This window comes from Haloarcula sp. MBLA0138 (assembly GCF_055632455.1).
Map to the genome: position 1 here is coordinate 501,523 of NZ_CM145746.1, position 109,116 is coordinate 610,638.

Here is a 109,116-nt window from a genome sequence, read left to right on the forward strand (position 1 = left end):
TCACCGAGCGCGACGAGTTCTACCGCGTGTTCCCCGGCGAGGGCGGCCGGCTGGCGCTGACCGCCATCGACGCGGACGCGGCCGACTCCAAGCTCGGCAAAATCGTCACCAAGACCCACGTCGCCGGCGGCGAGGTCCAACTGGGACTTCACGACGGCGAGACGCTGGTCGTCGACGACGACCAGACCTACGACGGCGGCGACTCCGTCGTCGTCGGCAACGAGGACGGCGAAATCGTCGCCCACTTCGAGTACGAAGAGGGCGCTCTCGTCACCGCCGTCGACGGTGCCCACGCGGGCGAAATCGGGGTCATCGACGAGATTCAGGTGACGCCGGGCTCCTCGCAGAACAACGTCCTCGTCGAGCAAGACGAGGGCGAGGGCTTCGAGACCGTCGAGGAGTACGTCGTCGTCATCGACGAGAACTTCACAGGCGACGAGGAGGGTGACGAATGAGTTCCGAGAGCGAGTCCGCCGACTTCCACGAGATGCGCGAACCGCGCGTCGAGAAGGTCGTCGTCCACATGGGCATCGGCCACGGCGGGCGCGACCTCGCCAACGCCGAGGACATCCTCGGCGAGGTCACCGGGCAGAACCCGGTCCGAACGACGGCGAAACAGACCGTCGGCGAGTTCGACATCCGCGAGGGCGACCCCATCGGCGCGAAGGTCACGCTGCGTGACGAGGCCGCCGAGGCGTTCCTCTCGACGGCGCTGCCGCTTGCCGACCTGTCGGCGACGCAGTTCGACGACACCGGCAACTTCAGCTTCGGCGTCGAGGAGCACACGGAGTTCCCGAGTCAGGAGTACGACCCGAGCATCGGAATCTACGGGCTTGACGTGACGGTCAACCTCGTCCGCCCCGGCTACCGCGTCGCCAAGCGCGACAAGGCGTCGCGCTCGATTCCCTCGAACCACCGACTCGACCCCGACGACGCGGTCGTCTTCGTCGAGTCTACCTTCGACGTGGAGGTCGCAGAATGAGCGAGAGCGAGACAGAACACACCGAGGAGTCCGACACCGCCGAGAGCGACCGGACCGGCCAGCTGGAGTCCTGCCAGCGCTGCGGGCGCGAGCAGGGACTGGTCGGCAAGTACGACATCTGGCTGTGTCGCCAGTGCTTCCGGGAGATTTCCCGGGGCATGGGCTTCAAGAAGTACAGCTAACCATGACAGGAAACGATCCGTTCGCCAACGCGCTGTCGGCCATCAACAACGCCGAGAGCGTCGGGCATCTCGAGCAGACGGTATCGCCCGCCTCGAACGAAATCGGCTCGGTCCTCGAGGTCTTCTACGACCGCGGGTACATCGACGGGTTCAGCTTCGTCGACGACGGCAAGGCCGGCGAGTTCGAGGTCGAACTGAAAGGAGCCATCAACGACTGTGGCCCGGTCAAGCCCCGCTACTCGGCGAGTGCAGACGAGTTCGAGAAGTGGGAGAAGCGGTTCCTCCCCGCGCGTGACTACGGGACGCTCGTCGTCACGACCAGCCACGGCGTCATGAGCCACTACGAGGCTCGTGAGGAGGGCGTTGGTGGCCAAGTCATCGCCTACGTATACTGACAATGCCACGAGTAGAACTGGAAATTCCGGAAGCCGTGACCGCCGAGATGGACCACCTCGACCTGACCGTCGAGGGGCCCGAAGGTAGCGTCACACGACGGCTCTGGTATCCCGACATCGACGTCTCCGTCGACGGCGACGCGGTCGTCGTCGAGTCCGAGGAGTCCGACGCCAAGACGATGTCGACCATCGGGACCTTCGAGAGCCACGTCGAGAACATGTTCCACGGCGTCACCGAGGGGTGGGAGTACGAGATGGAAGTCTTCTACTCCCACTTCCCGATGCAGGTCGACGTCGAGGGCGACGAGGTCGTCATCGAGAACTTCCTCGGTGAGAAGGCCCCGCGTCGGACGGGCGTCCACGGTGACACCGATGTCCGAATCGACGGTGAGGAGCTCACCGTCTCCGGCCCGGACATCGAGGCCGTCGGCCAGACCGCCGCGGACATCGAACAGCTCACCCGCGTCAACGACAAGGACGTTCGGGTGTTCCAAGACGGGGTGTACATCACCCAGAAACCGAGCCGAGGTGACGCCTGATGGCAGACAACCCCGACAACAAGAGCAGCGACGCCGACGCCAACGAGGAGGCCCTCACGCAGGGTGACGGGCCAGAGGCGGACATCGAGTCCGAACAGCCCCACGACGGCGAACCGGCCGAAGACCCCGACCGCGTGGCCGAACAGGCGGCAGACGAAGCCGAAGACGACGCGGACGACGGGATGGAACTGACCGACATCAGCGGTGTCGGCGACTCCAAGGCCGACGCGCTGCGCGAGGCCGGCTTCGAGTCGGTCGACGACGTGCAGGCGGCGAGTCAGGACGAACTGGCCGACGTGAGCGGTATCGGCAACGCGCTGGCCGCCCGCATCAAGGCCGATGTCGGCGGGCTCGAAGTCGATACCGAGACCGAGGCCGAGGTCGAAGAGGAAGGCACCGAGGAGGCAGACGAGACCGACGCGGACGTGGAGACGGAACTCCAGCCCCGCGGGCTCGCCGACAAGACGCCTGACCTTGACGACGAGGCCGCTCGGCTGCTGGCCCAGCGACACCGGGTCAACACGCCGAAGTTCAACCGACAGGACCACCACAAGAAAAAGCGCGTCTCGACTTCGTGGCGCAAGCCCCGCGGCGACCTCTCGAAGCAGCGCCGCGGCATCAAGGGCAAGGGCGACACGGTCGAGGCCGGCTTCCGCTCGCCGGCCGCGGTGCGAGGCAAGCACCCCTCGGGCTTCGAGGAGGTCCGCGTGCACAACGTGGCCGACCTCGACGGCGTCGACGGGGACAGCGAAGCCGTCCGCATCGCGTCGAAGGTCGGCGCTCGCAAGCGCGAGCGCATCGAGGAGGAAGCCGAGGACGCGGGCATCCGCGTTCTCAACCCCACCTACGAGGAAGTCGAGGTGAACGAGTAATGACGGACCTCTCCGCACAGAAGCGACTCGCGTCCGACGTGCTCGACGTCGGGAAGAACCGTGTCTGGTTCGACCCCGACCGACAGGGTGACATCGCGGACGCCATCACCCGCGAGGACGTGCGCGAACTGGTCGACGAGGGCGCTATCCGCGCCGAGGACAAGCAGGGCAACTCCCGGGGCCGCGCCCGGGAGCGCCAGAAGAAGCGCGCCTACGGCCACCAGAAGGGAGCCGGTTCCCGGAAGGGCAAGGCCGGGGCGCGACAGGACCCCAAGGAAGACTGGCAGTCGCGCATCCGCGCCCAGCGCGCGAAGCTGCGCGAACTGCGTGACGACGGGACGCTTTCGAGCTCCCAGTACCGCGACCTCTACGACAAGGCCGGCGGTGGCGAGTTCGAGAGCGTCGCGGACCTCGAACGGTACATCGACGCGAACCACGGTGATGCATAATGGCGACAGGACCACGATACAAGGTGCCGATGCGGCGACGCCGCGAGGCCCGGACCGATTACCATCAGCGGTTGCGCCTGCTGAAATCCGGTAAGCCCCGCCTCGTTGCTCGAAAGAGCAACAAGCACGTCAGGGCGCAGCTGGTGACGCTCGGCGAGAGCGGTGACCGGACCCTCGCGGCCGCACATTCGAGCGAACTCGCAGACTACGGCTGGGAAGCGCCGACGGGCAACACGCCCGCGGCCTACCTGACCGGGCTGCTCGCCGGCCTCCGCGCCCAAGACGCGGGCGTGGCGGAGGCGGTGCTCGACATCGGCCTCAACTCCCCGACCCCCGGAAGCAAAGTATTCGCAATACAGGAAGGCGCAATCGACGCCGGCCTCGAAATCCCCCACAACGACGACGTGCTCGCCGACTGGCAGCGCACCCGCGGTGCCCACATCGCCGAGTACGCCGAGCAACGCGACGAGCCGCTGTACAGCGGGGACTTCGACGCCGCGGACCTCCCGGACCACTTCGACGAGACCCGGGAGACCCTACTGGAAGGTGACATCGAACTATGAGTGCTGACAACGGCTGGGAACCCCGGACACGCCTCGGCAAGCAGGTCGTCGAGGGCGACATCGACTCCATGCAGGAGGCGCTGAACTCCGGGCTTCCCCTGAAAGAATCGGAAGTCGTCGACCAGCTCGTTCCCGATCTGGAAGACGAAGTGCTGGACATCAACATGGTCCAGCGGATGACCGACTCCGGCCGGCGGGTGAAGTTCCGCTGTGTCGTCGTGGTGGGCAACCGCGACGGGCTGGTCGGCTACGCCGAGGGGCGTGACGACCAGGTCGGCGGTGCCATCCAGAAGGCAATCGACATCGCCAAGCTCAACCTCATCGACGTCTCCCGCGGCTGCGGGTCCTGGGAGTGTGGCTGTGGCCGTCCCCACACGGTCGCGCTGCGCACCGAGGGCAAGGCCGGGAGCGTCGAGGTCGAGCTCCAGCCGGCCCCGCGCGGGCTCGGGCTAGCGGGCGGAGAGACCGTCCGCAAAGTGCTGGAGCTGGCCGGCATCGAGGACATCTGGACCCGCTCGTCGGGCAACACCCGGACCACGGTCAACTTCGCCAAGGCGACGTTCAACGCCCTGCGCAACACGGCCGAGGCCCGCGTCCCCGAGCGCACCTTCGAGAAGCGCGAGGTGATCGAGTGATGCAAGCGCTCGTCCAGATCCGCAGTGACGTGAACATGGACACCGACGTGGCGGACACGCTGGAGATGCTCAACATCCACCACGTGAACCACGCCACGCTCGTCCCCCAGACCGAGACCTACCGCGGGATGGTGACGAAGGTCAACGACTTCGTCGCCTACGGCGAGCCGAGCCAGTCGACCGTCGAACTCCTGCTCGAGACCCGCGGCGAGCCCGCGGAGGGCGACGCCGACATCGACGACGAGTGGGTGGCGGAAAACACCGACTACGACGACGTCGAGGGGCTGGCGTTCGCGCTGGTCTCCGAGGAGACGACGCTGCGCGAGCAGGGACTCTCCCCGACGCTGCGCCTGCACCCGCCCCGTGGCGGCCACGACGGCGTCAAACACCCCGTCAAGGAGGGCGGCGAACTCGGGAAACACGACACCGAGGGCATCGACCACCTCCTGGAGGCGATGCGATAATGACATCCAAGAAACGACGACAGCGCGGCTCCCGCACGCACGGCGGCGGCTCGCACAAGAACCGCCGCGGTGCCGGCCACCGCGGTGGCCGCGGCGCGGCCGGCCGCGACAAGCACGAGTTCCACAACTACGAGCCGCTGGGCAAGAGCGGCTTCAAGCGTCCGGAGAAAGTTCAGGAGGACGTCGAGACGGTCGACGTCCGCGAACTCGACGAGGACGCCGCCCTGCTGGCGGCCGACGGCGTCGCCGAGGCCGACGGTGACGGCTACCGAATCGACGCCCGCGACGTCGTCGAGGACGGCCACGAGGTCGACGTCGTCAAGGTCCTCGGTGCCGGGCAGGTCCGCAACGAGCTGACGCTGGTCGCCGACGACTTCTCCGAGGGCGCTCGCGAGAAGGTCGAGGCCGCCGGCGGCAGCACGGAACTGACCGAGCGCGGCCAAGAGCGCGCCGAGGCGCAGGCCGACGACGAATCCGACGCGGACGACGAGGAATAACGACAGATGAGCTGGAAGGACACCGCCGAACCGCTGCTCGTCCGGATGCCGGCAGTCCGCCGGCCGGAGGGCCACATCCCGTTCAAGCGGAAGCTGGCGTGGACCGGCGGCGTGCTGGTGCTGTACTTCTTCCTGACGAACGTGATGCTGTTCGGCTTGGACATCGACCAGAGCTCGGCCGTCTTCGGCCGCTTCTCGTCCATCCTCGCGTCGGGTCAGGGGAGCATCATGCAGTTGGGTATCGGCCCCATCGTCACGGCATCCATCGTCCTGCAACTGCTCGGCGGTGCCGACCTGCTCGGACTGGACACGCAGAACGACCCGCGTGACCAGATCCTCTATCAGGGGCTCCAGAAGCTGCTGGTACTGGTGATGATCTGTCTGACCGGGCTGCCGATGGTGTTCGCCGGTGGGTTCCTGCCCGCCGACACCGCCGTCGCGCAGTCGCTTGGCATCCCGACGGTCGGCGTCCAGTGGCTCATCTTCGCCCAGATGTTCGTCGGTGGTGTCCTCATCCTGTTCATGGACGAGGTCATCTCCAAGTGGGGCGTCGGGTCCGGTATCGGGCTGTTCATCGTCGCTGGCGTCAGCCAACGACTGATAGGCGGCATCCTGACCCTCCCGATGTTCTCCCCCGACGGACAGGGCGGCGGCATCATCTACACGTGGTATCTCATCGTGACCGGGCAGCTGAACACGGGGTCGCTGCTGGCTCCGAGCGGGATTCAGACGCTTGTCACCGGTCCCGGACAGCTACTGGCGCTGCTGACCACGGTGCTCATCTTCTCCGTGGTCGTCTACGCCGAGTCCGTCCGGGTCGAGATACCGCTGTCGAACGCCCGCGTGAAGGGCGCTCGTGGCCGCTTCCCGGTGAAGCTCATCTACGCCAGCGTCCTGCCGATGATCCTCGTCCGGGCGCTGCAGGCCAACATCCAGTTCCTCGGGCGCATTCTCGACGCCCAACTGGGCAGTCTGCCGGCGTGGCTGGGCTCGTACTCGAACGGGCAGGCCACCAGCGGCCTGTTCTACTACCTCGCGCCGATTCAGGCACCCGGAGATTGGATGTGGTGGCTGAGTGGCGCGAGCCAGCCGGTCTGGCAGATACTCATCCGCGTCGGCGTCGACCTGACGTTCATGCTGATCGGCGGTGCGGTGTTCGCCATCTTCTGGGTCGAGACGACCGACATGGGCCCGGAGGCGACGGCGAAGCAGATACACAACTCCGGGATGCAGATTCCCGGCTTCCGGCAGAACGTCGGCGTCGTAGAGAAAGTGCTCGAACGCTACATCCCGCAGGTCACCGTCATCGGCGGTGCCCTCGTGGGCCTGCTGGCCGTCATGGCGAACATGCTGGGTACCATCGGCGGCGTCTCCGGTACCGGGCTGTTGCTGACCGTCTCCATCACGTACAAGCTGTACGAGGAGATAGCGGAGGAACAGCTCATGGAGATGCACCCGATGATGCGCCAGATGTTCGGCTGAGAAAACCACATCCATTCATTTCTTAGGGGACTGATGGTAGGAACGATTGGTCCGAACTGTCATTAGTGGCAATGTTGCGTACGATTTCCGGGGTATTTTCCGGGTCAGCTTCCACGGTATCACCCCCCGGGTAGCGCGTCGAGAATCCGTAGCCAAAGTGGTTGGTTCTCGTGGTTCAATCCGCCCTCGCGTGGGATATTACCGGATATCCACTCACCGGACAATCCCGGCACGGCCGTATCGCCGCTATCGAACTCGAATCCAGAATAGCCCGCCTTGTTGAGTTCCTGTCTCACACGCTCCCACTCGGTCATTAGTCATCCAATCGAACAATACCGAGGTAAATATGCCGCCTGTACTGAATGATACGTGATTCACCTCCGCCGAGCGATTTCGGATCGTCGAGTTACGGAGAGTTCCTCAGTGACGGTCGAGCAATACCCATCGAGACTCATCACCGACGTAGTCGAACACGAGCAGAAGCGTTTTATCTATCAACTCAGTAGTGGGTAATAGGTGGTCAAAAATGGGAACATCGTCTGACGACGACCGCGGCGAACGAGTCACGCTCACGGTGGATGACCGCGGTCGAGTAACGCTTCCAAAGGAAATCCGTGAGCGATTAGGTATCGAATCGAACGACGAGGTCCCGGCAACGCTCGTCGGTTCCGTCCTCGAAGTCAACCCGAAGCCGAGTGCGAAGCTCGAACCGGCGACGGCGGGACGAGAGGACTGGACGGGTTCGACGCCGACCGACGCTGGCGAATCCCTGTTCGGGCCGATGGACCGCAAGGAATGAGCGATTCCCTGCCGACGGAAGTGACGGTCCTCACCGACGTGAACGCCCTCGCCATCGCGCTCACCGAGGATCATCCGGCACACGAAGACGTCTTTCCGTGGATCGAGAACGCACTCGATGGACCGAACGTGCTGCTCGTCTTCGATTACTATCCGCTGCGAGCGCAGTACATCATGACCAGCAACTTCGGCGTCGATCCGGTCGCTGCACGGAATGCGGTGCAGTCACTCGTCCGGAGTCCGGCGCGTATCGTGAACGCGAACGGCAAGGCGCTGCTTGAGGCGTACGACATCAGCGCCGAGAAGGAACACGACGTGTACGATTCGTTCGTTCTCGCGCTGGCACGTTCTTACGACGCCGACTACCTACTCACCACCGACGGTGACTTCAACGACCTCTGCGGGGGCGAGAGCGTGAATTACGTCAACCCGATTCCCGAAGACAAACGCGAGAAACTGGCCCGGATCGACGGCTAAGCGGTTTCGACTGTCCCGTTCCGGCGCTGGTTCCTGAGCGATCGCCGTAGAACGGCGAGGACCGATTTCGGGCTCCGGCATAGATACTGTCAGTGGTGGGGCTACATCGTGTGGGTCCCCATAACGCGGATGATTCGCCAGACGTTCGGCTGAGAACGCACCTCTCTTTTCGCGCGCTCGTGGCCCGCAAGGGCGGCCGCGACCGGCGCGGACACGCCGCCGCGGCGGTCACTCCGGTTCGGCTATCCCGGTGAACTCGAAGCGAGCGCCGCCGTCCGTACTCTCGGTGACGGTGACCTCCCAGCCGTGGGCGACGGCTATCTGCTCGATGCTCACCATCCCGAACCCGGCCCCGTCGTCCTTCGTGGTGAACCCCGGTTTGAACACGTCCTCCCGGTCGGTCGGGGGGATTCCGGGACCGGCGTCCTCGTAGTAGAACCCGTCCGGGAGCGTGCCGAGTCGCATCGGCGTGTCCGTGCCGGCGTGTTCGGCGGTGTTCCGGACGAGGTTGTCGGCCAGTCGGACGAGCGCCTGTTCGTCGGCGAGTATCGGTTTCGAGTCGACGACTTCGAACGCTGTCGGTTCGGTCTCGAACGCGTCCCACGACTGGAAGGCGTCGGCGAGTTCGACGGGGGCCGTCCCGTCTATCAGTTCGCCGTGGGTCATCACCTTCGAGAGGTCGTCTATCAGTCCCTCGATTCGGTTCGCGGCGGCGATAGCGTCGTCGAGGGGGTCCGTCTCGCCGGTCTCTCTGGCGAGGTCGAGATTTCCCTGCACGACGGACAGCGGCGTCTTGAGGTCGTGTGAGAGGACGTGTCCGAAGTCACTGAGCCAGTCCCGCTGTGGCCCTCTCTCGGTCCTGTCGGCGCGCCGCTCCGTAATCTCGCGCTGGAACCCGATGAAGTGGGTCACGCGGCCGTCGTCGTCGGGTATCGGGAAGACTTCGAGGAGATTCCAGAACGGATTCCCGTCGGCGTCGTAGTTGCGGATGTCAGTCGACACGGGCTTGCCGCTGGTCACGGCGTCGCGTATCTCGGCGACCGTCTCCGGGTCCGTCGCCTCGCCCTGCAGAAACCGGCAGTTTCGACCCAGCGCCTCGTCCTCGTCGTACCCAGTCAGCTCCTCGAACCCCTCGTTTACGTACACCAGCGGGGTGTCGTCCTGCGTCGCGTCCGCGATGACGATGCCCAACCCGGCGGCGTCGAGCGCGTCGTTTTTGAGGGCCAACTCGGCTTCGAGTTCCTCGGTCTCGGCGAGTTCTTGGACGATGCAGACGTGACCGCCGCTCTCCATCTGGGTCAGGACGAGGCGCTCCGGAATCCGGTCGCCCTCTTTCGTGAGGCCGGTCGAGACGCCGCGCCACGTCCCCTCGGACTGGAGTTTCGGGAGAATCTCGTCGTGGAACCGCTGTGCCTCTTCGTCGGCGTACAGCATGTCCCAGTGTTCCCCGACCAACTCCGCGCGGTCGCGGTCGTAGACGGCGGCGTAGGCCTCGTTCACGTACTGGTACACTCCGTCCTCACCGATGATGCCGATACCCTCCTCCGCGGACTCGATGGCGAGGAACCCGCGGCGGACCTGCGTCTCGGCCCAGTGTTTCTCGACGAGGTTCTCGACCTTGTTGGCCAGCACTGGGTACTCCTCCGGGCCGCCCTTCTGGAGGTACTCGTCGACGCCGGCGGTGATTGCCTGACTGGCGATCTCCTCGCTTCCCTTCCCGGTGAACAGCACGAACGGGGCCTCGATACCCGCCTCGCGGACCTCGTTCAAGAGCGCCAGTCCGTCCATCCGGGGCATGTCGAAGTCGCTGACGATGCAGTCGTACTCGCCCGTGTCGAGTTCCTCCAGCGCGGCGTCCGGCCCCGTCACCGCTGTCGTCTCGACGGTCGATATCTCGCGGTCCAGAAAGGTCGCGGTCATCTCGACCATCGACTCGTCGTCGTCGACGAGCAGGACCGACATCCGGCGACGGGCAGTGTCGAACGGGGCCATCTCGCTCAGCGGGGAGGTCGCCATGGTATGGACTCACGCACGGCCGACAGATAAATCAAGCCCAACAAATACTGCGACGGGTCGCGCGTCGCGGCCCGAACCGGAGCGAAAACGGGTCTACAGAGCGACTGGGGCCGACGTTCGCCGCCATCTCCGGCCGAGCCGGGCCGCTCACCCCTCGCCGGTTATCACTGTCCCGTTGCCGGGCGTCGGGGTCGGGTCGCCGGTCGGCCCGGACGCTTCGCCGGCGTCGTCGGGCGCGCCGGGTGGCTCCCCGTCGAGCAGGAACGAGAGGAGGTTGCCGACGAACACCTCGTTGTCGGCGTCGTACACCTCGCTGGGGCGGAGGAACGACGAGTCGGCGACGAACACGACGCTGCCGTTGCGGACGACGGTGGCGTACGGGCCGGTGCGGCGCGTCTCCAGCGTTCGGGTTCCCTCGGCGGCGGTGAACAGCGTGGTGGTGTCGCCGCCGGGCGCGGTGACGAAGTAGCCGGCGGTGTCGAACGTGACGGTGTCGACGCCGTCGCTCAGCGGGTTGGGGCGGCTCTGGCCGGCGTAGATGCTCTTGAAGTTGTTGTCGTTGCGGCCGTCGACGTTGTTGTACAGGCCCTCGGGACCCACGCGGACGCCGTAGTCCGTCGAGAGGTTCTCGGCCCCGAACGCGACCCGTTGGGTCGACGTGGTCAGACCGGTGTTCAGCGTCGTCTGGGTCGGCTCCGCGAGGACGACGACGCGGCCGCCGTCGGCGGCGTACTCCCGAACCGCCTCGCGCTCGGTGGCCGAGAAGGCCGTCGTCGGCTGGACGACGAGGTAGCCGTCGTACGCACCCAGCGACCCCTCGACCGACCCGCCGTCGGCGAACTCGACGGCGTAGCCGGCCTCGAAGGCGGCGCTGACTATCGGTTCGAGGTCGGCGCGCTCGAACTGATTGCCGTGGCCCGTGTCGACGAGGATGCGGCCGTCCGGGTCCTCGGGCGCGACCTCGATGGTGCCGGTCTCCGGGTCGACGCCGGTGGTGACGTTCGCGGGCCGGAACTGCGACGGTGACTGCCCCTCGACGGTCGCGCCGTCGGGCGTCGCGGCCGTGCCGGCGACCAGCGCCACCGCCGCCGTCCCGCCCAGCAGGAGCGCGAGGACGACGACGAAGACGGCCGCCGGCTTGACGAACGCGCCCCTAGTCATCGGCGGGCACCCCCTCGTAGGTCCCGTTGTCGGTCGGAACGCCCCAGACGGCGTAGTACCGCACCGGTTCGACGAACTCGTCGGTCGACGCCCCCGTTCGGTCGACGTAGACGACGCCGTCGACGCGCTCGGCCTCCTGCCCGAGGACGATGACGTTGACCTGCCCGCCGAGGGGCGTCTTGTAGTAGACATCGTAGCCGTCGCCGCTGATACCGTCGGCGCGGGCCGCGGCGCGCTCGATGGCGGTCCCGAGGTCGCCGATGCGGTCGGCGTAGCCGTTCCGGACCGCCTCCGGTCCGAGGTAGACCTCGCCGCTTGCCACCTGCTCGCGCGAGAGGGTCAGTTCGTCGCCCCGGTGGCTGAGGACCGTGCTCACGAACGCGCGTTGGAGGAGTTCGATGTCCTCGCGGATGCCGTCGCGGCTCACCTGCGCCTTGTCCGGCCCGGAGCGGACGAACGTCTCCTGTTGGCGCTCGGCTTGCTCGATGACGCTCAGCGGGGCCTGCACGACGACCCCGATGCTGCCGACGTTCGAGGAGGGCTTGACGACGATTTCGTCGGCCGGGACGACGCCGAAGTAGCCCCCCGAGGCCGCCGTCCCCTCGACGTAGGCGACGACGGGCATCGCCCGCGCGGTCCGGTTGACCGCGAGGTAGAACTCCTCGCTGGCGTCGACCGGCCCGCCGGGGCTGTCGACGCGGAGGACGACCGCCTCGACGGAGTCGTTGTTGCGGACCTCCCGCAGCGACTGGACGGCCGCGTTGACGTTCGCGTCGGTCGTCCCTCCGCGGAACGTGACGACGGCGACGCTCGGCTCGTCGCTCCCCGGCGACCCCACGGCTTCGTAGACGACCGGCGCGAGGACGGTCGCTGTCACGACCGCCGCGGCGACGACCACGACGTATGCCGCGGCGGTCGTCGCTGTATTACTGTCCGGCATATCCGAACCGAAGGCCGGTGTACGGTTAAAAGTTGGTCGGCCGCCCTCAGAACAGGCGGTCGAGCAGACCGCGGTGGCGCTGCTTCTCGGCGAGCAGGACCGAGCAGTCCACGTCGTCGGCCACGTCGAGCACGATAGAGCCCGAGACCAGCCGGCGCAACAGTCCCTCCTCGGTGGCTCCGAGGACGAGCAGCGTCGCGTCCTCGGCGGCGCGCTCGATGGCGGCCTCGACGTCGCCGGTCTCGACGCGGAGCCGTGCGTCTTCGAGGTCGTGGTCCGCGGCCCACGATTCGAGGAACTCCTCGGCGTCCTCGGGGTCGCCGTCGGCGACGTTGAGCAGGGTGACCTCGGAGTCGTACTCGGCCTGCAGGAGCCGCGTGATGGCCGCCGAGAGGTCCGAATCCGGTCCGCCGGCGGTCGGCAGCAGGATACGCGAGGGGTCGAAGCCGCGGTCCTGCAACACGAGCAGGTCACACGGGACGGCCTCGGTGAGTTCGTCCATGGCCGACTCGGCCCGGCCGTGGGCGTCCGGCCCCCAGCCCATGACCGTGAGGTCGGCGTCGTGGCTTCGGGCGGCGTCGAAGACGGCGTCGAACGACCGGTGCGAGACGATGGTGTGGGTCTCGATGTCGACGCCGAACGTCTCGGCGTCCTCGCGCGCGGCGGCGAGCAGGCGCGCAGAGGTCTCGTCTATCTCGTCGGCACGTTCGGCCGCGCCCGCCAGCGCCGTCTGGTCGGGGACGGTGACGATGTGGACCGCGTCGACGGTCCCGCCCCGCTGTTTGGCGATGGCGCTGGCGAGCGTGATGAGTTCGGTCTCGTTCTCCGGGTTGGCGAGCGGGACCATCACCCGGTAGTCGCCGCCGTCTGGCTGGACGCCGGCGGCGGCGTTGACGGCGGCGTCGGGCATCTCCTCGGGCCGCGAGAGGATGTACTCCGAGAGGACGCCCCGTTTCGTCGCCCGCGTCCGCGCGTACCCGAAGTACCAGACGACGGCACCGGCGACGAGGACCGCGGAGAGCGCGATGATGGGCGGGTCGATGAAGACGATGAGGCCAAGCGAACTCAGCGCGCCGAGTATCGGCACCACTGGGTACAGCGGCACGCGGTAGTCGGGGGCGTAATCCGCCGTCTCGGCCTCCCGCATCACCACGAGGGCGACGTTCAGCAGTGCGTAGATGACCAAGTGGAGGACGCTGCCCATCGTCGCCAGCGTTTCGACGGTGCCGGCGGCGATAAACAGCAGGATGAGCCCGCCGGTGATGGCGATGGCGCGGTACGGCGTCGAGAACCGCGGGTGGACCTCGTTCAGCGACTCGCTGACGATACCGTCCCGGCCCATGGCGAAGTTGATGCGCGAGGACGCGAGGATGGAGGCGTTCGCGCTGGAGGCCGTCGCCAGCAGGCCGCCCGCGAGCATCGCCGTCGCGCCCAGCGGCCCGAGCAGGAGGCGGGCCACCTCGACGACGGCTATCTGGCTCGCCGGGAGCGCGTCGATGAACCCCTGCTCGACGGCGGCGCTCATCGTCACCAACACGAGCGCGTAGACCGCCGTCACCAGCAGGACGCTCCCGATGACCGCCCGCGGGAGGTTCCGGCCGGGGTCCTGAATCTCCTCGGCGACGCTGGTAATCTGGACGAAACCGAGATAGGAGACGAAGATGATTCCGGTGACGCCCATCATGTCCGAGAGGCCGCTCGCGGGCGGCAGGTTCGCGGGGTCGGCCCGCAGGGCCCCGTAGACGGTGAAGACCGCGAGGATGGCGACGAGGATGACGACGATGACGTTCTGGAGGCGGCCGGTCTCCTTCGCCCCGATGTAGTTGACCGCGATGAAAAGCGCCGCCCCGCCCAGCGCGACGAGTTTCACGGATTCGACCGAGAGCGGACCGAGCGCGACCGCGCTCGGCAGCCCGAATATCTGCTGGATGTACTGGCCGAACCCGACCATGTAGAACGCTGAGGCGAAGGCAAGCCCGAGCCAGTTCGCCCACCCGGCTACCGAGCCAAAGAGCGGGCCCAGCGCGTGGTTGACGTAGTAGTACGCGCCGCCGGACTTGGGCATGGCCGTCCCGAGTTCGCTGGCCGAGAAGGCCGTCAGCAGGGCGATACCCCCGCCCAGCAGGAAGGCGACGACGGCGAAGGAGCCAGCCTGACTGATGGCCGTCCGCGGGAGGACGAAGATACCCGCGCCTATCATCGTCCCGACGCCGATGGTCAGCGCCGCCAGCGGGCCGATGTCCTTGGCGAGTTCCTCGTCACTCATCGGCTGCCGTCTCCGTCGCGGGTACCTCGTCGGCGTCGGGCAGGACGACGACCGGGCGGTCGTTCTCGGTCACTAACCGCAGGGCCACGTCGCCGGTGAGCAACTGGAACAGGCGGTTGCCACCGCGGGGCGTGACGACGACGGCCGAGGCGTTTCGCTCGGCGGCGGCCGCGAAGACGGTCTCGACCACGTCGGTCCCGTACAGCACGTCGGTCTCTACGTCGCCCAGCACCGCGCGCGCCGCGTCGAACATCTCCTCGGCGGCCTGCTCGCGCTGTTCGACGCCGGCCTTGTCGACGCCGCCGCCGGCCTTCTCGACGACGTGGACGACGGTCACGTCACCGTGGTCCCGGGCCGCCAGCGCCGCGGCGCTGGTGCGGGCGTCGTCCTCGCTCGCCACCGGGAGGAGGACGCTATCGAGGAGGTCAGCCACGCTGCGGTCCCCCCGCTGTCGGGCGTTGGCTTCGGGGCAGTCCGCGACGAGTGACTGTCCAGTTCATACCACTTCCACTCGCGCACGACCCTTAACCCCCACGTCTACCGCCGGGGCCTGCCGGCGGCGGCCCGTTCCGGGGATGGGTCACACGGACAAACCCCGGAGATGGAAATACACTTCAACCGGCCCGCAGAACGGGCGGACATGTACGTTGCGGAGGGTGTGCCGTGTACGTCGTAATCGTCGGTGCCGGCGAGGTCGGGTCGACCATCGCCGAGAGCCTCGCGGAGAGCCACGAGGTCGCGGTCATCGACATCGACGGCGACCGCGTCGAGAGCCTGATGTACGACGTGGACGTCCTCGGCATTGAGGGCGACGGCGCGGACCTCGACACGCTCGAGGAGGCCGGCGTCGCGGACGCCGACATCCTCATCGCGAGTACCGACGACGACGAGACGAACATCGTCACCTGCGGGACCGCCGAGACGGTGACGGACACGTTCACCATCTCGCGGGTCAAGAGCGCGAAGTTCCTCCGGACGTGGCAGCAGTCCCGGGGCGCGTTCGGCGTCGACCACATGGTCGCGACGAACCTCCTGACCGCCGAGAACGTCGCCCGCGTCATCGGGTTGCCGGCGGCACAGGACGTGGAGACGTTCGCCAACGGACTGGTCCAGATGGCCGAGTTCGAGATCGGCCCGGAGAGCCCGGTCGCCGACCAGACCGTCGAGACCGCCGACCGCTACGAGTCGCTGACGTTCGCGGCCATCCTCCGGGACGACGACGTGGTCATCCCGCGCGGGGAGACGGTCATCGAGGCCGGTGACGACGTGGTCGTCATCGGGAGCCGCGAGAGCGTCCACACGTTCGCCCACGAGGTCGCGCCCGGCGTCGACACGGCCCGGAACGTCCTCGTCGTCGGCGGGAGCGACGTGGGCTACCACACCGCCCGGCTCCTCCAAGAGCGCGGGCTGAAACCCCGCCTCGTCGAAAAGAACCACGAGCGCGCCCGTGAACTCGCCGAGATGCTGGACGGGACGACGGTGCTGGAAAGCGACGCCACCGACCGCGACTTCCTCCAGCGCGAGCACGTCGCCGACGCGGACGCGGTCGTCGCCACGCTCGACAACGACGAGACGAACCTGTTGGCGGCGCTGCTGGCGAAGCGGTTGGGGGCCGACCGCGCCGTCGCCATCGTCGACGACGGGGAGTACGTCCCGCTGTTCGAGGAGGTCGGCGTCGACGTGGCGGTCAACCCACGCGAGGTCACCGCCGAGGAGATAACGCGGTTCACCCGCGAACATCAGGCCGAGAACGTCGCCATCATCGAGTCCGACCGGGCCGAGGTGCTGGAAATCGAGGTCGACACCGAGAGCGTGCTGTACGACCGCCCCATCCGCGAGTCCGTACAGGACCTCCCGAACGGGGTCGTCATCGGTGCCATCACGCGCGGCGGCGAGTTGGTCATCCCGCGCGGGGACACGGTCCTCGAGGAGGGCGACCACGTCGTCGTCTTCGTCGAGAGCGACTGTCTGTCCGACGCGAGCGGGAAGCTCTGAGATGAACCACCGCGTTCCCACCCGCGGGGACCTCCGCGTGGATTGGCGGGCCGCCGTCGCGCTCGTCGGTGGTGTCCTGAAGTACCTCTCGGTCGCCCTCTTGGCCCCGCTGTTGGTCGCGCTGTACTACGGCGAGGGCGTCACCACTTTCGGTGTCACGGCTATCCTCGCCGTCTTCGTCGGCTTGGCGCTCGAACGGCTCGACGACGACCCGGACCTCGGTGCCCGCGAGGCGTTCCTGATGGTGGCGCTGACGTGGATGGCCGTCGCCGTCGTCGGGATGGTCCCCTATCTCGTCGCCGGCTACGGCACCGAGTCGACGCTCGCGCACCCCTCGAACGCGCTGTTCGAGTCGATGTCGGGGTTCACGACGACCGGCGCGACCGTCATGGGGAACATCGGCTTCGAGCGCCACTCCCACGCCCTGTTGCTGTGGCGACAGCTCACCCAGTGGCTCGGCGGGATGGGTATCGTCGTCCTCGCCGTCGCCATCCTCCCCGAACTGTCGGTCGGGGGCGCGCAGTTGATGGACGCCGAAGCACCGGGGCCGGGAATCGAGAAGCTCACGCCCCGCATCGCGGAGACGGCGCGGGCGCTGTGGCTCGCCTACCTCGGGTTCACCGTGCTGGAGTTCCTGCTCCTCTATGGCCTGCACGTGGCCGGCTACGCCCCGAACATGGGGCTGTACAACGCCGTCTCGCACCCGCTGACGACGATGCCGACCGGCGGGTTCTCGCCGGCGGCCCGCTCAATCGAGGCGTTCTCGGCGGCGGTGCAGTGGGTCATCATCCCCTTCATGGTCGTCGCCGGCACCAACTTCGCGCTAGTCTGGCGGGCCACGCAGGGGGAGTTCTCGGCGTTCCGCGAGGACGGGGAGTTCCGGTTCTACACCGGCGTGATGGCCGCGCTGACCGCCATCATCGCCGGACTGCTGTTCGCCGGCCTCGGCGCGGGACTCGCCGAGATACCCGCCGCAGTGCCGGCGATTCCCGGCCATCTGGAACGCGCCGTCCGCCACGCCGCCTTCCAAGTCGTCTCCATCGTGACGACGACGGGGTACGCCTCGATGGACTTCAACGCGTGGAGCCCGGCGACGAAGTACCTCCTGTTGTTCGGGATGTTCGTCGGCGGCTCGGCCGGCTCCACGGGCGGGGCCGTCAAGGTCGTCCGCTGGCTGGTCATCGTCAAGTCGCTCAAACGCGAGCTGTTCACGACCATCCACCCGGAGGCCGTCTCGCCGGTCCGGCTCGGCGGGCGCGCCCTCGACGAGCGGGCGGTCCGAGGCATCTACGCGTTCACGCTGCTCTATCTAGTCATCTTCTTCGTCAGCGTCGGCCTGCTGTTCCTCGACGCCGCCCGGGCGGGCTACGACGTGACGGTGTTGGAAGTCATGTCGGCGACGGCGGCGACGCTCGGCAACGTCGGCCCGGGTTTCGGCGTCGTCGGCCCGATGAACGGCTACACGGACTTCCCGTGGACGAGCAAGACGTACATGGTCCTATTGATGTGGGCGGGCCGCTTGGAGATATTCCCGGTGTTCGTCCTGCTGACGCGGGCCTACTGGCGCTCCTAGCGCTCCCAGAACGACCGGGTGAACACCACGAGGACGGTGACTATCTCCAGCCGGCCGGCCCACATCAGCAGTATCATGACGCCTTTCGACGTGGCCGGGAGCAGCAGGTACGAGCCGAACGGGCCGAGCCGGCCGAACGCCGGCCCGATGTTGCCGACGGCCGCGAGGCTGGTACCGACGGCCTCCAGCGCGGTCAGGCTGATGCCGACGCGGGCGGCGTCCAGCGCGAAGAACACCGCGCCCAGCCCGAACAGCAGGATGTAGAGGACGGTGAAGCCGACGACGCCGCGGATGGCCTCCTCGTCGACGACGATGTCGCCCAGCCGGACGGGCGAGACGGCCTCGGGGTGGACGGCGTGGTACAGCTCCCGGCGCACGGACTTCAGGACGATGAGCCAGCGGATGACCTTGATTCCGCCGCCCGTGGAGCCGGCCGAGCCGCCGACGAACATCGTCAGGAGGAGGACGAGCTGACCGTGGGTGTCCCACTCGGCGAAGTTGCTGGTCGCGTACCCCGTCGAGTTCAGCAGGGAGGCGACTTGGAACGCCGCCTGCCGGGCGGCGTTCGAGACGGTCCCTTGGGTCGTCCCGCCGATGGCTACCGTCGGCGCGGCCCCGGTGAACAGCAGCCCCGTCAGGACGGCCGTCAGAACCGCGATAGCGCCGGCGTAGGCCCGGAACTCGCGGTCCCGAAGCACGGCGTCGGCGTCGCCGTCGAAGAGGTACCAGAAGAGCGCGAAGTTGGTGCCGGCGACGACCATGAAGGGGATGATGACCCACTGCACCGCCGCTGAGAAGGCGGCGATGCTCTCGGCTTTCGTCGAGAAGCCGCCGGTCGGCAGCGTCGAGAACGCGTGGGCGACGGCGTTGTACAGGGTCATTTCCGGCGCGTACCCGGTCAGATGTAGCCCGTACAGCAACGCCGCGAGCAACACCGTGAACGCCAGATACGCCTGCCAGAGGATTCGTGCAGTCCGTGTGATGCGGGGCGTGAGCTTCTCCAGCGAGGGGCCGGGGGCCTCCTCGCTGATGAGTTGCGCGCCGTTGACCGCCAGTTCGGGGAGGATAGCGACCATGAGGACGATGATACCCATCCCGCCGAGCCACTGGGTGAGCTGCCGCCACAGCATGAGGGCGTGAGAGTGACGGTCGACGCCTATCTCGGCCATGACGGTCGCGCCGGTCGTCGTGAACCCCGACATCGACTCGAACAAGGCGTTGACGGGATTGGCCAGCGCCGACTCGGTGCCGTAGCCCGCGAGTACGTACGGCACCGCGCCGACGACGGCGACGGTGAACCACGCAAGCGCGACGAACAGCAGCGCCTCGCGCGATTGGAGGTCTGGTTCCGGCTCGACCCGTTCGAGCGCGACCCCGAACGCCACCGCGAGGAGTATCGAGACGCCGAAGACGGCGAGGTCCTCGCCGTAGACCAGCGCGGTGACGAACGGAATCAGCATCGTCACCGAGAGGTACTTCACCACCGTCCCGGTCAGCGCGACGCTCGTTCGCCACTGCACGACCGTACTCATCGGACACCCCGTGACGGCCGCCGACCGCCTGTCTGTGCTCGTCTCATTGCTCTCCGTGACACCGACGCCCGACCCGGACTCCGCTGTCGTCGTATCCTGTCCCTCGACGGTCTTAAAACCGACAGGACTGCCGGCCGGCGACCCCCTCGGCCCGCGGCGTCGCCGTCCGGCCTCGACCGGCGCGTCGGTCCGTCGGTCGTCCGCTCTCCGGCCGACCCGTCCGTCGGCCGGCCCGCCGGTCGTCCGTTCTCGCACCGCGAATGCGGGGCCACAGTGGCGATAAACCCACCGAAGGGAAAGGCTGATAGGCGCGAGCGGCGCACACCCGACCATGCCACGCGAATCGTATCAAGAGCGATTGAACGCGCTCCGGGAGGACGTCCTCTACATGTCTGAAGTCGTCCTCGAACGTCTGCGCCTCGGTCTCGACGCCCTCGAACAGAAAGACCCCGACCTCGCACGGGAGGTCATCGAGGGCGACGCCGAGGTCAACGAGCTGTATCTCGACCTCGAACAGGACTGCATCGACCTGCTGGCCCTCCAGCAGCCGGTCGCCTCGGACCTGCGTTTCGTCGCCGCCTCGTTCAAGATAATCACCGACCTCGAACGCATCGGCGACCTCGCAACCAACCTCGGCGAGTACTCGCTGGACGCCGAGCGCGACATGTTCCCCGAGGTCGACATTCAGGAAGTCGGCGATGTCGTCATCGAGATGGTCGAGGACGCGATGGACGCCTACGGCGACGCGGACGCGGAGCTGTGTTACGCCATCGCCGACACCGACGACGCCGTCGACGAGCGCTGCGAGTCCGCCTCCGAGACGGTCGTCCGGGACCTCATCGAGCGCGAGATAGACGAGACTTCCGACGAGGCCACCATCGAGCAACTGATGGCCGACGTGTCCCGGCTCCTGCTCACGATTCGGGACATCGAGCGCGTGGGCGACCACGCGGTCAACATCGCCGCCCGCACGCTGTACATGGTCGAGAACGACGACGACCTCATCTACTGACCGCGGCCGGTGTTTCCGGCACGCGCTGTCACGGCCATCCGACGGCCACCGTGGACTCGGCGCACGACACAGCCATCTGTTACCACGCGACGCGCCGACCGATGACGAAGACCACGAGCGCAAGCAGGAGCGCGCCGATGAACGATTCGGTGCTTGCCAGCGCTCGCGAGACGGGTCCGACCGGTTGGATGTCGCCGTAGCCGAGCGTGGTGAAGGTGACGACGCTGAAGTAGAGGTTCCTGCTGAGGATGCGAAGCCCCTCCTGCGTGAGCAACTGTCCGGGGCCGTCGAGGCCGGTGGTAGTGATACCGGCCGTCTGGTCTTGGGCTCCCCGCGAGAGGAACGCGTAGAACAGGCCCCAGAGGACGATAGTGACGACCGAGACGTAGACGATGCGCCAGAGGCGCTCGCCGTACCCACACGACCAGTGGAGGAGCCGGTTTCCGAACCACTTGCCGGCGGCGGTGGTTCGCTCTCGAAGGTTCTCACCGCGCCGGAGGAGTCGTGCGTTCTTCCGCCGGCGGTGGTACATCTCCTGAATGAAGAACTCGGCGGCGGCCTTCCGGTCGCCGACTTGGTCGGCACCGTTTTTCGCGCCGAGATAGGTGTTCTCGAGTTCGCCGGGGGCAGGTTCGGCCGTCCCGCCGTCGGTAGACAGGACGTCCCCGTACTCGGCGCGCAGTTCGTCGGGGTCGTCGTAGGTGGCGGCCTCCTCGACGAGTTCGATGAACTCGTCGCCGACCGCCGCCTCGTCGCGTATCTCTTCGAGCAGCGCTCTCGTGCGTTCGGTGTCGAGTTCGTCCGGGTCGAGCCGTGCGAGCCAGTCGGCCTCGTCGTCCCCGATGTCGGCGCTGTCGAGGACGGTGTGAATCTGCCAGCCGGCCGCCGAGAGCTCGCCCTTGTACGGGCCGAACTCGAAGCCGTCGAAGGTGGTGTTCAGGAATCTGAAGTGGTCGAACAGTGTGGCCTCTTCGGCGTCGTTGAAGACGCTCAGCTCCACGTCACCGATGGTCGCGTCGCTGCAGTCGTAGACGACGCCCTCGCCGCCCGGGACCATGAGGCCGCCGTTCGCCAACGTCGCTCCCGAGAAGTCGACGACGCCGTCGTCGGTCGCGGTCCGAGTGAACTCGCCCCTCTCGACGGTCGCCCACCTGAAGTCCGCACCGACGGTGAACATCGTGTCGGTGAAATCCACCGACTCCTCGAACTCGGCCATCGTGAACGTCGCCGACGCGTGGAACGTGGTCTCCTCGAAGGACGTTCCCCCGCCGAAGGCCGTCTTCGTGAACGACGCCGGGCCCCGGAACTCGCTTTCGGTGAACGACCCGCCCCGCTCGAAGACCGCCTCGTCGAAGTCGGTCTCCCCCTCGACCGACCCGCGGGCGAAGAGGAACTTCCCGCTGACGCTCAGCCGAAAGGCGTTCACGTCGCCGCCGACGCTCGTCTCCGCGGCTTGGAACCCCTTCTCGAAGGTCGCCGTGTGGAGGTCGAAGTCGCCGCCGACACCGAGGTTCAGTATCCGACAGATGCCCTGTGCCCGGAACGCCTGCAGGTCGACGTCCCCGCTGACCGAGCCGCCGTCGACGTTGACCCGTACCGCCTGCGTCCCGACGGCGGTGACGTCGCCCCCGACCTGTAGCCCTTCGAGCAGGAAGTTCCCCGAGACGCGGGCGCTGGTGAGGTCGAAATCGCCGCCGACGCGGACACCCTCGCCCTGTATCGAACTGTCGATGGTCGCCTTCCCGAGGACGAAATCCCCCTCGATGTCTAGCCCGCTGACCCGGACCGACTGCTCCGTGGTGAGCGACCGGAAGTTGCAGTCGCCGCCGACGGTCGCGTCGTGGAGGTGGATCCGGCGGGCTCTGGTCCCGGTCAGTTTCACGCTCTCCGCGAACGTCGCGTCCTCCATGTCGAGGGTGTCCTCGACGGTCAGTTTCCCGAACGACGCCTCCCCCTCGACCGTCGTCCCGTCGAACCCGGCCTTCTGGGTGAACCGCGCCGCGGAGAACGCCGTCTCGCCCGCGAACCGGGCGCCGTCGAAGTACGCACTGCCCTCGAAGGTCCCTTTGCCGAACGACGCGGCCCCGAACGTCGCGTCCTCGAAGTCCGCGACCATCTCGAAGGTGGCGACCTCGAAACCGGCCCGGCCCGTCACGGTCAGCCCTTCGGCTTTCAGCGGCTGGCTGACGGTCAACCGCCGACACGAGAGGTTCCCCTCGACGTGGGCGTGTCGCAGGTCGATAGGGAAGTTGTCGTCGGCCGCGAGGATGGCAAACGAGAGGTCGACGTCGCCGAATCTGGCACCCACGAGTTCCTTCTCGCGGCGTCCCTCGCTCGTCACGGCCGACAGCAGCGCCTCGGTGACCGCCTCGTCGTCCGTCTCGTCGACCGGCGCGTGGAACGTACAGAAGTCGCTTCCGTCCGTCCGGTCGTGGGGACACTCCCAAGTCGTGATTCCCACCTCGCGGGTGTAGGCACAGCCGTCCCGGCCGTCGTCGAGCGTGACTGCCGGGTCGTCGTCGTACGCCGCCGTCGCCGTCACCTCGCCCACCGACGGGTCGTCCCCGACGACTTCCTCGACCGCGTCCACGAGCGACTCGACGCTCGTCCGGTCGCCACCGACGGCGTCACGCAGTGTGTCGTCGGTGTCGTCGGTGTCGTTGCCGTGACCCGGCACGGTCAGGTCACCCTGTCGAATCGACGCGAGTTCGGTACGCGGGTCGCCGTCGACGGTCACGCCAGCGCTCGTCAGGGCCGTCGTGACCGCCTCGCGCTCGGTCGCCGCGAGGGCGGTCAACACCGCCGTCGCGGCCTCGACGACGTAATCGGGGCCGAGCGCCAGCGCCTCGACGAGCTCGTCCGCGTGTGACGCGACCGCGTCCGGGTGGCCCGCGACGAGCGCGCTCAGCGCATCGACGGCGTGGTACCGCGTCTCCTCGTGGTCGTCCGTCACCGCCCGGCCGACCGCGTCGGCAACGGGGACAACCGCGTCGGGGTCGTCCGCGATAGCGGAGAGCGCGTGGGCCGCTAGCTCTCTGACGTCCTCGTCCCCGTCGTCGAGTTGGCCCGCGAACGCGTCCGCGTGGCCGCTCACCGCGGCGGGGTCACGCGTCGCGACCCGCTTGAGCGCCATCGTCGCGTGGTACCGGGGGCCGACGTGGTCGTCGTCGAACCGCCCGGCGAGCGCGTCCCCGTGGGCGGCGACGGCGTCCGGTACCACTTTCGCCGCGACGACGAACCCCGCGGTCGCGGTGTTCCGGTCGCCGGGGTCGCCGCCGAGGTCGGCGGCAAGGTCTGCGAGGACGGTCTCGACGGCGTCCGCGACCGCCTCGGGATGTGTCTCGGCGACGGCGTCGAGTACCTTGCCGGCCCGTTCACGGACGTCGCTGTCGGTGTCGCCCAGTCGGCCCGCAACCGGGTGCAGGGCTCCGAGCAGCCGGTCCGGGTGGTCGCCCGCGACGCGTTCGAGCGCCAGCGCCGCGTTGTGGCGGACGACCTCGTGGCCGTCCGACAGGCGCTCGACCAGCGCGGGACGGACATCCGCGACTGCGTCGGGGTGTTCGGTCGCAGTCCGCGCGAGCGCCAACACCGCCTCGTTGCGTTCGCTGGCGTCCGCCCGGTTCGTCTCGTCCGCGATAGCTGGTATCTCGTCGACGACCTCGGCCGGAGTCTCCTCGGCGGCCGCTGCCCACGCTTCGAGCTGCTCCTCGTCGACCATGCGAACAGCAACACGTTCACAGCCTAATGAGTGTGGTGACTGTCACCACGGTTGTGGTACACCGGCCGTCGCTTCGCTCCGTCGTGCCATCACTGCCGTCGGGCCCGGTGGCCCCGGGAGCGGCGTCGCGAGGGAACTAGTCCAGCGTCCCCGAGGAGTCCGCCGCCGCGTCGCCGACCATCCCCTCGTCGGTGATACGGAACTGCGCGGTGTCGCCGGCGGGCTTGGCGCGGTGTTTCTCCAGCGTCGCCCGGCGGTTGCCGCCGCGAAAGCGGTCCAGTCGGAGGATGGCTCCCGACCAGTGGTTCAGGGTATGGCCGCCCAGCGCCGTCGAGCGGTCGCCGTCGGGGTCCGTGAACACCTGATTCGTGAAGAGGACGGCGAGGTCGTGTTTCCGGGCCAGCGAGAGGAGGTGCGTTATCTGCCGGGCCACGTCGCGAAGCGTCTCGCCGCCGTCGTCGTCGTCCCGCCGGAGGCGGTAAAAGCCCGTCGCGCTGTCCAGCACTATCAGTTCGACTTCGCTGGCGAACTCCGAGGCGTCTTGGACCGCCTCGGCCTGCTCGTCGAAGTCGAGGACCTCCGAGACGATGAGCCGGCCGGCGAGGTCGTCGACGGTCTGGCCGGTTCCGGCCGCCCGGCCGCGGGCGATCTGTTCCATCCGGTCGGCAGAGAGCCCTTCGGTGTCGATGTAGAGGGCGGCGTCGCCGCCGGCCGCGACCTCGACGGCCGCCGAGAGGGCGACGTTGGTCTTGCCGGCGGCCGGCGGGCCGTAGACCTGCGTGACGGCCCCGCGCTCCAGTCCGCCGCCCAGCAGGTCGTCGACGGGGTCACAGCCGGTCGAGACGTGGTCGCTCACGCCGGCCCCTTCGTCGGTTTCGGATTAAAACCCCCCGTTCCGCGCCGCCACAGTACCCAGCAGTCGTAAGTGGGCACCCGCCGAAGGGACGGCCGTGATAGTCGTCGCCACCGAGGACTTCGAGGTCTACCACGGCGTGGTCAACGAACTCCGGGACCGCGGCGTGGAGTTTACGACCATCGAACCGGGCGACCCGTGGCCCGACGACACGGCGGTCGCGGTCGTCGCGGCCGGCGAGCGCGTCGAGGTCCCCGACGGCGTCGACGTGGTGCGGGCCGACCCCGGCGAGTCGCGACGGACCGTCGAGGCGGTCGTGACGGCGCTCCGGGGTGCGGCAGGCCGGACCGTGGTCGGTATCGACCCCGGCGAGCGACCGGGAATCGCGGTCTGTCGCGGCGAGACGGTCACCGCGGCGTTTCAGGTGCCCGCGAGCGAGGTCCCCGCGGTCGTCCGCCGGGAGGTTGAGGACGCCGTGGAGCCGCTGGTCCGTATCGGCGACGGCGCGCGGCTGGTCGGTTCGCGCATCATCGACGAACTCGACGACGTGCCGGTCGAACTGGTCGACGAGACCGGGACAACGCCGTACCTCGGGAGCGGTGCCCGCGGGATGGGTGACGTGCTGGCCGCGGTCAACATCGCCCGACTGACCGGCGAGGAGATATCGGCCCGCTCCGTCGAGCCGACGGCCGGCGAGATACAGCGCATCAAGGACCGCTCGCGGGCCGAGAGCGACACCAACCGCGCCATCGACGAGGTGCTGGCCCGCCGGGTCGCACGCGGCGACCTCACCGTCGCGGAGGCGCTGGCCGAACACCGGGACGACGGCGACGCCGGCGGACCCGACGGGGGGTAGTCACTCCCGGACCGCGCGCTCGGCCCGGTCGAGGACCGTCCGCACCGGCAGGCCGGTCGCCTCGGCGACGGCGGCGGCGTCGTCGAACTCGGCGCTCACGTCGTACACCTCGCCGTCGGCGTCGCTGGCGACCTTCACGCCGACCTCGTGGGTCTCGCCGTCGACCGACAGCGCGACGGTCTCGAACTCGCGGTCGGCGACCCAGCGGTGGCCCGCGCCGTGTTCGCGCACGCCCAGCGTCCCGGTCTCGACGGCCAGCCGGCGGGCCACGCGCTCGGCGTCCGCGGGCCGGCAGATGACCTTCACGAGGTGGCCCGGCCGGGACTTCTTCATCGTCGCCGGGAGTATCGACACGTCGCGCGCGCCGGCGTCGGTCAGCGAGCGCTGGAGGTCGCCCAAAAGCTCCGGGGAGGCGTCGTCGAGGTTCGTCTCCAGAACCGTTATCTCGTCGCGCCGGAGGCGGCTCTCGCCCTCGCCGACGGTCGCCCGGAGGACGTTTGGCCGCTCGGGGAAGTCGTAGCCGCCAGCCCCGTAGCCCGACCTCTCGACCCCGAGCGCCGGCAGTCGGTCGACGCCCTCGGCGACGTGGGCGAGTATCGCCGCGCCCGTCGGCGTGAGCAGTTCCGCCTCGACCGGGCCGCCCCGAAGCGCCCAGTCGGCCCGTTCGGCGAGTTCGACGACCGCCGGCGTCGGGACGGGGTAGCGCCCGTGGCTCATCTCGACGCTCCCGCCGCCGGTCGAGACGGGCGTCACGACGACGCGGTCGACGCCGAGGTCCGCGAGCAGGAGACACGCGCCGACGATGTCGGCGATTGCGTCGTCGGCCCCGACCTCGTGGAAGTGCGTCCCGTCGAGGTCGGTGCCGTGGACCGACGCCTCGGCCTCCCCCAGCAGTTCGACGATAGCCAGCGTGTCGCGCTCGACGCCGGCCGGGAGCCCCATCTCCTCGATTATCTCGACCACCTCGTCGTAGCTCCGGGTCGGGCCGTGTCCCTCCGCGTGGACGTGGCCCTCGCCGTCGGAGTCGGCCGCGTGGTCGCCGTGGGCGTGGGCGTGCGTGTGGTCATCGGTTCGTTCGTGGTCGCGTTCGTCGGTGTGGTCGTGGCCGTGTCCGTCGTCCGCGTCGTCGGTCCCGTCGCCGTCGACGAGGACGTCGACGCGGGTCGCCTCGATGCCCCGCTCGTCGACCGTCGAGACGCGGTAGGACACGTCGAGGGCCGCTTCGACGGGGTCGAGCGCAGCGCTGTCGGCACCGGCCGCGAGCAGGGCACCGAGCAGCATGTCGCCGGCGGCACCCATCCGGCCGTCGAGTGCGAGCGTTCGCATGTCCACAGCGAGGCGACGGCGGTATAAAAGCGTCAGGAGCGTCGGACGACGTGCACGTCGTAGTTGTCCGACGCCGACAGCGGGACGACGACCTCCTCGGCCTCGCCGCTCCCGAGGACGACGACGGTCGCGTCCACGTCGCGGGCGGTCCCTCGGACCTCCGCCGAGAGGTCGCCGGCCGGATGGGCGCTCACGTCGTCGTAGCGCAGTTCGGAGTCGTCGGTCGCCTCCTCTATCTTCCGCCGGAGGTCGCTCGCGGCCGTCTCCGCGGCGAAGTCCTCCGTCGGGTCGACCCAGCGCCGGCGCTCGGCGTAGTCGGAGCCGGTCGGGACGTAGCTGACGGCGACGACATCGTCGTCGAGCGCGGCGGCGTACTCGACGGCGCGTTCGAGCGCGACCGCTGCGAGTTGGGACCCGTCGAACGGGACGAGAAAGACCATACCTCCGGTATCGGAGCCAGCCTTATCAAACACGGCGATGCCGGCAGGCGCTGTGACTACTCCGTCGGCGGAGTCGCTCCGGCCGACGGCGGCGGTCTCTGTCCCCAGCCACGCCGTCGCCGGATGGCGTGTGGTATCAGTTATCATATAAACCCGTCGGCGGGCGTCGCCACCGCCGGTAGCATAAAGCATATCTCCGGGGCTACCCGACTCCCTGTATCCACAGTTTACTATGAACGAAGTGCAACTGGAAGTGGCGAAGGCCTACCCCAACGACTCGGGGCGGGGCATCGCCCGTCTGGACCCCGACACGCTGTTGCATCTCAAGCTCTCGCCCGGCGACATCATCGAGATAGAGGGCAGCGACACGACGGCCGCGAAGGTGTGGCGCGCCGACCGGCAGGACTGGAACACCGACACCGTCCGCATCGACGGCTTCACCCGGCAAAACGCCGACGTCGGCATCGGCGAGCGCGTGACGATTCGGAAGGCCGAGGCCGAGAAGGCCGACAAGCTCGTCCTCGCGCCGCCCGAGGAGGCGTCGGTGCAGTTCGGCTCCGACGCCGCCGGCATGGTCAAGCGCCAGATTCTGAAACGGCCGGTCGTCGAGCGCGACATCGTCCCCGTGATGTCCTCGACGAACCACCCGTTCATGCGCTCGCCGGGACAGGCCATCCCGCTCATCGCCGTCGAGACCGAGCCCGAAGGCGTCTGTCTCATCACCGAGGACACCGAAGTCGAACTGCGCGAGGAGCCGATTTCGGGCTTCGAGAAGACCGGCGGCGGCATCACCTACGAGGACATCGGCGGGCTGCAAAACGAGATACAGCGGGTCCGGGAGATGGTCGAACTGCCGATGAAACACCCCCAGATATTCAAGAAGCTCGGCATCGAGCCGCCACAGGGGGTCCTGTTGCACGGCCCGCCGGGCACGGGCAAGACCCTGCTGGCGAAGGCCGTCGCCAACGAGACTTCGGCCAGCTTCTTCTCTATCGCCGGACCGGAGATTATCTCGAAGTACTACGGGGAGAGCGAGCAACAGCTCCGGGAGATATTCGAGGACGCCAGCGAGGAGTCGCCCTCCATCATCTTCATCGACGAACTCGACTCCATCGCGCCCAAGCGCGAGGACGTCACCGGCGAGGTCGAGCGCCGGGTCGTCGCCCAACTGCTGACGATGATGGACGGACTGGAATCCCGCGGGCAGGTCATCGTCATCGCCGCCACGAACCGGGTCGACTCGGTCGACCCCGCCTTGCGCCGCCCGGGCCGGTTCGACCGCGAGATCGAGATCGGCGTCCCCGACGAGGTGGGCCGCGAGGAGATACTCCAGATTCACACCCGCGGCATGCCGCTGTCGGACGACGTGAACCTCTCGAAGATGGCGACCGAGACCCACGGCTTCGTCGGGGCCGACATCGAGAGCCTGACCAAGGAGGCCGCGATGAAGGCGCTGCGGCGGTACCTCCCCGAGATAGACCTCGACGAGGAGGACATCCCGCCGAGCCTCATCGACCGCATGATAATCAAGCGCGAGGACTTCAAGGGCGCGCTCAACGAGGTCAGCCCCTCGGCGATGCGGGAGGTGCTGGTCGAGTTGCCGAAGATGTCGTGGGACAGCGTCGGCGGCCTCGATGACGCCAAAGAGCAGGTCCAAGAGGCCGTCGAGTGGCCGATGAACTCCCCGGAGAAGTTCGACCGGATGGGCGTGACCCCGCCCTCCGGCGTCCTGCTGTACGGCCCGCCCGGTACCGGGAAGACGCTGATGGCCAAGGCCGTCGCCAACGAGACCGACGCCAACTTCATCTCGGTGCGGGGGCCACAGCTACTCAGCAAGTGGGTCGGGGAAAGCGAGAAGGCCATCCGTCAGACCTTCCGGAAGGCCCGGCAGGTCGCGCCCACCGTCATCTTCTTCGACGAACTCGACTCGCTCGCGCCGGGTCGGGGCGGCGAGGTCGGCTCGAACGTCTCCGAGCGCGTCGTCAACCAACTGCTGACCGAACTCGACGGGTTAGAGGAGATGGAGGACGTGATGGTCATCGGCGCGACCAACCGGCCGGACATGATAGACCCTGCACTCATCCGCTCGGGTCGGTTCGACCGGTTGGTGATGGTCGGCGAACCGGACATCGAGGGCCGCGAGCAGATTCTGAAGATTCACACCGACGACACGCCGCTGGCCCCCGACGTGAGCCTGCGTGAACTCGCCGAGCGGTCGGACGGCTACGTCGGCAGCGACCTCGAATCCATCGCCCGCGAGGCCGCCATCGAGGCCCTGCGCGAGGACGACGACGCCGAGGACGTGGAGATGCGTCACTTCCGGCAGGCCATGGAGAGCGTCCGGCCGACCATCACCGACGACATCCGCGACTACTACCAGCAGATGGAAGAGGAGTTCAAGGGTGGGTCCAGCCCCCAGCGACAGGCCGGCAGCGGCGGCCGCATCGGCTTCCAGTAGCGTCGCACGGCCGTTTTTGCGCCTGTTTTCGCCCGCCGTCAGTCCCGTAGCGCTTCGGCTATCGTTTCGAGTTCGGCCTTCCGGAGAGGCCGGTCGGCGTCGTCGTCCAGTCCGTCCAGCGCCCGGCGGATGCCCGCGCGCATCTCGGCTTTCCCCGGCGGTCGGTCGGCGTCGACCTCGTGGCCGACGGCGTCGCAGATGGCCGCGAGCGCCTCCTTGGTGAACGCGGTGGACTCGACGCGCTCGTAGCGGTCGACGGCGACCCGTATCTCGTTTCGCAGGGCGTCGACGGTCGGTGACATGGGGGAGGCGACGGCCCGGGCGCTCCTGTAGGTTCCGGTCGGTACCAGCGACGGCGGCGAGCGACGCGGCCACCGGGAGCGCGCGGCGACGGGCGAAAAAACGGCAAGCGAACGGCGAGTCGGTCGAGCGGCGGGACGCTATAGCTCGCCGAGCTTCCGCAGGAGCTGGCCGCGGTACTCCTCGTCGGCCTGCACGCCCTTCAGTTCGAGGACGTTGCGCTCCAGTTTGTCGAGGGCGACGTTGAACGCCGTCTCGGCACCGTACCCCTCGCCGGAGCCGGCGGCTTGGCCCTTGTTGGTCCGCAGGCGTATCTGACACTGGATGAGGGGGGTCCCGCGGAGTTTCTCCTTGTGCTCGTGGAAGCGGACGTGGGCGTGCTGGACCTGCATCGCTTGGTACTTGTCCGCGACTGCCTCGATGTCGGTGCGGATGTCGGCCCGCGAGAGGGTGTTCAGCAGGGTGATGTTGGTTATCTGCACGTCCATGTGGTCCTCCTCGGTGAACGTCAGCGCCCGCAGCACGTCCGTCTTGGTGAGGATGCCGGCGACGAGCGAGTCGTCGTCGGCGGGCGTGACCACGAGTCCAGCGTAGTCGTGTTCGAGCATCCGGGCGACCGCGTCCTCGACGGACTCGTCGGGGGTGGTCGTCGCCACCGGGCTGTTCATCACGTCGTAGACCGGGAGGTCGAGTACCCGCTCGACCTCGCCGGCGCGGTCGCCCCGCGTGGCCTTGTTCATGTCCCGGACCACCACGTCGACGATGTCGTGGCGCGTCACCATCCCGGTCAGGGAGCCGGTGTCGTCGAGCACCGGGAGCCGGGAGACGCCGTTCTCCCGGAGGAGGTTGACGACCTGCCCGACGTTGTCGTCCTCGGCGACGGTGATGACGTCCTGCGTGTAGATGTCGGCGACGGTCAGTGCGTCGAGGTTCTCCAGTACCGCCGCCAGCAGGTCGTCCTCGGTGACGATGCCCCAGAGGTCGTCGCCCTCCTCGACGAGGCCGAGCTTGATGCCGCTCTCGACGAGGACGCGGGCGACCTCCCTGACGTCGTCGGTCCGCTCGACGGTGGGTGCCGAGCGGGTCATCGCCCCCGCTTTCGCGTTGTCCTCCACGTGGGACTGGACCAACTGCTTCTGCGTGATTACGCCGACGTAGTCACCGTCGTCCGTGACGATGATGCCCTTCGGGTTCTCGCGCTCGAAGATGGAGCGCACCTTCCCGAGACGCTCGTCGGCGTCGACTTCGACAAACTCCGTGGTGGCGATGTCAGCAATATCCATCGTTCCTCACACCCGGAGGTAGCACGTGAAGGGTTATCAAGGTTGGTTCCCTTCCCGCCGGACGGGAAGCGGACGAAGCTTTAGCCCGCCGGGGCCGTGGGGTGACGTATGCTGCCCGACATCGGCCTCTTCGGCCCCTACACGTACCTCGTGACGGAACTGTTCTGGGGGAGCGTCGCGCTCGCCCTCCTCTGGCGGGCCGACGCCCTCCGGTCGGCCGCCCGGACCATCGCCGTCCTCTACCCCGTCGCCTACCTCTGGGACTGGTACACTCTGACCGTCGGCGTCTTCGCCGTCCGACTGCGGACCGGCGTGGACGTTCTGGGCATCCCCGTCGAGGAGCACATATTCATCGTCGTCGTCCCCGCGCTCGTCGTCGGCATCCACGAGACGCTCCGCCAGCGGTTCGGGGACGTGTAACGTGTCACGGGCCCAATCCCCTCTCGGCCATCGAAACCGCCAGCGGACGAACCGAAAGCCGCCGGAACCAGTTCGGCCGTGTGGGGCGTTCTCGTCCCCGTTATTAGGAATATATACACTTGTGAAGGGATGCGTACTCTCCCCACAGAAGCTATTAGTGGATTCGGCGTCCTGATTCCTACCAGACATGAGCGAGGACGCCACCGAGCGCCACATCGAACTGTACGTCCGGTCGCTGCTCCCCGACGGGGCCCACGAGCGACAGGAAGCGGTCATCGACCAACTCGACCGTCTCGACCGCGAGGACGAAATCGAGGGGTTCAACGTCGTCGTCTGGGGCAAGCAGGTCGCCCGCGACTCCGACGCCGCCCACACCGAGGAGGGCCGCTACATCCTCAACCGCGTCGCCGAGTTCAAGCAGTGGGCGCTGTCGAACAACGTCTCGCTGGAGTCGTTCTACCAGACGACCGAGGTCGAGTCCGAGGTCAGTGACGGCTCCTACGAGGCGATGGTCCTGCCCGTGATGGGGCTTGCCGAGTACGAGGACGGGGAACTCGTCCACGTCGCGCCCTCGACGAAGGGCGACGTGGTCCACACCATCACCGACCGACTGGAGCGCCTCGAAGACGGCCTGCCGTCGGCCCTCGACGAGGAGCCGACCGGCGTCAGCGTGGTCTGAACGGGCGAAGCGCCGCCGTCAGTCTTCGGCCAGTCGCTCCGCGTAGGGGCCGACCGTCTCGACGCCGGTCAGTCCGTCGAGGACGGTCGCCGTGTCGACCGCGAGGTCGTAGGCCGGCCGTCCCTTCCCGGTGGCCGACTCCGTGCGCCCTTTCTCCAGCAGCCCCGTCTCGTGCAGCGTCCCCAGCGCCGAGATGACCTCCTGTCGTTCGACGCCGCCGAAGGGGTCCCGCGCGATGTCCGAGAGGTGTGCCTTGCCCGTCTGCGTGACGTCGTAGGAGTGGACCGGCGTCTCGCCGGCCTGTGCGAGCTCCACGACGGCCAGCAACACGAACTGCTCGAACGACCGCAGTTGGTCAACCATACCGGGTACTGCGGTGGACGGCGCAAGAAGGTACTGGAACGTGGTGACTGAGTGACTGGTACGGCGTGGATAGACCGGACCTCGCCCGCAACGACTCGGAAGCGGGGACACCGCTCGCGTCTGCGACTCGCCGTGAAGCACCCGTGGCTACCGGGCAAACGTATGAGAGACGTAATAAGGGAGTGGGTTCGGGCGGATTTGAACCGCCGGCCTCCTCCATGTCAAGGAGGTGTCATAACCGACCTAGACCACGAACCCGCACTGCCTCGTGCATCTCTCTGTTGCCCGGGGGTACAATTGAAGGTTTCGAATTCGGACCCGCGCGTCGTCTGTTGGTTCGGGGCACACCGGAACCGGTCACGAGTAACGGGCCGACCCCGACAGGCTTAAGTCGGTGTACGGATTTGTACATCACAACACGAAAGAGTCCATTGGTGACTACAATGCAGGAGTACATCGAACGCGTCACGGACGGCGAGGACCTGACACAGGACGAGGCCCGCGAGGTCGCGGCGCTCGTCTTCGAGGAAGCGACCGAAGCCCAGATCGGGGCGCTGCTGACGGCGCTCCGGGCGAAAGGCGAGACGGAGGCCGAGATAGCCGGCTTCGCGCTCGGGATGCGGGACGCGGCCCGGACCATCAGCCCCCAGCGGGAGACGCTGGTCGACACCTGCGGCACGGGCGGGGACGACTACGACACCATCAACGTCTCGACGACCAGTGCCATCGTCGCCGCGGGCGCGGGCGTCCCCGTCGCCAAGCACGGCAACTACTCGGTGTCGTCGCCGTCGGGCAGCGCCGACGTGTTGGAGGTCGCGGGCGTCGACGTCGAGGCCGAACCCCCGGCCGTCGAGTCGACCATCGAGGAGGAGGGCATCGGCTTCATGCTCGCGCCGGTCTTCCACCCCGCGATGAAGGCCGTCATCGGCCCGCGTCAGGAGTTGGGGATACGGACGGTGTTCAACATCCTCGGGCCGCTGACCAACCCCGCCGACGCCGACGCGCAGGTGCTTGGCGTCTACGACCCCGACCTCGTGCCGGTGCTGGCCGAGGCGCTGGCGCGACTCGACGTCGAGCGTGCGATGGTGGTCCACGGCGACGGACTGGACGAGATCGGCGTCCACGGCCCGACGACGGTCGCCGAGGTCGACGGGGACTCCATCTCGGAGTACACGCTCCACCCCGAGGACATCGGGCTGGAGACCGCCGACATCGACGCCGTCGCCGGCGGCACGCCCGAGGAGAACGCCGAGGACCTGCGCGGTATCGTCGCCGGCCGGGTCGACGGCGCGAAGCGGGACATCATCCTCGCGAACGCGGGCGCGGCCATCTACGTCGCCGGCGTCGCCGAGAGCCACGCCGACGGGGTCGAACTCGCCCGCGAGGCCATCGAATCCGGCGACGCGGCAGCGAAGCTGGAGGACTTGGTCGCGGCATGACGCGCGTGAAGGTCTGTGGCGTAACGACGGCCGACGACCGCGACGCCGTCGTCGCGGCCGGGGCCGACGCCGTCGGGTTCGTCCACGGCGTCCCGGTCGACACCCCTCGCGAGGTCGACGCCGACACGGCGGCCGCGCTCGCGGAGGGCGTCCCGCCGTTCGTGACGAGCGTGCTGGTGACGATGCCGACCACCGTCGAGGAGGCGGTGACCCGCGTCGAGGCCGTCGAACCCGACGCCGTGCAGGTCCACGCCGGGCTCTCGCCGGCGGAACTGGGCGCGCTCGACCGCCGGCTCTCACAGCGGGTCGTCGCCGCCGTCGACCCGACGGCCGCGGACCTCGCCGCCTACGCCGACCGCGCCGATGCCCTGCTCGTGGACTCCGTCGACGAGGCCGGCGCGGGCGGCACCGGCGAGACACACGACTGGGAGCGGACCCGCGAACTGGTCGCGGCGCTCGACACGCCGGTCGTCCTCGCCGGCGGGCTGACCCCCGGGAACGTCGCCGACGCCGTGGCGACCGTCGACCCCTACGCCGTGGACGTAGCCAGCGGGGTCGAGGCGGGGCCGGGCCGGAAGGACCGCGACGCAGTCGAGCGGTTCGTCGCCGCGGCGACCGGTCGGGAGGCGGCGGCGTGACCCTCGACCTCTCCCGCGAGGCGTTCGCCGAGCACGCCGACGCCGACCGGCCGGTGGTCGTCCGCGCCGCGGCCGAACTCGACGTGGACGTGGACCCGCTGACGGCCTACGCCGCGCTGTCCGGGCGGACCGGCGGCGACGCCGAGAGCGACTACACGTTCCTCCTAGAGAGCGCCGAGAAGGTCGCCTCCAGCGACCCCGACGGGGCGTTCGCGCCCGAGACCGACGACCGCCACGCGCGCTTCTCCTTCGTCGGCTACGACCCGCGGGCCGTCGTCACCGTCGACGGGGCCGACGCCTCGGTCGAGGCGTTCGACGAGCGCTACGCCGACCTCGTGACGACCGACGGCGGCGACGTACTCGACGACCTGCGGGCGGCGATGCCCGACGCGGAACTGCGGAACTTCCCCGCGATGGACCGCCAGCACCTCGAAGGCGGGCTCGTGGGCTTCCTCTCCTACGACGCCGTCTACGACCTCTGGCTCGACGAGGTGGGGCTAGACGCCCCGGACTCGCGGTTCCCCGACGCCCAGTTCGTGCTCACGACGGCGACGGTCCGGTTCGACCACGTCGAGGACCGCGTCGAACTCGTGTTCACGCCCGTCGTCCGGGCCGACGAGGACGCGGGCGAGCGCTACGACGCCCTCCGCGCGGAGGCCGAGCGCGTCGAGGACGCCCTGACCGACCTCGACCCGCTCGCAACCGGCGGCTTCGGCCGCGAGGCCGAGGTGGCCGGCCCCAGAGACGAGTACGAGGCCGCCGTTTCCCGCGCCAAGGAGTACGTCCTCTCGGGGGACATCTATCAGGGCGTCGTCTCCCGGACCCGCGAACTGTACGGCGACATCGACCCGCTGGGGCTGTACGAGGCCCTGCGGGCGGTCAACCCCTCGCCGTACATGTACCTGCTGGGCTACGACGACCTGACCATCGTCGGCGCGAGCCCCGAGACGCTGGTGTCGGTGGCCGGCGACCGCGTCGTCTCGAACCCCATCGCGGGCACCTGCCCGCGGGGCAACTCACCGGTCGAGGACCGACGCCTCGCCGGCGAGATGCTCGCCGACGGGAAGGAACGCGCCGAGCACACGATGCTCGTCGACCTCGCGCGCAACGACGTGCGCCGGGTCGCCGAACCGGGCAGCGTCCGCGTCGAGGAGTTCATGAACGTCCTGAAGTACAGCCACGTCCAGCACATCGAGTCGACCGTGACGGGAACGCTCGCGGCCGACGCGGACGCCTTCGACGCGGCGCGGGCGACGTTCCCCGCCGGGACGCTCTCGGGCGCGCCCAAGATTCGGGCCATGGAGATAATCGACGAACTCGAACGCGCGCCCAGAGGCCCCTACGGCGGCGGCGTCGGCTACTTCGATTGGGACGGCGACACCGACTTCGCCATCGTCATCCGCTCGGCGACGGTCGAGGGCGACGCGCCCCTGCCCGACGGCTCAGGCACCGCCGACCGCGTCACCGTGCAGGCCGGCGCGGGCATCGTCGCCGACTCGGACCCGGCAAGCGAGTACGAGGAGACCGAGCAGAAGATGGACGGCGTCCTGACGGCCGTCGAGCGCATCGAGCGCGACCCGGCCGCGACGACGGAGGGCGAGCGGTGAGCGTCCCCCAGCCCGCCGGCTCCGAGGTCGTCGCGGACGACCTGCAGGTGCTGTTCGTCGACAACTTCGACTCCTTCACCTACAACCTCGTCGAGTACGTCTCCGAGCACGCCGACACGGAGGTGCTGCGAAACACCGCCTCGCTGGCGGACGTGCGCGCCGTCGACCCCGACGCCATCGTCATCTCTCCCGGCCCGGGCCACCCGAAGAACCGCCGCGACGTGGGCGTGACGATGGACGTGCTTCGGGAGGTCAGCCCCGAGGTGCCGACGCTTGGGGTCTGTCTCGGCTTGGAGGCGGCGGTGTACGCCTACGGCGGCACCGTCGGCCGCGCACCCGCCCCCATCCACGGGAAGGCCTTCCCCATCGACCACGACGGCGAGGGCGTCTTCCGCGGCCTCGAACAGGGGTTTCAGGGCGGGCGCTACCACTCGCTGATAGCCAGCGACGTGCCCGACGGCTTCGACGTGACGGCGACGACGACGACCGACGACGGGACCGAACTGGTGATGGGCGTCCGCCACCGCGACTACCCCATCGAGGCCGTCCAGTTCCACCCCGAGTCGGTGCTGACGGCCGTCGGTCACGACATCGTCCGGAACTTCCTCGGCGGCGTCTGACCTACAGGACTTGGATGCCCAGCACCCACAGCACCGTCACGACGACGATGCCGATGAGCACGAGTCGCCACGCGAACTTCATCACGAACCGGCCGACCAGCAGGACCACCGCGACCGCGAGGAGACCGAGCAGTAGCGCCGGCGGCGACCCGAGCGAGCCGAGTTGCAACAGGGAGAGCATACCCGTGCCAACGCGGGACTGACACATATATCTCGTGGCTGTCCGACACGCCCGCTTCAGCGACACCGCGCCGACAGTTCCCGAGCGGCCGACGACGCGAGTGCGGCCCCAGCGACGGGGCCGACCGGGGCGAATCTCCAGTCGAAACCCCCGACTGTTTCCACTGCGTGTCGCGTCGCTGTCTGTTGGTCGGTCGGGTCCCGGTTCCACTTTCACTGCGGTCTGGTCAGGGTTAAGTCGGCACCGCCGTTGCTAGTTGTCGTACACGACCACCACGCTCGTGTTGCCGAAAAGACAAGAAAAACCATCCCAGCCGCGCCTCCGTAACGGTAATTTGAATTACACGAACCGAGGAAGGCAAGGGTTATACGACATCCGCGAATACCTATTCGCCGTCACAAATGACAGGAATCCGGTCGACTTTCGAGAGGGGTATCGCCCGGCAGACGGACGCTGCCGGCGGGAGGACTGACGTATGAGCGACGCGGAGCTGTCCGCCGACGAACTCACCCTCCCCATCAAGCGAACCGACGGGGACACTATCGAGGAACGCCTGACAGGTAACGCGTACCACAACATTCTCCCGGCCCGCTACCTCCGGAAAGACGCCGACGGGGAACTCGTCGAGCAACAGGAGGACCTCTTCGACCGGGTCGCCGAGAACATCGCGCTGGCCGAGGCCGTCTTCGAGTCCGAGAAACGCGGCATCGACGTGACGGTCACGCCCGACCAGCTCAAGCCCGACCACCCGCGCCGGGACGAACTCGCCGCCGAGGTGTTCGGCACGGGGACCACCGCCGACGACGACGCCGAGACGACGCTGTCGGTGTACAACGTCAACAAGTTCGCCTACGAGACCGTCGTGCCCGAGCTTCCGACCGAGATTCGGGACCACGTCGAGGTCATCGCCGACGCCTTCCGGGAGCAGATGACCCAACTCTCCTTCATGCCCAACTCCCCGACGCTGATGAACGCTGGGGACGAACTCCAGCAGCTCTCGGCCTGCTTCGTCGACTCGCCGGGCGACGACATCGACGACATCCACCAGACCGCCAAGGAGGCCGCGCAGGTGTTCCAGTCCGGCGGCGGCATGGGCTACGCGTTCTGGAAGCTCCGCCCGTACGGCGACCCGGTCGGCTCGACCGGCGGCATCGCCTCCGGTCCCATCACGTTCATGCGCACGTACGACCAGATGTGCGAGACCATCGCGCAGGGCGGGGCCCGCCGCGGCGCACAGATGGGCGTCATGCGCGTCTCCCACCCCGACGTCATCCAGTTCATCCACGCCAAGAACAAGGACGTCTCGCTGGCCGAGACGCTGCGGCTGAACGACCCCGACGACTTCACGCACAACTCCTTCGCCGATGCCTTAGAGGAGGCCCGCGGACTCATCGACGACGAGGGGAAGGTCCCCAAGCACCTCCGCAACGCCGTCGAGGGGCACCTCTCGAACTTCAACATCTCGGTGGGCATCACCGACGACTTCATGGACGCGCTCCAGAGCGGCGAGGAGTTCACGTTCACGAACCCGCGGACCGACGAGCCCCACGTCGCCACCGAGCAGACCGTGGAGCTCTACGAGATGTTCGACCTCGGCGAGTACGTCGAGGCCGGCGAAGTGCTCTCGATTCCCGCCGAGAAGCTCTGGGAGCGTATCGTCGCGGGCGCTCACGAGAACGGCGAACCCGGCGTCATCTATCTGGAGCGGGTCAACAAGGAACACTCCTTCGACGTGGAGAAACACCCCGACCACCGCATCCTCGCCACCAACCCCTGTGGCGAGCAGCCCCTCGAGGAGTACGAGGCCTGCAACCTCGGGCACATCAACCTCTCGACGCTGGCGGCCGAGGACGCCCCCGACTGGCGCGTCTGGGCCGACCGCCACGCTGAGGACTACGCCTCCGACGCCGAAGCCGTCGAGGCGTTCCTGCAGGACGCCATCGACTGGGACGAGTTCGACCGCCGCATCGAACTCGGCACCCGGTTCCTCGAGAACGTCGTCACGATGTCGGACTTCCCGGTCGAGGAAATCGAGCGGAAGGTCCGGGAGATGCGCAAAATCGGGCTGGGCATCATGGGGCTGGCGCAGCTGTACATCCAGCTGGGCGTCGCCTACGGCTCGGACGAGGCCAACGAGATCGCCCGGCAGGTCATGCGCTACATCAACCACGAGTCCAAGTGGACCTCCCACGAACTCGCTACGGAGCGGGGCACCTTCGACGAGTGGGACAACTCCAAGTACGCGAACCCCACCGAGTACCGCGAGTGGTTCGAGAAACAGACCGGGCTCGACGCCGACGAGTGGGCCGACGGCTTCGCCGTCCGCAACCACAACACCACGACCATCGCCCCGACCGGCACCACGTCGATGGTCGGCAACACCACCGGCGGCTGTGAGCCCATCTACAACGTCGCCTACTACAAGAACGTCTCCGACGACGTGCAGGGCGACGAGATGCTGGTGGAGTTCGACGACTACTTCCTCCGCGTGCTGGAGGACAACGACATCGACGTCGAGGCGGTCAAACAGGAGGCCCAAGAGCAGATGGCGAACAACGCCTTCGACGGCGTCGAGGGGCTGTCGACGGTGCCCGACGCCATCGGCGAACTGTTCGTCACGACCGGCGACCTCTCGGCGAAGGACCACGCCGGCGTGCAGGTCGCCTGTCAGGAGGGCGTCGACTCCGCCATCTCGAAGACGGTCAACGCCCCCAACGACTCCACGCTCGAGGACGCCGCCGAGGTGTTCGAGTACATCTACGACCACGGCGGCAAGGGCGTCACCTACTACCGCGACGGCACCCGCTCGAAGCAGGTGCTGACCACGCGCGCCCAGAACACGGAGTTCGCCGACATGGACGCCGAGGAAATCGTCGCCCAGATAGAGGAGGTCTTCGGCGGCATCGACGGCTTCCTCGACGACGAGAACGTCCAAGCCGCCCTCGACGAGTCCGTCGAGGCGGTGCTGGAGATCGCCGACGGCGAGGCGGACAACGAGTTCGCCGAGAAGCAGTCCCGGCCGGACGTGCTCCACGGCGTCACCCAGCGCATCGACACCGGCTACGGGAAGCTCTACGTCAACATCAACGAGGACCCCGAGGCCGAGCGGCCCTTCGAGCTGTTCGCCAACATCGGCAACAGCGGCGGGTTCACGGCCTCCTTCACGGAGGCGCTGGCCAAGACCATCTCGACCGCGCTGCGCTCGGGCGTCGACCCGCGCGAGATAGCCGACGAACTGCAGGGCATCCGGTCGCCGAAGGTCGCGTGGGACAAGGGCGAGCAGATACAGTCCATCCCCGACGCCATCGGCACCGCCCTGCGCCGCTACCTCGACGGCGAGGTCGACAAGGCCTACCCGCAGCAGGCCACCCTCGAAGAGACCGCCGAGGACGACGAACGGGGCGTCGACCCCGCGACCCAGACCGACGGCGGGCCGGGCGCGACGACGGCTCCGTCCGCCGACGACGCCGGCGTCGGGGCGACGCGGGCCGACGCGGACGCCGGCGCGAGCGACCAGCAGGACATCATCGACGCCGGCGAGAGCCCGGAGTGTCCGGACTGTGGCTCGCTGTCGCTGTACTACTCGGAGGGGTGTAAGACCTGCGAGTCCTGTGGTTGGTCCGAGTGCTGACCGGCCGCAGTAGGAGCGTGTGACACGCGGAGCCGACGCCGCTTTTCCCCGCTCTCCCCTCTCTGTTCGCCGCGACGAGCTACGTCTCTTCGACGGCCGTCGCGTCGTAGACGCCCGGCAGGTCGGTCGCCTCGACGGTCGCGGTGAGTTCCGCGCCCTCCTCGACGGCCGCGTCGGTGACGAGCGTCACCGGTTCGATGGGGTCACGGCGCAGGAAGGCGAGGACGCGCTCGACCCACGACGGGTGGCCGCCCTTCCGGCAGACGACGACGTAGCGCGACTCTGCCAGCGACGCGAGGGCTGGCTCGAAATCGTAGTCGGCGTGTTCGTCCGGGGCGACGACGTGGACGACCTCGCCGGTGACGGTCTCCATGCCGCGGTCGACGGGGCGACACGGCAAGTGCCTGCCGCTCAGAACTCGCGGGAGACCCACCCCGACGCCCCGCTGGGGGTCGTGTCGGTCCGCTCGCTCGTCTGGACCTGCCCCGCGGCGTCGACCGTGCGGACGACGGCGGTGTGGCCGCCGCCGGGCGGCTCGTAGGTGTGTGTCCACTGTCGCCACGCGTCGGCGGCGTGGCCGTCGCCGTCGGCGGCGGGCAGTCGCTCCGAGAGGGTCGCCTCGGTCCACGTCTCGCCGCCGTCGGTCGACACCTCGACGGCCGAGACGCCCCGGAGGCCGGCGTAGGCGTGTCCGCCGAGCCGCCGGCGGCCGTCGTCGAGGTCGGTCGCGTGGTGGAGCTTGGCGACGGGGTTGACCGGGCCGGTGCCCTGCCAGCCGCGCTTCTCCCAGTACCCCTCGGCCTCGCGTTCGAGAACCTCGATTTCGGTAAGCCACTTGACGTTGACCTCGCCCCAGTGGCCGGGGACGAGCGCGCGCAGCGGGTAGCCGTGGCCCCGGGGCAACACCCCGCCGTTCATCCCGTAGGCGAGCAGGCCGCCCCGCAGGGCCTCGATGGGGAACTCCTCGTAGAAGCCGTCGTCGGCGCGCAGCATCACACAACAGCTCTCGGGCTCGACGCCGGCCTCGTCGAGGAGTCGGTCGACGGGGACGCCGGTCCAGAGCGCGGTGTCGGTCTTCCGCCCGTTGCGCGGGTCGCCGACACACCGCAGCGTGACGAACCGGTTCTCGGCCTCCATGGCCCGGAGGTCGTCGTAGCCGTAGCTCACCTCCCGCTCGACGGCCCCGGTGACCGACAGCGACCAGTCGTCGGCGGCTATCTCCGGGTCGATGGCGTTGATGTCGACCTCGTAGAACCGGTCGCTGACGAGCGGTTCGAGCCCCTCGACGTCGAGCGAACGGTCACGCGCCGCCGCGAGTTTCGTCTCCGCGTCGTCGAGGTCCGCGCCGTCGGCGGTCAGGGGTGGCGCGTCCGCGGCCGTCGCCGTCGGCGTGCGCCGCCGCCCCGCGGTATATCCCAGTGCGGCCGCGCCGGCCGCGACCCCGACGGTCGTGAGCGCGCGCCGGCGCTTCGAGGAGACGGGGGCGACCGGGCCGCCGGTGGCGTCGAGGACCTGCGCCAGCGCCACGACGGCCGCCGCCGGGAGCGCCGCGCCGGCGGCGAGGACGAGTTCGCCGGTGAGGCCGGCCGCGAGCGTCCACGTCACGGCGGCGACGCCGACGGCCGGCACGAGTCGGTTGTTGGCCGCCCGTCCGGCGCGGACGGCCCCATAGGCCACGAGCGAGACGGCCAGCCCGGTCAGCGCGACGGCCGTCAGGAGGTTGAGTTGCTGGCCGAGGCTCCCGAGCGTCTGGATGGCGACAGAGACGACCGCTCCGGGCATGGTTCTGGCGAGCGTCCGCTCGACGGGCGAGGCGACGAAGACGGGCGTGGAGCCGGTCAGGGCGAACGAGCCGGCGAGGGCGGCGACGCCCGCGGCACCGCTGACCGCCGCGCGGCCCGCCCGGCTCCGGAGGACGGCGTCTGACATACACGTACGGAGCGACTACCGGCTGAAAGGTGTTGTTCCAAATTCGTTCCAAGAGACCACAAGAGCGAAGCCGCCCCGAGACGACCGTCGGGACATGAGCGACGAGGGCGGGCGGCCCTGTCCGCACTGCGACCGGGCGATGTACCACCGCCACTGCAAGTACGTCTGCCCGGCTCACGGCGTCGTCTACGACTGCGCCGACACCTTCTACTGAGACGGCCCGCCGTGGCGAACTACTTTGTCCCAGCGCGACGCCGGTACGAGTATGTCGTTCATCGAGTACTTGGACGAGGTCGAACCGGTGACCATGGTACTGGTCGGGGTCGCGCTGTTCGTGCTCCCGATACCGCCCACGTCGATGCTCGGACTCGGCCTGATAGCGCTCGGGGGCGCGTGGTGGTTCTACGAGTGGAACCGGCCGTAGCCGCGCGCGAGTCGGCGGTCGACCGCGGCGTGGCTCACCGGCCGGCGGCTCACTCCGGGGGCTCGACCGGCGCTTCGAGTTTAGCGACGTCGAGGATGAGCGTGTTGTCCGTGTCGTCGATGGCGGCTATCTCGCCGGCGACGACCAGCCGGGACAGCGGTGTCGGGCCGGCGACGACGGCGTCACCGGTGGAGAACCCGCTCACCGGCTGCCGGAGGTGCAGGCGCGCCCGGCACTGCTCGGGGTGGTGGACGTTCTGGAGCGTGATGCGGTCGACGGTCACGTCGAGGCGGTCGAACTCCTTGGCGACCGTGACCGTCTCCTGCTCGTCGAGTTCCTCGCGCCCGAGCGTCTCGAAGGCGATGTCCGTGGGCTGGTAGCCGCCGGTCGGTCCGGGGACGCCCTCGACGAGCCCGAGTTGTGACAGGGCCTGCATCTGGTTTTGAACCGTCCCCTCGCTCCGGTCGACGTCCTCGGCGACGTCCTTGCTCTTGACCGGTCCGTCGGTGGTCTGGTACCGGTCGACCAGCGCAGTCAGCGTCTGGCGCTGACTGGTGGTCAGCTCGATTGAGACCATACAGTCGCTACCCCCGGGGTGCAGAAAGGCGTGTCGGCGCGCCGGTCAGTCCTCGGTGAGCGCGTCGTCGCCGTGGCGCGCCCGCAGCGTCTCGAAGGCCTCCCGCTGGGCCGCCACCGCCGGCGTCGGCTCGGCGTAGGCGTCGGCGAACATGTCGGTCGGGTCCGCGGCGTGGTCGGCCGCGCGGTCGATAACGTCGGCGAGTTCGTCGTCGACGGCGTCGGCTATCGCCGCGACGCGCGCGTCGTCGAGCAAGTCCCGGTCCCGGAGGAAGGTCTCGAACCGGTCGATGGGGTCGCGCTCGCGCCAGCGCTCGACCTCGGCGTCGTCCCGGTAGACGCTCGGGTCGTCGGCGGTGGTGTGCGCGCCGTAGCGGTACTGGACGGCCTCTATCAGCGTGGGACGGGGCGCGTCGTCGTCCGCGAGCGCCCGCTCGCGGGCGGCCCGCGTCACGACGTAGGTCGCCAGCGGGTCCATGCCGTCGACCTGCACGCCGTCGAAGCCGTAAGCGGTGGCCTTCTCGGCCAGCGTCGCGCTCGCCGTCTGGCGCTCGCGGGGCACCGAGATGGCCCACTGGTTGTTGTTACAGAAGAACAGCGTCGGCGTGTCGAAGACACCGGCGGCGTTCATCGCCTCGTGGAAGTCCCCCTCGCTGGTCGCGCCGTCGCCGAAGTGGACGACGGCCACCCGGTCGTCGCCGCGGCGCTTGGCCGCCCACGACCACCCGACGGCGTGGGGGATGTGGTCGCCGACGGCGATGTTCAGCGGGAAGACGTTCACGTCGGCGAGGGCGGCGTTGCCCGCCTCGTGGCCCATCCAGTAGAGGACGTACTCCCACGGGAGGCCCCGCGCGACGAGCGCCCCGTGTTCGCGGTACTGGTAGAACAGCGTGTCCTCGTCGGCCAGCGCGTACGTCGACCCTACCTGCGCCCCCTCTTGGCCCGCCAGCGAGGCGAACGTCCCCAGACGGCCCTGTCGCTGGAGGCGTATCATGCGCTCGTCGAACCGCCGGGCGAAGCGCATGTCGCGGTACATCCCGACGAGGGCATCGCCGTCGAGGTCGGGGACCAAGCCGGGCGCGACCACCGCGCCGTCCGCGTCGAGGACCCGCACCCGGTCGTCGGGCGCGCGGTCGAGTACGTCGGCTGTCATCGAGTACCACGGTGGGCCACCGAGGGCAAAAAGGCGCGGGTCGAGGCGGGCCTATTTGCACCTCGACGCCCTATCGCCGCCGATGGGACCCGGACTGTCGCGGCTCGCCTCGCTGGGGCCACAGCGGCGGATGACGCGGGCCCACGCCGTCCTCTGGACGGTCATCGTCGCCGCGACGGTCGCCGACGTGCTCCTGACGCTGACCGGACTGGCCAGCGGGTTCGGCGAGGGCAACGTCGTCGTCGGGACGCTGCTCGCGGAACTGGGCGTGGCCGGCCTGTGGCTGGTGAAGGTCGCGGCGATGGCGTGGCTGGTCGGCGGGTGGTACCTCCTCTCGGACCGCGACGCGACCGTCTTCCTCGCGCTGTTCGCCGCCGTCACCGTCGCCGTCGTCGTCTACAACGCAGCCCTGTTGGTCGGTGCGGGCGTCCTGCCCTAGCACTCGACGCCGGCCCGTACCCGCCGGCCGTGAGAACACCGAGGTTAAGTACCACTGAGTGTGACCACACGGTAATGGACAGACGCACGTTCCTGACGGCGGCGGGGTCGACAGTCACCGCGACGGTCGCAGGGTGTAGCGGTATCAGCGCGCCCGACGGTGACGGCGACGGCGAGACGGACACCGAGACGGAGACGCAGGGGACCGCGACCAGCAGGTCGGGCGACCGGACGCTGGTGGTCGCCACCTACAGCGCGTTCGTCGACTCGCCCTCGTCGAGCCCCGGCGCGTGGCTCAAACAGCGCTTCGAGGAGGAGTTCGACGCGACGCTGGTCTGGCAGACGCCGAGCAACGAGGTCAACCACTACGTCGAGCGCCGCCGGGCCGGCGTCGACATCGACGCCGACCTCTACGTCGGCCTCAACGCCGACGACCTCGTCCGGGTCGACGAGAACCTCGACGAGGCGCTGTTCGCCGAGGTCGGCGACGTGGCGGGCCGCGACGCGGTTAAGTCCGGCCTCTCGTTCGACCCCGAGGGGCGGGCGGTCCCCTACGACACCGGCTACATATGCACGGTGTACGACGGCACGCAGGTCGAGGCCCCCGCGACGTTCGAAGGCCTGCTCGACGAGGAGTTCGCGGGCGACTACATCACGCAGAACCCGACCAGTTCCGCGACCGGCCGGGCCCTCCTCCTGCATACCGTCAAGCGGTTCGGCGAGGACGGCTACCTCGATTACTGGGCGGACCTGCAGGCCAACGACGTGCGCGTGCTGGGGACGTGGGACGACGCCTACAGCGCGTGGTCCAACGGCGAGGCCCCGATGGTCACTTCCTACTCCACCGACCAAGTGTACGCCAACCGCTACGGGCAGGACCTCCAGAAGCATCAGGTCCGCTTCCACAACGACGAGGGGTACGCCCAACCCGAGGGGATGGCCCGCTTCGCCGGCAGCGACAACGCCGACCTCGCCCGGCAGTTCATGGCCTTCGTCCTCCGGCCGGAGGTGCAGGGCGAAATTGCCGTCCGGAACGTCCAGTTCCCGGCGACCGAGACGGCCGACCTGCCCGACGAGTACGCGACGTACGCGCAGATTCCCCCGGAGCCGGTGACCCACACCTACGCGGAGCTACAGGGCTCGGTCGGCGACTGGCTCGACGCGTGGAGCCGTCAGTACGCGAGCAACTGAGCCGATGGCCGGCGACGACGCACCGGCCCCGAGGGCAGCCGGCGCGGACGGTGATTCGCCCGCCGATGCGGACGGTGATTCGCCCGCCGGACCCGCCCGACGCCTCGCCGGGAGCCTCCGGTCCGGCCTCGAACGGCGCGCGCTCCCGGCCCTCGGACTCGCCACCGTCGCCGTCCTCGTCGCCGTCTTCTACTACCCGGTGTTCACCGTTCTCGTCGACAGCGTCGTCGTCGACGGCCGAGCGACGCTGTCGGTGTTCTGGGCGATACTCTCGGACTCGTTTTACTTCGGCGAGCCGGCCCGCCTGCTGACCGGCGCGTCGCCACTCGCCGTCGCCGACGCCTTGCTCCGCCCGGACCCGCGGCTCGGCATCGTCGGTTTCACGGCCTATCAGGCGCTGCTGTCGGCCGTCGCCAGCGTCCTGCTGGGCCTGCCGGCGGCGTATCTGCTGGCCCGCTACGAGTTCCCCGGCCGGCGGACGCTGCGTTCGCTGACGGTGCTGCCGTTCGTCCTCCCCTCCATCATGGTCGCGGTGGGCTTCGTCGCCACCTTCGGCGAGACCGGGACACTCAACGCCGCCCTGACCGCGCTCGGGGTCGGACGGGTGGACCTCATGTTCACGCTCGAAGCCGTGATAATCGCCCACGCGTTCTACAACGCGCCGCTCGTGACGCGGGTGACCACGGCCGCATGGGAGTCTGTCGACGCGAGCGCCGTCGAGACGGCCCGGAGCCTCGGTGCCAGCCCGCTGCGGGCGTTCCGCGACGTGGTCGCGCCCCAGCTGTACCCCGCCGTGCTGATGAGCGGGGCGCTGACGTTCGTCTTCACGTTCGGGACCTTCCCCATCGTCCTCGCGCTGGGGGGGTTCCAGTTGGCGACCGTCGAGGTGTTCGTCTACCAGTTGATTCGGGACCTCGACTACGCCGAGGCCGCGGCGCTTGCCGTCGTCGAACTGGCCATCTCGCTGGGCCTGTTGTATCTCTACCTGCGCTACGAGGCCCGCCACAGCACCCGCTCGCGGGGCGTCCGCCCGCTCCCGCGCCGTCCGTTGGTCCCGCCGTCGTGGTCGGTCCGGGAACTGCTCCCGCGGGTCGGCCTCGGGGCCTACGCCGTCGTCGCGCTCGCGGTGTTCGTCGTCCCCATCGCCAGCATGGTCCTGTCGAGTCTCACCAGCGGCGGGTCGCTGTCGCTGGCCAACTACCAGTTCCTGCTGGCCCGACAGGCCAGTGCCGCCTCGTTTCAGGTCCAGCCCGCCGACGCCGTCCGGAACTCGCTGCTGTTCGGCGCGGGGGCGCTGGCGCTGGCGCTCCCGATGGGCGTCGTCGTGGCGGTGCTGACCACGCGCGCCTACCGGGGCCGGAAGCTCGTCGACGCCGTCGCCATGGCCCCGCTCGCGGTGTCGAGCATCGTCGTCGGTCTCGGCCTGTTGCGCGGGCTGGTCTTCGGCGTCGAGGTGGGCGGGACGCGACTCGCCGTCGGCGGGGCCGTCGCCATCGTCTTCGCCCACGCCGTCGCGGGCTACCCCTTCGTCGTCCGCACCGTCGCCCCGGGGTTGGAGGGGCTGGACCGCTCGCTGGTCGAGTCCGCGCGAGCGCTGGGCGCGCCCCGCTTGCGGGTCCTGCTCGACGTGGAACTCCCCTTGGTCTGGCCGGCGGTGCTGGCCGGCGCGGCCTTCGCCTTCGCCATCTCCGTCGGCGAGTTCTCGGCGACGGTGGTGCTGGCGACGGGGACCAGCCAGTACACCATGCCAATCGCCATCGAGCGGTTCATCGGCCGGCGACTCGGCCCGGCGACGGCGATGGGCGTCGTCCTGCTCGTCGTGACCAGCGTGAGCTTCCTCGTCATCGACCGCTTGGGGGGTGACCGCGTTGGCCTCTGAGCCGGGCGACGAACCGGCCGTCGAACTCGACGGCGTCACGCGCGCCTACGGCGACACCACCGCCGTCGACGACCTCTCGCTGTCGGTCCGGGACGGCGAGTTCTTCACGCTGGTCGGTCCCTCCGGCTGTGGGAAGACGACGACGCTGCGCCTGCTGGCCGGGTTCGAGGCACCGACGGCGGGGACGGTCCGCTTCGGCGGCCGCGACGTGGCCGGCGTCCCGCCCGAGGACCGCGACGTGGGCGTCGTCTTCCAGAGCTACGCCCTGTTTCCCCACATGAGCGTCGGCGAGAACGTCGCCTACGGCCTGCGGTTCGCCGACCCGCCCGGCGGCGTGAGTCGGGCCGAACGGGTCAGCGACCTGCTGGAACTGGTCGACCTCGGCGGGCTGGCCGACCGCGACCCGGAGACGCTCTCGGGCGGCCAACAACAGCGGGTGGCGATGGCCCGCGCGCTCGCGCCCGGCCCGGACCTCCTCCTGTTGGACGAGCCCATGAGCGCGCTGGACGCGAAGCTCCGCGAGCGCCTGCGCGTGCAGGTCCGCGAGATACAGCGGGAACTGGGCATCACTACCGTCTACGTCACCCACGACCAAGAGGAGGCGCTGGCCGTCTCCGACCGCGTGGCCGTGATGCGGGCGGGCACGCCCGAGCAGGTCGGGACCCCGCGGGAGATATACCGCGAGCCGGCGACCGAGTTCGTCGCCGGCTTCGTCGGCGACAACAACGTCCTCACGGGCGCGGTGACCGGCGTCGACGGCGACACGGTGACCGTGCGCGTCGGGGGGACCGACCTGACGGTCGCCACCGACGAACCGCTCGCCGTCGGCGACCGCGCGACGGTCTGTGTCCGCCCGGAAGCCCTGTCGCTGGGGGGCGGCGCAACGACGCTGTCGGGGGCGGTCACCAGCGCCGAGTTCCTCGGCGAGACGACCCGGGTCCACGTCGACTGGGACGGGACCGAACTGCTCGTCCGGACCCGAGACCCCCCAGAGGGGACGGTGACGGTCGGCTTCGACCCCGACGACGCCCACGTCGTCGCCGTCGAGCGCGACGGCTATCGTAACAATTGAAACGATTTACACACCGACCGCACTGCCGTCGTGCGGTCGGGTGTGTATTGATTTTCAATGGCTACTATAGCGGGCCGGTGTTCAATAGCGCGCGGCCCGAAGCGCCGGTATGCTGTCGACGCGCCGGGGCGTCATCGCGGCGGCGGCGGGGCTGAGCGGCTGCCTCGGAACGGGGCGTCGCCGGGCCGCCGGCCCGCCGACCGTCGACACCGACCGCGAGCACCGCCTCGGCCTCGTCGGGGACGTGATGCTCGGCCGGAACGTCGACGACCGGTGGGCGGACGGCCCGGCGGCGGGCGTCTGGGACGACACCGCGGGCTGGCTGACGGCGCTGGACGGCCTCGTTTGCAATCTGGAGTGTTGCGTCTCGGCTCGGGGGAGCCCGCGGCCGGGGCGGGGCTTCCACTTCCGGGCCGGTCCCGACTGGGTGCTGCCGGCGCTTCGGGCCGCGGAGGTGTCGGCCGTCTCGCTGGCGAACAACCACGTCCTCGACTTCGGACGGGGCGCGTTCCGGGACACGCTCACACACCTCGACCGCGGCGGCGTCGCGGCCGTCGGCGCGGGGACGAACCGCGCCGCGGCGGTCGAACCGGCGACCGTCGCCGTCGGCGAGTTGGACGTGGCTGTCGTCGGCTTCACCGACCAGTCGCCGGGCTACGCCGCGACCCGCGCCCGCCCGGGCACCGCCTTTCTGCGGCTGGAGCGCGACGACCCGCTGACCCGGCAGTGGGTGCGCCGGGCGCTCCGGCGCGCTCACGAGGGCGACCCGGACCTCGTCGTCGCCTCGCTGCACTGGGGGCCCAACTGGGTCACTGCACCGGCCGACGAACAGCGGGCGTTCGCCCGGTGGCTCGTCGACGAGGGGGTCGACGTGGTCCACGGCCACAGCGCCCACGTGATACAGGGCGTCGAGGTGTACCGCGGGCGACCGGTTCTCTACGACACGGGCGATTTCGTCGACGACTACGCCGTCAAACCGGGACTGCACAACGACCGGAGCTTCCTGTTCGAGGTGGTCGTCGCCGACGGCGGCCTGTCGGGCCTGCGCCTGCGTCCGGTCGAAATATCGCACGGGGCGGTCCACCGGGCCGGCGACGAGGCGGCGGCGTGGCTCCGCGAGCGGATGCGGGCGCTCGCCGAGCCGTTCGGGACGACGGTCGAGCGGGCGGGACGGGGGCTGTGGCTCCCGCTCTCGGGCCGCCGGTAGCGTCGAGAAACGGCGGTGGGGCGCTCGCTCGTCGGAGTCCATGACAGACGACCCGTCGCATGACGGACGTGGGGTGTGGTGGGACGGCGGTGACGGGCAGTCGCTCGTGACGAGCGAGCGTGTGTGGCTGCGGGCTGGCGGGGGTTGTAGGTTGCTAGGAGCGCTACGTCCCGCTACTGTGAGCAACAGTGACGGGGACGCCGGCCTGCAACCGGTCCCCGGTTTCCTGCGGTTTACGGGGGTTCAGGAGGCTGGGGCCCGCCGGTAGTGACATGGACGCAGTCACGGTGAGCGAGTTCGGCGGCCGGGAGACGCTGTCGGTGACCGAGCGCGACGTACCCGACCCGGGGCCGGGCGAGATACGCATCGACGTGGCGGCCGCGGGCATCAACTTCGCCGACATCATGCAGCGGCGGGGCCACTACGAGGGCGGACCGGAGCCGCCCTACGTGCCCGGGATGGAGGCGGCCGGCCGCGTCGACGCCGTCGGCGAGGGCGTCGAGTTGGCGGTGGGCGACCGGGTCGTGGCGCTGGTCGACACCGGCGGCTACGCGGAGTACGCCCTCGCCGACCCGGCGGTGACGTTCCCGGTGCCCGACGGGATGGACTTCGCCGAGGCCGCCGGGTTCCCCGTGCAGTTCCTGACGGCCCACAACTGCCTGTTCGAGCGGGGCGGTCTCGACGCCGACGAGTCCGTCCTGATTCACGCGGCGGCGGGCGGGGTCGGCACCGCGGCGGTCCAGTTGGCCGACCGCGCCGGGGCCGAGGTGTTCGGCACCGCCAGCACCGAGGCGAAACTCGACCTCGCGGCGCGGCTGGGCTGTGACCACCCGATTCAGTACACCGAGACGGACTTCGTCGAGGCGGTCCGGGACCGGACCGACCGCGGCGTCGACCTCGCGCTCGACGGCGTCGGCGGGGAGACGTCCAGCGACTCGCTGGCCGCCCTCCGGGAGTTCGGGCGACTGGTCGTCTACGGCGCGGCCAGCGGCCGGCCGGGCAGTCTCGACACGAGCGACCTGCTGTTCGCCAATCAGGAGGTCGTCGGCTACCACCTCGGTCGGTCGCTGTCCCAGCGGCCCCAGCAGGTCATGTCGGCCGTCCCGGACCTCCAGCAGGGGCTGGCCGCCGGCGACCTCGAAGTCGTCGTCGGCGAGACGTTCGCCCTCCGCGATGCCGCCGCGGCCCACGAGCACATCGAGAGCCGCGCTTCCAGCGGGAAGGTCGTGCTGGAACCGTAGCCGGTCTGTCATCACGCGTCACGGAGGGATTTTACGTCCGGGCGCGTTGGCCTACGTATGAACTACGACGACGCGCTCCAGCGAGCGTACGACACACTCCCCGAACAGCCCGGTGAGGCCGGCGAGCGGCTGACGATTCCCGACCCCGAGGGACAGACCGACGGCGCGTTCACGCGCCTGACGAACCTCGGCGACATCGCCGACGCGCTCTCCCGGGAGCCCAAACACCTCCACAGTGCCGTCCAGCGCGAACTCGGGACCAACGGCCAGTTCGACGGCAGCGAGGCCCGCTACAACGGCTCGTTCGACGTGGCCGACTTCGAGGCCGCCATCGACGCCTACGTCGCCGAGTTCGTCACCTGCTCGGAGTGTGGCCTGCCCGACACGGTCCTCAAGACCGAGGACGGCGTCGAGATGCTGCGCTGTCAGGCCTGCGGGGCGTTCCGCCCCGTCTCGAAGGGGTCGACGACGTCCTCCCAACAGCAGACTCCCACCCTCGAAGAGGGCAAGACCTACGAGGTCAAGATTACCGGGACCGGCCGCGAGGGCGACGGCGTCGCCGAGAAGGGCAAGTACACCATCTTCGTCTCCGGCGCGCGCGAGGGACAGGTCGTCGAGGCCTACATCGAGAACATCTCCGGCACGCTGGCGTTCGCCCGCGTCGCCTGAGACGGACCGTCGTCGCTCGCTCGTCTCGCCTGCTCGTCGTACCCGCTCGTGTCAACGCTTAATACGCACCGAGTTACACGTTCACGTATGTCACGACAGAGCAGCGACGCGGACGCCGACCCCGCTCTCAGGTGCCGCCGGTGTGACTACCGGACGACGGTCGTCAGGTCGTCCTGTCCGGAGTGTGGCGGGGACATGATGTACGAGAGCTGACCGCCGCGTCAGGTCCAGAGGTCCGTCGAGAGGTAGCGCTCCCCGGTGTCGGGCAGGACGGTCACGACCGTCTCGCCGGGGTTGTCGGCCTCGTACGCGGCGGCCGCGTGTAGCGCCGCCCCCGAGGAGATGCCGACCACGAGCCCCTCCTCGCTGGCGAGTCGGCGGGCGGCCTCCGTCGCCTCGGCCTCGCTGACTGCGCGGACCTCGTCGAGCAGGTCGGTCCGCAACACGTCGGGGACGAACCCGGGGCCGATACCTTGGATGCCGTGGCTGTCGGGGTCGTCGTTCGAGAGCAGTTGCGAGGACTCGGGTTCGACGGCGACAGCGGTGACGTCTGCGCCCTTCTCTTCGGTGAGATACTCGGTGACGCCGGTGATGGTGCCGCCGGTGCCGACGCCGGCGACCACGGCGTCGACCGCGCCGTCGGTGTCCCGCCATATCTCCGGGCCGGTCGTCTCGCGGTGGGCGCGGGGGTTCGCCGCGTTCTCGAACTGCCGGGCGCGCACCGCATCGTCGGTCGCCGCGAGTTCGTCGGCGCGCTCGATGGCCCCGCTCATCCCGTCGTCGGCGGGCGTGAGTTCGAGGTCCGCGCCCAGTCCGGAGAGCAGGCGGCGACGCTCCTCACTCATCGACTCGGGCATCGTCAGCACGCAGTCGTATCCCCGAGCGGCACAGACCATCGCCAGCCCGATGCCAGTGTTGCCGCTGGTCGCCTCGACGACGGTGCCGCCGTCGGGGAGGGCACCGGACTCGGCGGCCGCTTCGACCACGTACAGCGCGATGCGGTCCTTGACCGAGTAGGGGTTGGCGGCCTCGACCTTCCCGTAGAGCGATTCGGCGAACGCGTCCAGTCGGACCAGCGGCGTGTCACCGACGAGGTCGGTCACGCTGTCGGCGACGGAGCCGTCGGCCCGCCCGCGGAGCGACTGCATACGGCGACGTTGCCGGTCGTCGGGGATACGCTCCGACCCCGAAAACTGCGGGTCCGTTTGGCCGCTACGCGTCGACGGGCTCGACGATTTCGGGCGAGTCGTTGCTGGGGTCGTTGACCGCCGTCGACACCGGGTAGGCCCGCATCTCGCCGTCGTAGGGGTCCAGCAGGGCACCGGCCGCGTCCGTGTCGCCGTGGAGCCACGTCGCCTCTTCGTCGGGGTCCAACACGACCGCCATCCGGTGATGGAGGTCCGCGACCGTCTCGTTGGGCTCGGTCGTGACGACCGTGAACGTCTCGACCACGTCGTCGCCGTCGTCGGCGTCGCCGTTCGAGCCGAACTCGCCCAGCCCGGTCTGGCGCTGTGGGGGCTCCCACCGCTCGTAGAGGCCGGCCATGGCGAAGAGGTCGTCGTCGGGTAGGGCCACGCGGTACGGCTGTTTCCCGCCGTCGGCCGCGACCCACTCGTAGAAGCCGTCACACGGGACGAGACAGCGCCGCGACTCGTAGGCGTCGGCGAACGACCCCGTCTCGGCGAGCGTCTCCGCGCGGGCGTTGATGTGGCCGTGGTCGCGCCGGTCGTCGGCCCACGACGGCACCAGTCCCCACTCCATGCGCTGGATGGTGTCGTCGTCGGCGTTCGTGACGACCGGGAGCGACTGGCTCGGCGCGGCGTTGTACCGCGGCTCGAACGCGAAGTCGAAGGCGGCGTCGAACCGGGCCTCGATGTCGGCGGGCGGGGCGAACAGGCTGTAGCGGCCGCACATACCAGACCGGAGGGGGCGAGCGAGTAAAAACCCGTCAGTGCGTCGCATCAACGGTTAACCGTCGGCAGCCCTCACAGGAGGATATGGAGACCCGACCGCTCGGCGACACCGGACAGGAGAGTACCGTGGCGACGTTCGGTGCCATCGCGCTCAACTGGCTCGAACAGGAGGGCGCGAACCAGATGGTCGAACACGTCCTCGACTGCGGCGTCAACCACTTCGACGTTGCGCCCACCTACGGCGACGCCGAACTCAAGCTCGGCCCGAAGCTCCGCCAGCACCGCGACGAGATATTCCTCGGCTGCAAGACCCAAGCCCGTGACTACGAGGGGGCCAAGCGAAAACTGGAGCGGTCGCTGGACCGGCTCGGCGTCGACACCATCGACCTCTATCAGGTCCACGGGCTGGAGTACGACCACGAACTCGACGAGCTAACCGCCGACGACGGCGCGCTCCGGGCGTTCCGGGAGGCCCGCGACGAGGGGACAGTCGACCACATCGGGCTGACGAGCCACGCCGACCCCGGGCTGATTCTGGACGCCGTGGACCGCATCGACGACTTGGAGACGCTGATGTTCCCGCTGAACCCCGTCGTCGCCGGGAAGTCCGGCGACGAGTACGACTACGAGCGCGTCCTCGAACGCGCCGACAGCGAGGGTATCGGCACGCTCGGCATCAAAGCCTTTGCCGGCGGCTCGTGGCCGCCGACCGACGAGCTACCCGAGGACGACCGGCCCTACGCGAACTGGTACCGGCCCGTCGACCGGCCCGAGGAGATACGCGACCGCTTCGACTTCGCCGCCGCGCAGGGGCTGTCGACAGTCGTCACGCCCGGCGACCCGAAGCTCGTCTCGATGGTACTCGACGCCGCCCGGCGCTACGACGGGATGGACGCCGCGACCCAGCGCTCGCTCGTCGAACACCACCGCCGCGACGACAGCCCGGTTCCCGAACAGCTCCACCACTGATGGAGCCGCCGGCGACGGTGACGACCGCGCTCGCCGACCAGCCCGTCGCGGGTACGACTTGTCTGGAGGCCGGGGCCGGCGTCGGGAAGGCGACGGCGGGCCTGCTCGCGGCCGGCGCGGCCCGCGTCTACGCCGTCACGGACGACCCCGACCACGCCGCGACCGTCCGCGACCGCGTCGGCCCGACCGACCGTTGCTCGGTCGTCCGCGCCGACCTCCGGGCGACGCCGCTGCCCGCCGACAGCGTCGACCTCGTCACCGCCCACGCGCTGTGTAACCGGCTCGACCCCGCCGCGCTCGCGGCCGTCCTCGACGAACTGACCCGCGTCGCCCGCCCCGGCGCGGTGCTGGTCCTCGACGACTACGCACCCCTGCCCGACGACGCCGCCGTCGCCGACCTGTTCGCCGTCGCCGACGCGGCCAGCGCGCTCGCCCGCGGCACGCCACACCAGACGTTCTACCCCGTCGACGCGCTTCGCCGAGCGGTCGAGGGCCGGGGCTGGCGCTTCGAGCGCGAGCGGACGCTGCTGGACCCCGTGCCGTGGACCGCGACGCACCTGCGGGCACACGCCGACGCGGTCCGCGAGCTGACCGCCGACCTGTCGCCCGCCGTTGCGGCCCCGCTCCGGGAGCGCGCCGACGCCGTCGCCGACCGAATCGGCTCCGAGCGCGCCGGCCGGATGTACGGGCTGGCGTTTCGGCTGTCCGACGACCGCCCGCGAATTTAAGCGCCAGTGCGCCCTACCCTACGGCGAGTCGACATGACGGCCGACCCCTCGTTCGCGATACCGGCCCGACCCGAGCGGCGCTTCCCCCACGGCGGCGGCGTCGAGTACGAGGGCGGGACGACGTTCCGACTGCAGCCCGAGGGTGCGGACGGCCCCGCGACCGGGGTCCTCGCCGACGCCGTCACGGCCGTGTTGGCAGAGGGGCCGTACCGATACGGGGACTTCCACGACCTGCCGATGCCGCTGTGGCTCGTCCGCGACGAGGAGACGGCCGACGTGTTCCGCGTGTCGGTGCGGGACGGCACCGTCCGCCTGCACGTCCTGCCGACGACCGAATCCGACGGACTCCAGCGCTTCTTCGACCGGCTCCGGTCGGCCGCGCCGGCCGACGGAGCGTGGACCGTCGACCGGCGCGTCGAGGAGGAGTGACCGTGGAGGCGTTCGTCTACGGGACGCTGACCGACCCCGGGACGGTCCGGACCGTCCTCGACGACTTCGAGTTCGCGGGGCCGGCGACACTCACGGGGCTTCACCGCGTCGACGGACGGTACCCGACGCTCGCGCCCGGCGGTCGCGTCGAGGGACGACTGTTGCGGACGCCCGACGCGGCCGCGCTCGACGAGTACGAGGGCGTCGACCGCGACCTCTACGTCCGTGTCTCGCTCCCGGTCGCCGACGCCGCGGCGAGCGAGACGGTCGCGTGTTACGTCGGCGACCCCGCCGCGCTCGGGGCACACGCCGAGTGGCCCGGTGACGGCGAGTTCGCGGCGCGCGTCGAGCGCTACTGCCGGACCGAAGCCGTCGCCGTCAGGCGGCGCTGAGGCCGGCGGGACCCAAAACCGTCTTACCCGGGACCCTCCATTCTCCCCGCATGACCGTCTCCCGCGAGGTAGAACTGGAGGGCCACATCATCGACTCCGGGATGATGCAGTCGAGTTTCGGCGTCATCATGGACATGGGTGGCTCCTTCTCCGTCGAGGAGTTCGACATCGGCCGCCGCAAGGACGAGGTGTCCTACGCCCGCCTGCTCGTCGAGGCCGACGACGAGGAGACGCTGCAGTCTATCGTCCACGAACTCCACCAGAACGGCGCGAACCCCGCCGACCCGAAGGACGCGACGCTGGAACCCGCACCCGACGACAGAGTCGTCCCCTACGGCTTCTACTCGACGACGAACCACCCGACGTTCATCCGCTACGACGGCGAGTGGCTGGCCGTCGAGGACATCGAGATGGACTGTGCCGTCGTGGTCGAGGACGGTGACGACGGCCCCCGTGCCTACACGAAGGTCCTCAACGCCGTCGAGGACGGCGACAGAATCGTGACCGGCGAGACGGGCATCAAGGTCGAACCGCCCGAGCGGCCCCGCGACTCCAGTGGCGCATTCGGCTTCATGCAGGGGGGCGTCTCCGCCGAGCGCCCCTCGGAGTCGACCATCGAGAAGATAGCGACGGCCATCGAGGAGACCCAGGCCGAGGGCGGCAAGATACTCGCGGTCTGTGGCCCGGCGCTCATCCACTCCGGGGCCCGCGAGGACCTCGCGCGGCTGGTCGGCGAGGGGTACGTCGACATGCTCTCGGCGGGCAACGGCTTCGCAGTCCACGACATCGAGCGGGACATCTACGGCACGTCGCTGGGCGTCGACACCGAGACGCTGGACCACGCCCGCCACGGCCACAAACACCACATCTACACCATCAGCGAGGTCATCCGTGAGGGCAGCATCGAGGCCGCCGTCGAGTCGGGCACCATCGAGTCCGGCGTCATGTACGAGTGTGTCACCAACGACCGTCCGTTCGTGCTGGCGGGCTCTATCCGCGACGACGGCCCCCTGCCCGACACCATCACCGACGCCGTCGAGGCCCAGAACGCCATCCGCGAGCAGGCCCACGAGGCCGACTTGGTGCTGATGCTCTCGACCCTGTTGCACTCGGTCGCGGTCGGCAACTGCCTCCCGTCGACGACGCGGGTCGTCTGTGTCGACATCAATCCCTCGACGGTGACACAACTGCTCGACCGCGGCTCCGCGCAGGCGGTCGGGATGGTCACCGACATCGGGACGTTCGTGCCGATGCTGGCCGAGAAGCTGGTCGACGGGGAGTAGGTCCGTTTCGCCATCCGGCGAGGAAAACTTATACCCGACGCGACCGCACGGCGGGGCGTGTACCGACGCACGGTCCTCGCAAGCGCGGCGGCGGCCCTCGCCGGGTGTACGGTCGCGCCGAGTCCCCCCTCCAGCGAGTCGTACCCGGCGACGACGCCCAACGTCTTCCTGTCGTTCGAGTGGCTGCCCGAGCGTGGCGGCTACACGGTCCGATTCGACCGCGGGAACCGACTCACGGCCGCCAACACGGAGTCACTCGCCGTCATCACCGACGACGCCGACGGCCGGACGGTGTGGGTGAGCCAGCGGGACGACGACGACCCGGCCGCGTCGTTCCCACTGGAGCCCGGCGCGAGCGTGTTCCATCCCACCGGCGAGCGGGCGGCGCTGAGCGTCGCGTGGTGGTCGGCCGACGGCGACAGCAGTGCCCGCGTCGCCGGGCACGAACCGGCGACGCCGACCGGGGGTGACGGGGCCTGAAGCGACGCACCCTGCTGGGGTCGGTCGGGGCCGGCCTCGCGCTCGCCGGCGGCTGGACCGGGACCCGGCTCGCGGACGTGCGCCCCTACGACCCGGACCCGCCGTCGGGGGAGACGCCCCGCGAACGCATCGTCGACGCGGCCCGCTACCGCCACGCCGCCGACCACCGCGCGACGACGACGGTCGCGGTGACCGACGACCCCGGCGCGGAGACCCCCTACGACGCCGCCCACTACCGGCAGTGGCACGAACACTCCCGGTACCGCCACACCCACGCGATTACGACGACGGCGGCACCGGACCGGCCGTCGCCGCCGCCGTTCCCGGGCCTTCTCGGGTTGCTCCACTGGGACGGCGTCGTCGACGGGCCGCTCCCGACGGCGTCGACGCTGTTTCTCACTGACGGGGAACTCGTGTCGAGTTGGGACGCGCGGCCGACGGACCTCGACGAGCGCCCGGCCTTCGGCGACGACCCGCATCAGCGGGCGGCCACCGGCGGGGACGGGTCGCCGATGTTCAGCGAGTTCGTCCGCCCCCACCGGGCGTCGTGGGACCGCGTCGGCGAGCGCGACGGGCGGGTGACGTACGAGATGACGGGCGCGGACGGCTACGCGCAGGTCGTCCCGCTGGGCCCCCACGTCGCGGGCGTCCGGCCCGGGTCGCGCGTCCGCGTCACCCTCGACGAGGGCGGACGGTTGCGCCACGTTCGGGACGACCGGCGGGTGACTGTCAGGCCCGAGGACGGCGACGAGTGGGAACTGGGCTACCGCATCGAGACGGTCGTCGACGAGTACGGGACGGTGACCGCGCCCCGGCCGACCGGTAACGTCGAGGTGTCGATGGGGTCGCTGCTCAGGAGCGCGCTGGCCGACCTCCGACGGTACTGAGGACGGCAGTGTCGCACGGCGGGAGAATCAGACGCCGTCGAGGTCGCTCCGGTACTCGTTGATGCTGTCGTTGGCGGCGTCGATGGCGTCGGCCACGTCCGCGCCGTCGCCGTCGGCGAGGTCGTGCAGTGCGCTCTGGATGCGGGCCAGCCGGCCGTGGTCCGGGCCCTCGTCGGCCGTCGAGAGGCGGCCGAGTTGGTCGGCCAGTTCCCCGAGGCGCTCGCCGGCCGCGTCGCTCGCGGTGTCTTCGGCCGCCGATTCGAGTTCGTCGCTCGCGGTCGCGAGTTCGTCGCGTGCCATACGCGTTGGTTCAGCCACGGGCACAAAACGGTTCTGTCATCGCCCACGGCAGGGCGGTCACCGGGTCGACGGTGTCGGCGCGTCGCCGAGTCCGACGGGGATTCGGCGTGTGCCAACCGGTGATACAGGACGGTCCCGACCCAACCGTTCGGTGATGGACACCACGACCGAGGAGAGCCCGCTGCACGTCTCGCGCACCGACACCGCCGACGGGTGGACCGTCGCCGTCGACCTCGGCGACCTGTCGGTCACCGACGACGCCGTGACCGTCGAGGTCGTCGACGGGGCGGCCATCGTCGCCGTCGACGACCCGCGGTGGCAGACCGAGTTCGACCTCGACCTCCCCGGGCCGGACCCTGCCGTGACGCGCAACAACGGCGTGGTCGTTTTCGACTCCCGGGCGTAGCCGCGCCCGCCGGCCCTCCCACGACGGTCCGGTTGCACCGCTCACGCCCGCCGCGTCTCACACGGCGGCGGGGTCAGAACCCCCACGCCCGCCGGTACTGGACCGGTCCCTCGATTTCGTCGGTCGCGTCGAGCGCCTCGGCGGCCCGCAGCGCGAAGTACGGGTCCCGGAGGTGTTCCCGACCGACGATGGCGAGGTCGGCACGCTCGTTGGCGACGACGGCCTCGGCTTGCTCGGGGGTCGTGATGCCGCCGACCGCGCCGACGGCGACATCGGCGTCGGTCTCCGCGCGAATCCGCTCGGCGTAGCGTAGTTGGTAGTTCGGGCCGTCGTAGTCCGGTCGGGAGTCGGGGGCGATAGCGCCGCCGCTGACGTCTATCAGGTCCGCGCCGACCGCGGCCAGCCGGTCGGCCAGCCGCACGGAGTCGTCGACGGTCCACGACTCGCGGTCGGGGAGCCAGTCGGTCGCCGAGATGCGGACGAACACGGGCTTGTCGTCGGGCCAGACCTCCCGGACTGCGGCGGTGACTTCGCGGGCCAGCCGGCTCCGGCCCTCGAAGTCGCCGCCGTAGTCGTCCTCGCGGCCGTTGGTCACCGGCGAGAGGAACTCGTGGATGAGGTAGCCGTGTGCGGCGTGGACCTCCGCGACCTCGAAGCCGGCCGAGCGCGCGCGGCGGGCGGCCGTCCGAAACGAGTCGACGACCGACTCGATGCCGGCCTCGTCGAGTCGCGCCGTCGGCGGCGCGTCGCCGTCGGGGTAGGGCCACGGGTCCGCGCTCGGGGCGACGACCTCCCACCCACCTTCGTCGGGGCCCAGCGGGTCGTGACCCTCCCACGGGCGCGAGGTAGACGCCTTCCGGCCGGCGTGGGCCAGTTGGATGCCGGGCACCCCGCCCTGCTCCCGGACGAACTCGGTGATTGGTTCCAGCGCCGCCGCGTGCTCGTCGCTCCAGATACCGAGGTCCTCCGGCGTGATGCGCCCGCGGGGCTCGACGGCGGTGGCCTCTGTCAGCACGAGACCGGCCCCGCCGACGGCGCGCGAGCCCAGATGAGTCCGGTGCCAGTCGGTCGCCAGTCCGTCCCGGTCGTCACAGGAGTACTGGCACATCGGTGAGACGGTCACGCGGTTGGGAATCGTCGTTTCGCGGAGCTCCAACGGGGAGAACAGCGCAGTCATCGGCGTCGATTGGTCGCGGAGACGCATAACCGCAGGGACGAACGGCGGCGTTGCCGGAAGCGACGCGAGCGCGGGTCGGTTCCGAGGCCGCCGAGGCGCGGTCGACGCCACAGAATAGAGGGGATGATACGGGGGCGGTTTGAACGGTACAGGAACGCTAGCGCGGTTTCAGTAGCTTCTTGTGGAACGAGTTCTGGCGGCAACGTATGGCATCGACAACGCTCGGAACGCTCGATGAATTGCTCGAAGGTGCCCTGACGGAGGTGGAGGATTCGGACACGCAGTACAAACTCCGGAACGCCCGCCAGCTCGTCGCCGTCATCGAGCAGCGACACCACGCGGTCAATCAGTCCGTCGAGCAGGTCGTCGACGACAACGTCGTCGAAACGCTCCGTGACCTCGGCTACGTCGAGTGACCGGCGGACCGCCGACGGCCGGGCGCGGAACCCACCGCCCGCGCGCTCACCGCAACACGACGCCGCCGACCCGGGTCTCCGAGAGGTCGAAGTCGAAGCGGTCGGTCCACAGCAGGCCCGCACCCAGCAGGCCCGCGAGCGCGACCGGGAGCCAGTTGCCGTACACGGCGTTGATACCGCCCCACAGGAGGACGAAGCTCACGAGGTCGTCGAGCATGAACTCACACTCGGCGAGGCGGCGGCGCAGGCCGGCCCGGTCGAACCCCCAGTCGAACAGCGCGACGGCGACGGTCCCCGAGAGGAGCCAGCCGGCGTAGTTCTGCCACGGGACGCCGTAGAACTGCTGGAGTTCGTACTCCCAGAAGCCGATGGCGACCGCGCCGGGGTCCAACACGAGGTCGACGAGCATGACCGTCGCCAGCGTCGCCAGCAGGCGAAGCGGCGCGCTGTCGGCTCGCCGGCCCAGCAACAGGAGGACGAGCAGGTAGGCGTTGAGGACCAGCGGGAAGAAGAAGACGGGGAGGGCGACGGGTACCTCGCCGAACAGCATCGGGCCGAGGTCGACGCCGTAGGCGAACTCGCCGTAGGGCCAGCCGGTCCGGACGCCGACGAGTTCGATGGCGTAGGAGTAGGCGGTCAGCGCGACGAGGGCGACGGTCGCCCGGCGGTCGAGCAGGGGCGCGACGCCGGCGACGAGCGGCAGGCGCATCACCAGCGTTCCGAAAAGCACCAGCGCGGGGTTGAACGCGAGCCACGGCGGCAGCGCGAACCGCGCGCTGGCGAGCAGCGTCGCCGCGCCGACCAGCGGGAAGACGACGGAGATAGTGAAGCGGTGTTCGCGGACCAGCGCGTCGAGGCGCTCGGTCGCCGCGGCGCGGCCCTCGGGGACCCACGCGCTCGGCTCAGCCATACAGCATCACCCACAGCCCCAACATGGTGAACACCGTCCCGACGGCGGTGTTGACGACCGGATACCACCAGTAGGCCTCCTCGACGTCGACGCCGAGCCCGAGGATGCCGAAGACGAGGACGGGGTAGACGAGCAGGAGCAGGCCGAAGGCCCAGTGGACGTAGGTGAAGGCAAACGCCGCCAGCAGCCAGCACGCCGCGCAGTAGTAGTAGGCGTTGTCGCCGAGGACGGTCGCCGTCGTCCGGATGCCGGCCTCGCGGTCGGGTTCGATGTCCGGGATGGCCGAGAACGTGTGCATCCCCATCGTCCAGAGCCACGCGCCGACGACGGCCCCGGTCGGCGGGGCGGTCCCCGCGAGGGCGGCGTAGGCCACCACGCCCGGCAGGACGTACAGGCCGTTCGACAGCGAGTCGAGGAAGGGCGTGGTCTTGAACCGCAGCGGCGGGGCGGAGTACTCCACCGAGAGGACGGCCCACGCGGCGAGCGCGGCGACGCCCAGCGGCGGGAGGAAGGGGACGAAGGCCGCCGACAGGAGGCCGCTGGCCCCGACGACGGCGGCGACGGTCCGGCCGCCCCGGAAGCTGACCTCCCGGCCCTCGTCTTTCTTGGGGTTGTGTTCGTCCACGTCGGCGTCGAAGACGTCGTTGACGCCGTAGAGGAAGACGTTCGCCGGGACGACGAAGTAGAGGAATAGGGCCACCGACAGCGGCGAGAACAGCGCCGCTGGCGAGTCGGCGGCGTACGCGACGGCCACGACGACCGGGCCGCCCTGATACAGCCAGAACCGCGGCCGCGAGAGCCGGAGGAGATAGCCCACCAGCGACTCCTCCGGGGGGAGGACGGCCGCGAGGCGGTCGGTCGGGAGTTCGGGCATCAGTCGTCGGCGACGCGCTGGGCGGTGTGTTCGCCGCTGATGAGACACATCGGGACGCCGACGCCGGGCGTGGTAAAGGAGCCCGTGAAGTAGAGGCCGTCGACGGCCGACGAGCGGTTGTTCGGGCGCAGGAGCGCGGTCTGGCGCAGCGTGTGCGCGAGGCCGAGCGCGGTCCCCTCGGTGGCGTTGTACCGCTCGCCGAAGTCGGAGACGGCGAACTGTTCCTCGAAGACGATGCGGTCGCGCAGGTCGACGCCCGTGTTGTCGGCGATGTCGGCGAGTATCTTCTCGCGGTACCGCTCGCGAACGCCCTCGTCGTCGTGTAAGCCGGGCGCGACCGGGACGAGCACGAACAGGTTCGAGTGGCCCTCGGGCGCGACGGTGTCGTCGGTCTCGGAGGGGACACAGAGGTAGTAGGCCGGTTCGTCGGGCCACGCCGGCTCCTCGAAGATGTCGCCGAAGTGGGGTTCCCAGTCCTCCGGCAGGACGAGCGTGTGGTGAGCCAGCGGGTCCACGTCGCCCTCGACGCCCAAGTACATGAGGTAGGCGGAGGGGGCGTAGGTCCGCTCGTCCCAGTAGTCGGCGTCGTACTGGCGCTCGTGTTCGGGCAACAGTTCCTGTTCGGCGTGGGCGTAGTCGGCGTTGACGACCACGCGGTCCGGACGCTCGACGGTCCCGTCGACGGTCTCGACGTGGAAGCCGCGCTTGCGCCGGGTAATCTCGTCGACTTCGGCGTCGGTGACGTACTCGACGCCGAGTTCTTCGCCCAACTCGACGAGGCCGTCGACGACGGCTCCCATCCCGCCCTCGGGGTAGTAGACGCCGAGGTTGAAGTCGACGTGGCTCATCATGTTGTACAGCGCCGGCGTGTTCCGCGGGGACCCGCCGAGGAAGACCAGCGTGTACTGCATTATCTGCTGGAGCTTCGGGTGCTGGAAGTAGTCCTCGACGTGGCCCTGCATCGACCCGAGCAGTTGGAGGCCGATGGGCGCGGCCGTCAACACGTCGAGGTCGACCCAGTCCCGCAGGCGCGAGCGGTCCTCGTAGACGAACTTCTCCATAGCCGTCTCGTAGTGGCGCTCGCTGGTGGCGAGATACTCGTCGAAGGCCTCGCCCGCGCCGGGTTCGTACGACTCGAAGACCTCGCGCATCTCGTCGTGGTCGCCGGTCACGTCCAGCCGGTCGCCGTCCTTGAAGAAGATTCGGTAGTGGGGGTCGAGACGCTGCAGGTCGTAGTAGTCGCCGGGCTCGCGGTCGAAGTGGGCGAAGAACCGCTCGAACACGTCGGGCATCAGGTACCACGACGGTCCCATATCGAAGCGGAAGCCGTCGGCTTCGAGCCGGGAGGCGCGCCCGCCCAACTGCTCGTTTTTCTCCAGCAGGCGGACGCTCGCGCCCTCGTCGGCCAGAAAGCAGGCCGCCGAGAGCCCCCCGAAGCCGCCACCGACGACAGTCACGTCAGTTCCGGACAGCGAACTCATTACCAGCGACTCCGGCCGGGACGGGCATAAATGGGAAGCCAAACTCAGTGGGTGTGCGAACGTCGGCCACGGCCCCGTCGGGAGTCCGTGACCGACGGACTTATTAGCAACACTTCGCTTGTAGTAGCCAATGGCTGTTAATCGAATATCTTATTTTAACAACCTTGGGGGATACTCACTCCTCGGTCTCGTCAGCGTGGTCGCCCTGCTGGGGCTCTCGGCCCTCGCCGCGACGGCGGGGGCGACGAAGGTGCTGGCTATCTCGTGGGTCGCGTTCGCGGCGATGGGGCTGGGAGCGCTGCTGGGCGCGCGGGCGACACGGACCAGTCCCCACCGACTCGTCTGGGGGTACGGCCTCGCCAGCGGCGCGATGGTCACCTCCGCGGCGATGTTCCTCGTGCCCCAAGCGATGGGGCTGGGGACCGCCGCCGGGACGGCCCGACTCGGCGGTATCGGCATCGCGGCCGGCATCGTCGCCGGCTACGGGAGCCACACCGTCGGTCACCGCCTGACCCACGTCGACACCGGGTTCGACACGACGACGGCCGCCATCACCGCCCACGCGCTGTCGGCCGGTCTCATCATCGGGTTGGTGTACGCCTCGATGCCGACGCTCGGTCTGTTGCTGGGGCTGGCTATCGTCTCGCACAAGGGACCGGCGGGCTACGCCGCCGCCAGACGCCTCGGCCGCGAGGGCAAATCCGCGACCGCGTTGCTCCTGCCGGCCGCCGGCGTCGGCCTGACAGCCATCCCGTCGACGCTCCTGCCGGTCCCGCAGTCCGGCGTCGCCAACGCCCTCGTCTTCGGGTTCGCGGCCGGTATCTTCCTCCACGTGGCGATGGACTTCCTCCCCAACTGCGAGGCCGGCAGCGAGATAGACGAGGTCTGTTCGCTCCACGAGCGCTCCCACGATATGCTGGACGAACTCCGCACCCACGCCGTCGGCTCGACGGTCGCGGGCGCGGTCGCCGTCGTCCTCGCGTGGGTCGTCGTCGCGCCGTAGTCTCGACGACGCACACGCCGTCATCGCGTTCTAGCGGGCGTCTAAGGCCTATCAAATGGCTATTACTGCGACGGGGCGATACACAAAGCATTTAATTCCAGTTTCAGTAACCCGCATCTAATGGGGGCGTGTGACCGGTGCGGGGAACGACGAGAGTTCCTCTACGAGTGCCGACTCTGTGGCCGCCGGTTCTGTGACCGCCACGACGCGCCCGACGAACACGACTGTGCGGCGCTCGGGAACGTCACCGCGCACGACCGAGTCGACGAGCGCCCGAACGGGGCGACCGGGTCGGGGTGGCGACGCCGTCTCACGGGGGTCTCCGGTGCCACCCTCCTGCTCGCCGCCGTCGCGGTCTTGCTCGCCACTGCGGGGAGTGCGGTCTGGTTCCCGACGGACGGCGGTCTCCGACAGGAGGTCCCGATTCGGACGGCCGACGGCGGGAACGCGACCGGCCCGTCGGCCCCGAACACGACCCGCCCGTCGGCCCCGAACACGACCCGCGTCGAGCGCCTCGTCCACGAACACGCGAACCAGCGGCGACGGGCGGCGGGCGCGAGTGCGCTGACGTACGACCGCGCCGTGGCGGCGGTCGCGGCGAACCACTCCCGGTCGATGGCGGCCGCCGAGCGAGCGGCCCACGACCTGCCGGCCCGGAGTCCGCTCGCCGGTCGGTTCGCCCCTCTCGAAGACGCGTGTCCGGCCCGTGGCGAGATAGTTCAGTACGTCCGGTACGACTCCGGTCGGGTCGAGAGCGCAGAGACGCTCGCGCGTCGAATCGTGGACAACTGGGACCGGTCGACCCGCCACCGGGCGTTTCTCCGTCGCCCCGGGTGGACCGCCCACGGCGTGGGCGTCGCCGTTCGGAACCGGACTGTCTACGTGACGCAGGTGACCTGCGGGCCGTGACCATGACGTACTCGACCACGGAATCAGCTGTGATTCTGCGCGCGCCAGGGTTTTCCCCGACTGTCGACGACTGCCGTCGTGTCGCGTTCGGACGGCGGTCCGGGCCGGTCGCGCTGACCCACCGGCGCGGTCAGCGACCGACGACGCCGTGGACCGCCCACGCGAGACGCTATCGACGCCGAGCCACGGAGGTACTGAGAAGATGAGCGACAATGACGACGGGACACGATTCAGTCGCAGAGCGCTGTTGAAAGTTGCGGGGCTGCTGGGAACGTCGGCGGGCGTCTCCGCGCTGTTCGGCGAGGAGGTCGTCGAGGTCGGCGCGGACGACAGCGACCGGACAGACACCACGTCGTTTGGCTACGGCGGCACGCCGGTCACCCAGACGAGCGCACCGGAGACGGCGGGCTCGGAAGCCACGCCGCTGGTCACCGGCGCGGTGACCCGGACGGCCACCGAAGTGACGACCCGGCCGCGGGCCGAGACGGCTACACCGACGACGACAGCCGCCTCAACGGAGGACGAGACGGCCACGCCAACGGACGGAGCATCCACCGCGACGGCGACCACTACCGACCCGCCGAGCGCGGCTCCCGCGGGCGGGGGCGGCCCAGCCGGTGGTGGCGCGAGCGGTGGCGGAACGGGAGGTAGCGGTGGCGGCGGGACGGGAAGCGGTGCGGGCGGCAACAGCGGAACCGGTGGCTCGGAGCCGTCGGCGACCGCGACGCCGACCGCTACCCAAACGGCTACGCCAACGCCGACCGACTCTCGCCCGGTCGTGACGAGCGACGCCCGTGAGCGGCCCCACTTCGGGACGCAGGGCTACGGCGAGTTCGAATACGGCGGCTGAGACGACGGCTCAGCTGTCCGTCCGCTGCCCGATGAGGCCGAGGTAGAAGGCGTTGAAGACGGTCTGGAGCCCGAACCCGACGCTGGCGGCGGCGAGGACGGTCCACTGCACCCCCGGCGGGGTCGCTGCCCCGACCGACGCGACGAGACCGTATCCGAAGTACCCCGCGCCCGCGACCGTCGCGAGGACGCCCAGCGACGCCCACCCCTCCAGCGAGAAGTTGCGTCGGAGCGTCCGCGTGATGGGGTCCCGAGGCTCCCGTATCGGGTCGCCGGCGACGGAACTGAAAAGCGCCAGCGTGGCGGCCTGATAACCGAGTCCGGCGAGCGTGACGCCGCCGACGAGCGTCTGGAGGCCGAACGCGACCGGGCCGACCTGCACGCCGGTCAGCGACAGCACCGCGACGGCCACTCCGAGGACGCCCAAAACGAACGCGGGAACGGAGAAGATGTACCCCGGCGCGTTCGTCGCCATGAACTTCACGTGTCGCCACCCGTCGGTGAAGCTCTCCAGCGTCGCGTCGCCAATCCGCTCGTGGTACGTTATCGGCTTCTCTTCGATGCGCATATCGCGGGCCGCGGCGTCCATTATCATCTCGCTCGCGAACTCCATCCCACCGGTTTCGAGGGCGAGTTCATCGAGGGCGTCGGCGGTGAGGACCCGCATACCGCTGTGGGCGTCGCTGACGCCGGCGTCGTAGAACGCGTTCAGGAACCGCGTCAACAGCGGATTGCCGACGTACTGGTGGAGCGCCGGCATCGCCCCGGGCCTGATGTCGCCGTCGAGGCGGCTCCCGAGGACCATGTCGGCGTCGCGCTCGACCGCGATTTCGAGCAGCGCCGGGAGTTCGCTGAAGTCGTAGGTCGTGTCCGCGTCGCCGATGGCGACGAAGTCGCCGCGGACGCGCTCGAAGGCGTACTTGTACGCGTTTCCGTAGCCGCTCGCGTCGGGTTCGACGACTATCGCGCCCCGTTCCCGGGCGATGTCGGGCGTCCGGTCGGTCGAACTGTCGCTGACGAGGATCTCCGTCGTGACGCCGATCTCCGCGACGGCGTCTTTCACCATGTCGATACAGACCTCGACGCCCTTCTCCTCGTTCAGCGTCGGGAGTACGACGCTCAGTACGGGGTCGACATCGCTGTCCCGGCCGACGATGAGGTGGTCCGGGTCCGCGGTCGTCTCGACCGTGGCCGGGCCGCTGGGCTGGAGTCGTTCGGTGAGCTCGGTCGCCATCTCAGGGAGTCGGCGTCGGCGGTGATTCCGCCTGCGTTATCGGGGTCTCGCCACAGTCGATGCAGATGTACTCCTCGTCGACGGTCGTGACGACAGGTGAGTTGCACTCGATACACTTGATGGACGCCGCGCGGGTTGCTTTCGGGTAGTTCGGCAATTTTATTCACTCCGTTAGTAACTTCAATTTTGTAGTACACAGACAAAATACTTTTGCCTGTAAGAGAATTAATACGTATGGCTGTTCGGGTGAACGTTGATAGCGTGTCGCTACCGAGCAGCGGCGATACCGGCGGCAAAAAGCGGTCGGAGCCGAGCGGACGGACCGAAATCCCACCCCCGACGCGACGGGACGGGGCCTACGGATGGAGCGAGACCGACCGGCCGACGGCGTCGCCGATACGCTTCCCGACCGCCCGGACCGAGGCGGCCCGGCCGCGGATTGCCTCGGCTGCCGACCCGAGCGTCAGCGCGAGGACGTAGACGGCAGCGAGGCCGGCGATGGTCAGGACAGTCCAGAGGAACCGGGCGCGAGCAGCTATCTGTGACATGTGTACACGCCCGCCAGAAGCGTATATAACTATTCGCTCCCGATTATCAAACGCTGAATTAACGACGCTGATAGCGAGACGACGTGGTATCGCTACGTCGGTGTCTGTGACAGGGGTATTCGCTCGCTGTCGGCGGGTAATGTGCCCCGTTCTGTGGGTTCAGTTGTACTCGCGCCACCGGTGACTGCAGTCTTGGCACTTGAAAAAGCGCGTCGGCGGTTCGTCCGCGGAGCCGGTCTGCTTGATGGTGTACCACGCCTTGCCGTGTCCACACTCCTCGCAGGTCACGTCGTCGGCCGTCGGCTTGCCCTCGAAGTTGGCTCCCTCCTCGGTCTCGATGACGTCGTCGTCGCTTTGCTCGTCGGTCGTGACGAACTCGGCCGCGCGCTCGGCGTCTTTCGTAACCCGTGCGCCGCAGGACTGACAGACCATCTCGTCGCCGTCACCGTGCATCATCGAACCGCAGTCGTCGCAGAACTGCATACGCATGGCTCGCGGGCCCGCGGTCAAAGCCGTTACCCCTCGTCGCCGAGTTCGCGCTGCTGGGCCACCACGGGGCAGTCGAGCAATCGGACCGTCTCCATGTCGAGAAACTCCAGAATCTCGGTCCCCTCGTGCGAACAGCCCACGTCGGGCGGCGGCGAGAAGTGCTCGCACTGCTCGCAGTAGCGGTGTTTCGACACCTCGGCGTATCGGGTCGTCCCCTCGGTCGTCGACGAGTCGCCGCCCTCGGTTATCTCGTCCCAGACTTCGTCGGCGTCCACTTCGCCCACGTCGACGGACTCGAAGGCGCTCTGTGCGCCGCTGAAGGGGTCGCCGCTCCGGTCGCGCATCGAGTCGAAGGGGTCGTCGCTCGGGGCCGTGTCGGCCCCTGCATCGGGTTCGGTCGCGGCGTCGTCCGCAGTCGCGTCGCCCCCGTGCCCGTCGAACTCGCCGAAGGGGTCGACGGCGTCCGTCCCACCAGTGCCGTCGGCATCCGCGCTCTCCCCCTCGTCAGTCGCGTCAGCGGCCTCGTCCGGTCCGTCCTCGAACGCGTCGAAGGGGTCGCCCTCCCGGTCTTCGGGGCCCTCCAAGTGTTCGAAGGGGTCGCCCTCCCGGTCGTCGTCACTCATCTCGCTCGCCCGCTTCCAGTTGGGCCGCGGTCACGAGCCGCGCCTTCTTGCGGAAGAGGCCGCCCTCCGGGCGAACGTCCGAGACGGTCGTATCGCAGTGTGGGCACTTGGGGTCGGTCAGGAGCCCGATTTCGACCTTCTCGCCGCAGTTCTCGCAGCTAGCGCTCGTGATGCTCTCCTGTGCGGCGGCGCGCTTGATTCGGTCGACCGCCTGCTGGTGGGCGTCGCGGCCCCCTTGGTCGTCCCGGAGGTCGTTGACGACCCACGCGACGCGTTTGAGCTTCGTTTCGGTGTCCTCGAGGCGGTCTTCGAGGGCGGCCGCCTCGGCGGACAGGTCCTCGTCGACCTCGCCGACTGTCTCCCGGAGCGACGCCACGTCCTCCGCGAGCGCGTCCACGTCGCGTCCGATCTCGCCGATGCGGGCGAACTCCTCGTGGCCGTGATCGGCGGCCGCCTTGCCGTCGAGTTCGCGCTTCAGTTGGACGACGCGCTCGCGGACGTCCTCTATCTTGCCTTGGAAGTCGGTTTCGAGTTCCGTGAACCGGCCGTCCAGTCGACTCTCGACCGCCTCGGCGATGTCGGGGAGCCGGTCGCCGACGGCGGCTCCGACGGCGTCGTCGACGACCGCCGGGTCGGCGCTCCCGGCTCCGTCGAGTTTGGTCTCGACCGTCTCCTCGACGGCCGTCTCGATACCGAGCGCGTCGGCGACGCCGTCGTCGTCGAGGTCGCCGGCGGCGCGATACGACGCCAGCAGCTGGCGGACGACCTCGTCTCGGGACACTCCCAACGCGGCCGCCCGCTCGTCGAGCCACTCGTCCAGCCCACCGGACAACTCGACGGTTACCACGCCCTCGTCGGTCGACTCGCTGGCCATCACGCTCTTTTATCCGAACCACACAGTTAAGCGTTTGCCGCCCATTTCAGCCGGTGATACGTCGCTTTCCTAATTTCGCCGCCGACTATCTGGAACGATAGCGACCTCACCGGATCTTCCGAACGTCGCTGATGTCGAAACCGGCCTCGCCGATCTCCGTCTCGAACTGGACGATATCCTCGTCCTCTATCTGGGGCAACACCCCGCGGAACTGCTTGACGACCAGTGTCCGGGCGCGGGTCGACCCGCCGGCTTCCCACGCGAACCGCATCGTCCCCTGTGCGGCGTCGCTGAGTTGGCCGTGTCGCACGTCGGAGAGCGTCTCGGGGTTGAGATGCAGGAGGATGAGCCCGCCCCAGTCGTGGGCCGCCTTCTGGAGACCGGCGACCAGAAACGAGATGTCGGCCCACTCTATCTCCTCGCCCATCGCGCCGACGAGGCTGGACAGGGAGTCGATGACGACGAGGTTCCCCGGGGCCACGTCGTTGAGCTTCGTCCCCAGCGCCCCCAGCAGGTCGTCGCGCTCGTGGCGCGCCCGGAGGTCCTCGATGCTGGGCGTCCGCTCGGCGTACCACTGCCGGGGAACGGGACTCATGTGGAAGTAGCGCTCGGACATGTCGTGGAACGTGACGGCGCTCATCCCTGCCTCGACCACCTCGTCGTCCATCGCCAGCCGCATCTCGTCGACGAGCTGTGACTCGCTGCTGGTGAAAGAGAGGTAGTGTATCTCCTCGGGGACGACGGCGTCGGCCGATAGCGAGCCGTAGTGGAGGTCGAACAGCTCCGCGTCCGCGTCGTGTAACCCGTTGATGACCGCGCTCGTGTGCATGAACTCCCGGGACCCGGCCCCCGCTTCGCCGGAGAGCAAGACGGTGCTGCCGGCCGGTGCTCCGCCCTTGATGACGGTGTCGAGCTGGCGGACACCGAACGGGATTCGCTCCATACCCCCACTCGCCCGTGCTGTCGCTTAAACGCTTGGCCGCTCGCCTCACTCGGACAGCGACGCGCCGGTGTTGCGCGGCGCGGCGACCCGGACTGTCCCGTCGACGCCGGCGGCCTCCAGCGCCGCGCCCCCGGCGTCCCGGGCCGCGGCGGCGCTGTCGGCGTCGGTCAGCCCCCAAACCGTCGGCCCCCACGATGACTGTCCGGCCCCGGTGACGGCCGGCGCGTCGGCGAGTTCGTCGACGAGCGTTCCGGCCGGCGGGCGGTAGACGCCGCCCTGCTCGTCGGCGTACCACGCGCCGTTGAGGCGGCCGAGCCGCGCGGCGGCCTGCCCGAACTCCCGCCGGTCGCGGGTGGCGACGGCCGGCAGGAGCCGGCGGGTCACCAGCAGCGCTATCTCGTCGGCGATGCCGGGGTCGGCCCGCTCGACGGCCTGTCGCATGCTGCGGTCCTCTGCGCTGCCGCTCTTGCCGGTGTCGGTGTCGGGAACGACGAGCAGGAACCGCCAGTCAGCGGGCACGTCGTGGTGGGCGACGACCGGTGGCACCTCCCAGTCGCCCTCCGCGGGCGGGTCGGCGGTGAACCGCTCCGTGGGGTGGCCGCCGTCGACGGCGAACCCGCCCTGCTCGAAGGTGGCGACGCCGACGCCGCTGCGGCCGCCCCGCCCGAGCCGTGGCGCGTACGTCCGGGCGTCGGCGTAGTCGTCGTGGGCGCGGGCGACGGCCACGAGCGACGCCAGCGCGAGTTGGGTCCCGCTCCCGAGGCCGACGTGGCGCGGGAACCGCTCGCGGACGGTCACCGCGGCCCCGGGGACGCCCAGCGCGTCGACGGCGCGCCGGACGTACGGCGCGGCCGCGTCGTCGCCACACCGAACCTCGTCGGCGGGTTCGGCCTCGACGATTAGCCGTGGCTCGTCGAGCGCGAGGCCGACGCCGCCGTAGAGGCGCTCGTGGGCCAGCGCGAGGTTCTGGAAGCCGAAGTGGAGCCGTGCCGCCGTGGTGACCGTCGCCATCGGCTCGGGGTTGGCCGCCGGCGCGGATGAAACTACTGTCACCGGAGGGTTTCGCCACCCCGATGTGGGTGTCGTTACCGTGACTACAAGTTATTTAAGTTCACCCGTAGCTTTCCTCGGGGTATGAGCAAGCAGGACCGCCGCGAGCGCCCGGAGAAAGACCCTGACTTACGGAGCAACGAAGTCACCGAGGGCGTCGAGAAAGCCCCCCACCGCGCGATGTTCCGCGCGATGGGGTACGACGACGAGGACCTCGCCTCGCCGATGGTCGGCGTGGCCAACCCCGCCGCCGACATCACGCCCTGTAACGTCCACCTCGACGACGTGGCCGACGCCGCCTACGACGGCATCGACGACGCCGGCGGCATGCCCATCGAGTTCGGCACCATCACCATCTCCGACGCCATCTCGATGGGGACCGAGGGGATGAAGGCCTCGCTCATCTCCCGGGAGGTCATCGCCGACTCCGTCGAACTGGTTTCCTTCGGCGAGCGCATGGACGGGCTGGTCACCGTCGGCGGCTGCGACAAGAACATGCCCGGGATGATGATGGCCGCCATCCGGACGGACCTGCCAAGCGTCTTCCTCTACGGCGGCTCCATCATGCCCGGCGAGCACGACGGCCGCGAGGTCACCATCCAGAACGTCTTCGAGGGCGTCGGTGCCGTCGCCGACGGCGAGATGAGCGAGGGCGAACTCGACGAGATGGAGCGCAACGCCTGTCCGGGCGCTGGCTCCTGTGGCGGAATGTTCACCGCCAACACGATGGCCTCAGTCTCCGAGGCGCTTGGCTTCGCGCCCCTCGGCAGCGCCTCCCCGCCGGCCGAGGCCGAGGGCCGCTACGACGTGGCCCGCGAGGCCGGCGAAGTCGCCGTCGACGTGGTCCGCGAGGGCCGTTCCCCCTCCGACTTCCTCTCGCTGGAGTCCTTCGAGAACGCCGTCGCCCTGCAGGTCGCCGTCGGCGGGTCGACCAACGCCGTCCTCCACCTCCTCGCGCTCGCGGCCGAGGCCGACGTGGACCTCGACATCGAGGCGTTCAACGAAATCAGCGCCCGGACGCCGAAAATCGCGGACCTCCAGCCCGGCGGCGAGCGGGTGATGAACGACCTCCACGAGGTCGGCGGCGTCCCGGTCGTCCTGAACGAACTCTACGAGGCCGGCAAGCTCCACGGCGACGCCCTGACCGTGACGGGCAACACGCTGGCCGAGGAACTCGAATCGATGGCCCTGCCCAGCGTCGCCGACCTCGACGCCGAGTTCCTGACCACGGTCGACGACCCCTTCCACGAGCGGGGTGCCATCCGCATCCTCTCGGGGAACCTCGCGCCCGACGGCGCGGTCATCAAGATAACCGGTGCCGACCACCTCCACCACGAGGGCCCCGTCCGCGTCTTCGAGGGCGAGGCCGACGCCATGGCGTACGTCCAAGAGGGCAACGTCGAGAGCGGCGACGCCATCGTCATCCGCAACGAGGGGCCCCGCGGCGGCCCCGGGATGCGCGAGATGCTCGGCGTCACGAGTGCCGTCGCCGGGCAGGGCCACTCCGAGGACGTGGCGCTGCTGACTGACGGCCGCTTCTCCGGTGCGACGCGGGGCTTCTCCATCGGTCACGTCGCCCCCGAGGCGTTCGTCGGCGGCCCCATCGCCGCGCTGGAGGACGGCGACGAGCTCACCATCGACATCGACAACCTCGAACTGTCCGTGGACCTCTCCGACGCGGAAATCGAGCGCCGCCTCGAAGACCACGACCCCGAACCGACCTACGACGACGGCGTGTTGGCGAAGTACCACCGCGACTTCGGTTCGGCGGCCAACGGAGCGGTCACGAACCCCGGCGCGAAGTGGGAGTGACGCCTGCCCACGGGCGGCGTCAGTCGTCCGCGAGGTACGCTGCCACCCGGTCCTGCCCGCCGAAGCCGACGGCGAGACCGACCGCGAGCGCCAGCGCCAGTCCGATGGGGAAGACGGCGGCCACGAGCAACAGACCGAGCAGCGTCGAGTCGACGCCGGCCACGTCCAGCGCGACGACGGCGACGAACAGGTAGACCACGGCCCGGACGCCACCGGCGACCAGCGCGGGGGCGGGGGAGTCGGCGACCGCGTTGACGCCCGCGACGACGCCGCCGGCGTAGTCGGCGACGACGGCCCCGAGGACGGCCAGCGCCAGTGCCCCCACCAATGCCGGCGCGTACGTGACGGCCGCGCCGAGGACAGTGGCGACGGACCCAACCGCGAGCGTAGCGGCGACGACGTACAGCGTCACGAGGTAGAGGTAGTACTCGGCGGCGACACCGGCGAGACGGCCGACCGTTCCGGCGTCGGCGTCGACGGCCCCGCCGAGGTGCGTGCCGGCGAAGGCGTCACCGACCGCCGTCCGACCGACGAGGTCCGGGACGAGCGAGCGGGCGGCGCGGCCGACGCCGGCGCCGACGACCAGCAACACGGCCGCGGCGGCGACGTTTGGCACGTAGCCGATGGCGGCGTCGAGCAGTTCCCGGAACTGTGTGAGGTTCAGGACGCGGAGCGCGGCGACGACGGCGACGGCCCAGACGAGGTACCGTGCCAACCGCCCGGCGGCCGTCGAGACGCCGTCGTCCGCCGCTACGACGGCACTGGCCGGTGTCTCGTCTGCTTTCTCGTCCATCCCGCGGCCGCGGGCCCACCCGGCGACCAGTCGGTCCAGCCGGTCCGCGGCGAGGTAGCCGACGAGGAGGACGAGCGCCGCGAACAGGAGCGTCGGCACCACCCGGAGCGCGAAACTGACGACGCCGGCGATGACGCCCGCCACGACGGCGGCGAGCGCGTCTATCGGTCCGATACCGGTCTGGAGGAGCGCGAGACTCCCCGGTACCTGCGTGAACATACCGTACCGAACAGTTGGCTCCCCACTCTCGTAAATAAATTCGCATATAGGAGGGTGCAATTTATCGCTGCTTCGTCCGTAACACCCGAGTACGTCGACACCGTACCGTCGGTGTGACAGAGAGCTACCTCTGCGCGCAGTGCCGGGCGACCGTCGAGCGGAAGTTCGAGGTTCGCTCGCTCATCCGGACCTGCGACGCGTGCGGTCGAAACGGTCGGTTCCTCCACGCGTCGCTCGTCGAGTCGCTGGCGTCGATTCCCGACGCCGACCGGCCGGAAGAGTGGGAGGACCTGCCGCTGGACGCCCGGTTCGAGGACGCGCTGCGGCGCGGCCTCATCCAATTGACGCGGGAGTAGCGGGCCGGCGACTCAGTCGTCGGCCTCGGGCGTCTCGGCCCGCGGCACCGTCACGTCCGTCAGCCCCGCCTCTATCTGCTCGCGCTGGGCCTCGAACTTTCCGGGCAGGACGAGCCTGCCCCCGAGGTCGTCCAGTGGCTCGTCGCTGTCGTACCCCGGCCCGTTCGTGGCGAGTTCGAACAGGACGCCGCCGAACTCGCGGAAGTACACCGAGCGGAACCAGTGGCGGTCGACCTGTGACGTGGGCCGGAGCCCCTCGGAGCGGACAGCCGAGCGCATCGCGTTCTGTGCCTCGTCGGTCGGGGTCTGGAAGGCGACGTGGTGGACCGTCCCGCTGCCCTGTCGGCCGCCCGCGACCGTCGGGAGCACGTCGACGTAGGTCCCGACCGGCCCCGCGGCGGCGAAGCGGGTCCGCTCGTCGCCGGGCGTGTCCCCCTGTGCCTGTTCGGTGCCGATCTCGTCGAACCCCATCGTCCGGAGCAGTCCCTCGGTCGGTTCGGGGTCGGCCAGCCACAGCGTCACCGAGTGAAACCCGCGGATGGCGTACTCCTCGGGGACGAACTCCGTCCACGGCACCGTCGGGTCGTCGTCGGGTATCTCGACGGCGACCAGTTCGACCGGGAGGCCGTCCGGGTCCCGGAACGGCAACACCGTCTCGCCGAACCGCTCGACTCGGTCGTCGTAGTCGACACCGTACTCGTCGAAGCGGTCCTCCCAGAACGCCAGACTCCCCTCGGGGACCCGGAAGGCGGTCCGGGAGACCTGTCCGGAGCCGACCTTGCCCTGCCGGGTGTCCTCCCACGGGAAGAAGGTCATGCTCGTCCCGGGCGTCCCCTCGGCGTCGGCGAAGAAGAAGTGGTAGGTGCTGGGGTCGTCCTGATTGACGGAACGCTTGACGAGCCGGAGGCCGAGCGTCTCGACCCAGAAGTCCATGTTGCGCTGCGGGTCGCTGGCGATACAGGTCACGTGGTGGATACCGGGCGTCGGGTCTGTCATTACCGCACTGTACGCGCTCCTGCTACTTGAATAGGCGCTGACACCGGTGTTACCGGGGCCGCCGCCGAGTCCGTCTCGGCGGTCGTCACCGCGCCGGCCGAGCGTTTATCCCCGATGACGGGTCAACCCGCCGGTAGTGAACGCACCAGCGCCCCCCGACCCGGACGAGAGAGCCGTCTCGGCCGTCGTCGGGGTCGTCCTCGTCGTCGGCCTGACGGTCGTCCTCGCCGCCGGCGTCGGGGGCCTCCTCTTCTCGGCGAACGGCGCGCTCCGGGAGCCGACGCCGTCGGTGGCGCGCTCCACCGCGACGTTCGAGCGCGGGCCGTCGGTCGGCTGTGGCGACAACCGGGTCGAACTCGTCCACGAGGGCGGCGACCCGGTCCCGGCCGCGGACATCGAAATCGCCGTCGCGCTCCCGGACAGCGGCGCGTCCGCGCGGCTCGTCGACCTGCCGGTCGCCGGGACGCAGTTCGACGACGGGAACCTCGTCGACGCGGCCAACGTCGTCTACGACAACTGCGTCGGCGGCGTCATCGCCGACGGGGGCGACGACTGGCGCGCCGGGACGGCGCTGTCGTTCGAACTCAACGCCGGCGGTGGGACCGTCGCGGCGGGCGATACCGTCGTCGTCCGGGTCGTCCACGCGCCCAGTGGGGGCGTGGTGACGACGGCTCGAATCGTCGCGGCCTGAGGGGCTTCCGATACGCTTTTGTCCGCGTCTACCAAGCCTGTGATTCAATGGCACGCGGCGCCCGCACGGACCTCGCGGAGAAGATAGCCGGTGAAGTCGCACTGAGCGAAGACCCCGGCGCGACACTGCGGAAGTGGCGCACCGACTTCGAAGTCACCCAGACCGAACTCGCCGACCAGTTGGAGGTGTCGCCGTCGGTCGTCTCGGACTACGAGAGCGGCCGCCGAGACAACCCCGGTATCGGCGTCGTCCGGCGGCTGGTCGTCGCCTTGCTCGACATCGACGAGGGCCGGGGCGGCGACCACGTCCGGCAGTACGGTCGCGTCCTCTCGGCGGGTTTCGACAACGAGGTCGTCCACGACCTGCGGGAGTACGCCGCCAACGTCGGCGTCGAGTCGGTGTACGACGCCATCGACGCGACGGAACTCCACCGGGGGAGTCAGGACACCGTCGCCGGCCACACGGTCATCAACTCCATCGCCGCCATCCAGCGGCTCTCCTCCGACGAGTTCTACCAGCTGTACGGCCAGTCGACCAACCGCGCGCTGGTGTTTACGAACGTCACGCGCGGCGAGTCCCCGCTGGTCGCCCTGCGGGTCGTCTCGCCGACGCCCAACGCCGTCGTCCTCCACGGGCTGGACGACGAAGCCGTCTGGGAACACGCCACGGACCTCGCGCGCATCGACGACTTCTCGCTTGCGGTCACCGACGTGGACCTCGAAGACCTGCTCGGAGGACTGCACTCGCTGCCCTGAACTACGAGGCTCTTCGCGGTGCCGGTGTTCGTACCACACCGCCGCGGCTCCCGCCGGTCGCCGCGTCGGCTACGAGGCTCCTCGCGGTGCTCGGAGCCTCGCTACTCCACGTACCGATACTTCCGCTCGCCCATCCGGCCCCAGCCGTCGAAGACGAACTCGGACTCGGGGGCGGTGAACTCCTCGACGTCGGCCTCGGTGTCGTGGTTGTGTACGTCGTGTACTTGCTCGTACTCGGCGAAGGAGAGTTCGTACCGGTTTCGGATCTGCTTCTCGACGTTCAGCGCCGCGATTTCGTCCTCCCAGCCCGGCACGACCGTCTCGGCGTGGACTTCGGCCTGCGCCCCGGAGCCATAGGAGGCCACGAGCAGTTGCGCGTCGTCGAAGTCCAGCCCGTTCGCGCGGGCGTGTTTCAGCCCCGCGGCGCGGGCGATGTGGACCGAACCGGTGTACCAGTTACCGACGCGCCGGGAGAGGTCGAGCGTCGGGTCGATGGCCTGTGCGTACCAGTCGCGGTAGCGTTCGGTCTCGGTGAGTTCGTCGGTGTACTCGCGGATGGCCTCTCGGAACGCGTCGTCGGTCTCGAACTCCCCGCGGGTCGGCTGGTGGCCGATCTCCGCGGCCAGCGTCTCCTCGACGTCGGTGCCGCGGACGATGTGGCGGTAGCCAAGCGCCGCCGCCTTCCGGACCATCCCCGGGAACGGCGTGTGGAACGGAATCATCTCGTAGTCGTCGGGGTGGATGTCGCCGGCCACCGCGGCGAAGTCGTCGAGCGCCTCGCGCATCCGGGCGAGGTAGACGTTGACCGAGCGCTTGCCGTCGACCGAGGGGAACTGCTGGTTGGGCTTGAGGAAGTCCGTCTCGTCGGCGCTGCCAAAGCCCTGTGCGGCCGACAGTTCGACGAGATTGGGGTCCTCGTCGACGAGCATCGCCACCGCGCCCGCGCCCTGCGTGGCTTCGCCGGGGTCGTCGCGGGCGTACAGCGCCGTGTCGGTGGCGATGACCAGTGCCGCGCGGCCGCGGTTGCGACCGGCGCGAATCCAGTTGTAGGCGTCGTCGAGACTCTGCGTGCCGGCGATACAGGCGAACTTCCGCTCGCCCTTGTTGGCGTGGTGGAAGTCCTCGCCGTACACCTGTTCGAGACAGCCCGCGACGTACGTCGAGACCGGCTTGGAGTTGTCGAAGGCCGACTCCGTCGCCACGTCGATGCGGCCGATGTCGTCGGGGGTCAGCCCCTTTCGCTCCATCAGCCGGTGGGCTGCGTTCGACGCCATCGTCACGATGTCCTCGTAGACGTCGGGGAACGAGGAGGCCCGCAGTCCGAGCCCCTTCGTGTACTTCTCCGGGTCGTCGTCCTGTGCGGGAGCGAACGTCTCCGCGAGGTCGAGTTTGAGCTTCCCGGTCCGTATCTCCATGCCGTCGATACCGACGCCAGTCATGGGTCGACGGTCATCGCGTGTGCTTAATACACTGTCGACTGTATTTTCGACAGTCGTCGAATCCGCCCGCGGAACATTATTGCCCGTCAGTCGCCGACATCCGGTGAGAGGCGTGCTCGAACCACTCGACGTACTCGACTGGCTCTTCCTCTGTGCCGTCTCGGCGCTGGCGCTCAGCGTCGGTACGCGGCGGGCGGTCGGCCGCCGAGTGTCGCGTCTCGTCGGTGCCGCGGGCTGGAGCGCCTTCGCCGTCTTCTGGGCCGCGACCGCGGCGGCGTATCTCGGCGACGGCCGCGCCTTCCTCGGGGCGGTCAGCGGCGTGACCGCCGGGCTGAGCCTGTACGCCGTCTCGCTGGTCGGCCGCGGCCGGTCGCCGGGTCGTCGGCTCACGACGGCGTTCGCGGTCATGGGGCTGCTCTTCGTCCCGTACCAGTTCGTCACGCCGGTGTTCCACGGCGCTTTGCGTCTGGTCACTGCACACACCGTCTGGGGCCTGTCGCTCGTCGGGTTCGACCCGAGCGTCGAAGTCGGCATCACCGGCCAGCCGACCGGGCTCCGGTTCGTTGCGGTGCCTTACATCCGCTACAACGTCATCTCCGCGTGTACGGGTATCAGCGCCCTCGCGCTGTTTGCCGGCCTCGTCAGTACCGCCGACGACTCGGTCCGACGGAGAGCGGCGACAGCGACCGTCGTCTGTGCGGGCATCTACGGCCTGAACGTCTTCCGGATGGTCCTCGTCGGCGGCGCTATCGGCGGTCAGTGGTTCGCTGCGACCCGACCGCTGACCGGGGCGTTGTTCGGCGTCCGGCGGCCGGCGCTGGCGTCGTTTTACTTCGCCGAGTACGTCCTCGCGCAGGCGCTCGTGGTCCTCGCGCTCGTCGCCGTCTACGTCGGCCTGAGCCGTCGCGTCCCCAGCACCGCGACGCTCGTCGACGACCTGCTGGCGGCGGCCGACCGGGACCTGCGGCGGGCCGGCGAACTGGTTGCCGGCCTGTATCAGCGCTGACGGCGGCGCGCCAGCCCCACGAGCAGGAGCGCGAGGACGACCGCCCCCGCGGTGAATCCGGGCGACCCTACGTCGACGGTGTACGGGATGGTACGGGTGACCGAGGCTTCCGTCCCCTCGTCGTCTTCGACGACGAGCGTGATATCCGTCGACCCGTCGCCACCGTCGTCGACCGTTATCTGTTCGCCGTACTCGTCGAAGAGGCTCTCGGAGTCCCACTGATAGGTCTGTATCTCGCCGCCGTCGGGGTCCGTCGAGGCCGAGGCGTCGAGGGTCAGCGTCCCGTCGCCGTTCTCGATGACGGTAAAGGACGGGTTCGGCGGGAGGTTCACGAACAGCGTGCCCGTCGTCGCCGACGCGGCGTTCCCGACGCCGTCCGTCGCCGTGACCGACACCGACTGGTCCCCGCCGGTCGGGGAACTCCCGACGGTGAAGGTGGTCTCGTAGGTGCCGTCGCCGTTCCCGTCGGTCAGCGTGGGGGTGCCGGCGTCGAAGGCGCTCGCGTCGGCCGTCACCGCGTCGACGCCGCTTCCGCCGTCCGTCGCGGTAGCGCTCACCGTCACACTGTCGCCGGATTCGACGACGCCGTCGTCGCCACCCGCCTCGGTCAGCGTCGCGCCGGTGAGCGTCGGGCCGGCGGCGTCGACGCGGACCGTGTCGCCCGTCGCCGTCGACGCCGTGTTTCCGGCGGCGTCCGCGGCGCTCACGGTCACCGACTGGTCCCCGCCGGTCGGGGAACTCCCGACGGTGAAGGTGGTCTCGTAGGTGCCGTCGCCGTTCCCGTCGGTCAGCGTGGGGGTGCCGGCGTCGAAGGCGCTCGCGTCGGCCGTCACCGCGTCGACGCCGCTGCCACCGTCGGTGACGGTGGCGGTCACAGTCACGCTGTCGCCGGCCCCGACCACGTCGTCGCCCCCGTCGGTGAGGCTCGTCGAGTCGATAGACGGCGGCGTCGCGTCGACGGTCAGCGTGCCCGTCGTCGCGGTGTCGGCGGACCCCGCCGTGTCGGTCGCGGTCACCGTCACCGTCTGGTCGCCCTCGGTCGGGGAACTCCCGACGGTGAAGGTGGTCTCGTAGGTGCCGTCGCCGTTCCCGTCGGTCAGCGTCACCGTCCCGACGTTGAACGCCCCGGCGGCCGCGGTGACCTCGTCGATACCGGCGCCGGCCTCGCCTATCGTCGCGGTCACGGTCACGCTGTCGCCGGGGGCGACGACGCCGTCGCCGTCGGTCGCGTCGACCGCCGAGACGCCGTCGATGGCGACCGACGGCGTCCCGACGACGACGGTGCGCGTCGCCGTGTCCGTGCGGCCGACCTCGTCGATGGCGGTGAGTTCGACGGTGTAGGTACCGGCCGCGCCGAAGGTGTGGGAGGGGGAGACGCCGGTCGTGGTGGTCCCGTCGCCGAACGACCAGCGGTACTCGGCTATCGCGCCGTCGCCCTCCGCCGACGCGGACGCGTCGAACGCGACGGCCGTGCCGGGGGCCGGGTTCGACGGCGATAGCTGTATCCGTGCCGCCGGTGGGAGCCACGCCGACCCCGCGACGATGTCCTCGGAGACCCGCGTCAGGACCGTGTTCGACGGGTCGTGGACGACGAGCAGTGTCGCGGTCTCGCCGGGTAGCGCGTGGCCGCGGGCGAACTCGTCGCCGGGGTCGAAGTCACCGTCGCCGTCCCGGTCTGTCACGTTGCCGGGGTCGAACCCGTAGCGCTCGGTGACCGACCCGCTGCGCGCAACGAGCGTCAGCGACTCCAGCGGGACGGCGTCGCCGCCCTCGTGGGTCACCGTCAGGTCGACCGGGGTCAGCGACACCGAGAGGTCCAGCAGCGGCGTCTCCGCCGACCCCCCCGGACCGCCGCTGAGAAAGACCCCGGCACCGACGGCGACCGTCACCACGACGACGCCCGTGAGGAGGACGACGCCGACGGTCTCGCTCTGTGCCCGGTCCGGTCGCATCTAGTCGCGTCTCGACGCCCTCGGGTAAACCTCCTTCGGGTGTTTCGGGGCGCGAAGCGGCCCCCGGCCGGCGGTCACTGGACGGTTCCCTTGCTTGGAGTCCCGACCTCGCTGACGCCGTTGGGGGAGTAATCGAGCGTCTGCGGGTCTTCGGCCGGGTCCTCGACGACGAGTTCGTCCACGAACAGCGAGTTGCGCCCCTGCGAGAGGTCCGCCTGCGCCACCGACGACGAGACGATGCGGCCGTCGGCCACCCTGATGTCGCCGGCGGAGTTGAACTCGACGAAGCTGTTGGTGGCGACGAACGTGCTCGTGTTCCCGTCGATAGAACTCCCCGTGCTGGTGACGTTGACCTGCCCGTTCGTGCTGGTGAGGTTCGCGTCGTTTCGCAGCGAGATGCTGTCGAAGCTGTACGTGTACACCTGTCCGTTGTCGGCGAAGAGCCGCGCGCCGTCGGCGGTTATCGCGCCGCCGGTGGTCGTGACGTTCACCGGCCCGGCGTTGGTCGCGGTCGCGTTGACGTCGGTTAGCGAGAGGGCACCGGCGGTGCTGTAGACGTAGACGCGGCCCCCGTTGTTGGTGTACAGCTTCGCGTCCGTCGCGGTCACGCCGCCGCCGGTCGTCGTCACGTTCACTTCCCCACCGGTCGAGGTCAGGTTCGCACCGACCAGCGAGACGCCGCCGTCGGCCCTGACTTTCGTCAGGTCGTTCGTCGCGTACAGGAAGGCGTCGTCGGCCGTGACGGAGCCGTCGACGGCCGTGAGGTTCACCGCGGCCCCGTTGTTCGTCTGGAGGTCCGCGTTCGTCGCCGAGATGTCGGTCTGTGCCACCACGTGGACCCGGTCGTTCGACGAACTGACGGTGGCTTGGTCGAGGGTCGCGCCCCCGTTCGTGACGGTGACGTTGACCTGTGACCCCGGCGAGGACAGCTGCTGCGAGGTGAGGTCGACCCCTTGGGTCCCGGTCAGTTCCAGCCGCCCGCTCGTCGCCGTCATGTCCACGTCGGACGTGATGCGGTTGGCGCTGATGTCTATCGGTGCCCCCTCCAGCGTGCCCACGTCCGAGGGAATCACGAGGTTGACCGACGGCTGGTCGAAGCCGCTCTCCAGCTCCGACGCGGTGTAGGTCGTCTCGCCGCCGTCGTAGGTCCCGTCGTTGTCGGCGTCGTCGTACGCGAGGCTCCCCGACGGGCCGGGGTCGGCACCGCCGCCACAGCCGTCGCCGCCGCCGAGGAACGAACACTCCCCCTCCTCGGCCCAGTCGCTCGCGCTGTCGGTGTCGACGTAGCTCCCGCCGCTCTGGGTCCGGTAGGCGACCTGTCCCTCGCCGCTGTATGTGAACGAGGAGCCGTCGCCGAACGTCTCGCCGCCGTAGGCGAACCGGTCGACGAGCGTCCCCGAGCTGTCGCGCAGTTCGACGCGTTCGCCGCCGTTGTTCAGCGCGATACCCAAGTTCTCGACTTCGCTCTGTGAGACGCCGTCCCACTGGTTTGCGAACGCCGTCGGGTTCCGCGCGAAGTAGACCGCGCCGTCGACGTTCGAGAGGGTCTGGCTGCCGTCGTCGTCGGCGAGGGTCCACCCGCTGGTGTCGACGCCGCTTGGCACCTCGACGCGGACGAACTCGCCGTCGCTGTCGGCAAGCTGTGCCGGATTCGGCTCGACCGCAGTGATGAGCGTGTCGGAGCCGGCACCGCCGCCGCCGCCGCCAGTTCCGGCCTGCCCGCCGCCGACGGACTTGCCGATGACGCTCAGTTGTGGGTCGTCGATGACCCACTCGTCGTTGGCGGTGTCCGCGCCGGTCTGGACGAACCGGAGCGCGAGGTCGTCGTGTATCGCACCGGCACCGAGCCGGACGATTCGGTGCTGTCCGGGGTTGGTGCCGGTGAGTTCGAGGCTGTCGACCTCGTTCCAGTTGCCGGCGCTGTCGCGGTACTCGACCGCGATGGCCCCGTTACCGTCGCCCACGTCGCCCTCGTCGCTCTCCTTGAGCCAGTACTGGAAGACCACCAGTTCGGCACCGGTCGTGTCGTATCCGGAGGTGACGATGCCACCGTCGTTCCCGCCCGGCAACACGACCGCCTGTCCGCTGTTGGCGCCCGTGCCCCGGCGGAACGGCCCGCTCCCTTGGAACGAGCCGAACGTGCCCCACTTCCCGAAGCCCGCGTCGAAGCTCTCGTACATCGGCGTCGAGACGCGTCGGGAGGCGTTGACCCCGCCGCTCTGGGCCCATAGCGTCGCGTTGCCCTCCGTGCGCGCGAACCGGACCTTCCGCTGGGCGGTCCCGCTCGTGCCGGTCACGTTCGTCAGTTCCTCCTCCGTGTCGTCGGCCAACAGGTCCGCGACGCCGGTGTCGTTGGACGCGAAGCCGACGACCGCACCTGTCTGTGACGACCGGGTCTCGGCCTGCAGTTGCACCCTGCACGGGCCAGACCCCTCACAGGTCTCGCCGTCGCTGGTCGTCCCGGGAACCGCCGTCGCCGCCGTCCAGTGCATCGTGTAGTACGACCCGGGGCCGCCGTCGCCGTTGCCGGACGCTTCTACCTCGACCGTTATGGAGACGTTCTGTGGCGTTTCGGCGTCGAAGGTGCCGTCGATGCCGGCGTAGCTGAACTGGACGCCCTGCTCACCCGTCCCGCTGGTCGGTGCCGTGTACTCGAAGCTGACCGACCCGTCGGCGTCGGGCGTTCGTTCGGCGCTCGCGGTGCCGGTCGACGCGAACTCGCCGGCGCCGGCCTGTGCCTGCACCGGGGTGTCGGTCGCGTTGGCCGGCGGGTTGTTGAACCGGTCGCGGACCTCCAGTTCGAGGGTGACCGTCTCGCCTTGGTCGACCGTCGTCACGTCGCCGGTCACGTCGGTCAGGTACGCCGTGTCCTCGGCGGTCACCCGCGTCCCGACGCCGGCCTTGGCGAGGCGCAGGCGGTAGTCCGTGCCGGGTTCGAACGTGAGCGTGACGTTGTTGCGTCCGTCGACGGTGTCCCCGCCCGCCGAGACATCGACGAGGTAGCGGTCGTCGTAGCTGTCGGACGGGTCGTACTCCGATTCGAGGATGGTCTGCCACCTGCTGGCCGGGAGCCGCGAGTAAAACGAGAGCGTGACGGACTGGCCGGCCTCGTCGTTCGTCACGCCGATGGTCCGCGCCGAGCGGCTGACCGGTTCGATGTCGAGGGCCGTCGCGCCGCTCGACGTCCGCGACAGCGAGCCGTTGAGCGCGACCAGCGTTATCTCGCGGCCGTCGACGACGGTCTGTCCGGAGAGCGCGACAGACTCGCCCCGGAACCGGTTGTACAGCGTCGAGTGCTCGTAGTACGTCGTCGGCGCGTTCGTGTACTGGTTGTAGTTGGGCGTGTACACCAGCGCCCCGGTGTTGTACCGCCGGGGTGCCCCGTCCCACTCGTCGTCGGTCTCGCGGGCCAGCGCCTCGGCGTTGGTTATCGTCAGGTCCACGTCGGTCCGGACGGTGCCGTCGGTCCGTAACGACCCGGTCGGCGGCCCGGGGTTGACCGCGACGGCCCGACTCGGGTACCGCGTCCCGAGTTGTACGGTCACGGCCTGTGAACTCGACCGGGCGGGCACGGAGACGATGGCGTTTCGCGTGTCTTGTAGCTGGCTCTGGACCTCTTGATTGTGGTTGAACTCCACCGCGCGGTTCTGACTGGGGACGACGAACGCCTGATACGACGAGAACGCGACGATGAGTGCCGCGAACAGCAACACGGCACCGACCTGCACCGACTGCCCGCGCTCGTCGCCCGCGAAAGTCATGGCCGTAGTACCGGAGTCGGAGGTAAAAACCTGTCCGCCGGCTCGGGATGCGAGTCCGGGTGACTCAGCCTTCGTCCTCTTCCTCGACGACCTCCGGGTCGCTCATCGCGGTCTGGAGGCTGTCCAGCCCGTTGACCCACTCGGAGACCAGCCCGTAGTCGAGGTCCTCGACGACCTCCATCGGGAGTTCGTCGCCGTCGACGACGCGGGTGCCGGCCTGCACGCAGTAGCCAAGCGCCGCGTCGAGGTCTTCCTCGGCCTCGGCGTCGGCGGCGGCACCGACGTAGTCGGCGACGGTCGCCTCGTCGGCGACGCCCTCGGCGACGTACTCCTCGGCGGCGTAGAAGACACAGACCAGCGAGGTCTGGACGCCGTCCAGCAGCATCAGCGTGTCCTCGTCGTCCATCTCGATGTCGTCGAGGACTATCTCTCGGACCCCCGCGAGTTCGTCGAGCGTCGTCTCCTCCTCCAAGTCGCCGTCCTCGTAGTCAGTGAGAATCTTCGCCACGGCGATGGCGGCGTCGTCCTGCAGGTTCAACAGCAGGCGCGCCGAGTCCTCGTCCTCGGGGTCGACCCCGTCCTCCTCGATGCGGTCGAGCCAGTTCTGCCAGCGTTCCTCGGTGTAATACTCCCCCGGCGGAGTGCTCATACCACGTCGTTCGTCCGCCCGGGGATAATAGCTTCGACCGGCGACGCCCGACCGCCCGACCCGAAAAGCGGCCGTCTGCGGGCGGCTGCGTAGCTATCTGTCTCACCGGTGGATTTATCGGCGCAGCCACAAAACAGTGGTAACACATGTCACAACACCGGCCGACCCGCCGACCCGGCGGCCTCTCGGACCCGGCGGTCGCGGGACGACTCGCCGAGCGAGCGGGCCTCGTCGCGGTGGTCGTCGCGCTCCCGTTGGTGGCCGGGACGCTCGTCGGACTGGTCGGCGACGCCGCCTCGCCGATGGCCGCGGTGACCCTCGTCGCGGCCGCGATGGCGACGCCGCTCTCGGCCGGGGACGGTCTCGCGTGGCTCTTTCACGCCAGCGCGCTGGCGCTGCTGGCCGGCTGTTGGCTGCTGGGGCTCGGGTTGGTTCTCGACGGACTGTTCGGCTGAGTAGGCCCCGGCCGCCGGCCTGTTCCCGCTCGACTGTGCGGCGTCAGCCCTCACCGTCTGCCCGTGTTTGCTCGACGACCGCCGTCTCCTCGACAGCACCGTCCCGTGCCGAGAGCGAGCGCTGGGGGAACGGGATGGCGACGCCCTCGTCGTCGAACGCGGCCTTTATCTCGCGGACGACGGCGGAGATGGCGCGCCACTTGCGGGGCGGCGTCGGGTGGTCTATCCAGAACCGCAGTTCCATCACGACGGCGGAGTCGCCGAAGGACTTGGGGACGACGTGGGGCGGCGGCGAGTCCACGACGTGTTGGATGTCGGCGATGGTCTCGCGGGCGAGTTCGCGGGCGTACTCGACGTCCGTGTCGTAGTCGACGCCCACGTCGAGAGTCAGCCGGAGCAGCCCCTTCTGGCTGCGGTTGGTCACCGGGCTGTCGCTCACCCGGTCGTTCGGGATGACGACGAACTCCCCGTCGAAGTTCTCCAGCCGGGTGTTGAAGATGGTGATGTCGGTGACGATACCCTCTTGGTCGCCGACGACGACCCAGTCTCCGATTGTAAAGGGCCGGGAGAACATCAGGACGAAGCCGGCGATGAGCGACCCCAGCGTCTGCCGGGCGGCGAAGCCGACCACGATACCGAGGAAGCCGGCCCCGACCAGCAGGCCGCTGAGGTCGATACCCCACAGCGAGAGGATGGAGGCGGAGATGGTGACCACGAGCGCGACCTGTCCGACCCGGATGATTATCTCCTCTTGGTGTTCGGTGACGCGGTCGGAACCCTCGCCGAAGCGGTCGACGGCGCGCTTGAGCTGTTCGGAGGCGGCGAAGCCGAGGACAACCAGAAACAGCGAGAGGGCGGCGGCGAACAGCCGCGGGACGGCGTTGCCCAGTTGCGTCGCCACCGCCACGGCGAGGTCGTACCGGCCCCAGACGACCAACAGGCCGAGTCCGGTCGCGACGATGGCGGCGACTTGTGCCCCGCGGAGCACGAGTCCCGAGAACGACGTGGGGACGTACTCGCTCATCGAGTCGGCGAACTCGCCAGCACGGCCGGTCATGTACCGCGAGGCGAGGGCGCGCTGAATCTGCCTGATGCCGAACGGGAGCGCGAGCAGGGCAACGAGAAGGGTCACCACGACGAGGCCGGCACTGACCGCGAGCCGGCCCTCGGCGCTGGTCAACTGCTCCAGCAGTCGCCGCGCCTGCTGGACCACGTCGGTCTGCTGCATAGTTCACAACGCGGACGCGTTGCCTTGTGTGTTACCGTCCGCGGACGACGGGCGAGCGGACTCGACGGCGCTCAGACGCCCCGTCCCTGTAGCTTCTCCTCCTCGGGGAGGTCGGCGTTGGCGTCGCCTTTCATCCCCTCGCCGACGTTCCGGCTGATGTCGACGAGCGTCTCGGGGTCGTCCCAGTTGTTGACGGCCTCGACGATGGCGGTCCCCATGGCCTCGGGGTCCTCGGCACCGAAGATGCCCGAGCCGACGAAGATGCCGTCACAGCCGTGGTGCATCATCAGCGCCGCGTCGGCGGGGGTGGCGATGCCGCCGGCGGCGAAGTTCACCACGGGGAGTCGCCCCATGTCGGCCGTCTCGTGGACGAGGTCGGCGGGGGCCTCGTGTTCGCGGGCCCACTTCTCGCGCTCCTCGTAGTTCATTCCCGACAGCTCGCGGATGGCCCCTTTGATGTTGCGCTGGTGGTGGACTGCCTGATTCACGTCGCCGGTGCCGGCCTCGCCCTTGGTGCGAATCATGGCCGCGCCCTCGTCGATGCGCCGCAGCGCCTCCTGTAGGTTCCGCGCGCCACAGACGAACGGCGCGGTGAAGTCGCGCTTGTCGATGTGGTAACGCTCGTCGGCCGGGGTGAGAACCTCGCTCTCGTCGACCATGTCCGCGCCGGCGGCCTCCAGAATCTCCGCTTCCTTCGTGTGGCCGATACGGGCTTTCCCCATCACCGGGATGGACACCTCGTCGATGACCTCGGTGAGCGAGGCGGGGTCGGCCATCCGCGCGACGCCGCCGCGCTTGCGGATGTCGGCGGGCACGGCTTCGAGGTTCATCACCGCGACGGCACCCACGTCCTCGGCGATGCGGGCCTGTTCGCGGTTGACGACGTCCATGATGACGCCGCCCTTCTGCATCTTGGCGAAGCCGCGCTTGACGAGGTCTGTCCCGCGGCGAAGGTCCTCCAAATCGGTAGCTTCGGGCATTGTCAGCGGCTTGGGACTGGATTTACTTAACGCGTGTCCTTGCCGTGAGGACGGGAGTTCTGGGACGGTTCCGAGGGAGCACTGCGACCGAGAGAACCGGTTTTCGCCCACGTTTTGCCCGAGCGGTCGGGAGCGACGCGACCGACCCGACGGGGAAAAGGTGGTATCTGCGTGTCCTTGCCGTGAGGACGGGAGTTCTGGGACGGTTCCGAGGGAGCACTGCGACCGAGGGAACCGGTTTTCGCCCACGTTTTGCCCGAGCGGTCGGGAGCGGGCCACCGCTACCGTTTTCTTCGCCCCAGCCGACGGAGCGGACATGGTGAGAGTCGGCGGCCGAATCGAGAGCGTCGTCGCCCGCGTCTTCGACGGGTCACTGCCCGACCCGGCGGGCCTCCCGCGATACGTCGCGCCGCTTCCGGAGTGGGTCGAGAACGTCGGCCTCCGGCTGGCGTGGCCCATCGCGCTGGTCAACCTCGTCGGGACGCTCTTTGGCTTCTGGTACTACGCCGGCCGGCCGCTGGAGGCGGCCCCGCCGCTGGTCGAGGGGCAACTGGGTGCCGCGCCACTCGCCGCCTACCCGCTGATTCCCGACTCGCCGGTGGCGACCATGTTCATCGGGCTCTCCTTGGTCGCGTGGCGGCTGGACATCGATGCCGAGTGGCTCCACGCGCTGGCCTTCTTCGGCTGTATCAAGCTCGGCCTGTGGACGCCGTACGTGCAACTGTTCCTCAACGGCCCCGGCGGCGTCCCGCTGTGGCTCTACTGGTTCCTCGTCACCTCGCATCTGGCGATGGCCGCCGAGGCGTTCCTGATTCACCGCTACGCCACGTTCTCGGTGCCGGCGGTCGCCGTCGCTGTCGCGTGGTACGGGTTCAACGACCTCGTCGACTACTTCGTCCCCGTGTTCGACGGTCCCCACCACACGTGGTTGCGCGCGGAGCCGCTGGTGGCCCCCGGGCAGTTCGACCACACCGTCGCGGCCCACGACTTCGCCGCGGCGTGGGCCGTCGTGTTGACGCTGATGGCGACGTTTCTGGCGCTGTCGACGCGGGTCGAGAAGCTCAAAGGGCCCTCCGACGGGTGACGCGACGGGAATGCCTAACTGAGTAGGCACATCTGGTACCCGTCCCGAACGTATACGTAAATCCGTGCAGCAGCCACGCCGTATCGTCGCCCTCCCCCACCTCGTACTGGCGACGGCGAGTGTCTGTCTCGCAGTCGGCCACGCCGTCCGAATCGGTCCTGTGAGTTCGATGACCGCCGTCGAGAGCGTCCTCCCGGTGGTGCTGGCGCTGAGCATCCTCTATGCCGGCGTCCGGTTCCAGCGTCTCGACCCGACGCGCCGGCAGGTGCTGACGACGACCGCCTTGCTCTGTGGGGGCGGTCTGTACGGCGGCGGCTTCGTCGCGTTCATCCAGTTCGTCCAGTTCCAGAACGGCGTGACGCTCAGCTACCCGTACTACATGGTCGCCATGTCGGGCTTCGGCGGCGTGGCGATGGCGACCGGCATCGCGCACTTCTACGTGGGGTACGCACAGCGCATGGCCGAGGCCCGCGCCGAGTCCGCGCGAGCGCGCTGCCTCCAGAAGCAGGCTAGCGTCCTCAACCGAACCCTCCGGCACAACCTCCGCAACGAACTGCAGGTCATCGACGGGTGGCTCGGCGCGGCGTTCGGACGGCGCGACGTCGACGCCGAGCGTGGGTACCGCGTCGTCAAGGACCACCTCGACGAACTCCACAGCGCCAGCGAGCGCGCGCGACGCATCGAGCGCGTCCTGCGAACCGACCGACAGGAGACCGTCGACGTCGTCGAGACGGTCGACCGCGCGGCCGAGGCGGTCGACGAGTCGGTCACCGTGACGACCGAGACGCCGCCGACGGCCCCCGCCGTCGCGCACCCGGAGATAGACGCCGCCGTCGCGCACCCGGAGATAGACGCCGCCGTCGCGGAGGCGGTCGAGAACGCCGTCGAGCACAACGACGCCGACGACGTGGCTGTGCGGGCGACCGTGACCCGGACCGAGGGGACCGACGGCGGTCCCGCGTGGCAGGTCGAGATAGCCGACGACGGGGTCGGCATCCCCGACGTGGAGCTGACGGCACTGGCCGAATCCGCCGAGGGGCCGCTGGAACACGGCCGCGGCCTCGGGCTCTATCTCATCCAGACAGTCGTCGACCAATCAGACGGGGACCTGACCGTGGTGCGGCCGGCCTCGGAGGCGTCCGGGACGACCGTCCAGATGACGCTCCCGGCGGCCGACGCCGCGGCGACGGGAGCGGAACCGAGCGCGAGCGAGCGGCCGGACGCGCCGAGCGCCGGCCCGGTCGGGCACGTCCCCGCGGCCGGGGACGAGTACCCGTCGCTGGACTAGCGGACGACGACGACGGCGTGGTCGGTCTCGGTCATCTCGCCGTCGCCGGAGTACGTGCGGGATTCCTCGACGGCGAACATCGCCTCGCCGAGTTCGTACTCGCCGGCGACGACCAGCGTGTCGTCGGTTATCTCGTAGTCGCCGGCCTCGATGGCGGCGTCGATGTCGCCCACTTCGCTGCCGAACTCCGGCCCGACCAGCGAGTAGTCGAGGTCGATGCCGCTGACCTCGGTGGTGATGTCCGGGGCCGTCTCGTAGGTGTCGAGCGTGTCGACGTGCATCGCTTCCGCGACGGCGTCCTCGAAGCCGGCGACGTGGCCGTACACCTCGACGTGGCCGAGGTCGGCGTTCAGCGGCAGGCCGTGTTCGGTCTTGTAGCGCCGGAGCGCGGAGATGACCTCCATGGCCGTCTCGCCGGCGTCGAGGTCGGCGTCGTAACCCCGCTCGGTCGGCCAGTCGGTCGTGTGGACCGAGCCGTCGGCCCCGTCGTCGCCGTAGAGGCGCGTCCACAGCTCCTCGGTGATGTGGGGCAGGAACGGCGCGAACAGTTTGAGGAAGGTCCGGTGGGCCGTCGCCAGCGTGTACTCGGTGGAGGGGTCGCCGCCGTCGTCGAGGCGCTGTTTGGCGATTTCGAGGTAGTCGTCACAGAACGTCGACCAGAAGAACGAGCGCAGGTGGTTGCGGGCCTTCGAGAACTCGTAGGCCTCGAAGCGCTCGGTGGCCTCGGCGACGGCGGCGTCGAGTTCGGCCAGCAGCCACTCGTCGACGGCCGCGAGTTCGGCCGGTTCGGCGGCCGGGTCGGCGGGCGTGAGTTGGTCGACCAGCCGCGAGGCGTTCCAGAGCTTCTGGAGCAAGCGCTCGCCGGCTTCGAGGTCGCCCTCCTTGTACGGGAAGTCGTCGCCGATGGAGGTGCCGGCGGCCCAGTAGCGGGCGGCGTCGACCGGGAACTGCTCTAAGACCTCGCTGGGCGGGATGACGTTGCCCTTGGACTTGGACATCGCCTCGCGGTTCTCGTCTAAGACCATCCCGTTTATCATGACGCTCTCGAAGGGCACCTCGCCGGTGTGTTCGTAACACTTGATGACGGTGTGGAACAGCCAGAAGGAGATGATGTCGTGGCCCTGCGGGCGCAGGTCGAACGGGTAGAGTTCGTCCATTGCCATGGTGAACTCGCCGTCGGCGACCGAGAGCGGCCCCTCGCTGTCGGCCTCGGGGTCGGCCTCCCAGTCCCACTCGGCGTTGACCAGCGGCGTCAGCGAGGAGGTGGCCCACGTGTCGAAGACGTCCTCCTCGGGCGTGAAGGAGTGGTGGCCGCAGTCGGGACAGGCGTCGACCGGCGGCGCGTCCGAGAGCGGGTCGACCGGGAGCTGTTCGGGGCTGGCGAGCGTCGGCTCGCCGCAGTCGTCGCAGTACCAGACGGGGATGGGAATGCCCGAATCGCGCTGGCGGGAGATACACCAGTCCCACTCCAGCCCCTCTATCCAGTGCTGGTAGCGGCTGAACATCTTCTCGGGGTACCAGTCCATCTCCCGGCCGGCGTCGAGGTACTCGTCGGTCTTGTCGAGCAGTTCGACGTACCACTGCTCGGTGACCAGATACTCGACCTCCTCCTCGCAGCGCTCGTGGACCTGCACGGTGTGTTCGTGGTCGCGCGATTCGAGCAGGTAGCCGGCCGCGTCCAAGTCCTCGATGATGGCCTCGCGGGCCTCGTGGGTCGACATTCCCTCGTAGTCGCCGGCGAGGTCGGTCATCGTCGCGGACTCGTCGATGGCGAGTCGGAGGTCGAGGTCGTGGGCCTGATACCACTCGATGTCGTTCTGGTCGCCGAACGTACAGCACATGACGAGGCCGCTGCCGGTCCCCATGTCGACGCGCTCGTCGGCGATAATCGGGACCTCCTGCCCGAACAGCGGCACCTTCGCCGTCCCCCCGACGAGGTGCTGGTTCGCGTCGTCGTCGGGGTGGACGAACACGGAGACACAGGCCGGCAGGAGTTCGGGCCGGGTCGTCGAGATGGTGAACGTCGCGTCGTCGTCGGCCGCGCCGTCGCCGGTCTCCAGCAGGTCGAAGGCGATGTCGTTGAACAGCGTCGCCTTGTCCTTGTCCTCCTGTTCGACCTGCGAGATGGCCGTCTCGCAGTCGGGACACCAGATGGTCGGGGCGCGCTGGCGGTACTCCCGGCCCTGCTCGTAGAGGTCGAGGAAAGAGAGTTGGGAGACGCGCTGGACGTCCGGCGCGATGGTCTTGTAGGTGTTGTCCCAGTCGACCGAGATGGCGAGCGACTGCACGTCCTCGGTGAACTCCGCCTCGTAGTCGGCACAGACCTCGCGGCACTTCTCCTGGAACTCGTGGCGCGGGTAGTCCTGATGACGGATGTCGAGTTCGCGCTCGGTCAGGCGCTCGGAGGCGATGCCGTTGTCGTCGTAGCCGAAGGGGAAGTAGACCGTATCGTCGGCCATCCGGTGGTAGCGGGCCACGAAGTCCTGCAGCGTGAACTGGTAGAGGTGGCCCATGTGGAGGTTGCCCGACACCGTCGGCGGCGGCGTGTCGATGCTGAAGCGGGTGTCGGCGTCGCCGTCGTAGGCGTAGGTGCCGTCGGCGACCCACTGCTCCTGCCAGTCGGGTTCTACCTCGCGGGGGTCGTACTCCCCCTCAAGCGTCTGTTGGTCGGCGGACGATTCCTCGGTCGGCGGGTCCTGTGTATCACTCATGTGTCCTCTGGGCGGGTCGGTCGAAAACGGTTCGGGCGTCGAGCGGTGGGGATTAGTGGGGCGTGGAGACCCCTACTACAGGTACGAGAACGGACCGAGAGACTACTCGACGCGCCATTACCTATACGTGGGCCAACCGGGGGCTAAACGACTTCGGTTTGCCGTCGGGCCGCGACGGTCGGCGGGTTCGAGCGAGTGAGACGGCGTGGCCTCAGAGCGCGCCGTGTTCGCGGTCCTCCGCCGAGTGCGCGCGGACCCACAGCTCGCCGATGCGCGAGAGCCGCGTGCGGTAGGACTTGCCGTGTTCCTCCTGCTCGATGTACCCCTTTCCGCCGGGACCGAGCCGGTCGACGTTGTAGATGACCTTCGAGCGGAAGGAGTCGGTGTACTCCTCGCCGAGGTCGCGGGCCAGTTCCTGTGCCAGTTCGGAGACGGACTCGAACTCGCCGTGTTCGCCCAGCGTGAACAGGATGACCTCCTCGAAGGGTTTGACGTTCGAGAACGACGCCACCGGGAGTTCGACGATGTGCGAGCCGTCTATCTCCTTGGCTCCGATGGTCGTCCCGCGCTCGTCGAACTCCTCTAGGAGGGCCTGTGCGCTCTCGAGTCGGTCGTCGACCCGGTCGGCCACGTCCGCGCCGGACTGGAGGTCCCGCAGGAGGGCGACCTGCCGGCGCAGTTCCTCCGCGAGTTCGGTCTCCAGATACTTCTCGGGGACCGTGTAGTAGGTGTGGATGCGGTCCCGGTCCCCCTCCCGCTCGACCATGATGGAGTGAGACGCGGTGGCGAAGGCGAAAGAGACCGTTCGGGGCATCGCCGAGACGTTGACCCACACTTCGTTGCCCGCGTCGAGTTCGGCGTTGATGAGTTCGAAGGCCTGTTCGAAGGCCTGGTCGTAGTCGTAGACGTCGCCGACGACGAACCGCTCGGTCTCGGCCCCGAGCAGGTTCCCGTAGTCCTTCTCCAGTTTCCGCGAGAGGTTGCGCGAGTACTCGACGTTGGCCTCGCTCCCCACCGCGCCTTCGAGGAGGATGACCCGGTCCACGTCGAGTTGCTCGCGCACCAGCGGCGCGATGAGCCGGTCGTAGTCGAACCCGACCGGCACGATGTGGGTCTGCATACGGAGTACGTGGAGCGGGTATTTACATAAAGCACCAGTCTTCCGGCCGTCGGGACGCGGTATCCGACGCGTCCCGAATGGGCACCGCCCGTCCGCCGCCCGCCACAATCGGCTCACACCCGGGCCGCATTTGGATAGTAAACAGCGCGTATTCGGGCCCAAACGACCTTCTTTCTGACAACCGGGGGAACATTAATACCCGAGACACCCCTCCCTACGGACATGCCCGGAGAACCAGACCCGAAAGAGGAGGCGGCTGCCGGCGCGTCCGCATCGCCCGAGAAACAACTCCCGCCCCCGGACGTGTTGGGTCTCGAACCGGTGTACGAGGTGTTGGGGCACACCCGACGGCGCTACCTGTGTTACACCCTTCTCGAAGAGACCGAGTGGTCGCTGACCGACCTCGCGACGAAAGTCGCCGCGTGGGAGAACGACGTCGCCGAACACGCCGTGACCGACGCACAGCACGAGGCCGTGTACGTCTCGCTGTACCACGCGCACGTCCCGAAACTGGTCGACGAGGGCGTGGTCACGTTCGACGAGACGACCGAGCGGATTACCGCCGCCGAGCACGCTGAGCAGGTCCTCACCGCGCTCGAAGGGATGGGTGCCAGCCTCGACGCCACGCAGGAGACCCACGCCCGGGGTGGGACGAATGAGTAGACGAACCGACGACGGAGCCACGGACGGACCCGATACCGGCAGCCGTACCGAAACGCACTGGTCACAGGTCGCACAGCGTCACTACCAGCCCGACGGACAGAGGGAACTCACGACCGCTATCGTGTCCGCGGTCGCGGAGGCGGCGGGCGTCGCCCCGACCGAACTGAAATCGCCCCCGCTGTACGAGTGCGTGGACGCGGCAGCCCTCGAAGACACGTTCTTCGGGCCGACCGTGGCCGAGACCTCGCGGCAGGGCGTCGGCGTCGTTGAGTTCCGGTACACAGACTACCTCGTGACGGTACAGAGCGACGGGTGGATACAGGTGTACGAACCGGTCGATACGGACCTATCGCCGAGCTGACGCCGGCCCGTCGCTCGCGCACCGGACCGCGCGCGACGTGGGCGAGCATCGCCGCTCCGTCGAATCGCCACGAGCGCCGACGCCGCAACTCAGGCGCAGTCGTCGTGGACGACCTCGCCGTCCGCGTTCGGTCCGCGGTTCTGCCCGGGGACGATGGGGTCGCCGCAGGCGGCGCAGGTCAGCTCTCGACCGTCGTCGTCGTCCGCGTCGCTGTCCGTCTCGATGTCCACCGCCGCGCCCGCGTCGTCCTCCCCGGCCGTGGTGTCGACGCCGAGCGCGTCGTTGACGCCGCAGTACTTCGTACTCGCGTTGAAGCCGAAGGCCACCGCGCCCGCGCCGGCCAGCAGGCCCCGAGCGCGCTTCCCGTTCCGGAACGAGCGGACGGCGGCGACGGCGAGTACGACCGCCAACACTGCCCGCGCGATTCGGTCCCGACCGCCGACGTTCTCGATGTCTTCCATACAGGATAGCGTGCCCGGACGGCCTTCAGTGTCACCCCTCCGGCAGCGCAGTCACGCGACGATGACCGGAGCCGCGCCTCAGTCTGCTTCCGTCCCGTCGACGCGGTAGGCGGCCCGGTTCTCGGTCGCGGCCGGTGCGGTCGCCAGCGAGACGGCGACGGTCAACAGGAGGCCCACGAGGATACCGACGACCCCCGGCGTCCAGCCCAGATACGCGCTCGGGAGCGACACCGACGCCCCGGCAAGCCCCGCGAGCGTCCCGACGACGGGGAAGACGTGCAGGAGGTAGAACAACTGACTGCCGGCGATACCGGCGTACATCCCGGCGCGGGTCGTCCCCTGCCAGTACAGCGCCAGCGCGACGGGCACCGTCAACTGGGCGAAGCCGCTGAAGGCCGTGTCGCCGATCTGGACGAGCGTCCCGGGCGTGTAGAGGCTGGCGACGAACGAGCAGACTGCGAAGGCGACGACGCCGGCGCGGGCGACCAGCGTCTCGCGGTCGCCGTCGGTCGCGCCCTCGACCAGCGGCCGGTAGATGTCCCGAGTGAGATACGACGACCCCGACAGCAGCATCGAGTCGCTGGAGGACATCATCGCCGCCATCGCGCCGGCGATGACGAGAGCGGTGAACCACGCGGGCGTGTACTCGCCCAGCAGTGCCGGGATGACGTTGCCGCCCTCGGGGACGGCGACGCCGAGTCCCGCGGCCCACGCACCCAGCATGAACGCCGGGACGAAAAGCAGGAGTACGAGGACGGGCCAGAGCGCGAACGTCCGCTTGAGGACGGTCTTGGAGCCGGCGGCGAAGAACCGCTGGTTTATCTGGGGGAACATCGTCACGCCGAAGGCGATGCTCACCGCCGTCGAGACGACGTACTGGCGGGTGTACAGCCCCCCGCCGAGCGCGAGGAACTCGGGGTTGGACTCGGCGAGGCGGGCTGTCGCCGCGCCCGCGCCGCCGGTGGCGCTCAGCACCCACGCGACGGCGACCCAGACCAGCGAGAGCATGAGCAGCCCCTGTACGGTGTCGGTCCACGCGACGCCGCGCATCCCCGAGACGGCGACGTACAGTATCATGAACAGCGTGATACCGCCCGCCCCGACCCAGAACGGCACCGCGCCGTCGGTCAGGCCGACGATGGCCTGTCCCGCGCCCTTCTGCTGGAGCATCACGTAGGGGAACAGCCAGACGAGGCTCACGCCGGCGACGAGCACGCGCAGCCCCGTCGAGCCAAAGCGGTCGCCGAGCATCTCCCCGAGCGTGACGTAGCCGTGGCGCTTGCCCACGAGCCACTGCTTGTAGCCCAGCACGTACCAGAGGATGGCGAAGATAATCCCGTCCATCACGCCCATCACCAGAATCCACTCCGGCCCGGCGCTGAACGCGAGGTTCGGGCCGCCGAAGAACGTAAACGCCGACAGCAGCGTCGCGAAGGTGGTAAACAGCAGGACGACGGTCCCCAGCGTCCGGCCCGCGAGGTAGTAGTCCTCGGCACTGCGGTCGGTCAGGCGGTAGGCGACGACGCCGATAGCCAGCGCGAGCAGCATGTACGCCCCGACGATACCCAACTGGAGGGTCGTCTCAGCCACGGCGGGACGCCTCCTCGACGCCGATTCCCCAGTCGGTGCGGGCGAAGACAGCGAAGACGATGCTTGCGAGCGCCATCCACCCGACGTGCCACCAGAGCCAGACCGGGAGCCCGAAGGCAATGCCGCTGTCGCGCCAGAGGAACCACGGCACGGCGAGGGCCGTCACCGCCAGCGCGACGACCGTCCAGCCGACGAGTCGCGTCTCTCTCATAATCGAACGCGGCTACACACTCGGGGTACTAATCGGTGTCGAACCTTCAACGAAGGACTTCGAAGAAAATTCCTCTTCAGTACACGCGGGTACCCGGTTCCACGTCCCGCTCGGTCGTGAGGTGGACGACGCCGTCCTCACCGTCGACGCCGGTGACCAGACACTCGCTCTCGAAGCCGGCGACGGTGACGGTGCCGAGGTTGACGACGGCGACGACCTGTGTCCCCACCAGTTCCTCGGGGTCGTACACGTCCGTCAGGCCGGCGGCGGACTGGAGCGTCGTCTCCCCGAAGTCGACGCGGAGCTTGTAGACGTCCTTGCGCGCTTCGGGGAACGGTTCGGCGTCGACGACTTCGCCGACGCGCATCTCCACGTCTTCGAGAAACGTCGTCGGGTCGATGGCGGTCTCTGTCAGTCCCATACCCGTGATTGCGACCGGTCCCACAAATCTCCCTCGACGGTTCCGGCCGACGCCGCGCCGGCCGCGACGGGTCACACTCGCGCCGGACGCCAAGCTTATTTGGCCCGTCGAACCTACGTAACTATATAAAGAGTGGCCCGCACGCCGTGGCGGCGGGCGACGCGGAGGACCCACGATGCACGACACAGCGAAGTACCTGATACACGCCGACATCACCGCCGCCGGCGTCGTCGAGCGCAGCGACGTAGTCGGCGCGGTGTTCGGACAGACCGAGGGGTTACTGGGCGACGAACTCGACCTGCGGGACCTGCAGGACTCGAAGAAGGTGGGGCGCATCGACGTGGAGATACGCTCGGAGAACGGCCAGTCGTTCGGCGAACTGACCGTCGCCAGCGGGCTGGACCGCGTCGAGACGGCTATCCTCGCGGCCGCCTTGGAGACCATCGAGCAGGTCGGTCCCTGCGACGCCGAGATAACGGTCGGCGAGATAGAGGACGTACGGTCGGCGCGCCGTCGCGAGGTCATCGACCGCGCGACCGAACTGCTGGCCGACTTCGAGGCCGACTCTGTCCGGACCGAGGACATCGTCGAGACGGTCCGCCAGCGCGCCCGTGTCGCCGACATCACGGAGTACGAGGGACTGCCGGCCGGCCCGCGGGTCGCCGACTCCGACGCCATCGTCGTCGTCGAGGGGCGGGCCGACGTGCTCCAGTTACTGAAATACGGCGTGAAAAACGCCGTCGCCGTCGAGGGAACCGACGTGCCGCCCGCGGTCGCCGAACTCACCGCCGACCGGACGGTCACGGCCTTCCTCGATGGCGACCGCGGCGGCGACCTCATCCTGAAGGAACTGGCGCAGGTCGGCGACGTGGACTACGTGGCCGTCGCGCCGCGGGGCCAGTCGGTCGAAGACCTCTCCCGGGACACCGCGCTCGCGGCGCTACGGGACAAGGTCCCCTACGAGGATATCGCCGACGCCGAGTCGGCGGCCGACGCACTCGCTGCCGCCGGCGGTCGCGCGCGTACCGACGGGTCGACCGCCGTCGCGTCCGACGCGCCGACCGGGGCCGACGACGCGCCGGTCGAGGAGTCAGCCGTCGAGGACGCTCCTACCGAGGACCCGACGGCGGAGTCCGGAGCGAAGGCCGCGGCGCGGGAGGCGGCGGTCGGCGGGGGCACCGTCGAAGCGTCGCCCGAGACCGACCCGACCGCACTGTCCGACCACGTCGCGGCCGTCATCGGCGCGGACAGCGGGACGGCGCGCCTGCTCGACGGCGACGGCGCGGTGCTCGCGTCGGGCGACGCCGACGGCGTCGTCTCGCTCGTCGAGGGCTGTGAGGCGACGCCCCGGACGCTCGTCCTCGACGGCGAGTGCTCCCAGAAGGTGTTGGACGTGGCCGCCCAGCGCGGCGTCGGCGTCGTCGTCGCCGACAGCGAGGGCGAGTACGTCAAACAGCCCACCAGCGTACAGATCCGCACCGCGTAACGCTATAGCTCTCTGACCAGCAGCACGCCGTCGCCGGACTCGTAGTGGTCCGGGATGCGGTCGACGGCCTCGAAGCCGAACTCGTCGTAGAAGGCCCGCGCGCGCTCGTCGTCGGCCTGCGCGGTCAGGCGGAGTCGTTCGAAGCCCTCGGCGGCGAGGCGGTCGAGCAGCCCCCACATCAGCGCCGTCCCGTACCCCTCCCGCTGGCGGGCGGGCGCGACGGCCAGCTCCGCGAGATAGGCCACCGGCGCGTCGGGGACGACCAGCGCGTAGCCGACGACGCCGCCGTCGTCGGCGACCAACACCAGCGGCGGGCCGTCGACGGCCACCGCCAGCAGTCCGGGCCACGGCTCGTCGAGCGCCGCCGTCTGGACGGCCGAGAGCGCGCGCTCGTCGGCCGGCCGTGCCTCGCGTATCATACCAAGCCGACGGCGACGGCCAGCGCCACGCCGGCGAGCGCAGCGGCCAGCGTCGCCAGCGTGTTGACGCCCTGATTGCCGACGACGGTGCCCTCGACGGTCGCGCCGAGGAGGCTGTCGACGGTCATCCCGACCAAGCCACAGACGAGGACGACGCCGGCCCCGAGCGGCCCGACGCCGTCGACGAGGAGCGTGGCGATGCCGGCGACGACGCCCGCGCCGACGAGTCCGGCGACGACGCCCTGCCACGTCACGCCGCCGTCGGTGCCGGGCTCGACGCGCTCGAAGGTGGTGATGAGCCGCGGGTTGTCGTAGAGGCCGCCGAACTCGCTGGAGAAGGTGTCGGTCATCGCGGCCGCGACGGCCCCGGCGAAGGCGTAGAGGAACAGGTCGGGGTCGACGGCGATGTGGCTCGGGCTCGCGGCCCACGCCAACACCGCGAACAGGGCGACGATGGAGTTGGCCAGCACGTTCCCGCTCCCGCGCGCCCCCTCGTTCTCCTCGGCGATGCCGCGGGCCTGCTTCTCCTCGTAGCGGTACTTCGCCGAGAGCCCGCCGAGCCCGAAGAAGCTGATGAGCATGGCGAACCAGCCGTAGCCGCCCAGCACGATGGTCAGCAGCGAGAGGAGGACGCCCGTGAGCATCCCCGGCAGCGAGGCCGTCTCCAGCGCGTAGGAGACGTAGCCGAGCACCGCCGTCACAGCCAGCGCGACGACGACGCGCTGGGGGGCCACGGAGGGGTCGAGTTCGAAGAACAGCCACAGCAACAGGCCGACCGACAGCATCACCAGCGGGTCGTCGCGCTCGAAGAGGACGGCCCGCAACAGCGCGGCCACCAGCGCGCCGGTGGCGGCGAGAAAGAGGACCAGCGGCGGGTCGACCGAGAGCGACTGGAGACGCGCGGCGACGACGTGGCCGGCCGCGCCGGCGGCGAACCCGGCGAGGACGAACCCGGCGGTGGCGACGACCGCGTCGCTCCGGACCGTCGCGGCCAGCCGTTGGCCGAGGTTCCCGTAGGCCACGACGAGGACGGTCCCGACGTAGACCCACGCTGGGAGGGCGAACTGGACGGCGATGAGCGCCAGCCCGGCGGCGGCCAGCGAGAAGGCCGTCAACCCGTAGAGTTTCCCGTCCTCCCGGTCGCCCGGTCGCGCGAACACCTCGAACAGCCGGGAGTCGGCGTCGACGGCGACCAGCGCGAAGACGGCGACGAGGGCGAACGGGGCTGTCGCGGCCAGCGTGGCCAGCGCCGGCGAGCGGACGCTCGACGCGAGGGGGACGGCGAAAGAGAGCGTCCCTACCGCGGCGAACGCCGCCGCCCGCCGGACTGTCGATGTCACGTCCCGCCGGTATCCCCGAGAGCCACTTACTCTTTCCGAACTACCCGGCCCCCGGCGGACGACCGTGAGCTTTAGGCGGCGCGTCGGTGTAGCGGCCGCCGTGAGCCTGTACGACCGGTACCTCGCTGCCCGCGTGCGGCTGAGCGACGCCACCCTCCCGGAGACCGTCGCGCTGGTCATCACGGAGCGGGACCTGCTGTCCGAGGGGGCCTACGCGACCCTCGAACGTTTCTTCGACTGGGCCGTCCAGTACGGCGCGGAGACGATAGTCGTCTACGTCAGCGTCCTCGACGAGGAGGTCGTCCCGACGCTCCGGCGCGAACTCGAGGGGGTCCGCGCGCCCGCCGCGGTCGCCGTGCGGGGGCCGGACGACGACCTCCGGGTGGACGCGCCCGTCCAGATTTCCATCGGCCTCGGGGGCCAGTCGGAGTTCGCCACCGCGGTCCGGAAGGTCGCGCGCCGGGTCGACGAGGGCGATCTCGCCCCCGCCGAGGTCGACGAGGCCGCCATCGAGGACCACCTCGTGTTCCCGGCCGACCCCGACCTCGTCATCAAGACCGGGGCCGAGCGCCTCTCGGATTTCATGATCTGGCAGTCCGTCTACTCGGAACTGTACTTCACCGACGTGAACTGGCGGAACTTCCGCCGCCGGGACTACCTCCGGGCGCTCCGGGACTACCAGGAGCGCCAGCGCCGCTTCGGTCGCTGAGGCGGCCGTCGTCGCCGTCCCTGTCGAATAACTTAAACGCCCGTTTGAGCGCACCGAAGGCCTATCCCGCCCGGCGGGGCAGACGGGGGTATGCCGAACCGCCTCTCTCGGCGCGCCTTCCTCGAAGGCGGCGCGCTGGCGCTTGCCGGCGGCGTCGCCGGCTGTACCGGGTTCGACGCCGCCTCGACGCCCGACGCGGGGGACGCGACGCCGACGCCGGTCCCGACGCCGACGGTCACCGGTACCTACGCCGACGCACCCGGGGGACCCGCGTCGTACCCGTCCCGGCCCGACGAACCGACCGTGGAGGCCGCGCTCGCCTTTGCCGAGGCCCACGAGCGGGCGCGCACAGAGAACTCGCTCCACGAACCCGACGTCGAGGACCTCAGCGCCGACGCGACGGCGGCCCACGACCGGGCGGCCCACGGCGGCCACTACGTCGTCGCGACGGCCACGGGGTACGCCAACTACGCCGACGGCCTCCACGCCGACTGGGGCCAACTGCCGGCGCTGTACTTCGTCCACCCCGACGTTGTCGTCAGGGTGGGCAACCGCGACCAGCGGTACTTCGACTGCGAGGACGTCTACGCCGCGCCGGACCCGAGTGGGAACTTCGCCGCGCCCTGTGAGGGCGAGTGGGGGACCTACCTCGCCTACAACGTCCACCCCGAGTCACACGAACTGTCGGTGACCGTCGAGTACCGCGGCGACGGGGAGACGGCGCTGGAGCGGACCTACCGGCTCGACGCGACCGACGGCGTCACACAGGAGAGCGTCACGTACCGCCGCGGCACCTACCGGGTCAGGGCCGAGACCGGCGGGGGTGCCGTCGCCGTCGCCGAGTGGACCCTCGACGGCCCGCCGCGGGAGGACGCCCCGCTGGCGGTTCTGGTGACGCCGCTTGGCACGCCGACCGTCCGGCGGGTCCCGTTCGGACGGGTGCGGTAGCCCCTCGGCCCGCTCAGTCGGCCGCCTCGGGCCCCTCGTCGACCTGCTCGCGCTCCCCGCTTGGAAGCGCGTCCCGAAACCGACGGAGGACGCGCCGGGCCTTCGGGACTTCCGCGTGTTCGAGGGCGCGCACCAGCGCCAGCGCGCGGCGGGCACGGGTCGTCCGCCACGACGCCTCGCGGTTCTCGTAGGTCCGGATGGCCCGAAGGAAGTCTATCTTGCGGAACTCCGGCCAGTAGGGCGCACAGAAGAAGGTCGCCGCCTCGTTGCCGTTGGCGTGCCACGGCAGGAAGTTCGAGGTGCGCTCGTCGCCGCCGGTCCGGACGATGAGGTCCACGTCGCGGGTCGGCCCCTCGTAGAGGAACGACTCGACCGTGTCGGCGTCGACGGCGTCGGCGTCGAGGTCGCCGCGCTCGACGGCGCGGGCCACGTCGCGGGCCGCCCCGAGCAGTTCCGCCCGGCCGCCGTAGGCCAGCGCGACGTTGAGGTGCAGGCGGTCGTACTGTGCGGTCCGGCCCTCGGCGTAGTCGACGGCTTCGCGGACCCGCTCGGGGAGCATGTCGAGTTCGCCGATGGCTCGGATGCGGACGCCGGCGTCGTGGACGCGGTCGGCGTCGGCGAACGTGCGGAGTTTCCGCTCGATGAGGTCGAAGAGGTGTTCCTGCTGTTCGACCGGCCGGTCGAAGTTCTCCGTCGAGAACGCGTACAGCGTGACCTCCTCGACGCCCAGTTCGTCACACCAGTCCAGCAGCGACTCGGTGGTCGCAGCCCCCTCGGTGTACCCCTCCGTAGTGTCGGCCCCCCGCTCCCGGGCGTACCGCCGGTTCCCGTCCTGAATCACGGCGACGTGTTCCGGCGCTCCCGACAGCTCCCACCGGAGGAGTCGCTCGTAGGCGGCGTAGCCAACGTCTCGAACCCGCTGTCGCATTACCCGTAGCGTATCAACGAACCGATAAGGACTTTGTGGAACTGCGCCGCGCCGTGTTCCGTGTCGCCGTCCGGGTTGCTGAGCGCCGGAAAGTCCCGGCTGTTCGGGACCCTGCCGTCAGTGAGTACAGCCTACGTAGCGACTACCGCGGGCACCGACGCATAGCTTTAATAGTTCGACCGCGTACGTTCGAACTGCAATGGCGACCGGCACGGTAGATTTCTTCAACGAAACCGGCGGTTACGGTTTCATCGACACGGACGACGCGGACGAAGACGTGTTCTTCCACATGGAAGACGTCGGCGGCCCCGACCTCGAAGAGGGCCAAGAAGTCGAGTTCGACATCGAACAGGCCGACAAAGGCCCCCGAGCGACGAACCTGACGCGGCTGTAGGCGAGCGCGCCTTCGGTCCCGACGACTCGACCCGAACAGCGGCGACGCTGGGCGACCGCTCGCGTCGCACGGAGGACCCCGCCCCCAATTGCGGGGGTGTTCTTCCCGCCCGGGAATGCGAAGTGCATTTGCCGGGCCACCGCGCAGGGACTGGTATGAGCGACGCCGACGCCCTCGACGACGACCTGTACCGCCGGACGAAACAGCTACTGGAGCCGGGCGACATCGAGTTGAACGGGGCGGTCGTCCACACGGAGTTCGACGGCAGCGACGAGATAGAGATGATGCAGGCCACCATCGACGTCGGGGAGGTCATCGCCGAGGCCTACGGGATGGATCCCGGCGACACGTTCGTCTACTCGGGCAGCGACGACCCCGAGTTCGCGTCGAACCAGCATCAGGGGCTGACGCTCGACGACGAGTCGTTCGTCTGGGAGTGCCAGCAGCTGCTCCGGGACGGGTCGTTCGACCTCGTCTTCTACTACGAGGCCAGCGCCGACCACGAGGCCGTCCTCGACGGCGTCGCCGACGCCGGCTTCGAGGTCACCGGCGTCGAGGGGTAGTCACGAACCGTCGGACCCGCCGTCCGGTAGCCGTTCCTGACAGTTGTGACAGTAGGTGTAGTCCGTCCCGTTGGCGGCGTCACAGACGGGACAGACCGTGGCCGCCGCGGCGCTGTGCCGGAAGTAGGCGTTGAGCTGTCCGGCGTCGGGGGCCGTGCGCTCGCCGCGGTAGGCCGCGACCAGTTCGTCGTGGGCCGCGTAGTCCATGAGCCGGAAGAGCAGGACGAAAAACAGCGGCGCACCGACCAGTACGCAGAGGTAGACGGCGAGCCTGAACACCAGTTCGGCCGTGGAGACGGACACGTCGACGATAGGGTCGCGGAGAGCTAAAGCGCTCCGCCGCCCCGTCGGTCCGCCGGCGTCGCCGGGTCCGCGCCGCTTATGCCCGCGGAACCCCGAGACCCGACCATGAGCGACGACCTCGGGACCGTCGACCGGGCCGTCCTGAACGCGTTTCAAGGCGGGTTCCCGGTCGTCGAGCGACCGTTCGACCCCGCGGCGGAAGCGCTGGGCGAGTACGGCATCGACATCACCGGTGACGAACTGCTCGACCGCGTCCGGCGGCTGGACGACGAGGGCGTGTTGACTCGCTTCGGCGCGCTCATCGACGCCGAGGAGATCGGCGGGACGGCGACGCTGGTCGCCACCCACGCGCCCGAGGACAGCTACGACGAGTACGCGGAACTGGTCAACGACCACCCCGAAGTCGCCCACAACTACGAGCGCGAACACCCCTACC

The 109,116-nt window shown here is 69.4% G+C and carries 116 protein-coding genes, 1 tRNA gene and 1 pseudogene (2 of these 118 cut by a window edge); 64 read left to right on the plus strand and 54 right to left on the minus strand.

Annotated elements, in window-relative coordinates; translation table 11 throughout:
• The 12 genes from ACV7JO_RS02535 to secY form a co-directional block, all read left to right on the plus strand.
• Window positions 1-455 carry the 3' portion of a 30S ribosomal protein S4e gene (locus ACV7JO_RS02535; RefSeq protein WP_470354773.1) on the plus strand. The gene continues 259 nt to the left of window position 1, outside the view, so only the last 455 of its 714 coding nucleotides appear in the window; its start codon lies off the left edge, out of view; the stop codon is at window positions 453-455.
• Window positions 452-982 carry a 50S ribosomal protein L5 gene (locus ACV7JO_RS02540; RefSeq protein ID WP_470354774.1) on the plus strand — a complete coding sequence of 177 codons (531 nt, stop codon included), beginning with the start codon at window positions 452-454 and terminating at the stop codon, window positions 980-982. The genes ACV7JO_RS02535 and ACV7JO_RS02540 overlap by 4 nt, the downstream gene beginning before the upstream one ends.
• Window positions 979-1,164 (plus strand): 30S ribosomal protein S14, encoded by a 186-nt coding sequence (locus tag ACV7JO_RS02545; RefSeq protein ID WP_470354775.1) that lies wholly within the window; start codon window positions 979-981, stop codon window positions 1,162-1,164. The genes ACV7JO_RS02540 and ACV7JO_RS02545 overlap by 4 nt, the downstream gene beginning before the upstream one ends.
• 2 nt (window positions 1,165-1,166) lie before the next feature.
• Window positions 1,167-1,559, plus strand: coding sequence for a 30S ribosomal protein S8 (locus tag ACV7JO_RS02550; protein ID WP_470354776.1), 393 nt, complete (start codon window positions 1,167-1,169; stop codon window positions 1,557-1,559).
• A gap of 2 nt (window positions 1,560-1,561) precedes the next feature.
• A complete protein-coding gene (locus ACV7JO_RS02555) occupies window positions 1,562-2,098 on the plus strand; it encodes a 50S ribosomal protein L6 (RefSeq protein WP_470354777.1) in 537 nt (178 codons plus the stop codon).
• A 182-nt stretch (window positions 2,099-2,280) separates the two neighbouring features.
• The gene (locus tag ACV7JO_RS02560) at window positions 2,281-2,970 is read left to right on the plus strand and encodes a 50S ribosomal protein L32e (RefSeq protein ID WP_470355743.1); all 690 of its coding nucleotides are present in this window, start codon (window positions 2,281-2,283) and stop codon (window positions 2,968-2,970) included.
• Window positions 2,970-3,419 (plus strand): 50S ribosomal protein L19e, encoded by a 450-nt coding sequence (locus ACV7JO_RS02565; protein ID WP_470354778.1) that lies wholly within the window; start codon window positions 2,970-2,972, stop codon window positions 3,417-3,419. Before ACV7JO_RS02560 ends, ACV7JO_RS02565 begins: the two co-directional genes overlap by 1 nt.
• Window positions 3,419-3,982, plus strand: coding sequence for a 50S ribosomal protein L18 (locus tag ACV7JO_RS02570; protein ID WP_470354779.1), 564 nt, complete (start codon window positions 3,419-3,421; stop codon window positions 3,980-3,982). The genes ACV7JO_RS02565 and ACV7JO_RS02570 overlap by 1 nt, the downstream gene beginning before the upstream one ends.
• Window positions 3,979-4,617 (plus strand): 30S ribosomal protein S5, encoded by a 639-nt coding sequence (locus ACV7JO_RS02575; RefSeq protein WP_470354780.1) that lies wholly within the window; start codon window positions 3,979-3,981, stop codon window positions 4,615-4,617. Before ACV7JO_RS02570 ends, ACV7JO_RS02575 begins: the two co-directional genes overlap by 4 nt.
• Window positions 4,617-5,081: a 50S ribosomal protein L30 gene (gene rpmD / locus ACV7JO_RS02580; RefSeq protein ID WP_470354781.1), complete on the plus strand. Its 465-nt coding sequence runs from the start codon at window positions 4,617-4,619 to the stop codon at window positions 5,079-5,081. The genes ACV7JO_RS02575 and rpmD overlap by 1 nt, the downstream gene beginning before the upstream one ends.
• Complete coding sequence (locus ACV7JO_RS02585) at window positions 5,081-5,578, plus strand: uL15m family ribosomal protein (protein ID WP_470354782.1); 498 nt, start codon at window positions 5,081-5,083, stop codon at window positions 5,576-5,578. The genes rpmD and ACV7JO_RS02585 overlap by 1 nt, the downstream gene beginning before the upstream one ends.
• Before the next feature lie 6 nt (window positions 5,579-5,584).
• Window positions 5,585-7,060, plus strand: coding sequence for a preprotein translocase subunit SecY (gene secY, locus ACV7JO_RS02590; protein ID WP_470354783.1), 1,476 nt, complete (start codon window positions 5,585-5,587; stop codon window positions 7,058-7,060).
• A 119-nt stretch (window positions 7,061-7,179) separates the two neighbouring features.
• Here the strand turns inward: secY and ACV7JO_RS02595 are convergent, their stop codons facing one another.
• Window positions 7,180-7,374: a hypothetical protein gene (locus ACV7JO_RS02595; RefSeq protein ID WP_470354784.1), complete on the minus strand. Its 195-nt coding sequence runs from the start codon at window positions 7,372-7,374 to the stop codon at window positions 7,180-7,182.
• A 212-nt stretch (window positions 7,375-7,586) separates the two neighbouring features.
• Here ACV7JO_RS02595 and ACV7JO_RS02600 point away from each other — a divergent pair, with 212 nt between their 5' ends.
• Both ACV7JO_RS02600 and ACV7JO_RS02605 read left to right on the plus strand, forming a co-directional pair.
• Entirely contained in the window at window positions 7,587-7,859 is a 273-nt protein-coding gene (locus tag ACV7JO_RS02600) for an AbrB/MazE/SpoVT family DNA-binding domain-containing protein (RefSeq protein WP_470354785.1), read from the plus strand.
• Window positions 7,856-8,335, plus strand: a complete 480-nt coding sequence (locus tag ACV7JO_RS02605) for a type II toxin-antitoxin system VapC family toxin (protein ID WP_470354786.1) — start codon at window positions 7,856-7,858, stop codon at window positions 8,333-8,335. Before ACV7JO_RS02600 ends, ACV7JO_RS02605 begins: the two co-directional genes overlap by 4 nt.
• Before the next feature lie 228 nt (window positions 8,336-8,563).
• Here the strand turns inward: ACV7JO_RS02605 and ACV7JO_RS02610 are convergent, their stop codons facing one another.
• From ACV7JO_RS02610 to ACV7JO_RS02635, 6 genes and pseudogenes are all read right to left on the minus strand, one after another.
• Window positions 8,564-9,247 (minus strand): sensor histidine kinase, encoded by a 684-nt coding sequence (locus ACV7JO_RS02610; protein WP_470355744.1) that lies wholly within the window; start codon window positions 9,245-9,247, stop codon window positions 8,564-8,566.
• Window positions 9,221-10,351 (minus strand): annotated as a pseudogene (locus ACV7JO_RS02615) (PAS domain-containing protein); the annotation flags it as partial. The pseudogene ACV7JO_RS02615 and the gene ACV7JO_RS02610, both read right to left, overlap by 27 nt.
• Before the next feature lie 147 nt (window positions 10,352-10,498).
• Window positions 10,499-11,512 (minus strand): DUF4350 domain-containing protein, encoded by a 1,014-nt coding sequence (locus tag ACV7JO_RS02620; protein ID WP_470354787.1) that lies wholly within the window; start codon window positions 11,510-11,512, stop codon window positions 10,499-10,501.
• The gene (locus ACV7JO_RS02625; protein WP_470354788.1) at window positions 11,505-12,452 is read right to left on the minus strand and encodes a S49 family peptidase; all 948 of its coding nucleotides are present in this window, start codon (window positions 12,450-12,452) and stop codon (window positions 11,505-11,507) included. Before ACV7JO_RS02625 ends, ACV7JO_RS02620 begins: the two co-directional genes overlap by 8 nt.
• A 46-nt stretch (window positions 12,453-12,498) precedes the next feature.
• A complete protein-coding gene (locus ACV7JO_RS02630; RefSeq protein ID WP_470354789.1) occupies window positions 12,499-14,718 on the minus strand; it encodes an amino acid permease in 2,220 nt (739 codons plus the stop codon).
• A complete protein-coding gene (locus ACV7JO_RS02635) occupies window positions 14,711-15,151 on the minus strand; it encodes a universal stress protein (RefSeq protein ID WP_470354790.1) in 441 nt (146 codons plus the stop codon). The genes ACV7JO_RS02630 and ACV7JO_RS02635 overlap by 8 nt, the downstream gene beginning before the upstream one ends.
• A gap of 230 nt (window positions 15,152-15,381) precedes the next feature.
• Here ACV7JO_RS02635 and trkA point away from each other — a divergent pair, with 230 nt between their 5' ends.
• On the plus strand, window positions 15,382-16,713 hold the full coding sequence (gene trkA / locus ACV7JO_RS02640; RefSeq protein ID WP_470354791.1) for a Trk system potassium transporter TrkA: 1,332 nt from the start codon (window positions 15,382-15,384) through the stop codon (window positions 16,711-16,713).
• 1 nt (window position 16,714) lies between these two features.
• Window positions 16,715-18,286, plus strand: a complete 1,572-nt coding sequence (locus ACV7JO_RS02645) for a TrkH family potassium uptake protein (protein WP_470354792.1) — start codon at window positions 16,715-16,717, stop codon at window positions 18,284-18,286.
• Here the strand turns inward: ACV7JO_RS02645 and ACV7JO_RS02650 are convergent.
• A complete protein-coding gene (locus ACV7JO_RS02650) occupies window positions 18,283-19,818 on the minus strand; it encodes a TrkH family potassium uptake protein (protein WP_470355745.1) in 1,536 nt (511 codons plus the stop codon). The genes ACV7JO_RS02645 and ACV7JO_RS02650 overlap by 4 nt on opposite strands.
• Before the next feature lie 331 nt (window positions 19,819-20,149).
• Here ACV7JO_RS02650 and phoU point away from each other — a divergent pair, with 331 nt between their 5' ends.
• Window positions 20,150-20,830 carry a phosphate signaling complex protein PhoU gene (gene phoU / locus ACV7JO_RS02655; RefSeq protein WP_470354793.1) on the plus strand — a complete coding sequence of 227 codons (681 nt, stop codon included), beginning with the start codon at window positions 20,150-20,152 and terminating at the stop codon, window positions 20,828-20,830.
• Window positions 20,831-20,909: 79 nt separating this feature from the next.
• Here phoU and ACV7JO_RS02660 read toward each other — a convergent pair whose 3' ends face one another.
• Together ACV7JO_RS02660 and radB are read right to left on the minus strand one after the other, a co-directional pair.
• Entirely contained in the window at window positions 20,910-24,548 is a 3,639-nt protein-coding gene (locus ACV7JO_RS02660) for a pentapeptide repeat-containing protein (protein WP_470354794.1), read from the minus strand.
• 136 nt (window positions 24,549-24,684) lie between these two features.
• A complete protein-coding gene (gene radB, locus ACV7JO_RS02665) occupies window positions 24,685-25,404 on the minus strand; it encodes a DNA repair and recombination protein RadB (protein ID WP_470354795.1) in 720 nt (239 codons plus the stop codon).
• A gap of 94 nt (window positions 25,405-25,498) precedes the next feature.
• Here radB and ACV7JO_RS02670 point away from each other — a divergent pair, with 94 nt between their 5' ends.
• Window positions 25,499-26,257, plus strand: coding sequence for a hypothetical protein (locus tag ACV7JO_RS02670; RefSeq protein WP_470354796.1), 759 nt, complete (start codon window positions 25,499-25,501; stop codon window positions 26,255-26,257).
• On the opposite strand, the gene larC is transcribed toward ACV7JO_RS02670, so the two are convergent.
• Both larC and ACV7JO_RS02680 read right to left on the minus strand, forming a co-directional pair.
• Complete coding sequence (gene larC, locus ACV7JO_RS02675; RefSeq protein ID WP_470354797.1) at window positions 26,258-27,583, minus strand: nickel pincer cofactor biosynthesis protein LarC; 1,326 nt, start codon at window positions 27,581-27,583, stop codon at window positions 26,258-26,260.
• A 32-nt stretch (window positions 27,584-27,615) separates the two neighbouring features.
• Window positions 27,616-28,023 carry a universal stress protein gene (locus ACV7JO_RS02680; protein WP_470354798.1) on the minus strand — a complete coding sequence of 136 codons (408 nt, stop codon included), beginning with the start codon at window positions 28,021-28,023 and terminating at the stop codon, window positions 27,616-27,618.
• A 232-nt stretch (window positions 28,024-28,255) separates the two neighbouring features.
• On the opposite strand from ACV7JO_RS02680, the gene ACV7JO_RS02685 reads away from it, so the two are divergent.
• On the plus strand, window positions 28,256-30,481 hold the full coding sequence (locus ACV7JO_RS02685) for a CDC48 family AAA ATPase (protein WP_470354799.1): 2,226 nt from the start codon (window positions 28,256-28,258) through the stop codon (window positions 30,479-30,481).
• A gap of 38 nt (window positions 30,482-30,519) precedes the next feature.
• On the opposite strand, the gene ACV7JO_RS02690 is transcribed toward ACV7JO_RS02685, so the two are convergent.
• A complete protein-coding gene (locus ACV7JO_RS02690) occupies window positions 30,520-30,783 on the minus strand; it encodes a hypothetical protein (RefSeq protein ID WP_470354800.1) in 264 nt (87 codons plus the stop codon).
• Between the two features lie 138 nt (window positions 30,784-30,921).
• Window positions 30,922-32,064, minus strand: coding sequence for a CBS domain-containing protein (locus ACV7JO_RS02695; protein ID WP_470354801.1), 1,143 nt, complete (start codon window positions 32,062-32,064; stop codon window positions 30,922-30,924).
• 108 nt (window positions 32,065-32,172) lie between these two features.
• On the opposite strand from ACV7JO_RS02695, the gene ACV7JO_RS02700 reads away from it, so the two are divergent.
• Window positions 32,173-32,484 carry a lycopene cyclase domain-containing protein gene (locus ACV7JO_RS02700; protein WP_470354802.1) on the plus strand — a complete coding sequence of 104 codons (312 nt, stop codon included), beginning with the start codon at window positions 32,173-32,175 and terminating at the stop codon, window positions 32,482-32,484.
• 187 nt (window positions 32,485-32,671) lie between these two features.
• Complete coding sequence (locus ACV7JO_RS02705) at window positions 32,672-33,163, plus strand: HTH domain-containing protein (RefSeq protein WP_470354803.1); 492 nt, start codon at window positions 32,672-32,674, stop codon at window positions 33,161-33,163.
• A gap of 18 nt (window positions 33,164-33,181) precedes the next feature.
• On the opposite strand, the gene ACV7JO_RS02710 is transcribed toward ACV7JO_RS02705, so the two are convergent.
• Both ACV7JO_RS02710 and ACV7JO_RS02715 read right to left on the minus strand, forming a co-directional pair.
• Window positions 33,182-33,526: a hypothetical protein gene (locus ACV7JO_RS02710; protein ID WP_470354804.1), complete on the minus strand. Its 345-nt coding sequence runs from the start codon at window positions 33,524-33,526 to the stop codon at window positions 33,182-33,184.
• A gap of 183 nt (window positions 33,527-33,709) precedes the next feature.
• Window positions 33,710-33,784, minus strand: a tRNA-Val gene (locus ACV7JO_RS02715).
• A gap of 185 nt (window positions 33,785-33,969) precedes the next feature.
• Between ACV7JO_RS02715 and trpD the strand changes: the two genes are divergently transcribed.
• Genes trpD through trpG form a run of 4 tightly spaced genes read left to right on the plus strand, consistent with a single transcriptional unit; the run spans window position 33,970 to window position 37,830 of the window.
• A complete protein-coding gene (gene trpD, locus ACV7JO_RS02720; RefSeq protein WP_470355746.1) occupies window positions 33,970-34,965 on the plus strand; it encodes an anthranilate phosphoribosyltransferase in 996 nt (331 codons plus the stop codon).
• A complete protein-coding gene (locus tag ACV7JO_RS02725; RefSeq protein ID WP_470354805.1) occupies window positions 34,962-35,603 on the plus strand; it encodes a phosphoribosylanthranilate isomerase in 642 nt (213 codons plus the stop codon). Before trpD ends, ACV7JO_RS02725 begins: the two co-directional genes overlap by 4 nt.
• A complete protein-coding gene (gene trpE, locus ACV7JO_RS02730; protein ID WP_470354806.1) occupies window positions 35,600-37,210 on the plus strand; it encodes an anthranilate synthase component I in 1,611 nt (536 codons plus the stop codon). Before ACV7JO_RS02725 ends, trpE begins: the two co-directional genes overlap by 4 nt.
• The gene (gene trpG, locus ACV7JO_RS02735; protein WP_470354807.1) at window positions 37,207-37,830 is read left to right on the plus strand and encodes an anthranilate synthase component II; all 624 of its coding nucleotides are present in this window, start codon (window positions 37,207-37,209) and stop codon (window positions 37,828-37,830) included. Before trpE ends, trpG begins: the two co-directional genes overlap by 4 nt.
• A gap of 1 nt (window position 37,831) precedes the next feature.
• Here trpG and ACV7JO_RS02740 read toward each other — a convergent pair whose 3' ends face one another.
• On the minus strand, window positions 37,832-38,011 hold the full coding sequence (locus ACV7JO_RS02740) for a DUF8029 family protein (RefSeq protein ID WP_470354808.1): 180 nt from the start codon (window positions 38,009-38,011) through the stop codon (window positions 37,832-37,834).
• Between the two features lie 475 nt (window positions 38,012-38,486).
• On the opposite strand from ACV7JO_RS02740, the gene ACV7JO_RS02745 reads away from it, so the two are divergent.
• Window positions 38,487-41,642 (plus strand): adenosylcobalamin-dependent ribonucleoside-diphosphate reductase, encoded by a 3,156-nt coding sequence (locus tag ACV7JO_RS02745; RefSeq protein ID WP_470354809.1) that lies wholly within the window; start codon window positions 38,487-38,489, stop codon window positions 41,640-41,642.
• Between the two features lie 79 nt (window positions 41,643-41,721).
• On the opposite strand, the gene ACV7JO_RS02750 is transcribed toward ACV7JO_RS02745, so the two are convergent.
• Together ACV7JO_RS02750 and ACV7JO_RS02755 are read right to left on the minus strand one after the other, a co-directional pair.
• Window positions 41,722-42,015, minus strand: a complete 294-nt coding sequence (locus ACV7JO_RS02750) for a DUF7526 family protein (RefSeq protein ID WP_470354810.1) — start codon at window positions 42,013-42,015, stop codon at window positions 41,722-41,724.
• Window positions 42,016-42,053: 38 nt separating this feature from the next.
• Window positions 42,054-43,571: a molybdopterin-dependent oxidoreductase gene (locus tag ACV7JO_RS02755; RefSeq protein ID WP_470354811.1), complete on the minus strand. Its 1,518-nt coding sequence runs from the start codon at window positions 43,569-43,571 to the stop codon at window positions 42,054-42,056.
• 94 nt (window positions 43,572-43,665) lie between these two features.
• Between ACV7JO_RS02755 and ACV7JO_RS02760 the strand changes: the two genes are divergently transcribed.
• Window positions 43,666-43,785: an HVO_2523 family zinc finger protein gene (locus ACV7JO_RS02760; protein ID WP_470354812.1), complete on the plus strand. Its 120-nt coding sequence runs from the start codon at window positions 43,666-43,668 to the stop codon at window positions 43,783-43,785.
• A gap of 51 nt (window positions 43,786-43,836) precedes the next feature.
• Window positions 43,837-43,995 carry a hypothetical protein gene (locus ACV7JO_RS02765; protein ID WP_470354813.1) on the plus strand — a complete coding sequence of 53 codons (159 nt, stop codon included), beginning with the start codon at window positions 43,837-43,839 and terminating at the stop codon, window positions 43,993-43,995.
• A gap of 49 nt (window positions 43,996-44,044) precedes the next feature.
• Here the strand turns inward: ACV7JO_RS02765 and ACV7JO_RS02770 are convergent, their stop codons facing one another.
• A complete protein-coding gene (locus tag ACV7JO_RS02770; protein ID WP_470354814.1) occupies window positions 44,045-44,572 on the minus strand; it encodes an Rrf2 family transcriptional regulator in 528 nt (175 codons plus the stop codon).
• A gap of 45 nt (window positions 44,573-44,617) precedes the next feature.
• Window positions 44,618-45,724, minus strand: coding sequence for a pyruvate dehydrogenase (acetyl-transferring) E1 component subunit alpha (gene pdhA / locus ACV7JO_RS02775; RefSeq protein WP_470354815.1), 1,107 nt, complete (start codon window positions 45,722-45,724; stop codon window positions 44,618-44,620).
• An 82-nt stretch (window positions 45,725-45,806) separates the two neighbouring features.
• Between pdhA and ACV7JO_RS02780 the strand changes: the two genes are divergently transcribed.
• The 8 genes from ACV7JO_RS02780 (at window position 45,807) to ACV7JO_RS02815 (ending at window position 53,634) form a co-directional block, all read left to right on the plus strand.
• On the plus strand, window positions 45,807-46,163 hold the full coding sequence (locus ACV7JO_RS02780) for a DUF5658 family protein (protein ID WP_470354816.1): 357 nt from the start codon (window positions 45,807-45,809) through the stop codon (window positions 46,161-46,163).
• Window positions 46,164-46,237: 74 nt separating this feature from the next.
• A complete protein-coding gene (locus ACV7JO_RS02785; RefSeq protein WP_470354817.1) occupies window positions 46,238-47,353 on the plus strand; it encodes a thiamine ABC transporter substrate-binding protein in 1,116 nt (371 codons plus the stop codon).
• A 4-nt stretch (window positions 47,354-47,357) separates the two neighbouring features.
• Window positions 47,358-49,232, plus strand: a complete 1,875-nt coding sequence (locus ACV7JO_RS02790; protein ID WP_470354818.1) for an ABC transporter permease — start codon at window positions 47,358-47,360, stop codon at window positions 49,230-49,232.
• Entirely contained in the window at window positions 49,222-50,304 is a 1,083-nt protein-coding gene (locus tag ACV7JO_RS02795; protein WP_470354819.1) for an ABC transporter ATP-binding protein, read from the plus strand. Before ACV7JO_RS02790 ends, ACV7JO_RS02795 begins: the two co-directional genes overlap by 11 nt.
• A gap of 109 nt (window positions 50,305-50,413) precedes the next feature.
• Entirely contained in the window at window positions 50,414-51,511 is a 1,098-nt protein-coding gene (locus ACV7JO_RS02800; protein WP_470354820.1) for a CapA family protein, read from the plus strand.
• Window positions 51,512-51,783: 272 nt separating this feature from the next.
• Window positions 51,784-52,752, plus strand: a complete 969-nt coding sequence (locus ACV7JO_RS02805; RefSeq protein ID WP_470354821.1) for a quinone oxidoreductase family protein — start codon at window positions 51,784-51,786, stop codon at window positions 52,750-52,752.
• 57 nt (window positions 52,753-52,809) lie between these two features.
• Window positions 52,810-53,421 carry a translation initiation factor IF-2 subunit beta gene (locus ACV7JO_RS02810; RefSeq protein WP_470354822.1) on the plus strand — a complete coding sequence of 204 codons (612 nt, stop codon included), beginning with the start codon at window positions 52,810-52,812 and terminating at the stop codon, window positions 53,419-53,421.
• 87 nt (window positions 53,422-53,508) lie between these two features.
• Window positions 53,509-53,634 carry a hypothetical protein gene (locus tag ACV7JO_RS02815; RefSeq protein WP_470354823.1) on the plus strand — a complete coding sequence of 42 codons (126 nt, stop codon included), beginning with the start codon at window positions 53,509-53,511 and terminating at the stop codon, window positions 53,632-53,634.
• An 8-nt stretch (window positions 53,635-53,642) separates the two neighbouring features.
• On the opposite strand, the gene cysK is transcribed toward ACV7JO_RS02815, so the two are convergent.
• Together cysK and ACV7JO_RS02825 are read right to left on the minus strand one after the other, a co-directional pair.
• Complete coding sequence (gene cysK, locus ACV7JO_RS02820) at window positions 53,643-54,569, minus strand: cysteine synthase A (RefSeq protein ID WP_470354824.1); 927 nt, start codon at window positions 54,567-54,569, stop codon at window positions 53,643-53,645.
• A gap of 64 nt (window positions 54,570-54,633) precedes the next feature.
• Window positions 54,634-55,335, minus strand: coding sequence for an SOS response-associated peptidase (locus tag ACV7JO_RS02825; protein WP_470354825.1), 702 nt, complete (start codon window positions 55,333-55,335; stop codon window positions 54,634-54,636).
• Between the two features lie 83 nt (window positions 55,336-55,418).
• On the opposite strand from ACV7JO_RS02825, the gene ACV7JO_RS02830 reads away from it, so the two are divergent.
• The 7 genes from ACV7JO_RS02830 (at window position 55,419) to ACV7JO_RS02860 (ending at window position 60,502) form a co-directional block, all read left to right on the plus strand.
• Window positions 55,419-56,303 carry an aldo/keto reductase gene (locus ACV7JO_RS02830; protein ID WP_470354826.1) on the plus strand — a complete coding sequence of 295 codons (885 nt, stop codon included), beginning with the start codon at window positions 55,419-55,421 and terminating at the stop codon, window positions 56,301-56,303.
• Window positions 56,303-57,031, plus strand: coding sequence for a class I SAM-dependent methyltransferase (locus ACV7JO_RS02835; protein WP_470354827.1), 729 nt, complete (start codon window positions 56,303-56,305; stop codon window positions 57,029-57,031). Before ACV7JO_RS02830 ends, ACV7JO_RS02835 begins: the two co-directional genes overlap by 1 nt.
• Before the next feature lie 33 nt (window positions 57,032-57,064).
• The gene (locus tag ACV7JO_RS02840) at window positions 57,065-57,460 is read left to right on the plus strand and encodes a hypothetical protein (RefSeq protein ID WP_470354828.1); all 396 of its coding nucleotides are present in this window, start codon (window positions 57,065-57,067) and stop codon (window positions 57,458-57,460) included.
• A 2-nt stretch (window positions 57,461-57,462) separates the two neighbouring features.
• Window positions 57,463-57,852: a gamma-glutamylcyclotransferase family protein gene (locus ACV7JO_RS02845; protein WP_470354829.1), complete on the plus strand. Its 390-nt coding sequence runs from the start codon at window positions 57,463-57,465 to the stop codon at window positions 57,850-57,852.
• Between the two features lie 50 nt (window positions 57,853-57,902).
• Entirely contained in the window at window positions 57,903-59,135 is a 1,233-nt protein-coding gene (locus ACV7JO_RS02850) for an ornithine cyclodeaminase, nickel-pincer nucleotide-dependent (RefSeq protein ID WP_470354830.1), read from the plus strand.
• Between the two features lie 57 nt (window positions 59,136-59,192).
• Window positions 59,193-59,615 (plus strand): hypothetical protein, encoded by a 423-nt coding sequence (locus tag ACV7JO_RS02855; RefSeq protein WP_470354831.1) that lies wholly within the window; start codon window positions 59,193-59,195, stop codon window positions 59,613-59,615.
• A 77-nt stretch (window positions 59,616-59,692) separates the two neighbouring features.
• The gene (locus ACV7JO_RS02860) at window positions 59,693-60,502 is read left to right on the plus strand and encodes a hypothetical protein (RefSeq protein WP_470354832.1); all 810 of its coding nucleotides are present in this window, start codon (window positions 59,693-59,695) and stop codon (window positions 60,500-60,502) included.
• Between the two features lie 27 nt (window positions 60,503-60,529).
• Here ACV7JO_RS02860 and ACV7JO_RS02865 read toward each other — a convergent pair whose 3' ends face one another.
• A complete protein-coding gene (locus tag ACV7JO_RS02865) occupies window positions 60,530-60,802 on the minus strand; it encodes a DUF7553 family protein (RefSeq protein ID WP_470354833.1) in 273 nt (90 codons plus the stop codon).
• A gap of 154 nt (window positions 60,803-60,956) precedes the next feature.
• On the opposite strand from ACV7JO_RS02865, the gene ACV7JO_RS02870 reads away from it, so the two are divergent.
• On the plus strand, window positions 60,957-61,208 hold the full coding sequence (locus ACV7JO_RS02870; protein ID WP_470354834.1) for a DUF7127 family protein: 252 nt from the start codon (window positions 60,957-60,959) through the stop codon (window positions 61,206-61,208).
• A gap of 73 nt (window positions 61,209-61,281) precedes the next feature.
• Here the strand turns inward: ACV7JO_RS02870 and ACV7JO_RS02875 are convergent, their stop codons facing one another.
• A complete protein-coding gene (locus ACV7JO_RS02875; protein ID WP_470354835.1) occupies window positions 61,282-62,385 on the minus strand; it encodes an NADH:flavin oxidoreductase/NADH oxidase in 1,104 nt (367 codons plus the stop codon).
• 206 nt (window positions 62,386-62,591) lie between these two features.
• On the opposite strand from ACV7JO_RS02875, the gene ACV7JO_RS02880 reads away from it, so the two are divergent.
• Window positions 62,592-62,801 carry a hypothetical protein gene (locus ACV7JO_RS02880; RefSeq protein WP_470354836.1) on the plus strand — a complete coding sequence of 70 codons (210 nt, stop codon included), beginning with the start codon at window positions 62,592-62,594 and terminating at the stop codon, window positions 62,799-62,801.
• Window positions 62,802-62,847: 46 nt separating this feature from the next.
• Here the strand turns inward: ACV7JO_RS02880 and cruF are convergent, their stop codons facing one another.
• From cruF to crtD, 3 genes are read right to left on the minus strand one after another with little or no spacing between them, the layout of a single operon-like run.
• A complete protein-coding gene (gene cruF, locus ACV7JO_RS02885; protein WP_470354837.1) occupies window positions 62,848-63,711 on the minus strand; it encodes a bisanhydrobacterioruberin hydratase in 864 nt (287 codons plus the stop codon).
• A complete protein-coding gene (locus ACV7JO_RS02890; protein ID WP_470354838.1) occupies window positions 63,704-64,585 on the minus strand; it encodes a prenyltransferase in 882 nt (293 codons plus the stop codon). The genes cruF and ACV7JO_RS02890 overlap by 8 nt, the downstream gene beginning before the upstream one ends.
• Window positions 64,585-66,066: a carotenoid 3,4-desaturase gene (gene crtD / locus ACV7JO_RS02895; protein WP_470354839.1), complete on the minus strand. Its 1,482-nt coding sequence runs from the start codon at window positions 66,064-66,066 to the stop codon at window positions 64,585-64,587. Before crtD ends, ACV7JO_RS02890 begins: the two co-directional genes overlap by 1 nt.
• A gap of 130 nt (window positions 66,067-66,196) precedes the next feature.
• Here crtD and ACV7JO_RS02900 point away from each other — a divergent pair, with 130 nt between their 5' ends.
• From ACV7JO_RS02900 to ACV7JO_RS02910, 3 genes are all read left to right on the plus strand, one after another.
• Window positions 66,197-67,069, plus strand: coding sequence for a ZIP family metal transporter (locus tag ACV7JO_RS02900; RefSeq protein WP_470354840.1), 873 nt, complete (start codon window positions 66,197-66,199; stop codon window positions 67,067-67,069).
• A 120-nt stretch (window positions 67,070-67,189) separates the two neighbouring features.
• Window positions 67,190-67,978 carry a CAP domain-containing protein gene (locus tag ACV7JO_RS02905; protein WP_470354841.1) on the plus strand — a complete coding sequence of 263 codons (789 nt, stop codon included), beginning with the start codon at window positions 67,190-67,192 and terminating at the stop codon, window positions 67,976-67,978.
• 202 nt (window positions 67,979-68,180) lie between these two features.
• Window positions 68,181-68,828, plus strand: a complete 648-nt coding sequence (locus ACV7JO_RS02910; protein ID WP_470354842.1) for a hypothetical protein — start codon at window positions 68,181-68,183, stop codon at window positions 68,826-68,828.
• Between the two features lie 9 nt (window positions 68,829-68,837).
• Here ACV7JO_RS02910 and ACV7JO_RS02915 read toward each other — a convergent pair whose 3' ends face one another.
• From ACV7JO_RS02915 to ACV7JO_RS02950, 8 genes are all read right to left on the minus strand, one after another.
• Complete coding sequence (locus tag ACV7JO_RS02915) at window positions 68,838-70,061, minus strand: glycosyltransferase family 2 protein (protein WP_470354843.1); 1,224 nt, start codon at window positions 70,059-70,061, stop codon at window positions 68,838-68,840.
• Between the two features lies 1 nt (window position 70,062).
• A complete protein-coding gene (locus ACV7JO_RS02920) occupies window positions 70,063-70,218 on the minus strand; it encodes a hypothetical protein (protein ID WP_470354844.1) in 156 nt (51 codons plus the stop codon).
• A 199-nt stretch (window positions 70,219-70,417) separates the two neighbouring features.
• Window positions 70,418-70,609 carry a hypothetical protein gene (locus tag ACV7JO_RS02925; RefSeq protein WP_470354845.1) on the minus strand — a complete coding sequence of 64 codons (192 nt, stop codon included), beginning with the start codon at window positions 70,607-70,609 and terminating at the stop codon, window positions 70,418-70,420.
• Window positions 70,610-70,768: 159 nt separating this feature from the next.
• Complete coding sequence (locus tag ACV7JO_RS02930; RefSeq protein ID WP_470354846.1) at window positions 70,769-71,092, minus strand: transcription factor S; 324 nt, start codon at window positions 71,090-71,092, stop codon at window positions 70,769-70,771.
• A gap of 32 nt (window positions 71,093-71,124) precedes the next feature.
• Window positions 71,125-71,721 (minus strand): DUF8135 domain-containing protein, encoded by a 597-nt coding sequence (locus ACV7JO_RS02935; protein ID WP_470354847.1) that lies wholly within the window; start codon window positions 71,719-71,721, stop codon window positions 71,125-71,127.
• Window positions 71,714-72,595, minus strand: coding sequence for a hypothetical protein (locus ACV7JO_RS02940; RefSeq protein WP_470354848.1), 882 nt, complete (start codon window positions 72,593-72,595; stop codon window positions 71,714-71,716). The genes ACV7JO_RS02935 and ACV7JO_RS02940 overlap by 8 nt, the downstream gene beginning before the upstream one ends.
• 106 nt (window positions 72,596-72,701) lie before the next feature.
• On the minus strand, window positions 72,702-73,538 hold the full coding sequence (locus ACV7JO_RS02945; protein WP_470354849.1) for an RAD55 family ATPase: 837 nt from the start codon (window positions 73,536-73,538) through the stop codon (window positions 72,702-72,704).
• Between the two features lie 45 nt (window positions 73,539-73,583).
• The gene (locus ACV7JO_RS02950) at window positions 73,584-74,549 is read right to left on the minus strand and encodes a beta-ribofuranosylaminobenzene 5'-phosphate synthase family protein (protein ID WP_470354850.1); all 966 of its coding nucleotides are present in this window, start codon (window positions 74,547-74,549) and stop codon (window positions 73,584-73,586) included.
• A 123-nt stretch (window positions 74,550-74,672) separates the two neighbouring features.
• Between ACV7JO_RS02950 and ilvD the strand changes: the two genes are divergently transcribed.
• The gene (ilvD, locus tag ACV7JO_RS02955) at window positions 74,673-76,400 is read left to right on the plus strand and encodes a dihydroxy-acid dehydratase (RefSeq protein ID WP_470354851.1); all 1,728 of its coding nucleotides are present in this window, start codon (window positions 74,673-74,675) and stop codon (window positions 76,398-76,400) included.
• Between the two features lie 19 nt (window positions 76,401-76,419).
• On the opposite strand, the gene ACV7JO_RS02960 is transcribed toward ilvD, so the two are convergent.
• A complete protein-coding gene (locus ACV7JO_RS02960) occupies window positions 76,420-77,412 on the minus strand; it encodes a mechanosensitive ion channel family protein (protein WP_470354852.1) in 993 nt (330 codons plus the stop codon).
• 113 nt (window positions 77,413-77,525) lie between these two features.
• Between ACV7JO_RS02960 and ACV7JO_RS02965 the strand changes: the two genes are divergently transcribed.
• On the plus strand, window positions 77,526-77,768 hold the full coding sequence (locus ACV7JO_RS02965) for a hypothetical protein (RefSeq protein ID WP_470354853.1): 243 nt from the start codon (window positions 77,526-77,528) through the stop codon (window positions 77,766-77,768).
• A gap of 12 nt (window positions 77,769-77,780) precedes the next feature.
• On the opposite strand, the gene ACV7JO_RS02970 is transcribed toward ACV7JO_RS02965, so the two are convergent.
• On the minus strand, window positions 77,781-78,764 hold the full coding sequence (locus ACV7JO_RS02970; RefSeq protein WP_470354854.1) for a ring-cleaving dioxygenase: 984 nt from the start codon (window positions 78,762-78,764) through the stop codon (window positions 77,781-77,783).
• A gap of 136 nt (window positions 78,765-78,900) precedes the next feature.
• Between ACV7JO_RS02970 and ACV7JO_RS02975 the strand changes: the two genes are divergently transcribed.
• Together ACV7JO_RS02975 and ACV7JO_RS02980 are read left to right on the plus strand one after the other, a co-directional pair.
• Window positions 78,901-79,455 carry a type IV pilin domain-containing protein gene (locus ACV7JO_RS02975; protein ID WP_470354855.1) on the plus strand — a complete coding sequence of 185 codons (555 nt, stop codon included), beginning with the start codon at window positions 78,901-78,903 and terminating at the stop codon, window positions 79,453-79,455.
• Window positions 79,456-79,502: 47 nt separating this feature from the next.
• The gene (locus ACV7JO_RS02980) at window positions 79,503-80,210 is read left to right on the plus strand and encodes a helix-turn-helix domain-containing protein (protein ID WP_470354856.1); all 708 of its coding nucleotides are present in this window, start codon (window positions 79,503-79,505) and stop codon (window positions 80,208-80,210) included.
• 101 nt (window positions 80,211-80,311) lie between these two features.
• Here ACV7JO_RS02980 and hmgB read toward each other — a convergent pair whose 3' ends face one another.
• Window positions 80,312-81,649, minus strand: coding sequence for a hydroxymethylglutaryl-CoA synthase (gene hmgB, locus ACV7JO_RS02985; RefSeq protein WP_470354857.1), 1,338 nt, complete (start codon window positions 81,647-81,649; stop codon window positions 80,312-80,314).
• Between the two features lie 112 nt (window positions 81,650-81,761).
• On the opposite strand from hmgB, the gene artA reads away from it, so the two are divergent.
• Entirely contained in the window at window positions 81,762-82,655 is an 894-nt protein-coding gene (gene artA / locus ACV7JO_RS02990) for an archaeosortase A (RefSeq protein ID WP_470354858.1), read from the plus strand.
• Here artA and ACV7JO_RS02995 read toward each other — a convergent pair.
• The 3 genes from ACV7JO_RS02995 to ACV7JO_RS03005 all read right to left on the minus strand — a co-directional run bounded on the left by ACV7JO_RS02995 (window position 82,646) and on the right by ACV7JO_RS03005 (window position 89,017).
• The gene (locus tag ACV7JO_RS02995; RefSeq protein ID WP_470354859.1) at window positions 82,646-84,607 is read right to left on the minus strand and encodes a PKD domain-containing protein; all 1,962 of its coding nucleotides are present in this window, start codon (window positions 84,605-84,607) and stop codon (window positions 82,646-82,648) included. The two genes, artA and ACV7JO_RS02995, sit on opposite strands and share 10 nt — an antisense overlap.
• A 74-nt stretch (window positions 84,608-84,681) precedes the next feature.
• Complete coding sequence (locus tag ACV7JO_RS03000; RefSeq protein ID WP_470354860.1) at window positions 84,682-88,368, minus strand: hypothetical protein; 3,687 nt, start codon at window positions 88,366-88,368, stop codon at window positions 84,682-84,684.
• Between the two features lie 64 nt (window positions 88,369-88,432).
• Window positions 88,433-89,017 carry a DUF2150 family protein gene (locus ACV7JO_RS03005; protein ID WP_470354861.1) on the minus strand — a complete coding sequence of 195 codons (585 nt, stop codon included), beginning with the start codon at window positions 89,015-89,017 and terminating at the stop codon, window positions 88,433-88,435.
• Between the two features lie 146 nt (window positions 89,018-89,163).
• On the opposite strand from ACV7JO_RS03005, the gene ACV7JO_RS03010 reads away from it, so the two are divergent.
• Window positions 89,164-89,472, plus strand: a complete 309-nt coding sequence (locus tag ACV7JO_RS03010) for a hypothetical protein (RefSeq protein WP_470354862.1) — start codon at window positions 89,164-89,166, stop codon at window positions 89,470-89,472.
• A gap of 43 nt (window positions 89,473-89,515) precedes the next feature.
• On the opposite strand, the gene ACV7JO_RS03015 is transcribed toward ACV7JO_RS03010, so the two are convergent.
• Both ACV7JO_RS03015 and pdxS read right to left on the minus strand, forming a co-directional pair.
• The gene (locus ACV7JO_RS03015; protein WP_470354863.1) at window positions 89,516-90,700 is read right to left on the minus strand and encodes a mechanosensitive ion channel family protein; all 1,185 of its coding nucleotides are present in this window, start codon (window positions 90,698-90,700) and stop codon (window positions 89,516-89,518) included.
• A gap of 71 nt (window positions 90,701-90,771) precedes the next feature.
• Window positions 90,772-91,680 (minus strand): pyridoxal 5'-phosphate synthase lyase subunit PdxS, encoded by a 909-nt coding sequence (gene pdxS / locus ACV7JO_RS03020; protein ID WP_470354864.1) that lies wholly within the window; start codon window positions 91,678-91,680, stop codon window positions 90,772-90,774.
• A 316-nt stretch (window positions 91,681-91,996) separates the two neighbouring features.
• Between pdxS and ACV7JO_RS03025 the strand changes: the two genes are divergently transcribed.
• Window positions 91,997-92,764: a DUF1405 domain-containing protein gene (locus ACV7JO_RS03025; protein WP_470354865.1), complete on the plus strand. Its 768-nt coding sequence runs from the start codon at window positions 91,997-91,999 to the stop codon at window positions 92,762-92,764.
• A gap of 64 nt (window positions 92,765-92,828) precedes the next feature.
• Window positions 92,829-94,052 carry an ATP-binding protein gene (locus ACV7JO_RS03030; protein WP_470354866.1) on the plus strand — a complete coding sequence of 408 codons (1,224 nt, stop codon included), beginning with the start codon at window positions 92,829-92,831 and terminating at the stop codon, window positions 94,050-94,052.
• Here ACV7JO_RS03030 and ACV7JO_RS03035 read toward each other — a convergent pair.
• Together ACV7JO_RS03035 and ACV7JO_RS03040 are read right to left on the minus strand one after the other, a co-directional pair.
• Window positions 94,049-96,763 (minus strand): valine--tRNA ligase, encoded by a 2,715-nt coding sequence (locus ACV7JO_RS03035; RefSeq protein ID WP_470354867.1) that lies wholly within the window; start codon window positions 96,761-96,763, stop codon window positions 94,049-94,051. The two genes, ACV7JO_RS03030 and ACV7JO_RS03035, sit on opposite strands and share 4 nt — an antisense overlap.
• Before the next feature lie 211 nt (window positions 96,764-96,974).
• Window positions 96,975-97,883 carry an HFX_2341 family transcriptional regulator gene (locus ACV7JO_RS03040; protein ID WP_470354868.1) on the minus strand — a complete coding sequence of 303 codons (909 nt, stop codon included), beginning with the start codon at window positions 97,881-97,883 and terminating at the stop codon, window positions 96,975-96,977.
• Between the two features lie 222 nt (window positions 97,884-98,105).
• Between ACV7JO_RS03040 and ACV7JO_RS03045 the strand changes: the two genes are divergently transcribed.
• Window positions 98,106-98,546: a DUF7344 domain-containing protein gene (locus tag ACV7JO_RS03045; protein ID WP_470354869.1), complete on the plus strand. Its 441-nt coding sequence runs from the start codon at window positions 98,106-98,108 to the stop codon at window positions 98,544-98,546.
• Window positions 98,539-98,907: a HalOD1 output domain-containing protein gene (locus ACV7JO_RS03050; protein ID WP_470354870.1), complete on the plus strand. Its 369-nt coding sequence runs from the start codon at window positions 98,539-98,541 to the stop codon at window positions 98,905-98,907. Before ACV7JO_RS03045 ends, ACV7JO_RS03050 begins: the two co-directional genes overlap by 8 nt.
• Window positions 98,908-98,996: 89 nt before the next feature.
• Here ACV7JO_RS03050 and ACV7JO_RS03055 read toward each other — a convergent pair whose 3' ends face one another.
• The 4 genes from ACV7JO_RS03055 to ACV7JO_RS03070 all read right to left on the minus strand — a co-directional run bounded on the left by ACV7JO_RS03055 (window position 98,997) and on the right by ACV7JO_RS03070 (window position 101,590).
• On the minus strand, window positions 98,997-99,368 hold the full coding sequence (locus ACV7JO_RS03055) for a YgaP-like transmembrane domain (protein WP_470354871.1): 372 nt from the start codon (window positions 99,366-99,368) through the stop codon (window positions 98,997-98,999).
• Window positions 99,369-99,446: 78 nt separating this feature from the next.
• Window positions 99,447-100,958 (minus strand): sodium:solute symporter family protein, encoded by a 1,512-nt coding sequence (locus ACV7JO_RS03060; RefSeq protein WP_470354872.1) that lies wholly within the window; start codon window positions 100,956-100,958, stop codon window positions 99,447-99,449.
• Window positions 100,951-101,169 (minus strand): DUF3311 domain-containing protein, encoded by a 219-nt coding sequence (locus tag ACV7JO_RS03065; RefSeq protein ID WP_470354873.1) that lies wholly within the window; start codon window positions 101,167-101,169, stop codon window positions 100,951-100,953. The genes ACV7JO_RS03060 and ACV7JO_RS03065 overlap by 8 nt, the downstream gene beginning before the upstream one ends.
• A gap of 76 nt (window positions 101,170-101,245) precedes the next feature.
• Window positions 101,246-101,590: a tRNA-binding protein gene (locus tag ACV7JO_RS03070; RefSeq protein ID WP_470354874.1), complete on the minus strand. Its 345-nt coding sequence runs from the start codon at window positions 101,588-101,590 to the stop codon at window positions 101,246-101,248.
• 175 nt (window positions 101,591-101,765) lie between these two features.
• Here ACV7JO_RS03070 and dnaG point away from each other — a divergent pair, with 175 nt between their 5' ends.
• Window positions 101,766-103,076, plus strand: a complete 1,311-nt coding sequence (gene dnaG / locus ACV7JO_RS03075; protein ID WP_470354875.1) for a DNA primase DnaG — start codon at window positions 101,766-101,768, stop codon at window positions 103,074-103,076.
• A 2-nt stretch (window positions 103,077-103,078) separates the two neighbouring features.
• Here dnaG and ACV7JO_RS03080 read toward each other — a convergent pair whose 3' ends face one another.
• On the minus strand, window positions 103,079-103,495 hold the full coding sequence (locus ACV7JO_RS03080) for a GNAT family N-acetyltransferase (RefSeq protein WP_470354876.1): 417 nt from the start codon (window positions 103,493-103,495) through the stop codon (window positions 103,079-103,081).
• Window positions 103,492-104,835, minus strand: coding sequence for a DUF92 domain-containing protein (locus ACV7JO_RS03085; RefSeq protein ID WP_470354877.1), 1,344 nt, complete (start codon window positions 104,833-104,835; stop codon window positions 103,492-103,494). Before ACV7JO_RS03085 ends, ACV7JO_RS03080 begins: the two co-directional genes overlap by 4 nt.
• 100 nt (window positions 104,836-104,935) lie before the next feature.
• Here ACV7JO_RS03085 and ACV7JO_RS03090 point away from each other — a divergent pair, with 100 nt between their 5' ends.
• Together ACV7JO_RS03090 and ACV7JO_RS03095 are read left to right on the plus strand one after the other, a co-directional pair.
• Complete coding sequence (locus ACV7JO_RS03090; protein ID WP_470354878.1) at window positions 104,936-105,544, plus strand: undecaprenyl diphosphate synthase family protein; 609 nt, start codon at window positions 104,936-104,938, stop codon at window positions 105,542-105,544.
• Between the two features lie 90 nt (window positions 105,545-105,634).
• On the plus strand, window positions 105,635-106,492 hold the full coding sequence (locus ACV7JO_RS03095) for a hypothetical protein (protein WP_470354879.1): 858 nt from the start codon (window positions 105,635-105,637) through the stop codon (window positions 106,490-106,492).
• A 13-nt stretch (window positions 106,493-106,505) separates the two neighbouring features.
• Here the strand turns inward: ACV7JO_RS03095 and uppS are convergent, their stop codons facing one another.
• A complete protein-coding gene (gene uppS, locus ACV7JO_RS03100) occupies window positions 106,506-107,420 on the minus strand; it encodes a polyprenyl diphosphate synthase (RefSeq protein WP_470354880.1) in 915 nt (304 codons plus the stop codon).
• A gap of 199 nt (window positions 107,421-107,619) precedes the next feature.
• Between uppS and ACV7JO_RS03105 the strand changes: the two genes are divergently transcribed.
• Window positions 107,620-107,814: a cold-shock protein gene (locus ACV7JO_RS03105; protein ID WP_470354881.1), complete on the plus strand. Its 195-nt coding sequence runs from the start codon at window positions 107,620-107,622 to the stop codon at window positions 107,812-107,814.
• A gap of 155 nt (window positions 107,815-107,969) precedes the next feature.
• A complete protein-coding gene (locus tag ACV7JO_RS03110; protein WP_470354882.1) occupies window positions 107,970-108,377 on the plus strand; it encodes a DUF5778 family protein in 408 nt (135 codons plus the stop codon).
• Here ACV7JO_RS03110 and ACV7JO_RS03115 read toward each other — a convergent pair whose 3' ends face one another.
• A complete protein-coding gene (locus tag ACV7JO_RS03115) occupies window positions 108,378-108,680 on the minus strand; it encodes a DUF7577 domain-containing protein (RefSeq protein WP_470354883.1) in 303 nt (100 codons plus the stop codon).
• A gap of 105 nt (window positions 108,681-108,785) precedes the next feature.
• Between ACV7JO_RS03115 and ahbB the strand changes: the two genes are divergently transcribed.
• A protein-coding gene (ahbB, locus tag ACV7JO_RS03120; RefSeq protein WP_470354884.1) for a siroheme decarboxylase subunit beta crosses the window boundary here: on the plus strand, window positions 108,786-109,116 show its beginning. 725 nt of this gene lie beyond the right edge of the window; the window shows 331 of its 1,056 coding nt (coding positions 1-331); the start codon lies at window positions 108,786-108,788; its stop codon lies off the right edge, out of view.

Coding starts and splice junctions, on each gene's coding strand:
- ACV7JO_RS02540 (WP_470354774.1), top strand. CDS start 452: ATGAGTTCCGAGAGCGAGTCCGCCGACTTCCACGAGATGCGCGAACCG.
- ACV7JO_RS02545 (WP_470354775.1), top strand. CDS start 979: ATGAGCGAGAGCGAGACAGAACACACCGAGGAGTCCGACACCGCCGAG.
- ACV7JO_RS02550 (WP_470354776.1), top strand. CDS start 1,167: ATGACAGGAAACGATCCGTTCGCCAACGCGCTGTCGGCCATCAACAAC.
- ACV7JO_RS02555 (WP_470354777.1), top strand. CDS start 1,562: ATGCCACGAGTAGAACTGGAAATTCCGGAAGCCGTGACCGCCGAGATG.
- ACV7JO_RS02560 (WP_470355743.1), top strand. CDS start 2,281: ATGGAACTGACCGACATCAGCGGTGTCGGCGACTCCAAGGCCGACGCG.
- ACV7JO_RS02565 (WP_470354778.1), top strand. CDS start 2,970: ATGACGGACCTCTCCGCACAGAAGCGACTCGCGTCCGACGTGCTCGAC.
- ACV7JO_RS02570 (WP_470354779.1), top strand. CDS start 3,419: ATGGCGACAGGACCACGATACAAGGTGCCGATGCGGCGACGCCGCGAG.
- ACV7JO_RS02575 (WP_470354780.1), top strand. CDS start 3,979: ATGAGTGCTGACAACGGCTGGGAACCCCGGACACGCCTCGGCAAGCAG.
- rpmD (WP_470354781.1), top strand. CDS start 4,617: ATGCAAGCGCTCGTCCAGATCCGCAGTGACGTGAACATGGACACCGAC.
- ACV7JO_RS02585 (WP_470354782.1), top strand. CDS start 5,081: ATGACATCCAAGAAACGACGACAGCGCGGCTCCCGCACGCACGGCGGC.
- secY (WP_470354783.1), top strand. CDS start 5,585: ATGAGCTGGAAGGACACCGCCGAACCGCTGCTCGTCCGGATGCCGGCA.
- ACV7JO_RS02595 (WP_470354784.1), bottom strand. CDS start 7,374: ATGACCGAGTGGGAGCGTGTGAGACAGGAACTCAACAAGGCGGGCTAT.
- ACV7JO_RS02600 (WP_470354785.1), top strand. CDS start 7,587: ATGGGAACATCGTCTGACGACGACCGCGGCGAACGAGTCACGCTCACG.
- ACV7JO_RS02605 (WP_470354786.1), top strand. CDS start 7,856: ATGAGCGATTCCCTGCCGACGGAAGTGACGGTCCTCACCGACGTGAAC.
- ACV7JO_RS02620 (WP_470354787.1), bottom strand. CDS start 11,512: ATGACTAGGGGCGCGTTCGTCAAGCCGGCGGCCGTCTTCGTCGTCGTC.
- ACV7JO_RS02625 (WP_470354788.1), bottom strand. CDS start 12,452: ATGCCGGACAGTAATACAGCGACGACCGCCGCGGCATACGTCGTGGTC.
- ACV7JO_RS02630 (WP_470354789.1), bottom strand. CDS start 14,718: ATGAGTGACGAGGAACTCGCCAAGGACATCGGCCCGCTGGCGGCGCTG.
- ACV7JO_RS02645 (WP_470354792.1), top strand. CDS start 16,715: ATGAACCACCGCGTTCCCACCCGCGGGGACCTCCGCGTGGATTGGCGG.
- ACV7JO_RS02650 (WP_470355745.1), bottom strand. CDS start 19,818: ATGAGTACGGTCGTGCAGTGGCGAACGAGCGTCGCGCTGACCGGGACG.
- phoU (WP_470354793.1), top strand. CDS start 20,150: ATGCCACGCGAATCGTATCAAGAGCGATTGAACGCGCTCCGGGAGGAC.
- ACV7JO_RS02660 (WP_470354794.1), bottom strand. CDS start 24,548: ATGGTCGACGAGGAGCAGCTCGAAGCGTGGGCAGCGGCCGCCGAGGAG.
- larC (WP_470354797.1), bottom strand. CDS start 27,583: ATGCGAACGCTCGCACTCGACGGCCGGATGGGTGCCGCCGGCGACATG.
- ACV7JO_RS02680 (WP_470354798.1), bottom strand. CDS start 28,023: ATGGTCTTTCTCGTCCCGTTCGACGGGTCCCAACTCGCAGCGGTCGCG.
- ACV7JO_RS02685 (WP_470354799.1), top strand. CDS start 28,256: ATGAACGAAGTGCAACTGGAAGTGGCGAAGGCCTACCCCAACGACTCG.
- ACV7JO_RS02690 (WP_470354800.1), bottom strand. CDS start 30,783: ATGTCACCGACCGTCGACGCCCTGCGAAACGAGATACGGGTCGCCGTC.
- ACV7JO_RS02695 (WP_470354801.1), bottom strand. CDS start 32,064: ATGGATATTGCTGACATCGCCACCACGGAGTTTGTCGAAGTCGACGCC.
- ACV7JO_RS02700 (WP_470354802.1), top strand. CDS start 32,173: ATGCTGCCCGACATCGGCCTCTTCGGCCCCTACACGTACCTCGTGACG.
- ACV7JO_RS02705 (WP_470354803.1), top strand. CDS start 32,672: ATGAGCGAGGACGCCACCGAGCGCCACATCGAACTGTACGTCCGGTCG.
- ACV7JO_RS02710 (WP_470354804.1), bottom strand. CDS start 33,526: ATGGTTGACCAACTGCGGTCGTTCGAGCAGTTCGTGTTGCTGGCCGTC.
- trpD (WP_470355746.1), top strand. CDS start 33,970: ATGCAGGAGTACATCGAACGCGTCACGGACGGCGAGGACCTGACACAG.
- ACV7JO_RS02725 (WP_470354805.1), top strand. CDS start 34,962: ATGACGCGCGTGAAGGTCTGTGGCGTAACGACGGCCGACGACCGCGAC.
- ACV7JO_RS02740 (WP_470354808.1), bottom strand. CDS start 38,011: ATGCTCTCCCTGTTGCAACTCGGCTCGCTCGGGTCGCCGCCGGCGCTA.
- ACV7JO_RS02745 (WP_470354809.1), top strand. CDS start 38,487: ATGAGCGACGCGGAGCTGTCCGCCGACGAACTCACCCTCCCCATCAAG.
- ACV7JO_RS02750 (WP_470354810.1), bottom strand. CDS start 42,015: ATGGAGACCGTCACCGGCGAGGTCGTCCACGTCGTCGCCCCGGACGAA.
- ACV7JO_RS02755 (WP_470354811.1), bottom strand. CDS start 43,571: ATGTCAGACGCCGTCCTCCGGAGCCGGGCGGGCCGCGCGGCGGTCAGC.
- ACV7JO_RS02760 (WP_470354812.1), top strand. CDS start 43,666: ATGAGCGACGAGGGCGGGCGGCCCTGTCCGCACTGCGACCGGGCGATG.
- ACV7JO_RS02765 (WP_470354813.1), top strand. CDS start 43,837: ATGTCGTTCATCGAGTACTTGGACGAGGTCGAACCGGTGACCATGGTA.
- ACV7JO_RS02770 (WP_470354814.1), bottom strand. CDS start 44,572: ATGGTCTCAATCGAGCTGACCACCAGTCAGCGCCAGACGCTGACTGCG.
- pdhA (WP_470354815.1), bottom strand. CDS start 45,724: ATGACAGCCGACGTACTCGACCGCGCGCCCGACGACCGGGTGCGGGTC.
- ACV7JO_RS02780 (WP_470354816.1), top strand. CDS start 45,807: ATGGGACCCGGACTGTCGCGGCTCGCCTCGCTGGGGCCACAGCGGCGG.
- ACV7JO_RS02785 (WP_470354817.1), top strand. CDS start 46,238: ATGGACAGACGCACGTTCCTGACGGCGGCGGGGTCGACAGTCACCGCG.
- ACV7JO_RS02790 (WP_470354818.1), top strand. CDS start 47,358: ATGGCCGGCGACGACGCACCGGCCCCGAGGGCAGCCGGCGCGGACGGT.
- ACV7JO_RS02800 (WP_470354820.1), top strand. CDS start 50,414: ATGCTGTCGACGCGCCGGGGCGTCATCGCGGCGGCGGCGGGGCTGAGC.
- ACV7JO_RS02805 (WP_470354821.1), top strand. CDS start 51,784: ATGGACGCAGTCACGGTGAGCGAGTTCGGCGGCCGGGAGACGCTGTCG.
- ACV7JO_RS02810 (WP_470354822.1), top strand. CDS start 52,810: ATGAACTACGACGACGCGCTCCAGCGAGCGTACGACACACTCCCCGAA.
- ACV7JO_RS02815 (WP_470354823.1), top strand. CDS start 53,509: ATGTCACGACAGAGCAGCGACGCGGACGCCGACCCCGCTCTCAGGTGC.
- cysK (WP_470354824.1), bottom strand. CDS start 54,569: ATGCAGTCGCTCCGCGGGCGGGCCGACGGCTCCGTCGCCGACAGCGTG.
- ACV7JO_RS02825 (WP_470354825.1), bottom strand. CDS start 55,335: ATGTGCGGCCGCTACAGCCTGTTCGCCCCGCCCGCCGACATCGAGGCC.
- ACV7JO_RS02830 (WP_470354826.1), top strand. CDS start 55,419: ATGGAGACCCGACCGCTCGGCGACACCGGACAGGAGAGTACCGTGGCG.
- ACV7JO_RS02835 (WP_470354827.1), top strand. CDS start 56,303: ATGGAGCCGCCGGCGACGGTGACGACCGCGCTCGCCGACCAGCCCGTC.
- ACV7JO_RS02840 (WP_470354828.1), top strand. CDS start 57,065: ATGACGGCCGACCCCTCGTTCGCGATACCGGCCCGACCCGAGCGGCGC.
- ACV7JO_RS02850 (WP_470354830.1), top strand. CDS start 57,903: ATGACCGTCTCCCGCGAGGTAGAACTGGAGGGCCACATCATCGACTCC.
- ACV7JO_RS02865 (WP_470354833.1), bottom strand. CDS start 60,802: ATGGCACGCGACGAACTCGCGACCGCGAGCGACGAACTCGAATCGGCG.
- ACV7JO_RS02870 (WP_470354834.1), top strand. CDS start 60,957: ATGGACACCACGACCGAGGAGAGCCCGCTGCACGTCTCGCGCACCGAC.
- ACV7JO_RS02875 (WP_470354835.1), bottom strand. CDS start 62,385: ATGACTGCGCTGTTCTCCCCGTTGGAGCTCCGCGAAACGACGATTCCC.
- ACV7JO_RS02880 (WP_470354836.1), top strand. CDS start 62,592: ATGGCATCGACAACGCTCGGAACGCTCGATGAATTGCTCGAAGGTGCC.
- cruF (WP_470354837.1), bottom strand. CDS start 63,711: ATGGCTGAGCCGAGCGCGTGGGTCCCCGAGGGCCGCGCCGCGGCGACC.
- ACV7JO_RS02890 (WP_470354838.1), bottom strand. CDS start 64,585: ATGCCCGAACTCCCGACCGACCGCCTCGCGGCCGTCCTCCCCCCGGAG.
- crtD (WP_470354839.1), bottom strand. CDS start 66,066: ATGAGTTCGCTGTCCGGAACTGACGTGACTGTCGTCGGTGGCGGCTTC.
- ACV7JO_RS02900 (WP_470354840.1), top strand. CDS start 66,197: ATGGCTGTTAATCGAATATCTTATTTTAACAACCTTGGGGGATACTCA.
- ACV7JO_RS02905 (WP_470354841.1), top strand. CDS start 67,190: ATGGGGGCGTGTGACCGGTGCGGGGAACGACGAGAGTTCCTCTACGAG.
- ACV7JO_RS02910 (WP_470354842.1), top strand. CDS start 68,181: ATGAGCGACAATGACGACGGGACACGATTCAGTCGCAGAGCGCTGTTG.
- ACV7JO_RS02915 (WP_470354843.1), bottom strand. CDS start 70,061: ATGGCGACCGAGCTCACCGAACGACTCCAGCCCAGCGGCCCGGCCACG.
- ACV7JO_RS02925 (WP_470354845.1), bottom strand. CDS start 70,609: ATGTCACAGATAGCTGCTCGCGCCCGGTTCCTCTGGACTGTCCTGACC.
- ACV7JO_RS02930 (WP_470354846.1), bottom strand. CDS start 71,092: ATGCAGTTCTGCGACGACTGCGGTTCGATGATGCACGGTGACGGCGAC.
- ACV7JO_RS02935 (WP_470354847.1), bottom strand. CDS start 71,721: ATGAGTGACGACGACCGGGAGGGCGACCCCTTCGAACACTTGGAGGGC.
- ACV7JO_RS02940 (WP_470354848.1), bottom strand. CDS start 72,595: ATGGCCAGCGAGTCGACCGACGAGGGCGTGGTAACCGTCGAGTTGTCC.
- ACV7JO_RS02945 (WP_470354849.1), bottom strand. CDS start 73,538: ATGGAGCGAATCCCGTTCGGTGTCCGCCAGCTCGACACCGTCATCAAG.
- ACV7JO_RS02950 (WP_470354850.1), bottom strand. CDS start 74,549: ATGGCGACGGTCACCACGGCGGCACGGCTCCACTTCGGCTTCCAGAAC.
- ilvD (WP_470354851.1), top strand. CDS start 74,673: ATGAGCAAGCAGGACCGCCGCGAGCGCCCGGAGAAAGACCCTGACTTA.
- ACV7JO_RS02960 (WP_470354852.1), bottom strand. CDS start 77,412: ATGTTCACGCAGGTACCGGGGAGTCTCGCGCTCCTCCAGACCGGTATC.
- ACV7JO_RS02970 (WP_470354854.1), bottom strand. CDS start 78,764: ATGACAGACCCGACGCCCGGTATCCACCACGTGACCTGTATCGCCAGC.
- ACV7JO_RS02980 (WP_470354856.1), top strand. CDS start 79,503: ATGGCACGCGGCGCCCGCACGGACCTCGCGGAGAAGATAGCCGGTGAA.
- hmgB (WP_470354857.1), bottom strand. CDS start 81,649: ATGACTGGCGTCGGTATCGACGGCATGGAGATACGGACCGGGAAGCTC.
- ACV7JO_RS02995 (WP_470354859.1), bottom strand. CDS start 84,607: ATGCGACCGGACCGGGCACAGAGCGAGACCGTCGGCGTCGTCCTCCTC.
- ACV7JO_RS03000 (WP_470354860.1), bottom strand. CDS start 88,368: ATGACTTTCGCGGGCGACGAGCGCGGGCAGTCGGTGCAGGTCGGTGCC.
- ACV7JO_RS03005 (WP_470354861.1), bottom strand. CDS start 89,017: ATGAGCACTCCGCCGGGGGAGTATTACACCGAGGAACGCTGGCAGAAC.
- ACV7JO_RS03010 (WP_470354862.1), top strand. CDS start 89,164: ATGTCACAACACCGGCCGACCCGCCGACCCGGCGGCCTCTCGGACCCG.
- ACV7JO_RS03015 (WP_470354863.1), bottom strand. CDS start 90,700: ATGCAGCAGACCGACGTGGTCCAGCAGGCGCGGCGACTGCTGGAGCAG.
- pdxS (WP_470354864.1), bottom strand. CDS start 91,680: ATGCCCGAAGCTACCGATTTGGAGGACCTTCGCCGCGGGACAGACCTC.
- ACV7JO_RS03025 (WP_470354865.1), top strand. CDS start 91,997: ATGGTGAGAGTCGGCGGCCGAATCGAGAGCGTCGTCGCCCGCGTCTTC.
- ACV7JO_RS03035 (WP_470354867.1), bottom strand. CDS start 96,763: ATGAGTGATACACAGGACCCGCCGACCGAGGAATCGTCCGCCGACCAA.
- ACV7JO_RS03040 (WP_470354868.1), bottom strand. CDS start 97,883: ATGCAGACCCACATCGTGCCGGTCGGGTTCGACTACGACCGGCTCATC.
- ACV7JO_RS03045 (WP_470354869.1), top strand. CDS start 98,106: ATGCCCGGAGAACCAGACCCGAAAGAGGAGGCGGCTGCCGGCGCGTCC.
- ACV7JO_RS03050 (WP_470354870.1), top strand. CDS start 98,539: ATGAGTAGACGAACCGACGACGGAGCCACGGACGGACCCGATACCGGC.
- ACV7JO_RS03055 (WP_470354871.1), bottom strand. CDS start 99,368: ATGGAAGACATCGAGAACGTCGGCGGTCGGGACCGAATCGCGCGGGCA.
- ACV7JO_RS03065 (WP_470354873.1), bottom strand. CDS start 101,169: ATGAGAGAGACGCGACTCGTCGGCTGGACGGTCGTCGCGCTGGCGGTG.
- ACV7JO_RS03070 (WP_470354874.1), bottom strand. CDS start 101,590: ATGGGACTGACAGAGACCGCCATCGACCCGACGACGTTTCTCGAAGAC.
- dnaG (WP_470354875.1), top strand. CDS start 101,766: ATGCACGACACAGCGAAGTACCTGATACACGCCGACATCACCGCCGCC.
- ACV7JO_RS03080 (WP_470354876.1), bottom strand. CDS start 103,495: ATGATACGCGAGGCACGGCCGGCCGACGAGCGCGCGCTCTCGGCCGTC.
- ACV7JO_RS03095 (WP_470354879.1), top strand. CDS start 105,635: ATGCCGAACCGCCTCTCTCGGCGCGCCTTCCTCGAAGGCGGCGCGCTG.
- uppS (WP_470354880.1), bottom strand. CDS start 107,420: ATGCGACAGCGGGTTCGAGACGTTGGCTACGCCGCCTACGAGCGACTC.
- ACV7JO_RS03105 (WP_470354881.1), top strand. CDS start 107,620: ATGGCGACCGGCACGGTAGATTTCTTCAACGAAACCGGCGGTTACGGT.
- ACV7JO_RS03110 (WP_470354882.1), top strand. CDS start 107,970: ATGAGCGACGCCGACGCCCTCGACGACGACCTGTACCGCCGGACGAAA.